The 115,343-nt window shown below is 39.6% G+C and carries 91 protein-coding genes and 1 tRNA gene (2 of these 92 cut by a window edge); 65 read left to right on the top strand and 27 right to left on the bottom strand.

Translation table 11 applies throughout. The features are described from left to right. The 6 genes from BGP15_RS03985 to BGP15_RS03960 form a co-directional block, all read left to right on the top strand. On the top strand, positions 1 to 1,517 hold the end of the coding sequence (locus BGP15_RS03985; protein ID WP_286768781.1) for a SusC/RagA family TonB-linked outer membrane protein. 1,570 nt of this gene lie to the left of the window's left edge; the window shows 1,517 of its 3,087 coding nt (coding positions 1,571-3,087); the start codon falls outside the window, past its left edge; its stop codon occupies positions 1,515 to 1,517. An 11-nt stretch (positions 1,518 to 1,528) separates the two neighbouring features. Beyond that, a complete protein-coding gene (locus BGP15_RS03980) occupies positions 1,529 to 3,586 on the top strand; it encodes a RagB/SusD family nutrient uptake outer membrane protein (RefSeq protein ID WP_286768780.1) in 2,058 nt (685 codons plus the stop codon). Between the two features lie 15 nt (positions 3,587 to 3,601). Then, a complete protein-coding gene (locus BGP15_RS03975; protein ID WP_286768779.1) occupies positions 3,602 to 4,585 on the top strand; it encodes a DUF4973 domain-containing protein in 984 nt (327 codons plus the stop codon). Positions 4,586 to 4,642: 57 nt separating this feature from the next. Beyond that, positions 4,643 to 5,389, top strand: a complete 747-nt coding sequence (locus BGP15_RS03970; RefSeq protein ID WP_286754164.1) for an aspartate/glutamate racemase family protein — start codon at positions 4,643 to 4,645, stop codon at positions 5,387 to 5,389. A 99-nt stretch (positions 5,390 to 5,488) separates the two neighbouring features. Then, on the top strand, positions 5,489 to 6,202 hold the full coding sequence (locus BGP15_RS03965; RefSeq protein WP_286768778.1) for a pirin family protein: 714 nt from the start codon (positions 5,489 to 5,491) through the stop codon (positions 6,200 to 6,202). A gap of 147 nt (positions 6,203 to 6,349) precedes the next feature. Next, positions 6,350 to 6,994 carry an MgtC/SapB family protein gene (locus BGP15_RS03960; RefSeq protein ID WP_286768777.1) on the top strand — a complete coding sequence of 215 codons (645 nt, stop codon included), beginning with the start codon at positions 6,350 to 6,352 and terminating at the stop codon, positions 6,992 to 6,994. Between the two features lie 25 nt (positions 6,995 to 7,019). Here the strand turns inward: BGP15_RS03960 and xseB are convergent, their stop codons facing one another. Together xseB and xseA are read right to left on the bottom strand one after the other, a co-directional pair. Further along, on the bottom strand, positions 7,020 to 7,241 hold the full coding sequence (gene xseB, locus BGP15_RS03955; RefSeq protein ID WP_070562394.1) for an exodeoxyribonuclease VII small subunit: 222 nt from the start codon (positions 7,239 to 7,241) through the stop codon (positions 7,020 to 7,022). A gap of 49 nt (positions 7,242 to 7,290) precedes the next feature. After that, the gene (gene xseA, locus BGP15_RS03950) at positions 7,291 to 8,577 is read right to left on the bottom strand and encodes an exodeoxyribonuclease VII large subunit (protein WP_286768776.1); all 1,287 of its coding nucleotides are present in this window, start codon (positions 8,575 to 8,577) and stop codon (positions 7,291 to 7,293) included. Between the two features lie 230 nt (positions 8,578 to 8,807). On the opposite strand from xseA, the gene BGP15_RS03945 reads away from it, so the two are divergent. The 3 genes from BGP15_RS03945 to radA all read left to right on the top strand — a co-directional run bounded on the left by BGP15_RS03945 (position 8,808) and on the right by radA (position 13,312). Beyond that, positions 8,808 to 10,532 (top strand): serine hydrolase domain-containing protein, encoded by a 1,725-nt coding sequence (locus tag BGP15_RS03945; protein WP_286768775.1) that lies wholly within the window; start codon positions 8,808 to 8,810, stop codon positions 10,530 to 10,532. Next, positions 10,529 to 11,689: a dipeptidase gene (locus BGP15_RS03940; protein ID WP_286768774.1), complete on the top strand. Its 1,161-nt coding sequence runs from the start codon at positions 10,529 to 10,531 to the stop codon at positions 11,687 to 11,689. Before BGP15_RS03945 ends, BGP15_RS03940 begins: the two co-directional genes overlap by 4 nt. Positions 11,690 to 11,926: 237 nt before the next feature. Beyond that, positions 11,927 to 13,312 (top strand): DNA repair protein RadA, encoded by a 1,386-nt coding sequence (gene radA, locus BGP15_RS03935; protein WP_286768773.1) that lies wholly within the window; start codon positions 11,927 to 11,929, stop codon positions 13,310 to 13,312. A 76-nt stretch (positions 13,313 to 13,388) separates the two neighbouring features. On the opposite strand, the gene BGP15_RS03930 is transcribed toward radA, so the two are convergent. Beyond that, positions 13,389 to 14,072 carry a peroxiredoxin family protein gene (locus BGP15_RS03930; protein ID WP_286754157.1) on the bottom strand — a complete coding sequence of 228 codons (684 nt, stop codon included), beginning with the start codon at positions 14,070 to 14,072 and terminating at the stop codon, positions 13,389 to 13,391. Positions 14,073 to 14,144: 72 nt separating this feature from the next. Between BGP15_RS03930 and BGP15_RS03925 the strand changes: the two genes are divergently transcribed. From BGP15_RS03925 to BGP15_RS03915, 3 genes are all read left to right on the top strand, one after another. Next, positions 14,145 to 15,293, top strand: coding sequence for a methionine aminotransferase (locus BGP15_RS03925; protein WP_286768772.1), 1,149 nt, complete (start codon positions 14,145 to 14,147; stop codon positions 15,291 to 15,293). Positions 15,294 to 15,434: 141 nt separating this feature from the next. Beyond that, positions 15,435 to 17,363, top strand: a complete 1,929-nt coding sequence (gene nagB / locus BGP15_RS03920; RefSeq protein WP_046672626.1) for a glucosamine-6-phosphate deaminase — start codon at positions 15,435 to 15,437, stop codon at positions 17,361 to 17,363. Positions 17,364 to 17,506: 143 nt separating this feature from the next. Continuing rightward, positions 17,507 to 19,996: a TonB-dependent receptor gene (locus BGP15_RS03915; RefSeq protein WP_083295814.1), complete on the top strand. Its 2,490-nt coding sequence runs from the start codon at positions 17,507 to 17,509 to the stop codon at positions 19,994 to 19,996. Positions 19,997 to 20,183: 187 nt separating this feature from the next. Here the strand turns inward: BGP15_RS03915 and BGP15_RS03910 are convergent, their stop codons facing one another. Then, positions 20,184 to 22,700 (bottom strand): family 20 glycosylhydrolase, encoded by a 2,517-nt coding sequence (locus BGP15_RS03910; protein ID WP_286768771.1) that lies wholly within the window; start codon positions 22,698 to 22,700, stop codon positions 20,184 to 20,186. 140 nt (positions 22,701 to 22,840) lie between these two features. On the opposite strand from BGP15_RS03910, the gene BGP15_RS03905 reads away from it, so the two are divergent. The 3 genes from BGP15_RS03905 to BGP15_RS03895 all read left to right on the top strand — a co-directional run bounded on the left by BGP15_RS03905 (position 22,841) and on the right by BGP15_RS03895 (position 24,917). Next, positions 22,841 to 22,912, top strand: a tRNA-Glu gene (locus BGP15_RS03905). 300 nt (positions 22,913 to 23,212) lie between these two features. Then, positions 23,213 to 24,199, top strand: a complete 987-nt coding sequence (locus tag BGP15_RS03900; RefSeq protein ID WP_286768770.1) for a phosphotransferase — start codon at positions 23,213 to 23,215, stop codon at positions 24,197 to 24,199. Between the two features lie 82 nt (positions 24,200 to 24,281). Continuing rightward, complete coding sequence (locus BGP15_RS03895) at positions 24,282 to 24,917, top strand: carbonic anhydrase family protein (protein ID WP_046672629.1); 636 nt, start codon at positions 24,282 to 24,284, stop codon at positions 24,915 to 24,917. A 205-nt stretch (positions 24,918 to 25,122) separates the two neighbouring features. On the opposite strand, the gene BGP15_RS03890 is transcribed toward BGP15_RS03895, so the two are convergent. From BGP15_RS03890 to prfB, 7 genes are all read right to left on the bottom strand, one after another. Then, positions 25,123 to 27,504 carry an outer membrane protein assembly factor BamB family protein gene (locus BGP15_RS03890; RefSeq protein ID WP_286768769.1) on the bottom strand — a complete coding sequence of 794 codons (2,382 nt, stop codon included), beginning with the start codon at positions 27,502 to 27,504 and terminating at the stop codon, positions 25,123 to 25,125. Between the two features lie 63 nt (positions 27,505 to 27,567). Next, positions 27,568 to 29,373: a RagB/SusD family nutrient uptake outer membrane protein gene (locus BGP15_RS03885; RefSeq protein WP_286768768.1), complete on the bottom strand. Its 1,806-nt coding sequence runs from the start codon at positions 29,371 to 29,373 to the stop codon at positions 27,568 to 27,570. A gap of 11 nt (positions 29,374 to 29,384) precedes the next feature. Then, positions 29,385 to 32,783, bottom strand: coding sequence for a TonB-dependent receptor (locus tag BGP15_RS03880; RefSeq protein ID WP_286768767.1), 3,399 nt, complete (start codon positions 32,781 to 32,783; stop codon positions 29,385 to 29,387). 237 nt (positions 32,784 to 33,020) lie between these two features. Further along, positions 33,021 to 34,145: a FecR family protein gene (locus BGP15_RS03875; protein WP_286754150.1), complete on the bottom strand. Its 1,125-nt coding sequence runs from the start codon at positions 34,143 to 34,145 to the stop codon at positions 33,021 to 33,023. Positions 34,146 to 34,286: 141 nt separating this feature from the next. Further along, positions 34,287 to 34,829 (bottom strand): RNA polymerase sigma factor, encoded by a 543-nt coding sequence (locus BGP15_RS03870; protein ID WP_286768766.1) that lies wholly within the window; start codon positions 34,827 to 34,829, stop codon positions 34,287 to 34,289. A gap of 245 nt (positions 34,830 to 35,074) precedes the next feature. After that, complete coding sequence (locus BGP15_RS03865) at positions 35,075 to 36,520, bottom strand: glycosyltransferase family 2 protein (RefSeq protein WP_286768765.1); 1,446 nt, start codon at positions 36,518 to 36,520, stop codon at positions 35,075 to 35,077. Between the two features lie 455 nt (positions 36,521 to 36,975). After that, positions 36,976 to 38,059 (bottom strand): peptide chain release factor 2 gene (gene prfB, locus BGP15_RS03860; RefSeq protein ID WP_112375267.1). Its coding sequence is split into 2 segments (ribosomal slippage): positions 36,976 to 37,998 and positions 38,000 to 38,059, totalling 1,083 coding nucleotides; the frame shifts between segments, so codons are not numbered across the junction. A 217-nt stretch (positions 38,060 to 38,276) separates the two neighbouring features. Between prfB and pgi the strand changes: the two genes are divergently transcribed. After that, entirely contained in the window at positions 38,277 to 39,947 is a 1,671-nt protein-coding gene (pgi, locus tag BGP15_RS03855; RefSeq protein WP_286754257.1) for a glucose-6-phosphate isomerase, read from the top strand. Between the two features lie 166 nt (positions 39,948 to 40,113). Here pgi and BGP15_RS03850 read toward each other — a convergent pair whose 3' ends face one another. Continuing rightward, on the bottom strand, positions 40,114 to 42,030 hold the full coding sequence (locus BGP15_RS03850) for a heavy metal translocating P-type ATPase (RefSeq protein WP_286768764.1): 1,917 nt from the start codon (positions 42,028 to 42,030) through the stop codon (positions 40,114 to 40,116). Between the two features lie 213 nt (positions 42,031 to 42,243). Next, positions 42,244 to 42,585, bottom strand: a complete 342-nt coding sequence (locus tag BGP15_RS03845) for a phage holin family protein (protein WP_046672635.1) — start codon at positions 42,583 to 42,585, stop codon at positions 42,244 to 42,246. Positions 42,586 to 42,692: 107 nt separating this feature from the next. Here BGP15_RS03845 and BGP15_RS03840 point away from each other — a divergent pair, with 107 nt between their 5' ends. The 5 genes from BGP15_RS03840 to typA all read left to right on the top strand — a co-directional run bounded on the left by BGP15_RS03840 (position 42,693) and on the right by typA (position 48,271). Beyond that, positions 42,693 to 42,854, top strand: coding sequence for a hypothetical protein (locus BGP15_RS03840; RefSeq protein WP_286768763.1), 162 nt, complete (start codon positions 42,693 to 42,695; stop codon positions 42,852 to 42,854). 250 nt (positions 42,855 to 43,104) lie between these two features. Continuing rightward, positions 43,105 to 43,530 (top strand): DUF2147 domain-containing protein, encoded by a 426-nt coding sequence (locus BGP15_RS03835; RefSeq protein ID WP_070565860.1) that lies wholly within the window; start codon positions 43,105 to 43,107, stop codon positions 43,528 to 43,530. A gap of 154 nt (positions 43,531 to 43,684) precedes the next feature. Continuing rightward, positions 43,685 to 44,932: an ABC transporter permease gene (locus BGP15_RS03830; RefSeq protein ID WP_112375269.1), complete on the top strand. Its 1,248-nt coding sequence runs from the start codon at positions 43,685 to 43,687 to the stop codon at positions 44,930 to 44,932. Between the two features lie 264 nt (positions 44,933 to 45,196). Continuing rightward, positions 45,197 to 46,387: a glycine C-acetyltransferase gene (gene kbl, locus BGP15_RS03825; protein WP_046673761.1), complete on the top strand. Its 1,191-nt coding sequence runs from the start codon at positions 45,197 to 45,199 to the stop codon at positions 46,385 to 46,387. 78 nt (positions 46,388 to 46,465) lie between these two features. Then, positions 46,466 to 48,271, top strand: a complete 1,806-nt coding sequence (gene typA / locus BGP15_RS03820; RefSeq protein WP_112375271.1) for a translational GTPase TypA — start codon at positions 46,466 to 46,468, stop codon at positions 48,269 to 48,271. Between the two features lie 100 nt (positions 48,272 to 48,371). On the opposite strand, the gene BGP15_RS03815 is transcribed toward typA, so the two are convergent. After that, positions 48,372 to 48,878 (bottom strand): ecotin, encoded by a 507-nt coding sequence (locus BGP15_RS03815; protein ID WP_286768762.1) that lies wholly within the window; start codon positions 48,876 to 48,878, stop codon positions 48,372 to 48,374. A 408-nt stretch (positions 48,879 to 49,286) separates the two neighbouring features. Here BGP15_RS03815 and uvrA point away from each other — a divergent pair, with 408 nt between their 5' ends. From uvrA to BGP15_RS03790, 5 genes are all read left to right on the top strand, one after another. Then, positions 49,287 to 52,088 (top strand): excinuclease ABC subunit UvrA, encoded by a 2,802-nt coding sequence (uvrA, locus tag BGP15_RS03810; protein ID WP_286768761.1) that lies wholly within the window; start codon positions 49,287 to 49,289, stop codon positions 52,086 to 52,088. Between the two features lie 140 nt (positions 52,089 to 52,228). After that, positions 52,229 to 53,872 (top strand): alkaline phosphatase PafA, encoded by a 1,644-nt coding sequence (pafA, locus tag BGP15_RS03805; RefSeq protein WP_286768760.1) that lies wholly within the window; start codon positions 52,229 to 52,231, stop codon positions 53,870 to 53,872. An 89-nt stretch (positions 53,873 to 53,961) separates the two neighbouring features. Beyond that, positions 53,962 to 54,402 carry an RrF2 family transcriptional regulator gene (locus BGP15_RS03800; protein ID WP_046673766.1) on the top strand — a complete coding sequence of 147 codons (441 nt, stop codon included), beginning with the start codon at positions 53,962 to 53,964 and terminating at the stop codon, positions 54,400 to 54,402. Between the two features lie 219 nt (positions 54,403 to 54,621). Continuing rightward, positions 54,622 to 57,414, top strand: coding sequence for an outer membrane beta-barrel protein (locus BGP15_RS03795; RefSeq protein ID WP_286768759.1), 2,793 nt, complete (start codon positions 54,622 to 54,624; stop codon positions 57,412 to 57,414). Beyond that, complete coding sequence (locus BGP15_RS03790; protein WP_286768758.1) at positions 57,411 to 58,205, top strand: GLPGLI family protein; 795 nt, start codon at positions 57,411 to 57,413, stop codon at positions 58,203 to 58,205. The genes BGP15_RS03795 and BGP15_RS03790 overlap by 4 nt, the downstream gene beginning before the upstream one ends. Before the next feature lie 94 nt (positions 58,206 to 58,299). Here the strand turns inward: BGP15_RS03790 and metG are convergent, their stop codons facing one another. Then, positions 58,300 to 60,369, bottom strand: coding sequence for a methionine--tRNA ligase (gene metG, locus BGP15_RS03785; RefSeq protein WP_286768757.1), 2,070 nt, complete (start codon positions 60,367 to 60,369; stop codon positions 58,300 to 58,302). 410 nt (positions 60,370 to 60,779) lie between these two features. On the opposite strand from metG, the gene BGP15_RS03780 reads away from it, so the two are divergent. Next, complete coding sequence (locus BGP15_RS03780) at positions 60,780 to 61,682, top strand: S66 peptidase family protein (RefSeq protein ID WP_286768756.1); 903 nt, start codon at positions 60,780 to 60,782, stop codon at positions 61,680 to 61,682. A gap of 41 nt (positions 61,683 to 61,723) precedes the next feature. On the opposite strand, the gene BGP15_RS03775 is transcribed toward BGP15_RS03780, so the two are convergent. Further along, positions 61,724 to 62,554: a universal stress protein gene (locus tag BGP15_RS03775; RefSeq protein WP_286768755.1), complete on the bottom strand. Its 831-nt coding sequence runs from the start codon at positions 62,552 to 62,554 to the stop codon at positions 61,724 to 61,726. Positions 62,555 to 62,779: 225 nt separating this feature from the next. On the opposite strand from BGP15_RS03775, the gene BGP15_RS03770 reads away from it, so the two are divergent. Further along, positions 62,780 to 63,187, top strand: a complete 408-nt coding sequence (locus BGP15_RS03770; RefSeq protein ID WP_046673771.1) for a DoxX family protein — start codon at positions 62,780 to 62,782, stop codon at positions 63,185 to 63,187. 88 nt (positions 63,188 to 63,275) lie between these two features. Here the strand turns inward: BGP15_RS03770 and BGP15_RS03765 are convergent, their stop codons facing one another. From BGP15_RS03765 to BGP15_RS03755, 3 genes are all read right to left on the bottom strand, one after another. Continuing rightward, positions 63,276 to 64,106: a universal stress protein gene (locus BGP15_RS03765; RefSeq protein ID WP_286768754.1), complete on the bottom strand. Its 831-nt coding sequence runs from the start codon at positions 64,104 to 64,106 to the stop codon at positions 63,276 to 63,278. Positions 64,107 to 64,361: 255 nt separating this feature from the next. Further along, positions 64,362 to 66,488, bottom strand: coding sequence for a carboxy terminal-processing peptidase (locus BGP15_RS03760; RefSeq protein ID WP_286754138.1), 2,127 nt, complete (start codon positions 66,486 to 66,488; stop codon positions 64,362 to 64,364). 205 nt (positions 66,489 to 66,693) lie between these two features. Further along, positions 66,694 to 67,797 carry a tetratricopeptide repeat protein gene (locus BGP15_RS03755; RefSeq protein WP_286768753.1) on the bottom strand — a complete coding sequence of 368 codons (1,104 nt, stop codon included), beginning with the start codon at positions 67,795 to 67,797 and terminating at the stop codon, positions 66,694 to 66,696. Positions 67,798 to 68,112: 315 nt separating this feature from the next. On the opposite strand from BGP15_RS03755, the gene BGP15_RS03750 reads away from it, so the two are divergent. Continuing rightward, the gene (locus tag BGP15_RS03750) at positions 68,113 to 69,393 is read left to right on the top strand and encodes a replication-associated recombination protein A (protein WP_046673775.1); all 1,281 of its coding nucleotides are present in this window, start codon (positions 68,113 to 68,115) and stop codon (positions 69,391 to 69,393) included. A 189-nt stretch (positions 69,394 to 69,582) separates the two neighbouring features. Continuing rightward, complete coding sequence (locus BGP15_RS03745; protein WP_286768752.1) at positions 69,583 to 71,082, top strand: S41 family peptidase; 1,500 nt, start codon at positions 69,583 to 69,585, stop codon at positions 71,080 to 71,082. A 181-nt stretch (positions 71,083 to 71,263) separates the two neighbouring features. On the opposite strand, the gene BGP15_RS03740 is transcribed toward BGP15_RS03745, so the two are convergent. The 6 genes from BGP15_RS03740 to BGP15_RS03715 form a co-directional block, all read right to left on the bottom strand. Then, positions 71,264 to 72,178: a hypothetical protein gene (locus tag BGP15_RS03740; protein WP_286768751.1), complete on the bottom strand. Its 915-nt coding sequence runs from the start codon at positions 72,176 to 72,178 to the stop codon at positions 71,264 to 71,266. A 182-nt stretch (positions 72,179 to 72,360) separates the two neighbouring features. Next, positions 72,361 to 73,989: an ABC transporter ATP-binding protein gene (locus BGP15_RS03735; protein ID WP_286768750.1), complete on the bottom strand. Its 1,629-nt coding sequence runs from the start codon at positions 73,987 to 73,989 to the stop codon at positions 72,361 to 72,363. A gap of 1 nt (position 73,990) precedes the next feature. Then, the gene (locus BGP15_RS03730) at positions 73,991 to 74,260 is read right to left on the bottom strand and encodes a PqqD family protein (RefSeq protein WP_286768749.1); all 270 of its coding nucleotides are present in this window, start codon (positions 74,258 to 74,260) and stop codon (positions 73,991 to 73,993) included. Positions 74,261 to 74,423: 163 nt separating this feature from the next. Then, positions 74,424 to 75,335, bottom strand: a complete 912-nt coding sequence (locus tag BGP15_RS03725) for an NAD-dependent epimerase/dehydratase family protein (RefSeq protein WP_286768748.1) — start codon at positions 75,333 to 75,335, stop codon at positions 74,424 to 74,426. A gap of 415 nt (positions 75,336 to 75,750) precedes the next feature. Continuing rightward, complete coding sequence (locus BGP15_RS03720; protein ID WP_286768747.1) at positions 75,751 to 76,239, bottom strand: S24/S26 family peptidase; 489 nt, start codon at positions 76,237 to 76,239, stop codon at positions 75,751 to 75,753. 3 nt (positions 76,240 to 76,242) lie between these two features. After that, positions 76,243 to 77,154, bottom strand: coding sequence for a DUF5106 domain-containing protein (locus BGP15_RS03715; RefSeq protein ID WP_286768746.1), 912 nt, complete (start codon positions 77,152 to 77,154; stop codon positions 76,243 to 76,245). Between the two features lie 285 nt (positions 77,155 to 77,439). On the opposite strand from BGP15_RS03715, the gene BGP15_RS03710 reads away from it, so the two are divergent. From BGP15_RS03710 to BGP15_RS03635, 16 genes are all read left to right on the top strand, one after another. Beyond that, positions 77,440 to 79,971: a polysaccharide biosynthesis/export family protein gene (locus BGP15_RS03710; RefSeq protein WP_286768745.1), complete on the top strand. Its 2,532-nt coding sequence runs from the start codon at positions 77,440 to 77,442 to the stop codon at positions 79,969 to 79,971. A gap of 3 nt (positions 79,972 to 79,974) precedes the next feature. Next, positions 79,975 to 81,048, top strand: a complete 1,074-nt coding sequence (locus BGP15_RS03705; RefSeq protein ID WP_286768744.1) for a lipopolysaccharide biosynthesis protein — start codon at positions 79,975 to 79,977, stop codon at positions 81,046 to 81,048. 11 nt (positions 81,049 to 81,059) lie between these two features. Then, positions 81,060 to 82,586 (top strand): lipopolysaccharide biosynthesis protein, encoded by a 1,527-nt coding sequence (locus tag BGP15_RS03700; protein ID WP_286768743.1) that lies wholly within the window; start codon positions 81,060 to 81,062, stop codon positions 82,584 to 82,586. Continuing rightward, entirely contained in the window at positions 82,583 to 83,311 is a 729-nt protein-coding gene (locus BGP15_RS03695) for a glycosyltransferase family 32 protein (RefSeq protein ID WP_286768742.1), read from the top strand. The genes BGP15_RS03700 and BGP15_RS03695 overlap by 4 nt, the downstream gene beginning before the upstream one ends. A gap of 10 nt (positions 83,312 to 83,321) precedes the next feature. Next, positions 83,322 to 84,278 (top strand): glycosyltransferase family 2 protein, encoded by a 957-nt coding sequence (locus BGP15_RS03690; protein ID WP_286768741.1) that lies wholly within the window; start codon positions 83,322 to 83,324, stop codon positions 84,276 to 84,278. A gap of 6 nt (positions 84,279 to 84,284) precedes the next feature. After that, a complete protein-coding gene (locus tag BGP15_RS03685) occupies positions 84,285 to 85,205 on the top strand; it encodes a glycosyltransferase family 2 protein (RefSeq protein ID WP_286768740.1) in 921 nt (306 codons plus the stop codon). 64 nt (positions 85,206 to 85,269) lie between these two features. Then, a complete protein-coding gene (locus tag BGP15_RS03680) occupies positions 85,270 to 86,526 on the top strand; it encodes a hypothetical protein (protein WP_286768739.1) in 1,257 nt (418 codons plus the stop codon). Next, entirely contained in the window at positions 86,498 to 87,535 is a 1,038-nt protein-coding gene (locus BGP15_RS03675; protein ID WP_286768738.1) for a glycosyltransferase family 4 protein, read from the top strand. Before BGP15_RS03680 ends, BGP15_RS03675 begins: the two co-directional genes overlap by 29 nt. 3 nt (positions 87,536 to 87,538) lie before the next feature. Further along, positions 87,539 to 88,606, top strand: coding sequence for a glycosyltransferase family 4 protein (locus BGP15_RS03670; protein ID WP_286768737.1), 1,068 nt, complete (start codon positions 87,539 to 87,541; stop codon positions 88,604 to 88,606). After that, entirely contained in the window at positions 88,603 to 89,760 is a 1,158-nt protein-coding gene (locus BGP15_RS03665; protein ID WP_286768736.1) for a glycosyltransferase family 4 protein, read from the top strand. Before BGP15_RS03670 ends, BGP15_RS03665 begins: the two co-directional genes overlap by 4 nt. A gap of 76 nt (positions 89,761 to 89,836) precedes the next feature. Further along, on the top strand, positions 89,837 to 90,955 hold the full coding sequence (gene wecB, locus BGP15_RS03660; protein ID WP_286768735.1) for a non-hydrolyzing UDP-N-acetylglucosamine 2-epimerase: 1,119 nt from the start codon (positions 89,837 to 89,839) through the stop codon (positions 90,953 to 90,955). Positions 90,956 to 91,104: 149 nt separating this feature from the next. Further along, positions 91,105 to 91,626: a 3'-5' exonuclease gene (locus tag BGP15_RS03655; protein ID WP_286768734.1), complete on the top strand. Its 522-nt coding sequence runs from the start codon at positions 91,105 to 91,107 to the stop codon at positions 91,624 to 91,626. Between the two features lie 109 nt (positions 91,627 to 91,735). Next, on the top strand, positions 91,736 to 92,200 hold the full coding sequence (locus BGP15_RS03650; protein ID WP_236590157.1) for an adenylyltransferase/cytidyltransferase family protein: 465 nt from the start codon (positions 91,736 to 91,738) through the stop codon (positions 92,198 to 92,200). A gap of 59 nt (positions 92,201 to 92,259) precedes the next feature. Next, on the top strand, positions 92,260 to 92,682 hold the full coding sequence (locus BGP15_RS03645) for an adenylyltransferase/cytidyltransferase family protein (RefSeq protein WP_286768733.1): 423 nt from the start codon (positions 92,260 to 92,262) through the stop codon (positions 92,680 to 92,682). Positions 92,683 to 92,687: 5 nt separating this feature from the next. Then, complete coding sequence (locus BGP15_RS03640) at positions 92,688 to 93,686, top strand: mannose-1-phosphate guanylyltransferase (RefSeq protein ID WP_286768732.1); 999 nt, start codon at positions 92,688 to 92,690, stop codon at positions 93,684 to 93,686. A 368-nt stretch (positions 93,687 to 94,054) separates the two neighbouring features. Beyond that, positions 94,055 to 94,492, top strand: a complete 438-nt coding sequence (locus tag BGP15_RS03635) for a hypothetical protein (RefSeq protein WP_286768731.1) — start codon at positions 94,055 to 94,057, stop codon at positions 94,490 to 94,492. Positions 94,493 to 94,554: 62 nt separating this feature from the next. Here the strand turns inward: BGP15_RS03635 and BGP15_RS03630 are convergent, their stop codons facing one another. Both BGP15_RS03630 and BGP15_RS03625 read right to left on the bottom strand, forming a co-directional pair. After that, positions 94,555 to 95,166: a response regulator transcription factor gene (locus BGP15_RS03630; protein WP_286768730.1), complete on the bottom strand. Its 612-nt coding sequence runs from the start codon at positions 95,164 to 95,166 to the stop codon at positions 94,555 to 94,557. Continuing rightward, positions 95,163 to 97,082, bottom strand: coding sequence for a 7TM diverse intracellular signaling domain-containing protein (locus BGP15_RS03625; protein WP_286768729.1), 1,920 nt, complete (start codon positions 97,080 to 97,082; stop codon positions 95,163 to 95,165). Before BGP15_RS03625 ends, BGP15_RS03630 begins: the two co-directional genes overlap by 4 nt. Positions 97,083 to 97,355: 273 nt before the next feature. Here BGP15_RS03625 and BGP15_RS03620 point away from each other — a divergent pair, with 273 nt between their 5' ends. The 19 genes from BGP15_RS03620 to BGP15_RS03530 all read left to right on the top strand — a co-directional run. After that, on the top strand, positions 97,356 to 97,757 hold the full coding sequence (locus tag BGP15_RS03620; protein WP_286768728.1) for a hypothetical protein: 402 nt from the start codon (positions 97,356 to 97,358) through the stop codon (positions 97,755 to 97,757). A gap of 225 nt (positions 97,758 to 97,982) precedes the next feature. Further along, positions 97,983 to 99,365, top strand: a complete 1,383-nt coding sequence (locus BGP15_RS03615; protein WP_286768727.1) for a nucleotide sugar dehydrogenase — start codon at positions 97,983 to 97,985, stop codon at positions 99,363 to 99,365. 83 nt (positions 99,366 to 99,448) lie between these two features. Further along, the gene (locus tag BGP15_RS03610) at positions 99,449 to 99,967 is read left to right on the top strand and encodes a helix-turn-helix domain-containing protein (protein WP_286768726.1); all 519 of its coding nucleotides are present in this window, start codon (positions 99,449 to 99,451) and stop codon (positions 99,965 to 99,967) included. A 12-nt stretch (positions 99,968 to 99,979) separates the two neighbouring features. Further along, positions 99,980 to 100,948 carry an SDR family oxidoreductase gene (locus BGP15_RS03605; RefSeq protein WP_286768725.1) on the top strand — a complete coding sequence of 323 codons (969 nt, stop codon included), beginning with the start codon at positions 99,980 to 99,982 and terminating at the stop codon, positions 100,946 to 100,948. 29 nt (positions 100,949 to 100,977) lie between these two features. Continuing rightward, positions 100,978 to 102,261, top strand: coding sequence for a nucleotide sugar dehydrogenase (locus BGP15_RS03600; RefSeq protein WP_286768724.1), 1,284 nt, complete (start codon positions 100,978 to 100,980; stop codon positions 102,259 to 102,261). A 10-nt stretch (positions 102,262 to 102,271) separates the two neighbouring features. Further along, positions 102,272 to 103,324 (top strand): dTDP-glucose 4,6-dehydratase, encoded by a 1,053-nt coding sequence (gene rfbB / locus BGP15_RS03595; RefSeq protein ID WP_286768723.1) that lies wholly within the window; start codon positions 102,272 to 102,274, stop codon positions 103,322 to 103,324. A 1-nt stretch (position 103,325) separates the two neighbouring features. After that, positions 103,326 to 103,880, top strand: a complete 555-nt coding sequence (rfbC, locus tag BGP15_RS03590; protein WP_286768722.1) for a dTDP-4-dehydrorhamnose 3,5-epimerase — start codon at positions 103,326 to 103,328, stop codon at positions 103,878 to 103,880. A gap of 3 nt (positions 103,881 to 103,883) precedes the next feature. Further along, positions 103,884 to 104,732: a dTDP-4-dehydrorhamnose reductase gene (gene rfbD / locus BGP15_RS03585; protein ID WP_286768721.1), complete on the top strand. Its 849-nt coding sequence runs from the start codon at positions 103,884 to 103,886 to the stop codon at positions 104,730 to 104,732. Between the two features lie 22 nt (positions 104,733 to 104,754). Continuing rightward, complete coding sequence (gene rfbA / locus BGP15_RS03580; protein ID WP_286768720.1) at positions 104,755 to 105,612, top strand: glucose-1-phosphate thymidylyltransferase RfbA; 858 nt, start codon at positions 104,755 to 104,757, stop codon at positions 105,610 to 105,612. Between the two features lie 23 nt (positions 105,613 to 105,635). Beyond that, a complete protein-coding gene (locus tag BGP15_RS03575; protein WP_286768719.1) occupies positions 105,636 to 106,529 on the top strand; it encodes a WaaS/CpsH family glycosyltransferase in 894 nt (297 codons plus the stop codon). A gap of 9 nt (positions 106,530 to 106,538) precedes the next feature. Continuing rightward, positions 106,539 to 107,936, top strand: a complete 1,398-nt coding sequence (locus tag BGP15_RS03570) for a lipopolysaccharide biosynthesis protein (protein ID WP_286768718.1) — start codon at positions 106,539 to 106,541, stop codon at positions 107,934 to 107,936. Positions 107,937 to 107,949: 13 nt separating this feature from the next. Then, the gene (locus tag BGP15_RS03565) at positions 107,950 to 109,122 is read left to right on the top strand and encodes an EpsG family protein (RefSeq protein WP_286768717.1); all 1,173 of its coding nucleotides are present in this window, start codon (positions 107,950 to 107,952) and stop codon (positions 109,120 to 109,122) included. Positions 109,123 to 109,133: 11 nt separating this feature from the next. Next, positions 109,134 to 110,012, top strand: coding sequence for a hypothetical protein (locus BGP15_RS03560; RefSeq protein ID WP_286768716.1), 879 nt, complete (start codon positions 109,134 to 109,136; stop codon positions 110,010 to 110,012). A gap of 23 nt (positions 110,013 to 110,035) precedes the next feature. Next, positions 110,036 to 111,193 carry a glycosyltransferase family 4 protein gene (locus BGP15_RS03555; RefSeq protein WP_286768715.1) on the top strand — a complete coding sequence of 386 codons (1,158 nt, stop codon included), beginning with the start codon at positions 110,036 to 110,038 and terminating at the stop codon, positions 111,191 to 111,193. 17 nt (positions 111,194 to 111,210) lie between these two features. Continuing rightward, positions 111,211 to 112,245: a polysaccharide biosynthesis protein gene (locus BGP15_RS03550; protein WP_286768714.1), complete on the top strand. Its 1,035-nt coding sequence runs from the start codon at positions 111,211 to 111,213 to the stop codon at positions 112,243 to 112,245. Between the two features lie 4 nt (positions 112,246 to 112,249). Further along, entirely contained in the window at positions 112,250 to 112,681 is a 432-nt protein-coding gene (locus tag BGP15_RS03545) for a WxcM-like domain-containing protein (RefSeq protein ID WP_286768713.1), read from the top strand. A 2-nt stretch (positions 112,682 to 112,683) separates the two neighbouring features. After that, positions 112,684 to 113,799, top strand: a complete 1,116-nt coding sequence (locus tag BGP15_RS03540) for a polysaccharide biosynthesis C-terminal domain-containing protein (RefSeq protein ID WP_286768712.1) — start codon at positions 112,684 to 112,686, stop codon at positions 113,797 to 113,799. Positions 113,800 to 113,847: 48 nt separating this feature from the next. Beyond that, a complete protein-coding gene (gene wecB / locus BGP15_RS03535; protein WP_286768711.1) occupies positions 113,848 to 114,969 on the top strand; it encodes a non-hydrolyzing UDP-N-acetylglucosamine 2-epimerase in 1,122 nt (373 codons plus the stop codon). A 96-nt stretch (positions 114,970 to 115,065) separates the two neighbouring features. Continuing rightward, a protein-coding gene (locus tag BGP15_RS03530; RefSeq protein WP_286768710.1) for a glycosyltransferase family 4 protein crosses the window boundary here: on the top strand, positions 115,066 to 115,343 show its beginning. The gene runs 892 nt beyond the window's last position; 278 of the gene's 1,170 nt are visible here — the first part of the coding sequence; it begins with the start codon at positions 115,066 to 115,068; its stop codon lies beyond the right edge, outside the window.

Genomic DNA, 115,343 nt, shown 5'->3' with positions numbered 1-115,343 from the left:
ATGACATGATGTTCAATTATGACCGTAGTATTGGTGATCATAATATTGGTGCAGTTGCCCGCTTTACGCGTGATGCCCTTATTCGGACGGTCGATCTTGGCGATGACATTAAAAATGGAATTGCAAGAAGAAATCAGGGTCTCGCGGGACGACTGACCTATAATTGGAAATCGCGTTATATAGCTGATTTTAATTTTGGGTATAACGGCTCAGAAAACTTTGCACCAGGAAAACAGTATGGATTTTTTCCGGCTTTTTCAGCAGCCTGGAATATCGGAGAGGAGCCTTTTGTGAAAAATAATATATCCTGGTTGAATATGTTCAAGGTTCGTTATTCTTGGGGAAGGGTTGGTAATGATCAGTTGGCTGGCGGGGTAAGATTCCCGTACCTATATACCATCGGAGAAATCGCAAACAATGGTTATCAATGGGCCGATTATGGATTCGACCGTTATTTCAATGGAATGCAGTATACACAGGTCGCTTCACCAAATGTCACTTGGGAAATGGCCACAAAAAGAAATTTAGGCTTCGACGTTGCCCTACTTAAAGATAAGATTGTTGCGAATTTGGACTTCTTCAATGAGGAACGGACAGGGATTTATATGGCAAGAAAACACCTGCCAATTATGGTTGGACTAGGGAGTGTGCCAAGTGCAAATGTAGGGGCTGTAAAATCTGAAGGTTTTGATGGGCGTCTTGAATATAGGCAAAAGATTGGCGAAGTGAATGTGACTGCACGCAGCAATGTTACGTTCAGTAAGAATACAATCACGGAGATCGATGAAGAAAATAATGTATACGGTTATCAAAATCAGAAAGGCTATCGGGTGGATCAGGCGAAGGGCCTTATAGCATTAGGGTTGTTTAAAGATTATGATGATATACGGAATAGTCCGAAACAAACCTTCGGAACCTACCAGCCTGGGGATATCAAATATAAAGATGTCAACGGTGACGGTATTATAGACGACGGTGACCGTGTAGCGATAGGGGCTACGCGGCGGCCAAATCTTGTTTATGGTATTGGTACATCTGTGAGCTGGAAGAATTTGGATATCAGCGTTCATTTCCAGGGCGCCGGAAAATCGACGTTCTTTACCTATGGAAAGACAGTGTATGCATTTAGTGAGGGTGAATGGGGGCAAGTGTTGAAGGGCGTGATGGGCGATAACCGTTGGATATCGGCAGACCTATCTGGTGACCCCTCAACAGAAAACCCCAATGCCTCTTATCCAAGACTGAGTTATGGTGAGAATCCGAATAATTTTAGAGAGTCAACCTTTTGGCTCCGTAATGGCCAATATATCCGTCTCAAGACATTAGATATAGGTTACACCTTGCCAAAAGAACTTACCAACAGAATAAAAACCAATAGCATTCGTATTTTCTTGGTTGGAAGTAATCTGCTAACCTGGTCGAAATTCAAGCTTTGGGATCCTGAGCTGGCATCTCCACGAGGAGAAGATTATCCCTTGCCTAAATCGTTTACGTTTGGCATCAATGTCAACCTATAAAACTTATTAAGATGCAAAGAAAGAAACTAAATATAGCCATGTTGCTTGTATTGGGAATATGTATATTCTCATCCTGCAAAAAAGATTACTTAAAGTCCGATCAATATTTCAAGGATCGTCTTACCATAGAGAAGACATTTAAAAGTAAGGTGTACTCGGAGCAATGGTTGGCCGAAGTATTTCAGCAGTTTATTGGTGAGAATGCGGATGTAGCGAGTAAAGGCTTAACGCCGCATTGTTTTGCGGATGATATGTACTATGGTGATCGGGATAAAGTATACGATCCATCGAAAAATGAGTTGTCCTACAATATGTTCAAGATGGGAGAATATACGGAAGCAGATAAACAAGGTACATGGACGCAATGCTATTTTGGCATTCGTAATGCTTCGACTTTTATTCAGAACATATATATGAATACCGAAATGTCTGTAGCTGAAATTTCAGACTATCGCGGACAGGCACGTTTTGCAAGAGCTTATCTTTACTGGTTATTGCTACGGAAATACGGTCCGGTTCCATTATTGCCCAATGAAGGGTTGGATTATACGGATAGTTATTACGATCTGGCTATTCCGCGAAGCACTTATGAGGAATGTGCAACTTATATTAGCGATGAGTTGTTACAGGCTGCTAAAGAAATGGAATCCTTAGGTATGAAGCGCGGGCAGGACGGTTCGGCACGGCCAACTGTTGGTGCTGCATTGGCAGCACGTGCGAAAGTACTGCTCTATGCGGCAAGTCCGTTAGCCAATGGTAATAATTCCGGCTATGCGGCACTATTGGTAGACAAACAAGGAAAACGATTGTTGTCTGTTGACTTCAAAGAAGAAAAATGGGCGAAGGCGGCGGCGGCGGCCCGGGATGTGATGGAATTGGGAATATACAAACTTTATACAGCACCTTTTCAGGAAACAGGGGATGATGCGACAGTCAAACCACCTGAGGATCATAATTTTTCAGATAAAAACTGGCCTGAGGGATGGGCAAATATTGATCCAACGAAATCATACGCACAGGTCTTTGACGGTACCTTGTCCGCCTCAGGTAACCCTGAGCTGATATTTACACGTGGCAGCAATCAGCCCAATGAAGGAATTGACCAAATGGTTATTCATCAATTACCGCGCTCTGCAACAGGATGGAATACACATGGATTAACACAGAAACTGGTCGACGCCTATTATATGAATGATGGGACAGATGTACCAGGTAAGGATAAAGAAATAGGACGCGGTAATGGTTCGAATAGAAGTACAGGTTATGTTACTCAGGACGATTATAATGCAAAAAAATACAGGCCATTACGTGCCGGAGTTTCTTTACAATATGCAAATCGTGAGCCGAGATTTTATGCTTCAGTAGCTTACAGTGGTAGTTTCTGGACCCTGCTGAATGAGACAAAAGAGGAAAATCGAAATAAGCAGATCTTTTATTATAGTGCAGACCCGAAAGGCAATGGATTTAACTCTGCCAATGGATATTGGTTACGTACGGGTTTTGGGGTTAAAAAGTTTGTTCATCCAAGTGATACTTATGAAGGTGGTGTTGCATCTCGTGTGGTCCCCAAAGCAGAACCCGCTATTCGTTATGCCGATATACTACTGATGTATGCCGAAGCATTAAATGAATTAAGTGGCTCTTTTACGATTCCTTCTTGGCGTGGGGGAAGTTATACCATAAGTCGTGATATTGCTGAAATTAAGAAAGGTATTCAGCCCGTTCGCATTAGAGGTGGAGTTCCTGATTTTTCGGCGAGTATATATGGAAGTAAGGATGATTTACGTAAGTCAATAAAACGTGAACGTTTTATTGAGTTGATGGGCGAGGGGCAACGTTATTACGATTTACGTCGCTGGATGGACGCTCCAGTGGAAGAGGCTCTCCCAGTTTATGGCTGTAATGTACTAATGAATGAAAAGGAACGCGATCTTTTTTATCAACCCGTTGCAATCTGGACATTGAAAACGACCTTTGCAGATAAAATGTGGTTTTGGCCAATTAGTCATACAGAGCTAAAACGCAATAAAAATTTAACACAAAACCCTGGTTGGACTTATAATGATTAATCAACTATGCAATTTATGAAAAAGTCATCTATACAGCTTTTGTTCCTGATGGTATTATGCATATGCTATGCATGCAACGATGAATGGAAAGAGGAACAATTTGAACAGTACATTTCATTTAAGGCCCCTTTGGAAAATGAGGGGGTCGCAAATATTTATGTCCGGTATAAAGAGGGGCAAAAAACGACATTTCTACAGCCATTGGAGGTGAGTGGTTCAACCGCAAATAATACGGATCTTTCAGTACGTATTGCGGTGGATCCCGATACCTTGGGCATATTGAATTATGAACGTTTCCAGACCAGGCAAGATTTCTATTACAAACAGCTAACTAATACGTATTTTTCTATCCCTGAGACCGTGAATATAAAGTCGGGGGAGAACACCGCATTAATGGCTATCGATTTTTCGCTCAAAGGAATAGATATGGCCGAAAAATGGGTTCTTCCACTGACTATTTTGGAGGATCCGGCGGGTAAATACAAAATAAACCCTAGGAAATATTATAAGAAAGCATTGCTGCGTGTCAATCCTTTCAATAATTATTCAGGAACTTACAGCGGTACAGCCTTAAAAGTCGTGATGGATGGGCATGAAAGTGAAACTCCGATTGTAAAGAGTCAAATAAGAAGCTATGTAGTCGATGAAAATACAATTTTCTTTTATGCAGGGAACATTGATGAAGATCGCAAAGACAGGAAGAATTATAAGGTCTTTGCAACGTTTAATGAAACTGGAGGTGTTACATTTCGGGCTGAAAATCCAAATATGAAATTTTCTGTTAAAAAAGATGCCAGTTATACTGTTTCGGAGCAGATGGATGCTGTACGTCCTTACCTCTTGCATCGTTATATTACGGTAAATAATGTGGATTATGAGTTTACGGATTATACCTTGGTTTCTACGACAGCCATTAAGTTTAAGGTTTCGGGGTCTTTGATCTTGGAGCGGCAATTAAATACACAGATTCCTGACGAAGATCAGTCCATAGAATGGTAATTTCTACAAACCATTTTTAGGACTATTGGTTATATCTATGATATAAAAATAGTTTTTATGATTGGAATAGTAGGCGGACTAGGCCCTTATGGAGGCTTAGATATTACGAAGAAAATTATAGATGAGACGGCGGCAAGGTCCGATCAGGAACACTTGCCGCTCTTGTTATTCTCATGTCCAAACTTGATCCCTGATCGTACGGCGCATTTATTGGATAAATCCAATGTTAATCCCGGTAAGGCTATTGCCGCAATTTTAAGACAACTTGAAACGGCTGGAGCGACCATAGCCGCGATTCCGTCCAATACGGCACATGCAGAACCTATTTTTTCGGTTGTTCAAGATGAAATGGCGCGTATGGGGAGTGGGTTAAAACTATTGCATATCGTTCATGAAACGGTTCGGTTTGTAGAGGAAAATTATCCCGACACGACAGTAGGCATTTTATCTACTGCAGGAGAACAGATCTGTAGTTTATATCGGGAAGCATTTATCCGAAAAGGTTTCGTTGTTATTGAGCCTGAAGGAACACAGCAAGAGAAGGTAAATAATGCAATCTATGATGAAGACTATGGAATAAAGGCCCAACCGGTACCGATTGCGAATAAAGCAAGAGAGGATCTATTGTTGGTCATGGACGACCTGAAAAAGAAAGGCGCACAGGTCATTATTTTGGGTTGTGCAGAATTGCCTTTGGCTATTCCCGAACGGGATCACAATGGGATGATTCTCATAGACCCGAATAGAATTCTTGCTCGTGCACTTGTTCATTCGTTTGCTCCGGATAAATTAAAAGCGCTGTAGCAATGTCTTTTGACAAATTGGCAGATTTTGGTTTCATATTGCCGTTGGTATGGGTTTTGCCTCCTGATAGCGAGAAGCTTATGCAGTAAGGAGGACAACATGCAAAAGATAATACATCGGGAAAATGACCGTGGTCACGTCGATTTTGGCTGGTTGAAAAGTGCACATTCATTCAGTTTTGGACAGTATCTTGATCCCGAAATAATGAATTTTGGTGCATTGCGGGTATTGAATGACGATCAGGTAGAGGGCGGACAAGGTTTTGATCGGCATGGTCACCACAATATGGAAATTGTTAGTATACCACTCGAAGGGACACTTATACACCAGGATAGTCTAGGCAATGGCCGTACGATTCAAACAGGAGAAGTGCAGATCATGTCTGCAGGTACAGGTGTGCAGCATGCCGAGTTTAATAGCAATCAGAAGGATCTTGTTAAATTTTTACAAATTTGGGTAATCCCCAACGAAATAGGGTTGGAGCCCAGATACGATCAGAAATCCTACCTTCAACTGGATCGGCACAATAAATTTGCAACGATTGTTTCACCGGATAAAATGGATCACCATGCTGTACATATACATCAGGATGCCTATTTTAACTTGGGAGACCTAGAGGCAGGTAAAAAGATAGAATATACTGTTCATTCTGAGCAAAATGGACTTTATCTTTTTGTTTTGGAAGGAAAGATCGCTGTAGCAAATGAAATGCTTTCAAGAAGGGATGCCATTGGTTTATACGAAACAGAAAAAATAAGCATTGAGGCTTACTATGATGCATCATTGCTGCTAATTGAAGTGCCGATGTATTAGGTCGATGAAAATGAAGCTTACTATGATATATCGTTATTGCTGATTAAAGTTCCGATGTATTGGATCGATAAAGAGTTATTCTTGAATAGGGAGGTCATTTGATAGATTCCCTATTTTTCTTAAATTGGATGAAGAAGACATAAACTCATGGATAACCTATTTCAACCTTTCGAAACGCGAGACGTTTTGCTTATTATGTTATCAGTCTTAATAGGCCTGCTGATCGGGATTGAACGTGAATATCGCAATAAGTCTGCGGGTTTGAGGACGTTTATATTGGTGAGCTTTGGATCTTGTCTTTTTACGATTCTTTCGTTAAAAATTGGCTTGGCAAATCCAGATCGATTAGCCGCAAATATTATTACGGGTATCGGTTTCCTAGGTGCAGGCGTGATTTTCAAAGAAGACAATAAAGTAAGTGGTATAACGACCGCTACGACAATTTGGGCTACAGCTTCTTTAGGTATGTGTGTTGGTGCCGGATATATATTTTTAGCTTTTATTGGTGTGGGCTTGGTTCTGATGATATTAGCGCTGCTAACTTATCTACAAACCTATATTGACAATTATCACAAGATAAAAGACTATGAACTGCAGACCTTATCTGAGGCAGATTTTGAACATACGGAACAGTTAATCCGAAGTATGGGCTTTAAAGCTGTCGTCATAAGTCAACGGTATAACGAAGAAAGTTTGAATACCGTATGGCGATTGACGGGGAATGTTAACCAGCATAGAGCGCTTGTAGCAACCCTGCGGCGTGATAGGCAGGTGGTGGCCTATCAATATTAAGGAATTACGATATTGTTTGCTTTATTTATTCATCATCATCCGTTTCCTGAGTCGGGGTTATCTGCTGTAATAAACTGTTTACTTCGTCCTCCGTCGCTGTTAACTTGGCTTTGCAGACTTGAATGAGGTCGGAAGCCCTCTTGATTTTTCCCGCGAGCTCATCAATGTTTGTTGTGCCATTTTCTATTTCCCTCACGATAGTTTGTAACTCGTTAAAGGCATCTGTGTAGGTATAATTCTGTCCCATTATGCTATGCTTGATATGCTTTCTTTAAATTTTGTATGGCGATGCCAAATTAAGTATTGTTCTCATCTAGGTCTTCCTTCGGAGATTTATCTGTCACAGTACTGGTAAGCTCTCCATATTCGAGTATCGTCTGTATTACATCGCCGGGAGATACTTGTGTCACCGACTGCAGTAGTTTTCCGTTAACCTTAGTAATTGAAAAACCTTGTTTCAATAGTCTAATTGGATCAGATAGCTGAATAATTCGTTCGGTATGAGCCAGTGCCGTTTTGTGCTCATAAAAGCGCAATTTTAACAAGGCGTTAAGATCATGTTGAAATTGCTGGATGGCCGCCCTCGAGGTCTGAATTTCTCTCTTTCCGATCCATTGTATATGCGTTGCCAGTTGAGATAAGATATTGTGCTCTTCTTTAAATCGGGTAAGAATGAGCTGCTGTATACGCTCTGCAGCCCGATCGACTGGAATAGCAAAATTATGAAACTTCTGAATCAGAAAATCGGCCAGCTCACTGGGCGTAATCGCGTTTTTATAGGCTACCATTTCGCTAACTGTATAATTCGTCGAATGCCCAATACCCGTCAATACGGGGATGGGAAATATAGCGATAGCACGAGCTAGCAAGTAGTTGTTATAACTGGAAAGACCAACCTCACCGCCTCCACCACGGATGATGGCGACCACATCGTACCTGTCTATTTTTTCAGCAATAATGGCAAGTTGATTTATAATAGAAGGTACTGACTTGTCTCCTTGTAACAATGCAGGGAAGAGCGTGGATTCGATGCGGTAACCCCAAGGGTTTTGATTAATAATCTTGTAAAAATCAGAAAGCCCCTTACTTGTTTCTACTGAAATAATTGCCAATCTTTTGGGAACCACAGGAAACTCCAGTAATTTATTAGACTCATATATGCCCTCTGCTTTCAGCTTTCGAATACTGTCTAACTTCTCCTTTTCAAGTTCACCTAAGGTAAAAGTCGGATCAATATCAACAATGCGCAAGCTTAACCCATACATGGGATCATAGGAAATACTTGCCTGAAATAACATCGTGATCCCTTCTCGTAAAGGTTCTTGCGCGACTTTAAGAAAATTGTTGTTGATACGATTGTAATCAGCTTTCCATAGGATCGACCGAATTTCAGCGACAATTTTTCCATCCTGTTTTTCTACCAGTTCAGGATAACAGTGGCCAGAATGCGTATAATGATTGAGCTTGTTCATTTCAGCTTTGATCCAGTACAAACTCTTATACCGCTCTGCAAGTGTCTTTTGGATACTGCGGCTGACTTCCAGCAAGGAAAATATCGTTTTATCTTGAATCAATTCTGGCATTAGTCAAACTTACAGAAAAAACCTTCATGATGCAATTGGGGGCAATGCCAATTCAGGTTTCAGGAACGTCGCTGCGTTTAGCCTGAAGAGGATGGCAAATAATAATACATCAATTTAGAAATGCGCAATAGGTATAAGTAACAAAATTGATTTTTTTTCGTACTAACCTATTCCTTCGTTATATAATTCGTATTTTTATTTGATAGAACCTAAAAAACGATAAAAGCAGAATGAAAAAACGATTTTTTGGGGCATTATTTGCAGGTTTGTTCTGTATTAGCCCCCTGTTTGCTCAATATAAGTCTACGATTAAAAACGAAACGATACTGTTTAATAACCTTGATCAGTTGCTGCCTTTAAAAAATCTGGATCAACTTCGTATCGCAGTTGTTGTTCCTAACGCGGCAAAATATAGGATGTTTACAGACCAACTGGCTCGTTATGCAAACACCAAAGTTTTTGATTTTAATAAATTTGATGAGGACATCAAATATTATAATACCGTTATTGTGGCGGGAAAGGAAGATGATTTAGATGCCGATTGTCTAACACAGTTGAAGCAGGCTGTATTAAACAATAAAAAAGTTATCCTTTGCCATTTTTTTGAAAATGACAAAAACAAAAAGAGCCTATCTGAGCATCCACAATCTGATTTGATCGAATTGCTTGCTCCTTTTTCAGAAATTGGACAGCAGCAGATGGCAATGTCTATCTTTGGTGGGATTTCTATTACCGTCGGTAACGTCAAAACCACACAGACAAGAATACAATATGGCGCTGCCTCAAGTTCTAATCTGAACCTGACTAAATTGACGAAGAAAATTGATGCCATTGCACAAGAAGCCATCGATAAGCAGGCAACTCCAGGAGCTGTAGTCATGATCGTGAAAGACGGACAAGTGCTCTTGGAGAAATCTTACGGATTTCACACGTATGCGAAAGCTATTTCCACGAGAACAACTGATATTTTTGATCTCGCATCTGTCAGTAAGATTGCCGGAACTACTCCTGTCATTATGCGTCTTACCGAGCGGAATATTATTAATTTGGATAGTACCATGGGACACTACCTGTGGCAGGCAAAGTATACCAATAAAAAGGATATCAAGCTTCGTTCCGTCATGTTACATGAAGCGGGGTTTACACCTTTTATTCCCTTTTATAAATATCTGAAGGGGGGCGATGTTGTGTCGGCCGCCGACGATAATCATCAGGTGAAAATGGCCGATAACAGCTATATCCTCAACAATTATTACCGCGATATCATGTGGCCAGAGATGCTAAAATCACCGGTAAAACCAACGGGAAATTATGTGTATAGTGATATCAGCATGTATGTTATGAAAGAAGTTGCAGAACATCAGACTGCTGAGCCCATGCAAGATTATGTGCAGGAAAACTTTTATAGACCATTGGGGATGACCCGTGCGGGCTACCTTCCCCGCGAGCGTTTTGCAAAAGATGAAATCGTTCCTACCGAGCAGGATACCTCCTTTCGAAAAACATTGTTAGAAGGCTATGTACACGATCAGGGTGCGGCAATGGCTGGCGGTATTGCTGGGCATGCCGGATTATTTGCTACCGCAAATGATTTGGCAATCTATGGTCAGTTGCTATTGAATAGAGGCGAGTATGGAGGTGAGCGTTACTTTAAAACAGAAACAATCGATTTATTTACCTCCAAGCAATCGGCAAGCAGTCGGCGGGGATTAGGTTTTGACCGCTGGGATCCGAATCCGAAAAATGAATATCCATCTAAGTTAGCGAATAGCACTGTATTCGGACATACGGGCTATACAGGAACATGTATTTGGATCGATCCGCAAAATCAGTTGATTTATATCTTTTTATCCAATCGTGTACATCCTCAGGTGAGTACCAGACTTTTGGATCTGAATATCAGGAGCAGGATTCAGGACGCGATTTATGAAACGATCAATGAAAGTCAAAAATGATAAAAAGCCTCTTATTACTTGGACTAGCAATGACAACACTCAGCAATGTTGGATATAGTCAAGGCTATAAACAGATACACCAAGATTTGGTGGTCGTCGACGGACACAATGATGTGATTTATGAGTCCATTTTCCAGGGAAAAGATATCGGCCAGCGAATAAGTACGGGAGCGACAGATTTGCCTCGACTGCGGGAAGGCGGTGTAGATGTGCAGGTCTTTGCTGTGTGGTCCGATGACGCTAAGTGGAAATCCGGAGCATTTAAGCATGCCAATGACCAGATCGATGCATTAGAAAAGATGATTGCAGCAAATGCCGATAAAATAAGTTTGGCAAAATCTTCAGGTGACATCGATGCGATCTTAAAAACAGGTAAAATAGTTGCGTTGATCGGTGTGGAAGGTGGAAATATGATTGAAGGAAGTGTTGACCATCTGGTCCGGCTTCATGAGCGCGGCGCCAAATACCTCACTTTGACCTGGAACTACAATTTGCCTTGGGCAAGCTGTGCCGCGATGGAATCGGGAGATATGCGTTCCAAAGATAAGGGGTTGACAGCGCAAGGGCGAGCAATTATCCGCAAAATGAACGAATTGGGGATGATGATTGATCTGTCTCATGGAGGAGAGCAGACTTTCTATGACGTGCTGTCGATAACGACCAAACCGATCTTGGTTTCGCATAGCAACGCCTATGGATTATGTCCACATTTCCGTAATCTGAAAGATGAACAATTAGAGGCGCTGAAAAAAAATGGGGGCGTTGTTGGTGTGAATTTTTATTCAGGTTTTTTGGATCCTGCCTATGAAACAAGGCTTAAGGGGTTGTATACAAGTAAATTTGGTGATACCGGGGATACAAAAATGAGTACCTGGGCCATGTATGAAAAGTTGCCAAAGGAACTTCAACAGCAAGCCGATGCTCCACTGTCGAAATTATTGGATCATATTGACTACTTGGTCAAAAAAGTGGGTATAGACCATGTTGCTGTAGGCTCGGATTTCGATGGCATAGAATCCTCACCCCAAGGTCTAGAAGATGTTTCTAAATTTCCGTTACTGACCAAAGCGCTGTTGGAAAGAGGATATACAAAGACGGATGTTGCGAAGATTATGGGACAAAATTTCTTGCGGATCTTAAAAGAAAATGAAGGATAAACACGTCGGCTTTTTTAAGGCTTTTCAGTGGGGTTCAAGTATACATGCAGTATTGTTGAGGTATTGTTAAAGCAGTGATGTAGTATATACCGTAATAATACAGCGTATGAATTTAACCCTTATCGAAGCATTATTAGCGAAGGGCTAACCAGTCCTTGCGTAATGTCTTGGGGAACATATAATGCGTGCGACGATGATATTGCGCTTTTAACAGCTATAAATTTGTAATTTCGTAGTATGGCAAAATCAAAATCTGCATACTTCTGTCAAAACTGTGGCTACGAGTCTCCCAAATGGATGGGGCAATGCCCTTCTTGTAAACAATGGAATAGTTTTGTTGAGGAAGTCGTCGAAAAGGCGAGTTCAAAAGTGCCTGAATGGCGTAGTTCTACTACAGGAGGAAGCACAAAGAAAGCGAATAAAGCTGCGATCATCCACGAAATTGTCTATCAGGATGAATTACGGATATTGACTCCTGATCAGGAGTTTAACCGGGTTCTTGGCGGCGGTATTGTTCCAGGGTCATTGGTCCTTATTGGAGGCGAACCGGGTATTGGGAAGTCGACGTTGATGTTACAGCTCGCTTTATCGATTCCACAAGTGAAGACCCTTTATATTTCTGGGGAAGAAAGCGAACAGCAAATTAAGATGCGGGCAGAACGATTGTCACAATCATCCAAAGCAAATTGTTATATTCTTACCGAGACATCTACTCAAAATATTTTCAAACAGATCGAGACGGTACAGCCCAATGTCATAGTCATAGATTCTATACAGACTTTACATTCCTCACAAATTGAATCGGCGCCAGGATCGGTTTCTCAGGTACGCGAATGTACCGCAGAGTTGCTTCGGTTTGCAAAGGAAACGAGTACACCAGTTTTTATTGTAGGGCATATTACCAAGGATGGGTCTATTGCAGGTCCCAAGGTTTTAGAACATATGGTGGATACGGTGCTTCAATTCGAAGGTGATCGCCACCATGTCTACCGAATTTTACGGGCCGTCAAAAATCGCTTTGGATCGGCTTCAGAACTCGGGATTTATGAAATGCAGGGGTCGGGACTGCGGGAAGTGTCGAATCCTTCGGAGATTATGATTTCCCAACGCGATGAACCTGTAAGTGGGGTTTCCATTGCGGCGATGCTCGAAGGAATGCGTCCTATGATGATTGAAGTGCAGGCGCTGGTGAGTAATACGGCATTTGGAAATGCACAGCGCTCTTCCACAGGTTACGACACGAAGCGATTAAATATGCTGTTGGCTGTTTTAGAGAAACGCTTTGGTTTTAGGTTAAGCGCACAGGATGTATTTTTGAATATTGCCGGTGGGTTGCGTGTTGAAGATCCTGCGATCGATTTGGCTGTCGTTGTTGCAATTATTTCTTCACAACAGGATATCGCGATTCGCTCCAATCTGACTTTCGCAGGTGAGATTGGTTTATCTGGCGAGATCAGAGCTGTAAACCGTATAGAACAACGGATACAGGAGGCTGAGAAGCTGGGCTTTGATGGTATCTTTATCTCTAAATTCAACACCAAAGGATTGGACGCTAAAAAATATAATATTGCCATCCGTCCGGTTGCCAAATTGGAGGACATCTTCAGTGCCTTGTTTGGCTAGCGGATTAAAAGAGGAGTATACAAATAAAAAGACCATGCTTTCTTAAAGCATGGTCTTTTTATGTATTGCCTATCGTTCACTTTTTCAATACTTCTTTCAATTTTGCACGTAAAGCATCACCATGTAAGTTCTTCGCGACAATTTTCCCGTTGGGATCGATCAGAACATTCTGCGGGATAGATTTTACGCCGTATAAGGTTCCGACATCATTTTGCCAACGTTTAAGATCCGAAACATGACGCCAGTGCAATTTATCTGCATGGATGGCTTTGATCCAAGAATTGCGATCCTTATCAAAGGATATACCCAATATTTCGAAGTTTTCACCTTTAAATTGTTGGTATGTTTTGACAAGATCCGGGCTTTCGACACGGCAATCGGGGCACCAAGATGCCCAAAAATCAAGAAGCACATATTTTCCTTTAAAGTCCGAAAGCTTTACAGGGTTTCCAGTGGTGTCATTTTGCGTAAACGCTGGCGCTGTTTTTCCAATTTGAACCGTTTCCAAGGTATTTAAATAGTCTTGGAACTCTTTCCCTTCACTTGAATTCTTGACATTTTTACTCAACGTATTATAAAGCGCTTGAAGCTCGGCATAAACCGGGTCATATCCGCCAACTCTACGCAAGTCAACTAATGTCGAAATAGAATCCGGAGCAGCCTTAACGCGGGCAATATACTCCTCTTTGGTAAGTTCCTTTTTTTGTGCCGAACCAATGAATGGCAGAATTAAAAAAAGTAGTGTGATGTATTTTATCATGTTATTATTCTTATATATATTTACAAATATAGGAAAATCCACTAATTTAGTAGATTAATAAAATGTCAAAAAATGAACTTTAACCTAACTTCTAAACTTCCACATGTCGGTACGACGATCTTTACCAAAATGACGATGCTTGCGAATGAGCAGCACGCTTTAAATCTGTCGCAAGGTTTTCCTGACTTTGAGACCGATCCGAAGTTGGTGGAATTGGTTTCTAAGGCAATGGAAACGGGACATAACCAATACGCGCCAATGATCGGAGCACAGACATTACGTGATACGATCTCCAAAAAATACCGGGAAGTGTATAACGTGGCGGTCGATGCAACGGCGGAGCTTACTGTGACATCAGGTGGTACCCAAGCAATTTTTACAGCTATTGCCGCAGTCGTTAGACCGCAAGATGAGGTTATTATTTTTGAACCGGCATACGATTGTTATGCGCCGACTATCGAATTGTTTGGCGGTAAAGTTGTTCCCGTGCGATTAATGGCACCTGATTTTCAGATTGACTGGGGTTACGTCGCTACGTTAATTAATTCCAGAACTCGTTTAATCATCATTAATAATCCGAATAATCCAACAGGCAAAGTGCTGGGTAAAGAAGAGTTAATTAAACTTGGGGACTTGTTGGCAGGTACCAACGCACTCTTATTGAGTGATGAAGTGTACGAGCATATCGTTTTCGATGGTGTCTCGCCCCAATCGGTATTGGAAATACCCTCCTTACGCGAGCGAAGTTTTGTTGTTGCTTCCTTTGGAAAGCTATTGCATACTACGGGTTGGAAGATAGGTTATTGCATTGCTCCGCCACAATTAACGCAGGAATTTAGAAAAGTGCATCAATTCAATGTATTTAGCGTAAATACACCCATGCAATTCGCTATCGCGGAATATTTGGAGGATATAAGCTATGTCAAAGGTCTATCGGAATTTTTTGAGCGAAAAAGAAACCTATTGAAAGACGGATTAAAGGGATCCCGGTTTAAGATTCTTCCCTGCGAGGGAACTTATTTCCTTAATATCGAGTACAGTGCTATCAGTCAGGAGAAGGAATTTGAATTTGCTTGCTCGTTAACCAGGGAGCACAAAATTGCAACCATCCCACTTTCAGCGTTCTATAAAGAAGCTACAAATCAACAAGTTTTGCGGGTTTGTTTTGCTAAAAAGGATGAAACGCTATTAAAAGCTGTCGAGATTCTGAATAAGGTATAGCTGTATTATTGAGGTAAAAGAATAGCTAAAAGGTTTTATTTAAAATATCGCTAAGAAAGAACCACTTTATTAAAATTTTACTTCAACTTGAGGTACTAATTTTATAAATTTGTAATTCACGTTTATCAACATACCCATAAAATGGCTAGATTAAATTTATTGGAAGAAACACGCTTCGAAAAAGTCCCTGTGAGCGTCTATCCAGATCAAAATTCAGCTTCGAAAAACGTTGCAAATCGTATTGCTGAAATTATTCGTGCAAAGCAAGAGAAAGGTGAGAAAGCTGTTCTGGGCCTTGCTACCGGTGCCACTCCGGTAAAAGTCTATCAAGAATTGATTCGTTTGCATAAAGAAGAAGGTTTAAGCTTTAAGAACGTGATTACCTTCAATCTTGACGAATACTACCCTATGCAACCTGATGCCGATCAGAGTTATGTGACCTTTATGAACAAAAACCTGTTCGATCACGTAGATATTGATGCGGCTAATGTAAATATTCCAGATGGTACCTTAGCTCCTGACCAAGTAAATGCATTCTGTGAGGCTTACGAACAGAAGATTACAGCAGCAGGAGGTTTAGATATTCAATTATTAGGTATTGGTCGTACCGGCCATATCGGTTTCAATGAGCCAGGTTCTGCACCTAACTCAGGTACACGTGTCGTAACGTTGGACGATTTGACTCGTCGCGATGCTTCCCGTGCTTTTGGTGGAAAAGAGAATGTACCAACAAAAGCGATTACCATGGGCGTAGGTACAATTTTCAAAGCGAGAGAAATTATTTTAATGGCTTGGACCGAGACAAAGGCCGAGATCATTAAAAAAGCAGTTGAAGGTGAAATCTCCGCAGAGATACCTGCAACTTATCTTCAGTTATCGGACAACGTTGAATTTATCCTTGATGAAGCGGCAGCTTCATTATTGACACGTTTTGATCTTCCTTGGTTGGCAGAAGATGTTACCTGGACACCTTCGTTAATTAAAAAAGCAGTCGTTTGGTTGGCTTTAGAGATCAAAAAACCAATCCTGAAACTTACCGACGAGGATTATAATGCGCACGGGATGGCCAAGTTGGTTACAGAGACCGGTCCAGCATATAATATTAACATCCGTATATTTAACGAACTTCAACATACGATCACGGGATGGCCAGGGGGTAAACCCAATGTTGACGATTCACAACGTCCTGAGCGTGCCAATCCAGCGAAGAAAAATGTGATTGTATTTTCTCCACACCCTGATGATGATGTCATCTCAATGGGCGGTACATTTATTCGCCTGGCAGATCAAGGACACAATGTGCATGTTGCTTACCAAACTTGTGGTAATACAGCTGTTTGGGATGATGATGTGGTACGTTATCTGGAGTTTGCTGAAGATCTTGCAAAACAAATTGGGGCAGAGGCAGAAGCTTCTCAGATCGGCCGCATTTATGATGAGGAAAGAGCAATTTTTGCAACAAAAAAACCAAATCAGATCGATACTGAACTTGTCCGTAAAATCAAAGCATTAATCCGTAAGGGTGAGGCGATCGCAGGAGCTCGTTTGGTTGGTTTGCCAGATGAGAATATCCATTTCCAAGATCTACCGTTCTATGATAGACAGAAGTTTTCAAAAAATGTATCTTTTGAAGATGATATTCAACAAACAATGGAATTGTTGCGCCACGTAAAACCACATCAGGTATTTGCTGCGGGTGACTTTGCAGATCCACACGGTACACATAAAGTATGTTTCGACATTCTGTTTGAAGCACTAAACAGATTGAGTAAAACGGATGAGTGGACAAAAGATTGTTGGTTATGGTTATACCGTGGAGCATGGCATGAATATCCTATCCACGAGATCCAAATGGCCGTTCCTTTATCACCACAAGAAGTTTATCGCAAACGTTTAGCCATCTTTAAACACCAGTCTCAAAAAGATTTGCCTGTATTCCCTGGAGATGATCCACGTGAATTCTGGGTGCGTGCTGAAGATCGTACAAGCGAAACCGCAGCTTTATATGACCAATTAGGTTTGGCAAACTATGAAGCGATCGAAGCGTTCGTAAGATGGAAATTTGACTAAACTAATTGTCTAAATAAATAAAAAAGTCCTGAGCCTGAGTTGGTTCAGGACTTTTTTGTTTTTAATCATTCTAAATAGCTTATTTTTTATACCTTTGCTTTGTTATTTAGAATAATTAAAAATAATTACCCAAAATTATTAACATGGACAAACACTTACTAGCTCTTGCTTCTACATTTTTAATCGGAGGTGCAGTATATGGTCAAACCTCGGGAATCGTCAAAGGTAAAGTCGTCGATACACAAAATAATCCCTTAAGTTCAGTAACCGTTTCAATCGGAGATAAAAAAGTACGTACCGATCATAGAGGTCATTTTAGACTGCATGGCATCGACCAAAATACGGTGATTAAATTCACCTACATGGGCTACCAAACAACCGTTATCGATTATGTTTTTAGCACGAAAAGCCCTGAAGTGATTATTGATCCCATTACGCTAGTGAGCAATGAGCAGGCCATTGATGAGGTAGAAGTGTTTGGTGAACGTAACAAAAAGCCAAAAGGCTTGGAGATGATTACACGTATGCCATTAAAACCTTCGGATCAAATTCAGAGTATTTCTGTCATTTCCAATAAGGTAATTCAAGATCAGGGTATTCTTACTTTGACGGATGCTGTAAGAAATATTCCCGGTGTAACCTTGTTTGGTTCTTATGGGGGTGTTAAAGAATCTTTGTCAACCCGTGGGTTCAGAGGGGTACCTGTATTGAAGAATGGCGTGCGGATGGACTCCCAATTTCAGACTGCATCTGGAGTTGTTGATATGCAAGGTGTGGAGTCTATTCAAATGATTAAAGGGTCTGCTGCCGTTACACAGGGTGTTATTACCGATATTGGTAATGCCGGTGGTGTAATTAATGTGGTCACTAAAACCCCTAATTTCACGAATTCCGGTGAGGTGGGTGTTCGTGCAGGAAGTTGGGGACAATTCCGCCCAACCTTTGATTTCCAAACGGTACTGGATAAGAAACAGACTGTTGCTTTTCGAATGGATGGCGCTTATGAACGCAGTGATAGCTACCGTAAAAGTGTATCCTCTAACCGTGTTTATTTAAATCCATCGTTAGCTTGGAAACCAACGGATAAGACAACAATTACTTTGGAGGGTGATTATTTTAATGATAATCGCACGCCGGTTAATTCCGCTGTCAATTTAAATCCTTCACAGGGGGTGAATGCGCTATATGTTATCCCGAACAATAAGTTTTTGGGCTTCAATTCCGATAATAATAATACAGAGATGAAGAGCTTTATGGCGCAGATCAATCATGAACTGACTGATCGTTGGAGCATCCGAGCCTCTATTGCAACGTCATCTTATCAGGTTGATAACCAATCATCATCTTCCTCATTGATTAAAGATGATGCAAAACAATATAATACCTTCTCGCGCTCAATGAGTAAGAGCCTGCGCGATGACAAAAATAAAACTTTCCAGTTTGACTTGATCGGAAAAGACCTTTATACGGGTAAAGTAAAACATTTGGTTCAGGCAGGGGTGGACTATCGTATTGCTGATGCGACAACAACTTCTTTTGCCGGAAAATTAAGTCCACTGGAGAAAAATGTTCTTTTGAAAAAAGCCGATCAAAATAGCAATGTAATTGATATTATTGATATCCATGGTGATTGGGTGAATGATCTTTCGGAAGTGGTATACGTCGATTCGTTGGGTAACCAGCGGAAAGGAAAGCAAATTGTCTATACAGCAGGAACTCCTGTACGAAGTTATTATTCTTCTATAGGGTTTATGGGGCAAGACGTTATTGAATTTAACAAATACATTAAGGCTGTATTAGGTTTACGTTATTCCGAAATTACAACAAAAGATTTTACATCAAACGGTAATAAAAGGGAGTCGGCTTGGAATCCAATGGCGGGAGTGATTGTTACGCCATTTGAGAATTTCAACGTATTTGGATCTTATACAAACTCAACGAATTTAAGAAATGCGGCAAATCCTTTAACAGATGGTACAGCGGCAGGTGCTTCTAAAACCGAACAATTTGAGGGTGGAATTAAATCCGATTGGCTGAATAATCGATTACGTTTCAATTTAACCTATTTCCATATTTATACCTCAAACTTGACGAATGCGGAGTATACACCAGGCACGAATGTCGCCACAGGATTATACTTTAAGGCCGGGGATTTGGTGCGCGACGGTATTGAGGCAGAGTTGAACGGTCGTGTATTGGAAAATTTGACTGTGATGTTGGGCTATGCGTATTTAGACGCACGTTATAAAAATTCACCATCTTATATGGATGGATCGGCACCGATGAATGCGCCAAAACATACGGCAAATGCATGGATACAATATGTATTTAATCAAGGAGCTCTTCGGAACCTGAGCTTAAGTGCCGGAGTTTATTATGTTGGAGACCGACCTGTCAATGAATATAGCTTAACCCCAAATGGGCACGGCGAATATTATGGTACAGAACCTTTCAATATGCCAGCATATACCACATTAAATGCGCAGGTGGGATACAAATGGCGCAAATTTGATGCGAAAGTCTTCGTAAATAATATCACCAATGAGATCGGATTGAATTCATACTTCCGCGGTGGTTTTATTAATCAGATTGATCCAAGAAATGCTGCGGTTGCATTGAGTTATAAGTTTTAAAGATATAAGTCTATATAAACAGAAGGGCTGTCCAAAGAAGTTGGACAGCCCTATTTTTATGCTATTTTCTTTTATCAGCTTAAGTATCCTTTCATCTAGTGGACGCTGGATCGACTGATGTTATTTTAGGCAGCTTTTTTTTGCGTTATCGACACCAATAGCGTTCACCATGATGAATCCCGATGAATTAATAGCTGATTACATCACCTGACCGTCCTTTGGCATCGAATACTTTAAATAAGTATTTTTTTCCGTTCTGGAAAGGTATCGGACCGTTAACCACTTTTGATTTCAATGTTGGCGTACTTCCATTATCGCTATAATAGACTTTGAAACCGGGATAATCGGTGTTGATAAGGAGTTGGCTGCCCTCTTTCTTGATCCCAATTTTTGGAAGTCGATAGGTATAGCCCCCATTTACCCTATCCAGTTTTCTCAATTCATCCTCACCTAATTTTTTGATAAAGGCGGTATACGATTTGCGATAAGTGGTCTCGTCAAAAGAATTTCCTTTTTCCCAGGTTTGTTCGGGCGCCCACGCGCGATCAGCAATCGCTATCAAACGTGGGAATATCATTTCCTCAAGACGTTGGTCAGTGGATACCTTTTCTGCCCATAAAGCACCTTTAATACCAAGGAGATTTTTCTTCCCTTCGGCTGTAAGCTGTTCTTTATTGGTGTAAGCCTCTGGTTTAAGATCTTTTCCAGTATCATCCTTGCGTAGATTGATGAAGAAATTTTCAGGAGAGAACGAATAGGTTCTATTCAGATTAACCGTGCCTACCCAGCTGTGTCCTGGATCTGCAAAGTCACGGTCCCAAGACATATCGAGGTAGTTGTTTGCCGCACTCGTGTAAACAACTTTATAACCAGCATTTGCCAATCGATAAGCGAGGTCTTCCTGTCCTTGGCCAGGGAGATTGTTCCATACATTCAAATGGATGCCGGATTTTCCCAGATCGGCATTTACAACCATGCCTTTTCCTTTATTGCGCATACCCATTTCTTCCCATCCCGACATCGTCAATCCTTTTTCTTGAACAAGGGTATTAATTTTGGCAATATACAGTGGCCATACATCGAGTACATTGGCGATATTATTCTCCTTCATAAAGGCCAATACCTTGGGCGATTTCTCCCAAACGCCACTTGGCGTCTCGTCACCTCCCAAATCGATAATTTTCAACGGAACTCCAGCTTGATCATGTATTGCTTTGATTTCATCGATCATCTTGCTCAGGAAGTGATAGGTTGAAGGTAGGGCAGGGTTCATGACATTGTCATTCCAGTTTTGTGCAGAGTTGTAAACGGACTTGTCCTCAGCATCGTCCAGCAAGAACTCCTCTGCCTTCTGTTTATCGCCAAGTTTTGAATAATGCGCAAAACGCGCCCGCATTGCTTTAATCGCTGCACGCGCATGACCAGGAGTTTCTACTTCGGGTATGACATCGATATGTCTTGCCTGTGCATATTTTAAAATTTCAATATAGTCAGCAACACTGTAGAATTGATGCGATTTGGTGGTCGCTCCAGAACCATAAGCAGACTGTATCGCTTTTCCATCCTCAAAATTAGCCGAACGATTGGCTCCGATAGCCGTTAATTCAGGTAGCGAAGGAATTTCCAATCGCCAACCTTCGTCGTCAATGAAGTGGAAATGGAATTTGTTCAACTTGTAAGAAGCCATGAGATCCAATATTCTTAAAACCTCGGCTTTGCTATGGAAATTACGGGCAGCATCCAGCATAAATCCACGGTAGCCATAACGTGGACTATCTTCAATGTTACCGTATGGCAAAGCGATTGATTTTGTGGCTTTATTCCATTGATTGTGATTGATCAACGATTTTAACGACTGTATGGCATAAAATGCACCCGCTTTATCAGAAGCCTCTATTTGTATACCTTTAGCACCAATCGTCAAGTGATAGGATTCGGGCTTTAAGTTGTTTGTTTTGACAATTTCAATGCCGCCTTGTGGACTGGATGAAGCTGCTAGCTTAATACCTGAATATGCTGAAAAAAAGTTTGTCAGAAAGTCCGATTCGCTCGCAAAATCCTTATCGACAAAAAGTTTTGTACCTGTCGATAGATTGAATTTCTCGTTAGTATTGATGCTGATATTACTTGGTAAAGGGATGACATGTTGTGCTGCTGTCCCCTCCACAAGCTTATTTTGGTCGTATTTATAAGCAAAGTAATCTGTTTTTTCAGCGTCCGACTGGGGAGCGATTTTAACAGCAGAATAATCCGAAATATTTGTTGCAAGCCCTGTCTTATTATTTTTTAGGTATAGACCAATTGGCCCATCCGTATAATTGACCAGTCCGGTTGTGATAAAATCGATGTGGACCGTATCTTGCGCATTTAATGAAAAGTTATTTTTCTTAAAGCTAACCTGAAAGAGATCTCCGTTTCGGTGGTCTATCGCAAAACGTTTGTCGACCTTATCGGGGTCGATAGATCGGATAAAATTAAACCAAAGGCTCCAGTCGTTGAGTTGAACAGCACTTTTTCCCTTGTTTTTTAAAATTAGGGTGGATACCGGATTTTTACGGATATTCTCTCCGTCTTTGACCTTCCAGGTGAGTTGCAGTTGATCTGCGATTGCACTCGATTTCTGAGCATAGGCTTCCTGGCTTAACAAAGCCAAGCCTAGTCCGGCATAGAGGAGCGGTTTTTTGATTTTTTTTAAATTAGTCATGTTGGTTACTTTTTCAATGACTCTAAATATAGCTATTCTAGAGAGGTTTATAATCTATTTCAAAAAAAATGAATAAAAAAAAGATAAAAATTTTGACACATTTATAAATATTTCTATATTTGCACACCGAAAGAGAAAACGGCCCGTTCGTCTAGGGGTTAGGACGCAAGATTTTCATTCTTGAAACAGGGGTTCGATTCCCCTACGGGCTACAGATCGAAAGATTAAAAACTTAAAAAAAGCTTGCAATACATATTGCAAGCTTTTTTTGTCTCTGAGTATCTACAAAACCAATAGGAACTTTCAAGAAACGAAGTGGGGGATCAAGGGTCATAGACAAAAGTTGTAGGGGAATACAGTATTCGCTTAAAGCCTTAAGGCGGTTAGTAACTCCGGGAATACCAATAAAATAAAAAGAGCCTAAAAGAATTGAAAAAGGGAAATGACCGGGGCTCGTATGTACTCGAAAAAACAACCTTCATCAACGAAACCATAAATTTAACGAAAAAAAAATGACAACATTTCCTGTTATAGCATCTACTCTTTCTGCCAAACAATTAGGCGATTTTGTGATAAATAGATATGGCCTAGACGACAAATACCAATGTTCCTTATTCAGAACAGGAATGAATCACACGTATTTTCTTTCCAACACCGAAACGAAATACGTTTTGCGCGTTTATAGTCATAATTGGCGGTCAAAATCCGAAATTATTGAAGAACTTGAACTTTTGAAATCATTGAAGAATAATAATTTAAGTGTTTCTTTTCCAATTGAAGATAAAGACGGAGGGTTCATTCAAGAAATAAATGCGCCTGAAGGAATCAGATACGTTGTACTTTTTTCCTTTGCTCAAGGTGAGAAAATTCGATTTATGGACATCGAAACGTGTTTTAGGATAGGTTCTCTAATGGCAAATATCCACAACCATACCGAAAACAAGAATATTAACCGTTTGACTTACAATAAGAAGTCTCTTATAGAATTACCTTATGCGTATTTAAAACAATTCTTTTCAGACAAGTTGCCAGAAATGGAATTCATCAAGGAGTTTGGCAGAAATTTTCAAAATTCAGATTTTGATAATACAAAAACCGGAATTATACATATGGATATCTGGTATGATAATATGGCCGTTACAGACAAGCATGAGATTACCATTTTTGACTTTGACTTTTGTGGAAATGGATGGCAAATTTTAGACGTTGGATATTTCTGCAAACAGCTGTTTTTCATAGAATCAGATAAAGAGCAGTATGAATTAAAAATCCAAAGTTTCCTGCGTGGATACCAAAGTAATAGACCTTTATCTGAAAAAGAGCTCAGGCTAATACCAAAAGCTGGCGCTTCTATTTTTATTTTTTATCTTGGAGTACAGGCACAGAGATTTGATTGGTCCAACATATTTTTGACAGAAAATTATCTTAAAATGTTTGTCGGAAGAATTAAAGCTTGGATGGATTATTACACAAACAACGAAGTCACTGGGGCTATGTAAGCTATTACACGTATTTTGTCTTGTTGGTAATATAAATGTAACGTATTAATTTTACCTTTAATATTCCAAATAATATAATTTTATGAAGGCACATACGTACGAAACACAATCAACAATTACACCACAGAAGGCACTGGACTTTTTGAAAGAAGGAAACCAGCGTTTTGTTAATAACCTGAAAGCTAACCGCGATCTACTCGAACAGGTGAACGCTACGCGTGAAGGGCAGTGGCCATTTGCGGTAGTGCTCAGCTGCATCGATAGCCGCACCTCAGCGGAGCTTATATTTGATCAGGGATTGGGTGATATCTTCAGCATCCGGATTGCCGGAAATTTTGTCAATCAGGATATTTTGGGTTCGATGGAGTTTGGTTGCAATGTAGCTGGTTCTAAGCTTGTTGTCGTTTTGGGGCATACCAAATGTGGGGCATTAAAAGGAGGATTGGATGCTGCGCAGATCGAAGGCATGGGAATGGACAACCTAAATCATTTGATTAATCATTTCGATCCGATCATCAATGAAGTGATCGAGCAGGGGGAAGAACGTTCTTCTAAAAATAGTGTACTGCTTGAAAAACTAAATCAACAGAATATTAAACATGCAATCCGTGACATTCGCAGACAGAGTTCAACGCTCCGTAAACTTGAGGAAGAGGGTAAAATTAAGATTGTCGGCGCGAACTATGACGTTGAAACTGGTAGCGTAAGTTGGTTGTAAGTTGTAGAAACTGACGCACATGTTTTTTCGGTTATAAAAGACTGAGGACCGTAGCTGACTTTAGGTAAGATGAGGTACAGAAGCGTCCTAAGATTCGTTGATCTCGAGCAGAAATGGAATGTGCATCCGCTTGTAAAAATAGAAAAAGTAAGCGCGGACCTAACCTAAATGGAAGTTAGATCCGCGCTTGTTTTATTTAGAGCTACTAGAGTTTAAAGCACGAAACATTTCCCGCGAAATCAGCCACATACATCAAATTTCCATCCACTGTGATGTCTGAAAATATAGGCGCACCCAAGTTGAATTTGGATAAGAGTTTGCCCGCTTTATTAAGGACATAGACATAGCCGTCTGAAGCACCAAACACTAACTTGTCTTTGACTTCAATAACTGCCGATTCAACTGTACCGACCAGCTTACGGTTATCAGGACTACTGTATGCAGAAGAATAGACCAGCGCTTCTCCAGTGGGAAAATGCCACTTCTCTTCCAAAGTCTGCAGATCATAGGCCTTGATTCCGTTGGTGGACGTTGGCATAACCAAAAGGTTGTCACCGATTTTTGGCGCAGTCATCACCTTAAAATCGTCGGTTTTAATGCTCTTTTGTATGATTTCTCCTGTTTTTAGATCAATCTTAAAGATGCCGTTGAGGCCAGTCGTGTAGATGTAATCATTTTGAGCGGTTACCCCACCAGTTCTAAAACGTAAACCATCTTCTTGACGCTTCCAAAGGAGTTTTCCGGTATGGATATCGTAAGCACAGAGTGCATTCCAGTTGTATCCAGCTAAAAGAACCTGACCGACAACCGATAGCTCTGCCGGAGTAGCTTCTCCCCCTGAAGGTTCTACACCTTCCCATAACGGTTTACCCGTATGGATATCAATCGCAGACATTCGTTTTCCTAGTCCGGTATAATAAATGTCCTTGTCAAGAGCGGCACCAGAAACAAAGGTCGGGAGACTTGGAGCCGAAGGTTTCTTTGTCCAGAGGACTTTGCCTGTATTTGCATCAATGGCATAAACATTAGTTTCAACATCCGTAGCCAATAATATGCCGTCGCTGAAACGCAATCTATGCTTAATAGAATTTATCGTTGGCAGAGACCACAATACTTTCCCGCTACGTTTATCCAGGGCTTTGATCGCGTGATTGGTTCCTAAAGCATCATCCATTGTGGCCATAAAAAGTTTGTCGCCAACAACCAGTGGGCTCGTTTTCCAGATATTTCCATTGACTGATGCGGACCACTGTAGTTTAATCTTATCATTTTCTGCTGGCGCAAGGTTAAACGTTTCTTTCTTTAAGGTCTGTTCACCATTCTCGTAGCGAACGGTGATAAGTGCATCGTATTGTCCCTTTTGATTTTGTTTTTTGAAAGGGACATTTGCTTGCCATGTCCAATCTCCGGCAGTTTTCAACGGAATCGAGCTTATGCGATTTCCGGTCTCATGCGCGTATACCGTGAGGTCTACACCCTGTATTTGTCGCTCACTATCATAGGCGTTGACCAGTATAGGCAGTGTTTGGTCTGCATTTAACGGCTGATTGCTCACGGGCCGTACCAACTGGATGTGGTCACGTAAGTTTGTGTAGATCGGCTTGATATTCTTGATTCCTTGTTTGTCAATATCGACGACAACAAACTGTGCGGCAGAATTATCGATACCACCTTTGTTGGGGGCATTGGAACAAACGACATAGACACCATTTTGTTTGAAGACAAAATTGTTGTGCCAGTGTCCATAGAACCAGGCCTTAAGGTTATATTGTTTTAAATCAATCTGTTCTTTTTCTCCTTTAAGTACAAAGTCAGGCCCTACAAAGAAGTCATGGTTTATAAAGATCAACGGCTTGGATTTATCCATGGCAGCTAGGTCTTTTTTGAGCCAGGCGATGATTTGATCAGCAGTGTAACTGGGTTTATAATCTCCATTTGGCATTGGCGTAACGACGAAGTGGGCTGGCCCGGCATCAAATGAGTAATAAGTCGGTCCAAAAAGATCTTCAAATAGCTTCTCACCATATTCACCTTTGACAAGGTCATGATTACCGACCGTATAATAAGTCGGTCTGCCCATGAGTTCACTGTTCACCTGTTTGGCATGAAAAAGCATGCCTGGTTCATAGCAAATATCCCCGGTATGCATAATCAGACTTGCACGCTGTTGTTTGGCGTAGTTTCTGACATTATCAATCCAAGGGCCGTATAGAGGTGTTTCTGTGTCGGTGATTTGGATAAACCGTAGAAAATCATTTTGTTGGACCGCATCTTTAACTAAAGCAAAGTCCAGATTTTTGACATCCGAGCGCAAAGGGATGTAATGTGTTTTGGTTGCCTTGTAGCCACTCGGTACAGTGACAGACAAAAAGCGGGCATTGGGGTTATTGGGCAGCGTATACGTTCCGTCGCTATTGGTTTTTACCACATCATAGCCATCGGATACAACTACTCCACCGATCAGCTTCTCGTTCTGCTCGAACAGGTTATTCGCATTCTGATCTTCAAAAACCCGACCGACGCGTTGTTGTGCAAAAAGGGCGGGAATCGGAAAAAGACAGCAGGCAAGTAATTGGAATAATTTCATGTTGTTTAAATAAAAAAGCTAGCTCCGGTTTCAGAGCTAGCAAAAAGTGAATAAGGTTATTAGCTATTTATCCCATCCAAAGACTTGTTTTAGATTAGGATTCAATGTTATTTGTCCCAATGGGATTGGTTTGTAATAGTATTTTGGCGAAACAAATGACCGCTTATTTTTTTGGTCAACAGTCATCATAATATATCCCGAAGTACCATTGTTGAGGTAAAATGCGCCTCCATCGAGGTAATATTTTACGAGTTTGGTTTTTACAGCATCTGGTAACTGGTCGATTGGACCTGTTGCTTTCTCATTTTCAAGAATGGCAATATCCGGATTTCCATCACCCGTAACGTCCATGGCACCTAATGCAGGTACGTAGATTCCATGCGGCGCAACCGCCAGCAGGTCGCCAGTTTTCCAACGGAGCACATCGTTGAAACGGAAACCTTCACAGGCAAGCTCTACACGACGCTCACGACGGATTTCTAACAAGGCTCCTTTATTGGCTCCTTGAGTGTTCGGATAGCGTGCCGCAAGAACAGGATCTACCTGTCCATTGGCTGTTGCTAACTGTAACGCTGGTACACCGACGCGCCCACGTAAAACATTCACGGTTGCATCCAAATCAGCTTGTGTAAGCGTGCCCAATTCGGCTTTAGCTTCGGCATTGATAAGCAATACTTCGGCATAACGCATAATAGGAAGATCGGTGTAGTTTGCTACCCAACCACCGCGAAGAGCAGGATCTCTAGGGTAGAACTTAATCTGTAGATATCCGCCAAAACTAGGTTTTATTAAATAAGGCGTAGGATTATTCGGATCGGTTTTAAATCCGGCAGGCATAATGGTTTCAGCCAGGCGAGGATCCCTGTTCTGAAATATTTGCGTAAAGGTTTTCGTTTTATAATCCGGAGTTGATGTAAAGGATTTCCCGTCAGCTGTTAGAAATTCTTCCATTAATTCTCCGCTTAATGCCCATTGCCAGTCCAATACGGTATGTGAATTGTTTGCAATACCCAGTGAACGGTCATTCTTTTGGATAAAAATCGCTTCTGTATTCGACGATAGATTGTTGCTGCTGAACAATGTTCTAAAGTCAACTTCTTTGGCACCGGTGTTATGAATTTTATATTTCCCAGAATTGATAACTTCTTGAGATGCTGAAACGGCTCTCTTTAGGAACTCATCTGCTGTAGCTTGTAAATTCAACTCCTCGTGGTATTTACGGAATGTTCCTTCGTGCAAGGCAATGCGAGCTAACAGTGTTAATGCCGCGCCTTGTGTTACACGTTCTTTGAAATTACCGGCCACTTTATCTTCTCTGATATAGGCTGCGGCAAATTCAAGATCCTCCATCATATGTTTAACAACAACCTCGCGCGAATCCTGGTCCTTGTACATCGCTTCGTCCTCAGCACCCAAAGCCGTGTCATACCAAGGAACATTGTTGTAATCGCGCACTAAATTAAAGTAGATGTAGGCACGAAAGAAACGGGCGATGCCAACATAATGGTCTATTTGTGCCTGATCGCCGGTTACAGTACCAAGGTGATCCATCATATAGTTGATGCGGCGTAAATTTTTCCATTCATCGGACCAACCAGATGCGTTGCCTTGTGTTAGCGTACCACGGAGCATATTGTTGGTTGAGCTGCTTCCTGAGAATCCACCGATATTATCTGAGAAGATGTCGTCATATGATGCGCCCATAAATCGATAAAAGCCATTGGTATAGGTTTTGAGATCTTCCGGCGTTTTAAAGAAATTTTGGTCTGTCACAGCAGTCTTGTTGCTACGATCCAAAAAGTCTTTATTACAGCTTATTGTCAGTAGTGACAAAGACAATGCTAGTGTAGTATAGTGAAATATTTTCATGAATATGCGTATTAAAACTTAACATTTAATCCAAATGCATAAGTGCGTTGGAAAGGATATACTCGTGTGCTTCCTAGAGCTTCTGGGTCTATGCTTACTTTAAGCCCTGAGCGTTCAAATAGATTCTCGCCACTTACATAGAAGCGCACGGCCTGTAATCCAATTCTTTTTGTAAAATTCTGCGAAAGGCTATAGCCGAAAGTGATGTTTTTTACCCTTAAATAAGCTGCATTCTGCAAGTAACGTGTATTCGGCATACCGAGTTCTTCCCCCGTATCTTCTGCACTGTACGATTTTATCCGTGGAAAATACCCATCTCTGTTGTCTGGAGTCCAGTGGTCTAAGTTTTGCTTGGTCACATTCGTCCAGGGTTGTGCATAAATTCCCCAGAAATAGATTTGGCTGCCCGGTGGATACCAGTCTCTTTTTCCGACACCTTGAAGGAATACACGTAGGTCAAAACCTTTCCATGAACCTGATAGGTCAAAGCTATATGGATATTGAACTTCCGAGTTACCTAGAATTTTGAGGTCACCATGGTCAGCAAGCGTTTGTTTTCCTTTCGTGATCTTTCCGTCAGGTCCTCCATCTGGCCCTCCAGCGATATCCTTGAACTTAATGTCTCCAACATAGAATTTATATTGTTGATCGTCCGTTCCTACGTCGGTTTGGTTCAGTTTAGCTAGCTCATCCTCATTTTGGAAGAAACCATCTGCTTGAAGGCCCCATATCTCACCGATGCGCTGTCCGGCATAATGTTGTCTGATATCACCCGTTGGATTATCAAATTTGGTAATGGTAGCTTTGCTGTTTGCCAGTGTAAATGTAGCGTTGTAATGGAATGGCGATCCAGCTAGGTCGAACTTATCTTTCCAGCTAATGCGTAAATCCCAACCATTTGTCTTCATGTCGGCCGCATTGAAGTTCGGCGCGTCAGCTCCAAAAGCCCCGGGAAGCGTTCTTCCTGGGATTAACATCCCCTCGTTGGTACGTTTGTAAATATCAAATGTCGTACTCAGGCGGTTGTTGAGTACATTCAGGTCAATACCGCCGTTGATTGTTGAAATACGTTCCCAGGTTAAGGACTTGGCCACGACTAATGGTGGGTAAAGGGATATCGGACGATTACCTTCAATAACGCGAGGAATACCATTATCGACTGCCATAGATGGCAAATAAGGGTAACTTAATGGATTCATCGCCTGGTCATAGACGGTTTGGTTACCCAATTGTCCATAAGAACCCCGAAGTTTTAAGAAGTTGATCGCAGATTTGAGCGGGTTAAAGAACTGCTCTTCAGAAAGTACCCATCCCGCAGATACCGATGGGAAAAATCCCCAGCGGTCACCCTTTGGAAAGCGCGAAGAACCGTCCAGACGGCCATTTGATTCAATGAGGTAACGCCCTTTATAATCATAGTTCAGACGATAAAATACACCTTGCAGTGCATAATCGTCGATACTATGGGTAACTGTTGTCGCTCCACTACCTAAACCGATGGATGGTATATCAGCCGAATAAAGACCATTTTTAAGGGCGTAATTTATTTCGGTATTCCGATATTCTTGATTATAACCGACCAAGGCGCTGACATGGTGGTCATTAAACTGTTGTGTATATTGTGTATACACGTTGATTACATCATATCGGGTGTTTTCCTGCTGCTTATATGCGGAGGGTACAGTTCCTCCTGCATATTGAGGCGTAGCATTTGGCCCGGTCTTGTACTGCACAGAACGATTATAACCATCAATTACACCAAAGGAACGACGGAAAGTAACATCTGCATTGGCTGTCCATATGTTTTTGATCAGATCTGCTTTGGCATTAAATGTCGTTTGGAACTCGTTGATGTTTTCTTTTCTTCGTCCTCCTTCTTGTAATAGTCCTAATAAACTAGCCCCTGATTGGGTCCAGCTGCCATCCGGATTTCTTGGAACATCTAAAGACGGGGTACGGTTTACATTCCAGAAGAAATCACCGCCCATGAAAACTGGAGCTTCATATTGTCGGCTTGTTAATATCGTATTATTTCCGAAGTTCAACCACGGAGTGACTTGCATATCCATTTTGTTGCGGACATTGTAACGGTTAAGTTTGTCATTCCCATATTTTAGGGCACCATCGAGCTTATAGTATTCACCGGAAAATAAATAGCTTAATTTGTACGTTCTTTTACCCAAGCTCAAGTTGAGCGTATTGGTTGGAGCCAATTTTTTATAGGCTTCCTTCATCCAGTCAGTTTGACCATAGTAAGCCCATTTCTCTGGGTTTGTAGGGTCTAGGATCGTGTTCGGTAAACTAGGGTCCTGCTGAAGCTTTTTCGCATATTCGCGTACGGCATCCGGATACAAATCATACAGCGGGTAAGCTGCATCGTGTTTATATTGCATCACGGTAAGCGGATCTGTGACAATCTCAGGCAATTTACCTGTGGTGCGCCATTGGGTGCTCATCCCCACGTTGACTTGAAGTTTTTCTGACTTGGCAGATTTGGTTGTTACAAGAACTACACCGAATGCGCCACGAGCGCCATAGATAGCAGCCGAGGCCGCATCTTTTAACACCGATACATTTTCAAAATCATTTGGATTGAGTCTTGCGAGCTCATCGCCAGTAACAGGAATGTTGTCTACTAATATAAGCGGCTCACCGCCATTGATTGAAGTAATACCCCGAATATTGAATTTTGCACTTTGCGAAGGATTACCGCTGGCATTGGTGATGTTCAAGTTGGGAATCAATCCCTGCAAGGCAGCACCTAAATTGGTAACAGGTCGATTTTCAATTTCTTTGGCAGAAATCTGGTCAACAGCGCCCGTTAAATTGATTTTTCGTTGTGTACCATAACCCACGACCACCACCTCATCTAATTGTGAGGTGCTCGTTTGTAAAGTCACATTCAATGTGCGTTGATTTCCCACCTGTATACGCTCTGTTGTGTAGCCCATATACTGAAATGTCAGCACCGCTTTCTCGGGTATACGGAGCGAAAAATGTCCGTTGGCATCTGTTTTTATAGATAATGCGGAATTTCCCTCCACAGATACCGTTACACCGGCAAGTGCTGATTGCGCATCGCGAACTGTACCTGTAATTTCGATATCTGTACGTTGTTTTTCGGAAATTACGATGGTGTTGTTGAGAATCTGAAAGCTTAGATTCTGTCCTTTCAGTGCTTTGGAAAGCACTTGCGAAATGGAAGCGTGATTTGCGTCCACACTGATGGGCTGCAGATTATCCAGCAGTTTTTCATCATAAAAAAATCGTAAGTCGGTTTGCTTAGAAATTTCTTGTAAGACTTTCTCAACCTTTACCTTCTTTAAGGAGAGATTGACTGTTTGTGCAGTTCCCGAGGCATGTGCTCCCAAAGCAAGGGAAAGCAAAGAAAGAGTGCTTAACTTTATCATACATAAAGTTTTAAAGGCTGGAGGGATCCGGAATTCCCGTGTTTTCTCCTGCCTTTTCATTGGAGAAAAAAAATTCATAAATTAGAATGATTTTTGAGGTTTTAAATTTCTGTTCGTAATCAGTAAAATAAGCCTTGGATTTAACTGGGGATGCGTCAACATCCCCTTCTTTTGTTATTGCCAGGCGATAAGTCGAGGTTTATGCCATAGATAAATTTTTAAGGTAGATAATCAATTTCATTGTACTATTACTTTCCTTCCGTTAATGTCGAATTTTCGCCCTGTCGCTAAAGCCAGGATTTCTAAAACTTCCGAAAGCTTACTGTTTCTGCTAATGGAGCCTCTGTACGTAGAAGGGGTATTGATGGCTTCGATATTTATAAATTCAACATTATACCATCGTGCAATTTGCTGCGTGATATCGTTGAAATTGTTGCCATCGAAATAAAATTCTTCGCGCTGCCATGCGGTATTTTTTGCTAGATCACTTACTTTGACCTGAATATCATTTGCCAATGTTGTCGCTTGCTCACCGGGTTTAATAATGGTCTGCTTACCCTCTTTAAGGACTTTTACACTTCCCTCTACGAGTGAGGTGGACACTTCATTTTGATAAGCGTTGACATTGAATGTGGTTCCCAGGACCTCGATCGTTGTGCCATTGGCATGGATGCGGAAAGGTCGGCTGGCATCCTTCGCGACTTTAAAATAAGCTTCTCCCGTTAATGTAACTTGACGTTGATCTGCTTCAAAATGTGTCGGGTAAGAAAGCTGTGTGAGCGAATTGAGCCATACTTTTGTACCATCTTCTAAAATGACCATATAGGTACCGGCCTTTGGCACATCAACCCGGAAGTTTTTACCCGCTATTTCTGTCGTCGAATTATGCTGCTGAACAAATGGATCTGCCAGCTGCTGCTCTTTTCCTGTCGGTGTTATTAGTTTTGCATAATGCCCCCCTGGAAGGATATCATTGTGAAAAGTCTTATTGTGGGAACGCACCTCAGCCGCTAATGTAAGCGGTATCTCGGCTTTTGAAGATAATTTTTGATAGAACCAGAAGCTAAATCCCGAAATGGCGATAAGCATAGCAGCAACCATCCATTTGGATCGTATCCAGCTCAGTCGTTTGATAGGGGTTTGCTCATCAAATAGCCGGGCGTCTAATCTAGCATTGATGCGCGACGCTAGGTGGGGCGGAATTTCGTCCGCTGGCCGCTCTTCCTGAGATTGCTCTTTATCGGATTGATCCAATGTATAGAACCAACGGAGTACCTGTTGTTCTTCCGCAGCTGTACATTGGCCTTCCAAGTATTTTTTAAGCAAGGCTTTGGCTTGATCTGATGATTCTTGTTCCTTCATACAAACCTATAATCTCTTTATGCGAAGAGAAGTACCGAAGAAAAATCAAAAAAAAATATAAATTATTGTATTCCAGTTCATTTAAATGATGAGACTATTGGGAAATGAGACTACATGAGAGAAGTTCATATAGCGTTGCCACTATTTAAATCGAAGCTTGAGCCAGCCTAGAGCCAATGAGATATTGTTTTTCACGGTTTGTTCTGATAGGGCAAGCTCTGTAGCGATATCTTTAATAGACATGGATTCTTTTCTGCTAAGCGAGAAAGCAGACCGCATCGTTGAAGGCATCTTGTCAACTTCTTGCTCGATAAGTACAGCAAGTTCCTTTGCTAATAGTTCTTCTTCAGATGTCGTAGTTAAAACTTGTGTTTGGAAGGTCTGAGTGAGGTTTTCAGCACGGGCAACTTTCCTTTGTTCATGAATAGTCCAGTCAATGATTTTGTATTTGGCTGTTTTAAAAAGATACGGATAAAGCGAATATTCAATGCTGATTTTGTGTCTATTGTTCCAAAGGGCAACAAATACCTCCTGCAGGATATCTTCACAGTCTTCAACACAGGAAACACGGCGTTGTATAAATCGAAAAAGTATAGCAGAATAGCGATTGACTAATTCCGAAAAAGCATGACGGTCATTGGCTTGTATCCCAACGAATAGCACGGTGTCATCTAACTGTTCCATAATTACCGCAATTTGTGTACTCCCTTAGTTTAATTAGGCCAAATTTATAATTGTGGTGTTAAGTTAGTATTAAAAACAAAACATTTGATAATGTTTTTTTAAATCAAACGATTGCGCAAGATGCTAGGTAAAAAAAAATCTTGATCTACTTGCTGGGAATTTAAGTAGATCAAGATCTGAGAAAGTATTCAATATAATTAAAACCAATTCTATATAGCTGTAAATATACGTTCTTTGCGTTAATTTTAACCCCTTGTCAACCAACCTCTGCGTCCAGCGGTCGCTATAGCATACGGTGTAATCCAGAATAAGCTGAAAGCATAAAATATACTGTAACTATAAGCCCAGAAAGCTTCTTTGGCATCCGAGTTTTTGGAAGCAAAGAAATAGGCCTGGACGCTGGAAAATATTAAGATACCGACCAATGTTGAGCTTAAGAACATCAGTGGATAATGAAATACGGTCCATAACATCAGTAACATCATCGGATAAGACAATAACACTTTTTTCCATTGCATAAGCAATAAGATACGTGCTCCCCATTTAGGTCCCTGACGGAAATTCTTAAATGCAAATTGACTCATCGCAATGTTTTCACGCACGTTGCTTCGTTCCCAACGGATAAACATCTTGTACAGATTTTTGTAACGTACAGGTGTGTCGGTATAAACGTATGCGTTGGATTGAAATAAAACATGATACCCCTGTTTCAGGATCATATTGGTCATCGCGCGATCTTCACCGATATCAGACGGTTGTCCCATAAAAGTCTGGTTAATCCAATCTTCCAAACAGTTCATCACAGCCTCTTTACGATAGCCAGATAATGCTCCTGGTGTACACATTACCGTACCCAACATACTTTGTGCAGAACGTACAAACTCAAAGCTGAATACGAAGCTCACATTTAACATACGCGGTATAATCGCTTTTTTAGTATTCAATACACGCACATTACCCGCAACTGCCCCACATTCCTTGTTTGTTACAAAGGGACTCGCCATATTACGTATGGTATCCTTTTTAACAATAGAGTCACTATCAACCGTGATGAAAATCTCTCCCGTACCTAACTTAAATCCACGGTACAAGGCATGTCTCTTACCCATATTCTTGGGCTGCTGATAAATTTCAACACGATCGCCCAATTCCATTTTGGCACGTTGTATCCAAGCAAAGGTATTATCTTTACTACCGTCGTCGATTGCAATAATCTGCAATTTCTTCTCCGGATAATCGCTGCTAGCCAAACTATGTAAGGTATCATAAACTAATTGTCCTTCGTTATAAGCGGGAACGATAATCGTACAAGTCGGTAGCTCATCGTCCGATACTGAAGCGATGGGTTTATATTTACGATGCAGTACAATCAAAAAAATAAAAAAGCTGATAGCAACAACAGCTAGAAATATTCCCAACGCAATTAAAAATGTTCCGCCGATGCTGTCTAAACGTTGGAAACGTAATGCATCAAAATCTGGTTGAAGCATGTATACGCCAAAAACTGACGCAAATAGTATAAAAAAAGTTGCTCCAAAAATACCATATTCTTTTGGACCAAAGTTGCTTTCCTCGTTTTTGCTCACTGTATGATCAGATCGCTTTTCTCCTGCATTTACATCATATACCGCAGGCTTCCATTGTTTGGCCATCTGCTTGGATACGATCGAGTTGTCTTTCATGTAATTCATAACCGTTCTATTTTAGATATACATTCTTTCGTTCAGTGTTTAAAGAGATACCGCTGTCGGTATCTTTTGTAATGAAAATATTACGATTCCATAAACGCAAAAGACATGCCTTTATTTCGTGCCAAAAATAAGCAATCCTTTCTAATTGTAACGTTCTTGATACAAATAATAAGTAATTAATCTGTTGATTTGTAGTGTTTTGTGATTTTATTGTAACAGAATTATGCCAAAATATAACGACGATCGATTCAATAGACTTTTAAGGTTTTTTAACATTTGCATGCAGATTGTTAAAAGAAATTGACAGTTTTTGTGACAAACTGTGTAGGAAAGGGGGCAATGTGCAGGTTGAAGAAATTCAGCTTAAGCCAAATAAAAAAAGCAAAGGATAGTACAAAAAAAAAGACGCCTCCAAAGGGGGACGTCTTCAATATCATCAAGTTTCGGAATAGTCTTTATCCACCAAATTCCATTAGATAATTTTTTAGAAAATCATTTAGATCACCGTCCAGGACAGCTTGTGTATTGGAGGTTTCGTAATTGGTCCGTAAATCTTTAATTAACTTGTAAGGATGGAGGACATAATTTCGAATTTGGGATCCCCATTCGATTTTCTTTTTGTTTCCTTCAATAGCAGCGGTAGCTTCCTGGCGTTTACGCATTTCAATCTCATATAACTGTGATTTCAATAAGCGCATCGCATTTTCTTTGTTTTGTAATTGCGATCTGGATTCCTGATTTTTAATAATAATGCCAGTAGGTTTGTGGTGTAATCGAACAGCTGTTTCCACTTTATTGACATTCTGACCTCCTGCACCACCTGAGCGGAAAGTATCCCATTCGATTTCTGAATCCTTAACATCAATCTCAATATTATCATCAATCAAAGGATAGACATAAACAGAAGCAAACGAGGTATGGCGTTTTGCATTGGAATCAAATGGAGAAATCCGAACGAGCCTGTGTACACCATTTTCGCCCTTCAGGTAGCCATAAGCAAAATCTCCGGATATCTGTAACGTTACACTCTTGATACCTGCAACATCACCTTCCTGCGAATCTTGTTCGGTCACTCGATATCCATTTTTCTCGCCCCACATAATATACATCCGCATCAGCATGGCAGCCCAGTCACAGCTTTCAGTTCCTCCGGCGCCGGCTGTAATCTGTAAGATTGCATCCAGCTGATCTTCTTCGGCACTAAGCATGTTTTTGAACTCGAGCTCCTCGACTTTCTCTAAAGCTACTCTATATTGATCGTCCACTTCTTTTTCACTCGCGTCGCCAGATTGGAAGAACTCATACATGACATAGGCGTCTTCAACCGCCGCTGCAACTTCGTCGAAGTGGTCTGTCCATACCTTTTGGTTTTTTATGGCCAAGAGTATTTTTTCTGCAGCTTTGGAATCATCCCAAAAGCTTGCTTCAAGCGTAATAGCTTGATCTCTTTCTATTTCTTCTTTGCGTGCATCGATGTCAAAGATGCCTCCTCAGGGAAGTAACACGATCCCTCAAGTCTTGAATTTGTTCTTTTGTCATATCCGCTAAAGTAGAAATTTTAATTAATAAATTCGCGCTTCTATCTTAATAACTTCGCGTCCTATAGATGGTCAAATAGAGATAATTTGACCTTTTTTTTTTAGTTTTGGTATTGTCAACAGAATAAACCTTCATTTAAGGATCTACACGATGTGTAACAATGAAATACGGAAGGCTCTTATTGATGTTTAAAACAACTAATTTCAGTAAAAACAGTATGTTCCCAAAAATTAATTTTACAAAGACTGAGGCCTATAAGAATCTAGCACAGCATTTTGGTTCTTTATCAGGTCTATCTAACAATAGCGAAAAAAATGATCTACGCACACTTTTCGCCGCAGATCCCGCACGTTTTGAGAAGTTCTCGATCGCTTTCGAAGATATACTTTTGGATTACTCCAAAAATCGGATCACTGCAGAGACAAAAGCGCTCTTGGTACAGCTGGCTAAAGAATGTGGTCTTGAAGAAGCGATAGCGGCTATGTTCTCTGGCGAGCGGATCAACGTGACCGAGAATAGACCGGTGTTACATACTGCTTTGAGAAACCAATCCGATCAACCCGTGTATGTGGATGGAAAGGACGTCATGCCTGATGTTAAACGAGTGTTGGCACACATGAGAACTTTCACCGAAGAGATTCTATCTGGTCAGTGGAAAGGATATACAGGAAAAGAAATTACCGATGTGGTTAATATCGGTATCGGAGGTTCAGATCTCGGCCCTGTAATGGTAACAGAAGCATTAAAGGCTTATAAGACACGTTTAAATGTCCATTTTGTTTCCAATGTAGACGGTACGCACATTGCTGAAACATTGAAAGCTGTGGATCCTGAAACAACGTTGTTTTTGATTGCATCAAAAACTTTCACAACACAGGAAACGATGGCCAATGCCCATACCGCTAAAGATTGGTTTCTGGCCAGTGGTGCCCTTCAGGAAGATGTCGCTAAGCATTTTGCTGCATTGAGCACCAATACAGAAGCAGTACGTGCCTTTGGAATAGATACCCAGAATATGTTTGAGTTTTGGGACTGGGTGGGCGGACGTTATTCCCTGTGGTCTGCAATAGGTCTTTCAATCAGTTTGGCAATAGGCTTCGATAATTTCGAGGAACTGTTGAAAGGTGCCTATGAAGCGGATGTTCATTTTAAGGAAACCTCCTTTGAATCCAATATTCCCGTGATATTGGCTTTGCTTGGTGTATGGTACAATAATTTTTTCCAAGCGGAAAGTCACGCAATTCTTCCTTACGATCAATACCTACACCGTTTTGCCGCTTATTTCCAACAAGGGGATATGGAAAGTAACGGTAAGTATATTGATCGCAATGGTCAACAGGTGGATTATCAGACTGGACCGATTATCTGGGGTGAACCTGGTACGAACGGGCAGCACGCCTTCTATCAGTTGATTCACCAGGGCACCAAGTTGATTCCTTGTGATTTCATTGCACCTGCCAATAGTCTTAATCCGATCGGAAACCACCACCAATTGCTGTTGTCTAACTTTTTTGCGCAGACTGAGGCTTTGATGAATGGCAAAACGGAAGCCGAAGTGGTTGCTGAATTTAAGAAAGCCGGAAAGTCGGACCAGGAAATTGAAGCACTGAAAGCCTATAAAGTTTTTGAAGGTAATCGCCCAACGAATTCCATCCTGTTCAAAAAAATGACGCCACGCACTTTAGGACGACTTATCGCATTGTATGAGCATAAGATTTTTGTCCAGGGTGTGATCTGGAATATTTATAGTTTTGATCAATGGGGTGTCGAGCTCGGTAAACAATTGGCCAATCAAATCCTCCCGGAATTAAGCGACGCCAATCCGGTTACAAGTCATGATTCTTCGACAAATGGATTGATCAATGCGTACAAAGCTTGGCGGGATTAAAATTGCTCTTTGTGATCTAAATTAGATCGGGGATGAAAAATAAGAAACGGGGCTGTTCAACTTTTGGACAGCCCCGCTTTTATTCAATTTTAGGGATATTCTACTACTTTATTTCTGATATCCGATTTTTACAGGTGTTGGCCAGATTTCTTGGGTATCTTCTATTTTAGACTTTTTTCTGCTGGATTCGAATGGCATTTAAAATAGCCAAAAGTGCTACCCCAACATCGGCGATAACTGCTTCCCAGAGCGTTGCAACACCACCGGCACCAAGAACCAAGACAATGATTTTGATCCCCATTGCGAGAATGACGTTCTGCCAAACAATGCTTCGGGTAATTTTACCGATTTTGATGGCAGACAGGATCTTGTGGGGTTCATCGTTCTGGATCACCACATCAGCCGTTTCGATGGTTGCATCGGCTCCGAGTCCACCCATGGCGATGCCGACCTGCGCCAAAGCTACTACCGGTGCGTCATTTACGCCATCACCTGCAAAGGCAACACGGCGACCTTGATCGATCAGTTGTTGTACATGATTTACCTTATCTTCCGGAAGGAGATCCCCATAAGCTTTGTCTAGCCCAAGTTCTTTGGCAACTTCATTTACTACCGCTGTTTTATCCCCAGATAGCATGACGGTATATAGACCTTGAGCACGCATGGTTTGGATCACTTCCTTGGCATCGGGCTTAATCCGATCCGCCACAGTGATATAACCCGCATATTGATCTTCGATGGCAAGCAATACAATGGAGTAGGCCACTTGCCTTAGCTCTGCAGGATAGCTGATATTGAATTTGTCCAGTAACTTGCTGTTGCCTGCGAGTGTACGTTTTCCATTAACAGTGGCGAGGAGTCCGTGGCCTGCTATTTCCTGGGTTTTCTCAGCTTGCAATGCGGGCCTGCCGGGATGATAACTGGCGATCGCCTTTGCGATGGGATGTGTTGAATGTGCCTCGACAGCCTTAGCGTAACTCAGTAATTCCGTTGGATCTCCATGGACAGCAAAAACTTCCGTTACTTCAAATACACCCGCTGTAAGTGTACCCGTTTTATCCATGACAATGGTATCGACTGCGGTGATGGCATCGAGGAAGTTCCCGCCCTTAAATAGTATGCCATTTCGGGAGGCTAAACCTATACCACCAAAATAGCCCAAGGGAATCGAAACAACCAGGGCACAGGGACAGCTGATCACCAAGAAGACCAAACTCCGGTAGAACCATTCTTTAAAACTATAGTCCTGAACAAAAAACAGGGGTAAAATAAGAACCAAAAGCGCGAGGCCGAAAATAATAGGAACATATATTTTGGCAAATCTGGCAATAAACAATTGTGTTTTGGACTTCCGTGCGGTAGCATCCTGTACCATTTCGAGAATTTTGCTCAATTTGCTATCCTCAAATGTACTGGAAACGTCGATCTCAACAACCGTTTCCAGATTAATCATGCCTGCAAAAACAGCTTCGCCCCTATATTTTGTATCGGGTTTACTCTCTCCAGTCAATGCTGCGGTATTAAATGCGGCTTTCTCCGTTTTCAATTTACCATCCAGCGCCACTTTTTCTCCTGCTTTTACAAGGATAATTTCACCGATTGTGACGGTTTTTGGATTTACCTGCTGCTGTTGCCCGTTGCGCAGCACCGTTACTTTATCGGGACGGATATCCAATAGCGATTTGATTGATTTCTTGGCGTTATCGACGGCAGTATCCTGAAACCACTCTCCGATTTGGTAGAATACCATTACCGCGACACCCTCTTCAAATTCTCCAATGGCGAAAGCACCCAAGGTTGCAACGGTCATTAAAAAAAATTCATTAAAAATATCACCGCGGCTTGCCTTGCGAAATGCCATTTGAATAACGGGGATTCCCGCGAGAAGGTAGGCAACGCTATTTAAGGTCAAGCTGATGCCAAAGGGAAGGCTGATCTTAAACGCATATTTCAATAGGAGTAAAGTAAGTAAGATGACGAGAGCCATTACGAGCTTACGCTGGGTAATCCACCAAGGCTGTTCCTTTGTTATAAGACCGTGCTCCGGTGTGGCATGGCTATGCTCGTGGTTTTGTTCGCACATATATCAGCGGTTCTTTATGAGAATTAAATTTAGCGAATTCTGCTGTAAAAAGCCAGGGAAATGGAGATAAACTCATCCATAAAGACGACTATTTTAAAGGAATCGGACCGGTAAAAAATATATTTCAACTGATAGGTGATATCAGTGGAGGAATGTGAAAAAGGGCTATCCAATTTTTTGGATAGCCCCTTATGCTATGTAATGAATGTACTCTTAATCTTTTGACATACTGCCAATAATCATTTCCAATATGGCAACGACAATGGCAAACAGCGCTGCGGTCCAAAATCCATGTACATCAAATTTGGAACCAAGTAGTGAATCGGTCAACAAGACCATTAATACGGTAATAATAAAGGAAACTAGACCTAAGGTAAGCCAATTCAATGGGAAAGTAAATAACCTTAAAATCGATCCCACAGTGGCGTTGACAAATCCAATGACAAGTCCCGTAACGATAGCCCAACCGAAACCAGCAACTTCAGCACCAGGAACAACCCAGCAAGCAATTGCGACTACCAGACCAGTAAGTAAAAGACTAATAATAAATTTCATAATATGTGCTAATTTATAAAGAGTAAATAAAGTAATAATATAATACTTATCGTACAAACCCGATGCCAAACTTTTTTTAGATCATCGCTTTTAAATCTTTGAGGTATATGGATGGATGGATGGATGGATGGATGGATGGATGGATGGATGGATGGATGGATGGATGGATGGATGGATGGATGGATGGATGGATGGATGGATGGATGGATGGATGGATGGATGGATGGATGGATGGATGGATGGATGGATGGATCGTTAACTTGTGTTAATAACTGGGGCTGATTGATAAATAGCAATACTGGAATAAAAAATATATGCAAGCATAGTAAATATTTTGTATATTTATTCAGAAGCTATGCATGCTATAGCCGTATGGTCATCAACGATTATGCGTGTTATGTATGACGATTGCCGATGGTGGAAAAGAATTGAACGACGTACTTACGTCGTTTAAACAAGCGATCGGATCGCCAATAGCGGGGAAAATTGAAAGAATTAAGTTCATAAAATAATAGACCCATGAAGAAAATTATGATGTCATTCATAATGCTGCTTACTACAGTGGCATTATTTGCGCAGACCGATCCCATTATCGGAAAGTGGGAAAACCCAAGCGGCGAAGGTCGTGTTGAAATTTACAAGAAAGGCGATAAGTTTTTTGGAAAACTCTATTGGCTGAAATTTCCAAATAATGAAGCCGGTCAGCCCAAGAAAGATATAAAAAACCCAGATAAAGCATTGCAGGGCAGAAATGTGCAAGGACTCGAAATCTTGACCAATTTTGATAAAGATGGCAATACCTATGTTGACGGCAAGATCTACGATCCGAAATCGGGCAAAACGTATAGCTGCAAGATGACCTTAAAAGGAGATAAGCTTGATATCAGGGGCTATGTTGGTGTGAGCTTGCTTGGACGCACCGAGACATGGAAAAGAATTAATTAAGGCAGAAAATGGCCACAAAATCAACGTAATCCGCTTGCATGGATAGGTCAGATTCCATCCAAAAGGCAATTTATTTCTTGGAAGTAAATTGCCTTTTTGGTTTTGTGCTGGAATTACAGTATTTTCATCCCTACAAATTATAAATACCAGCTCTATGGCCGTAAAAATGTCTTATGTTGAAAATGTCAAGCTTGCACTACAGTCCATTGTAGGGAATAAGCTGCGGACATTTTTAACAGCACTGATCATTGCCATAGGGATGATGGCATTAATAGGAGTATTGACCTCGATCGATGCCATGAAAAACTCGCTAACAGATTCCTTTTCATCCATGGGATCAAATTCCTTCAACATACGCAACCGGGGATTAAATGTCCGGATCGGTAATGAAGGGACTCGCTCAAAAGTCTTTGCTAATATTACCTATGCACAATCTGCAAGATTCAGACAGGATTTTCACTTTAATGCGCTGACATCGATCAGTGCTAATGTAAGCTGGAATACGACCGCAAAATATCAATCCAAAAAAACAAACCCCAATATCGGCCTGATCGGGACAGATGAAAATTATCTGCAGACATCAGGGTATGTTGTTAGCGAAGGCCGTAATTTTTCTACGCGGGAGGTTGAAACAGGTAGTGGCGTGATTATCATCGGTAGTGAAGTGAGTAAAATGCTATTCAACGAAATTATTGATCCAATAGGGCAGTTTATTACGGTTAACAATATCCGCTATCTGGTGATAGGAGTCTTAAAAAGTAAAGGTTCTTCTGCCGGGATGGGCGGGGATAGGGCCTGCTTTATTCCACTGATCAAGGCCCGGGCAGTGATGCAGGGTACCGAGCCCTCCTATGTGATAACTGTTTCTTCCAATGATCCCATGCGATTGGAAGCCGCAATCGGCGAAGCTACCATCGTCTTTAGAAATATCCGCGGATTGACATCACGGCAGTCCAATGATTTTGAAATCACCAAATCAGATGCGGTTGCCCAGATGCTGATGCAAAATATGGCTATGGTTACTTTGGGAGCCGTGGTGATTGCTTTTATAACCCTTGTGGGTGCTTCAATCGGATTGATGAACATTATGCTAGTCTCGGTTACTGAACGTACCCGGGAGATCGGCATACGCAAGGCGATCGGTGCAACACCGAGTGTTATACGGAAACAATTTTTGATGGAAGCCATCGTGATCTGTATGATCGGAGGTGTGGCCGGAATCTTTATTGGTATCCTGATCGGTAATATCCTGGCGCTACAGCTCGGCACATCCTTTATTATACCTTGGGGAGCGATAATTTTAGGTTTTGCGGTATGTGGACTCGTTGGTATGCTATCGGGCTATTACCCCGCCTCAAAAGCGTCTAAACTGGATCCCGTCGACGCGCTTCGTTACGAGTAATTCACATTGGCCCCCCTATCGCTCTATTTTTACATTCACCCTGCTTGCAGCCCGAAGATGTCTCGCGGTTGTCTCCCTGTTGGTCGCTATCAAAGCAAGAGGAAAAGTAGGGCGATTGAAAAAAGGAATTTTATGCAATCGGTTTAATGTTACCAAATCATTGATTTGGGGTGAATTCTCCGTGAATAGCCCTTTTCTCGAAAGGTAAAGCAACTTATTCCAATGAAAAAACTGTAATATTGTATAAAAAAATAAAATCGAATTATGTACAATACATTACAACCAGTTTTAGAAAAGGAATTGGAAGCAATCAAAGAAGCGGGATTGTATAAACAAGAGCGTGTAATCGTTACGCCTCAAGGAGCAGACATCAAAGTGAGTACAGGACAGGAAGTTGTCAATTTTTGTGCGAACAATTATTTGGGTCTGTCTTCGCACCCCAAAGTAATCGAAGCAGCAAAGAAAGCGATTGATACACATGGTTATGGAATGTCATCCGTACGTTTCATCTGTGGAACCCAAGATGTGCATAAAGAATTAGAAGCAAAAATTTCAAAGTTCCTCGGAACAGAAGATACTATTTTATATGCGGCAGCATTCGACGCGAATGGTGGTGTATTCGAACCCTTATTTGGTGCTGAAGATGCCATAATTTCTGACGAATTGAATCACGCCTCTATCATTGACGGTGTTCGTTTGTGTAAAGCACAACGTTTCCGTTATAAAAATGCAGATATGGCTGATTTGGAAGCACAATTGCAGGCTGCATCTGGTGCTAGACATAAAATCATTGTTACAGATGGCGCATTTTCGATGGATGGATCTGTAGCTCCATTGGATCAGATCTGTGATCTAGCAGACAAATACCAGGCGCTAGTGATGATCGATGAGTCGCACTGTACTGGATTTATCGGTGCAACGGGACGTGGTACACACGAGCTTTTCAATGTTATCGATCGTGTAGACATTATTACGGGCACTTTGGGCAAAGCCTTAGGCGGTGCTTCTGGTGGTTTCACTTCCGGTAAAAAAGAAATCATCGATTTGTTACGTCAGCGTTCACGTCCATACCTATTTTCTAATACCCTGGCACCAGCAATTGCAGGAGCTTCTGTAGCGGTTTTAGATATGCTGAGTGAGACAACTGCATTGCGCGATAAATTGGAGTCAAATACAACTTATTTCCGTGAAAAAATGACAGCTGCTGGATTTGATATCAAACCAGGTTTCCACCCAATCGTGCCTGTAATGCTTTATGACGCGAAATTAGCGCAAGAATTCGCATCCAAGATGTTGGACGAGGGAATTTATGTGATTGGTTTCTACTATCCTGTTGTACCTCAGGGAAAAGCCCGTATCCGTGTGCAGATTTCGGCAGGACACGAAGTTGCTCACCTGGATAAAGCAATCGCCGCCTTTACCAAAGTAGGTAAAGAATTAGGTGTAATTAAATAAAATACACATAGTTATAAATTTTATGGTGCAAAATGTTTATCTTTGCACCCTAAAATTTTATAAAAATATTCTTGCTCAATGCAAAACATTAGAAACATTGCGATCATCGCTCACGTCGACCACGGTAAAACTACGCTTGTAGACAAAATTTTATATTTTACCAATCAATTCAGAGAAAATGAAAATGCTGGTGAATTAATCCTAGACAATAATGATTTAGAGCGTGAGCGCGGGATCACTATTGTATCTAAGAACGTATCAGTAACATATAAAGGTGTTAAAATCAACATCATCGATACCCCAGGTCACGCCGATTTCGGTGGTGAAGTAGAGCGTGTATTGAAGATGGCTGATGGAGTAGTGCTATTGGTCGATGCTTTCGAAGGACCAATGCCTCAAACACGTTTCGTTACAGGTAAAGCTTTGGGATTAGGTATCAAACCTATCGTCGTTGTCAATAAAGTCGATAAAGAAAACTGTCGTCCTGAAGAAGTATACGAACATGTTTTTGACCTATTCTTCAACTTAGGTGCTACTGAAGAGCAATTGGACTTCCCAGTATTGTACGGTTCTTCAAAACAAGGATGGATGTCTACAGATTGGAAAAATCGTACTGAAGACTTCACGGACTTGTTGGAAGCCATCATCAAATATATCCCTGCACCAGAAGTATCTGAAGGTACTTTGCAAATGCAGGTAACATCATTGGATTATTCGACGTTCGTAGGACGTATCGCTATCGGTCGTGTTGCGCGTGGTACGATCAAGGAAAACCAACCGGTTTCTTTGGTGAAACGCGATGGAAAAGTTGTGAAATCACGTGTAAAAGAACTACAGGTATTTGAAGGCCTTGGCCGCATCAAAGTGCCTGAAGTAAGTGCCGGTGATATCTGTGCCGTAGTTGGTATCGAAGGTTTCGATATCGGTGATACCATTGCAGATTTTGAAAATCCAGAGCAATTGGAAGTTATCAGCATTGATGAACCAACAATGAACATGTTGTTTACCATCAATAACTCTCCTTTCTTCGGTAAAGAAGGTAAATTGGTAACATCACGTAACATCTACGATCGTTTACAAAAAGAGTTGGAGAAAAACTTAGCACTACGTGTCGTTCCTACAGAGTCTCCAGATGCTTGGTTGGTATACGGACGTGGTATCCTTCACTTGTCGGTATTGATCGAAACAATGCGTCGTGAAGGTTATGAATTGCAAGTAGGCCAGCCACAAGTTATCATCAAAGAAATTGATGGTCAAAAATGTGAGCCAATCGAAGAACTTGTTGTTGACGTTCCTTCTGATGTGTCAGGAAAAGTAATTGAGTTGGTGACCCAACGTAAAGGTGAGTTGTTAATTATGGAAGCTAGAGGAGATATGCAACATCTTGAGTTCTCTATCCCTTCTCGCGGTATCATCGGTTTACGTAACAACGTGTTGACAGCAACAGCTGGTGAAGCTGTTATGGCACACCGTTTGAAAGGTTACGAGCCTTGGAAAGGTACAATTCCTGGTCGTTTGGCTGGTGTATTGATCTCTTTGGATACAGGTTCAACAACAGCATACTCCATCGATAAGTTACAAGACCGTGGTCGTTTCTTCGTAGATCCAGGTGTGGATGTATATGAAGGACAAATCCTAGGTGAACACATCCGTGACAATGATTTAACGATCAACGTTACCAAAGGAAAACAGTTGACAAATATGCGTGCTTCTGGTTCTGACGACAACGTACGTATTGCACCAGCAATCAAATTCTCCTTGGAAGAATGTATGGAGTATATTCAAGCTGACGAGTATATTGAGGTGACACCGCAATCAATGCGTCTGCGTAAAATCTATTTGACTGAAAACGAGCGTAAAGTAAACGCGAAGAAATTTCAATAGTCCATAGCGAAAAGCGATAATAAAAAAGCCTTCGAACAACGTTCGAAGGCTTTTTTATTTGCCTGTTATTTGTTTTCTGCGCCAAATAGCGCTTACAATTTTACTTTTTTGTTCTTACCTCTGCTGCACGGTACGTGTCACCGTCCGTTGTGTAGATTTTGAACTGCACATCATAAGCTTCCGGTACATAAATCACAATCGGCATTCTGCCATTGTAACGTACAGTCTCCGGTTGTGCCGAAACAAAAAGGTTTCTTTTTTCTTTGTCTGGACAAGCCATCATGGTGCTGGCAACATTGCCATTTGTTTTGAATACATAATAGTCATAACCCCAGCCTTGAAGATCCTTTTTCTCCAACGTGCCCGATAGGTTAAAGGAGTTACATCCATCTACTTCCATCCATTTACCTACCGAAAATTCTATTTTTTTGTTTTTATCGCTTTTTGAATAGGGAACTTCAATCACCATTTTCTTATATCCTTTTTCGGGGCTCGGAAAAATGCTTAAGTCTATTTTGTCGATAACCATTTGCGCTTTACTAATAGTTGTTGAGGATACTAATGCAATTACTAATAGCATCATTACTTGAAATACATTTTTTTTCATATCACTGTTATTTGATTTTTAAAGACATATTTGCTATTCATCTGTTTTGTGTTTTTCAATCAATAATATCAAATATGCCTTAATTAATTTGTTGTTTAAACGCTGTGTCTATAAAAAATGCTACATTTTATAGAAGATTAACACCTATAGGACTATATTGTTTTCGAAAGGATTAATTGTAAATCGAAAAATAATTGTCTGGGAAACTAAATGAAATATCATATTTTCCTTTATAACAGATTTTAATATTAGTGATTCGCTAGGATGAATCCTTTTGTTGAATTTTAGCCAAGTTTAGAACAGCAGCTCTTTTTTTGAAATTCAGGTGATAGAAAACCGAATAGCTTTTTAATTCGCAGGAATATAATCAGCCAAGAATACGTAACTTTGTGTGAGATAAGGATTATTATGAGTAAACAGGTGGAGCACACTCCAAAAGAATATATTCAGATAAAGGGTGCAAGAGTTAATAACTTAAAGAATATTGACGTTGATATCCCAAAAAATAAATTAGTTGTTATCACTGGAATGTCGGGCTCAGGAAAATCATCCTTAGCTTTTGATACGCTCTACGCCGAAGGACAACGACGTTATGTCGAGAGTCTTTCTTCGTACGCAAGACAGTTTATGGGACGGATGAATAAACCGGAGGTGGATTACATCAAAGGTATTGCTCCTGCGATTGCCATAGAACAACGCGTCATTACGTCCAACCCTCGTTCGACGGTGGGGACATCCACTGAGATCTATGATTATCTGAAATTGTTGTATGCCCGGATCGGCAAGACAATTTCTCCTGTATCAGGCCGCGAGGTGACCAAAGACAGTGTGAGTTCAGTGGTGGATTTTGCGTTGAATTTAGAAGAGGGGACAACGGTGACACTTCTTGCTCCGCTTATACCTTCCCATGGGCGTAAACTTAAGGAAGAACTGTCGCTCCTGTTACAGAAAGGTTTTGTGCGTGTCTTCTATGGTGATAGTATGCAGAAAATCGAAACTATTATCGATGATAAGTCCATCGCTAACAAAGACCTCCAGGATGGTGAAGTACTTATTGTCGTCGACCGGGTTCGCATTGAACAGGACGATGATACTGTCAATCGACTTTCTGACTCGGTCCAAACAGGTTTTTTCGAGGGTAAAGGCGAGCTCTATATGGAGGAAAATGGTCAGCGACATTATTTCTCCCATAAATTTGAACTTGATGGCATAACCTTTGAAGAACCTACACCAAATTTCTTCAGCTTCAATAACCCGTATGGTGCCTGTCGTCGATGTGAAGGTTACGGGAAGATCATTGGTATTGATCCCGATCTTGTTATTCCAGACAAGAGCCGATCGGTTTACGATGGCGCGATTGCACCCTGGCGAGGAGAGAAGATGGGCGAGTGGCTACAGAAACTTGTTAAAAGTTCACTGAAATTTGATTTCCCGATACATCGTGCATACATGGACCTGACGACCGCGCAGAAAGAGCTGCTGTGGACGGGAAATCAATATTTTGAAGGCCTTACCCAGTTCTTCGAAGAACTTGAAGCCCAAACCTATAAAATTCAATACCGTGTGATGTTATCGCGCTACCGAGGGAAAACAGATTGCCCGGATTGCCGCGGTACCCGATTGCGAAAAGATGCTACCTATGTGAAAGTTGGGGGCAAGTCTATCACCGATATCGTATTGATGCCACTTGAAGAAGCCTTGGAGTTTTTTAAAACTTTACCGCTGGTCGGTAATGAGTTGGTCATTGCCAAAAGACTTCTTGCTGAAATTAATAACAGGTTGCAATTTTTGTGCGATGTTGGATTAAGTTATCTGACGCTGAACCGGCTGTCGAATACCCTTTCAGGCGGTGAGTCGCAGCGGATCAACCTGGCTACTTCATTAGGGAGTTCGCTCGTAGGTTCTATCTATGTGTTGGACGAACCAAGTATCGGGCTCCATCCACGTGATACACAGCGCCTGATTTCTGTGCTGAAATCCCTCCGCGATGTTGGCAATACGGTTGTAGTGGTCGAGCATGAGCAGGAAATGATGGAAGCTGCCGATTACCTGATCGATATCGGACCGGAAGCGGGAATCAATGGCGGCGAGATGGTCTTTGCGGGTACATATCAGCAGATTCTGAAAGACACAAAAAGTCTTACGGGTCAATACCTCAGCGGCAAAAGCCAGATTGAGGTACCCCAAAAACGCCGTCCATGGTCCAATAGTGTGACCATTAAAGGGGCACATGAGAATAACCTCAAAGGGATTGATGTACAATTCCCATTGAATACCTTTACGGTGGTAACGGGTGTTTCGGGATCAGGTAAGACTTCGTTGGTCAAACGTATCCTTTACCCAGCACTGCAGAAGTCGATCGGCAATTACTCCGGCGAGCAGACCGGCGTCTATGATGCGATTGAGGGGGATATTACCCAGGTTGAACAGGTTGAAATGGTCGATCAAAATCCGATCGGTCGTTCTTCGCGATCCAACCCTGTGACTTACGTGAAAGCCTGGGATGAAATCAGGGCCTTGTATGCCAATCAGGGGCCAGCCAAAGCTGCTGGATTGAAACCTGCTGCATTTTCATTTAATGTTGAAGGTGGACGTTGTGATGTTTGTCAGGGCGAAGGAGAAGTTAAAATTGAAATGCAATTTATGGCCGATATCGTTTTACCATGTGAGGCCTGCGGAGGGAAACGATTTAAACAATTTGTGCTTGATGTACATTACAAGAACAAGTCTGTCGCAGATGTTCTCGAGCTGAGTGTTGATGAAGCGATTGTATTCTTTGAAGACCAGCCTAAAATATTGGCTAAATTGCAGCCTTTACAGGACGTTGGATTAGGCTACGTTAAGCTCGGGCAATCGTCAAGTACATTGTCTGGCGGTGAAGCACAGCGGATTAAACTGGCCTCTTTCCTCATTAAGGGTAATAACAGCAAGAAAACACTTTTTATCTTTGATGAGCCAACAACAGGCTTACACTTTCAGGATATTAAAAAGTTATTGAAATCATTTGATGCACTGATTGCCCTAGGCAACAGTATATTGGTGATCGAGCACAATATGGATATGATCAAATCGGCAGATTGGGTGATCGATATTGGTCCTGAGGGTGGAAATAAAGGCGGACAGCTAGTCTTTGCGGGTCTTCCGGAAGAACTTATCCATTGTAAAGATTCTTATACAGGTCAATTTTTAAAAGCACATTTAAAAGATTAAACCCTACTTTAGCGAAGTGAAGTAATCGATATCAGGAGACCTGGGCTGCCAATATGTTACGATTTATTGTTCCTTTTTTAAGGCCTGATGGAATACTTTACACTAAATAAAAAACTAATATTTTAATACTTAATACAATTATGATTAAAAGATTTTTTTTAAGTGTCGTCCTTGGAATAGCAGCGCTTTCATCCATGGCGCAGCAACCGGAAAGACCAAAATTGGTTGTCGGCCTGATGGTGGACCAAATGCGTTGGGATTATTTATATCGTTTTGCGGATCGATATGGAAATGATGGTTTCAAACGACTTTTGAAAGAAGGATTTTCCTGTGAAAATACATTGATTAACTATATTCCGACATACACAGCCATTGGGCACAGTTCGGTATATACAGGCTCAGTTCCCTCCATACATGGTATTGCAGGTAATGACTGGATCGAAGAACAGACGGGTAAGAATATGTACTGTACGCAGGACGATAATGTTGTTGGTGTAGGGACTACCGCCAAGGAAGGGCAGCAGTCTCCACGTAATTTGCTTGCGTCGACTGTAACGGATCAATTGAAACTCGCTTCTAACTTTAAATCCAAAGTGATCGGTATCGCGATTAAAGACCGTGGTGGTATTCTGCCTGCGGGACATTTCGCTGATGCGGCGTATTGGTTCGAAGCAAAATCAGGTGATTGGATCACCTCTAATTTCTACATGGATAAACTGCCAAAATGGGTCGTAGACTTCAACAAGAAAAAATTGGCTGAAAAATACCTGAAAGGCGACTGGAAACCCATGTATGATATTAGTACCTATGCTGCCAACAGTATTGCAGATGATAATATCTACGAAGGTAAATACCCTGGCGAAGAAAAACCGACTTTGCCGCGCGCAACTTCTAAGCTGATGAAAGACGAAGGCTATGAGCTGATCAAAACCACACCAATGGGAAATCAGTTTACCTTGGATCTGGCAATGGAAGCAATCAAAAATGAACAGATGGGAAATAACCCGACTAAAAATACCGACTTCCTTTGTGTGAGCCTTTCAGCAACAGACTACGTCGGACACCGTTATTCATTGACAGCAGTGGAGATTGAAGATATTTATCTTCAGCTTGATAAACAACTTGCCGATTTCTTCAACTACCTGGATAAGACCGTGGGTAAGGGAAACTATACCTTCTTCCTGACTGCAGATCATGGTGCTTCTTATAACTCTCGGTTCTTTATGGATATGAAAGGAAATGGTGGTTATTTCTATTCACGTCAGATTATCACAGGACTTAACAAAACCCTTAAAGAGAAATTTGGGCAAGAGAAGCTAGTGAAAAGCATGATGAACTATCAGGTACATTTAAACAATCAATTGATTGATTCGTTGAATTTGGATCGCGATAAAATAAAAGAGACTATCATTCGTGAGCTTCGCCATACAGAAGGTGTCGCATATGTGGCTGATATGGAAAAAGGCGAAAGTCTGATGATTCCGGCGCCTATTCGCGAAAAAATGATCAATGGTTACAACTTTAAACGTAGTGGTGCAATTCAGATTGTTTGTGAACCACAATGGTATGACGGTACGCCGCGCTCGACCGGTACAACACATGGTACCTGGTCTGGCTATGATTCCCATATTCCGCTGGTATTTATGGGCTGGGGAATTAAACCAGGTGTATCTAATACAGAGGTGCATATTGTGGATATTGCACCGACAATCTCTTCGTTATTGCATATTACTGAGCCCAATGGTAGCATCGGCAAACCGATCAGAGCGGTATTGGGTCAATAAGGAGACTGTTGGTACCTGCTAAATCTGGCAGGTTTTATTCTATTGAATAAAAAACGTAAATTTGCAATTCAACAGGGGGTAAATAAACTATGCTTTCCAAAAAAACAAAATATGCAATAAAAGCACTGATGGTGCTTGGTCGTAATTACGGTAATGAGCCTATGCAAATCGTGAAGATTGCGCAGGAGGAGAATATTCCAAAAAAATTCTTGGAACAAATTCTGCTTGAAATGCGAAATGCCGGAATTCTCTATAGCAAAAAAGGAGCTGGTGGCGGTTACAGCCTCAATAAGGCTCCTGAAGATGTTTTCTTATCCCAGGTGATGCGCCTGATCGATGGACCCATAGCCTTGCTACCCTGCGTGAGCTTAAACTTCTACCGCTCGTGCGAAGAGTGTACCCAAGAGCATGCCTGTGGCATACGCGATACGTTTGTAGAAGTGAGAAATGCCATGTTGCAGATTTTAAACGATACAAGTATTGCCCATTTAATCAATAAGGAAAAAGAATTAAACCTGAATGTAGATTAAAGGAAGTAAAATATATTTTTCTATTTATACTGGAGGCGTAACAAATAAGTTACGCCTCTTTTTTTTGTATGGTAGATTAATTGGTATAGAGTGAATTAGCCTATTTTTTTTGAAGGATCAAGGTTTAGTTTATTAATTATACAATTATTTAACATTATTTTACGAATTTTCCGTAGCAACATTTATATATTTACCCCGACAATATATAAACGAAAATTTATGAAACTAACCTATTCCCTAGTTTTGTTTCTTTTATTTTCTGTCCTGGGTTCCAAGTCCTATGCACAACATAAACTTGTGGGATCAGTGGCAGATATCAAAGATCTCGCAAAACTACATCAAGCTTCAATCGCGCTGCTCAGTCCCAAAGATTCAATTTTGGTTAAATTTGGCCGGACGAAGGAAAATGGAACATTCCAAATTGCTAATCTCGACACAGGTACTTATAAAATGGTGGTTTCCTATCCACAGTATGCTGACTTGGTAAAGGATATCCATGTGGCTGCGGAAGACTTAGATATCGGTATTGTAAAGCTATCCAAAGCAGCTCTACTGCTGGAAGAGGTTCAGGTAAATGGTAAAATTCCGGTGGTAATCAAAGGCGATACAATTGAATATGATGCAGGTAGTTTTAAAGTAGAGAAGGATGCTAAAGTGGAAGACCTGCTGAAGGTATTACCGGGTATTACAATGGATGGATCAGGCAAGATCATCGCGCAGGGAAAGGAAGTAAAAAAGGTATTGCTTGACGGTGAAGAGTTTTTTGGCGATGACCCAACGCTGATTACCAAAAATATCCGGTCAGATATGGTCAGCAAAGTACAGGTCTATGAAAAGAAATCAGATCTCGCCGTACGTACCGGCGTGGATGACGGAGAACGTACACAGACAATTGATATCAAGCTCAAAGAAGATAAGAAAAAGGGAATGTTCGGTCAGGCTGTTGCGGGAGCTGGTACAGACAACTATTATGGCGGAAAAGTCATGCTCAATAAGTTTAAGGGCTCGCAGAAAATTGCTGCTTATGGAATTCTCGCCAATGATGGAATGGTCGGGTTAGGATTTGAAGATAGCCAAAAATATGGCGTGGGTGGAAGCAGCAATGTACAGATGATGGAGGGCGGAGGCATTATGATTTCCTCTGGTGGTGATGGTTCTGATGGGGGATGGGACGGTAAATACTATGGTGGTGGCGTACCTAAGGCTGTCAACATGGGAGCAAGCTATTCGGATAAGTCCAAAGATGATAAGCATAAGATCAATGTCAACTTCAAGCGGAATCAGATCAATGTCAACAATACAAGTACATACAACGCACAGAATAACCTTCCTGAACGCGCACAGGTAGATAATAATGTGACCACATCTGAAACAGAAACACAGGCAAATATTGCAAATCTACGGTATGACTATAAGCTTGATTCGCTTGCTGACCTTACTGTCACCATGGGCTTTACCAAATCTAGCCGTGACAATTTATCCAATTCCGAAGCAGATCAACGTAAATTGGATGGCACATTGATTACACGGACTTCATCCAGGACAGATTTAAATAACGATCAGGATCGATTTAATATAAATGCGATGCTTACACGTCGTTTCAAAAAGGACCGCCGTTCCATTACTTTCAATGTCAATGCGAATGCAGACCAAAATCGCAACAAAACACAGTATTTTTCGGAAAACTTCTTCCAAAGTTCCGGAGATACAACCTTGATCGATCAATATAAAAATGATAAACTGGCGAATAATAACTACGGTGCTTCAGTAACCTATTCGGAGCCGCTTTCTAAAAGGCTGACCGCTGCAATAGGTTATGCATTCAATCAAAATAAATCGGAAACACTCAATCAGTCATTTGATAAAGATCCGGCTACAGGAAAATATACGGTATTGGACCAAAACCTGCTCAACGATTTTGATTTTAACAGTTTAAAAAATGGTGTCAACGCCTCCTTGAATTACAAGTCGAATACATTAACAGTAAATTTGAGCAATAGAGTTGATTTTGAACAGGTCAAGAGAACCTATAACAACCTGAATACAATACTGCAGCGGAACCAGACATCTGTTGCTCCAAATCTTTCCATCAACTACAAAATCTCGAAAAGCAAAAATGTAAGCTTCCGCTACAGCGGCCGCACGAGCCAGCCTTCCTTGACGCAAATAGAGCCGTTGAAACAAAATTCCCAGCCACTCGTCGAGTATTTGGATAATCCAGACCTGAAAGCGGGCTTTGATAACTCCTATTCAGTTAATTTCAATAACTACAAGCAGTTAAAGGATCAGAGTATCTATTTTTATGTGAGTGCAGATCAAGGAAAGAAAAGTATCAACAATAGCGTGCGCTATGATCTAGATAAAGGTACGCAGCAAATTTCCTACGTCAATATTGATAAAGACAATTGGCGTATGTATGGTGGTGGAGGATACAGTTTTGTATTGAAGAAAAAATGGGGATTAAAAATGAATCTTGGCATGAATGCGCAGTATAACAGCCAGTTTAGCTATTTATCCTCCTTCAATGAAGAGCCAAAGCTCAATAGAAATCAAACATGGAGTGTAGCACCAAGTATTGGTTTTAGCCGATATAAAGCAAACAAAATGGATTTTTACATTTCCATGAGCCCTGGTGCGGAGCAGATGAATTCCTATTTGCAGCCTGAGTTGAACCGGACGACTTTTAAATTCAGGACGTTCTCGGAGATTACCTATTATTTACCAAAAGACTTTAAAATTTCCCTGTCGACAAACCAGAATTATCAGGCCGCTACAAAAACGCTTGAATCCATTAATATCATTAATATGAATGGTTATGTTTCCAAGAAATTATTGAAAGATAAGTCCTTGGAGGTACAGGTATTTGTCAATGATATTTTGAACAAAAATAATGGAGTGTATCGTTATCAGAATGGAACTTCATTTATTCAGACCAGCAACGACGTATTACGTCGGTATGGAATGCTAAAAGTAATCTACAATTTTACAACAATGAAAGGAGATGCCAAATGAGTAAGTATATCAAGTTGATGGTTTGGGTATTATTGCTGTGCGCGGGTACAGCCCATGCACAACATGCTTATTTTCCGAGCAGCGGAACGGTCACCTATGAACGGAAGTTCCATGTGCAGAATTTCTTAAAGCGTAATTATCTCAGCAAGCCCGATTTAGATACCTGGGATAAGCTGATGGTCGACAATGCCGTGAAAAATGGGCCTGCCGAGGTAGTGACCCACCATATTTTGAAATTTTACGATAATGAAACCCTGTTTGAAACCGTGCAGGAGGATTATCCTGCGAATTATCGTAATGTGACTTACTATAATTCTATTCTTCCCGATTCAAAAACCTATATTAATTTCCAGAATCAGGAGTTTTTAAAGTTGCTCCCTTTTGGAGATGAGCAGTTGTTGCTCAAAGATTCTTTGCCTGCAGTTAAATGGAAGTATACGGATGAATACCGAAATATTGCGGGATATGATTGTCGGAGAGCGAATGGTGTTATTCAAGATTCGGTCTATGTAGTAGCCTTTTTTGCTGGACAAATACCAATCTCTGGTGGGCCTGAGCTTATCCATGGGCTCCCAGGTCTGGTAATGGGCATATCTATACCGAGCATGAATGTCAATATGTTTGCCACAAAGGTGGAGATTACCAATACAGCATTTTCCAATGTGCTGACCAAAAAGAAAAAGGTGGTTGCGGAATCCAGAACGGAGATCATAAAGAAGCTGAAAGATACCGTCTATGACTATATGGATGAGAAGGCCTTTAAAAAACGACTGCAGAGTATACTCTTTTAGGGGATAATCTTATACCGTTCTTGTCCCGTCGAGATGAAAAAAAAGCCTGTTCATACGAACAGGCTTTTTGTATAAAAGAAATACCGGTTTTATATTAACGTACCGTACTTCCTACTTTAATTGTTGTATCCGGTTTGACAAAATCCAATCGACCGTCAGCATCTTCTGCCATCAGGATCATTCCTTGTGACATAATTCCTTTGATTTCACGAGGTTCAAGGTTAACCAAAATAGATACCTGACGGCCTACGATTTCCTCAGGACTGAAGAACTCTGCGATACCCGAAACGACTGTGCGTGTATCTAAGCCGGTGTCTATCGTCAGTTTTAACAATTTCTTGGTTTTGGCAACTTTTTCAGCGGCTGCAATAGTTCCAACGCGGATATCCATTTTAACAAAATCATCGAAGCTGATGTTTTCTTTCGCAGGAGCAACTTTTGCATTATCAGCTAGATTTTTTGCTTTTGCTTCAGCAAGTTTGTTTAGTTGGAAGTCGACTTGTTCATCGGTTATTTTGTCAAATAACAATTGCACTTCACCCAGTTGGTGTCCAGTTTTGATCAAAGCATCCGAACCTGCGTCGTTCCAGTTTCCTTGAGGGAAATTAAGCATTTCAAATAATTTGATAGCTGTTTTCGGTAAAAACGGTTGTGCAAGAACGGCAAGATTGGCAACGATTTGAGCCGCAACATTTAGGATTGTTTTGACACGCTCCTCATCTGTTTTAATGATTTTCCATGGTTCCTCATCGGCAAGATATTTGTTGCCCAGACGCGCTACATTCATAAATTCTGCCAATGCCTCACGGAAGCGGAATTGCTCCAAAGACGATTTGATAGAAGTAGGGTATGCTTTTAGTTCATCCAGTACCGCTTGATCTACAGCTGTTAGTGGCGAGCCGTTCAATACTTTGCCATCGAAATATTTGTGGGAAAGTACCAAGACGCGGTTGACAAAGTTTCCAAAAATGGCAACCAGCTCATTGTTGATCCGAGCTTGGAAATCTTTCCAGGTAAACTCCGCATCTGAAGTTTCCGGTAAGATGGATGTCAATACATAACGCAATTCATCCTGTTTATCCGGGAATTCCTGTAGGTATTCATGTAACCAAACCGCATGGTTTCGAGAAGTGGACAGCTTATCGCCCTCCAGGTTCAGGAATTCGTTGGCTGGAATATTTTCTGGTAAAATATAGTCGCCGTGTGCATGAAGAATCGCCGGGAAAATAATGCAGTGGAAAACAATATTATCTTTTCCAATAAAATGGATCAGCGTAGAATCGTCTGCTGGGTTTTCATGGGTTTTCCAATAGTCTTCCCAGTTTTTACCATGATCCAAAGCCCATTGTTTTGTTGCTGAGATATAACCGATAGGCGCATCTAACCAAACATAGAGTTTTTTACCCTCTGCTTCAGCCAAAGGCACATCAACGCCCCAATCCAGATCTCTTGTCATTGAACGCGGCTGTAAACCGGATTTAAGCCACGATTGACATTGGCCAAAAACGTTGGACTTCAGGATATTTTTCTTTCCTTCGATCAGCCACTTTTCAAGCCAAGGCTGGTATTTGTCCAATGGAAGGTACCAATGTTTTGTTTCTTTCAAAACCGGTGTCTTTCCGCTCAATGTTGAAATCGGGTTGATCAGATCTGTAGGGCTAAGTGATGTCCCACATTTCTCACATTGATCACCATAGGCGCCTTCAGATTTACAATTTGGACAAGTTCCCGTAATGTAGCGGTCAGCCAAAAACTGATGGTATTCCTCATCGTAATACTGCTCCGAAAATTTCTCGACAAATTCACCTTTATTGTAAAGGTTCAAGAAGAAATCCTGCGATAACTGGTGATGTATAGGCTCCGATGTACGGTGATAGATATCGAAAGAGATACCAAACTCTTCAAAGCTTTCTTTGATTTGTTTATTGTATTTGTCAATGATCTGCTGTGGGGTGATGCCCTCTTTTTTTGCACGGATGGTAATCGCCGCACCATGCTCATCTGAACCACATACATAGACTACATCTTTTTGATTTAGACGCAGATAACGGACAAAGATATCCCCTGGGATATAAGCTCCGGCAAGGTGTCCAATATGTAAAGGACCATTGGCATAAGGTAATGCCGATGTGATGGTATAACGTTTTTTATCTAGAATACTCAATGCTTGAAAGTATATTTAAGTGTGTACTTGTTTCCTTTGGCAAACTTAGATAAATTGCTGTTTATATGCAATATAAATGCATGTCATATCGAACAATTTATTCTTGAATTCTTGTTTTGGCTGATTTCTACGATTACGGCAACTTGATTAAAATACGCTGCTATTTAACCTCTTGTTATCGTAGAAATATTATTCAACATAGCGGTAGAAAACTTAGATAAATTTACGTTTATTTGTACATATAAGCACCATATATCAAGTATATTTCTAATCGGACTTTGCAATGTAGAGGTCCTTTTTTTCGAAAGTGTTTGATGTTATTGGCCAGAAAGATTCTTCAGTTCGCTTGCATAGCTGTTGGTGTCTTCGAAGCCATGAAGGTTTTGTTTGATCATTAGCGATAAAAAAATATGTCCAAAATTCCTGATTTTCTGAAAGAAGGCGATAAAGTTGCTATTGTTTGTCCTGCGAGTTTTATACGTGGATCTATTGATGTTGGCATAAAAACATTAGAGAGTTGGGGGCTGGAGGTTGTCATTGGGAAGACTGTTGGGGCATCGTTTCATCAGTTTGCCGGAGATGACAATTTACGCACCGCTGATCTGCAGTGGGCGCTGGATGACCCGTCGATTAAAGCTGTTTTTGCGGCGCGCGGCGGTTACGGCTGTGTTCGTATTGTCGACGAAATCGATTTTTCAAACTTTGAAAAAAATCCCAAGTGGTTGGTGGGTTTTAGCGATATAACCGTATTGCATAGCCATATCCAACGCAATTATAAAATTGCTACAATACATGGACAGATGCCCAAGTCTTTTGAAACGGGGACAACAGCTTCTTTGGAAACCTTGAGAAATGCATTGTTTGGTCATAATATGGACTTTGCCTACGAACAGACGTTTTTCCCCAATCGTGCGGGTACAGGCGAAGGCAAATTGATCGGTGGAAATTTAGCCATCTTACTTTCGGTACTTGCTTCCGATTCGGACGTCAATTACAAGAATAAAATTTTATTTATAGAGGACGTAGGGGAAGCCTATTACTCCATCGACAGAATGCTATGGGCATTGAAGCGTGCTGGGAAACTCAAAAAATTGAATGGTCTCCTAATAGGTGGCTTTTCTGCCATGAAAGACAACGATCCTGCTTTTGGGCAAAGTGTAGAGGAAATTGTCTGGGATAAAGTGAAAGAATATGATTTTCCGGTAGCATTCGGCTACCCTGCAGGGCATATTGATGACAATCACGCCCTCATGTTTGGGCGAAAAGTAACATTGGAGACGACAGAAAATTCTGTTCAGTTAACCTATTTGTAGGGATAACCGAACAGAATCTGGCTGCATCATTTATCTGCAGATTATCCCGAATGTACAGGGATGACCATCATGGCAGCCTGACTCTTCCAGGCCATTTTTTGCGCAATACTCGTATTGAAAATTCGGCTTAATAGACCCTTGTCCCGATGGAAAGTGACCATCATGTCGATATGGTTTTCGTTGATGTATTGGTTGATCCCTGAAGCAATGTCCGCATGGAGGATATAGCTATAGATGGGATGATAAGGAGCCAATAAGTCCTGCATGGTCGTTATTTCGGCATTTACCGCTTTATTTGCAGGATCTTCTTTGGTCACATGGACGACATAGACCTCACTTTTACGTAATACTTCCGACGCATTCACCAGGAGACGGTTTAATTTTAGTTTGACTTCTTTGAGATTGGTGGCGATCAACATCTTTTTGGGTACCCTAAACTCTGCCCGTGCGGGGACAACCAGTAATGGCGTGTGACAATTTTCGATCAGCTTGAGGGTATTACTTCCAAGAAGCAGTTTCTTTAAGCCACTTTTACCTGCAGTTCCGACGATGACAAGGTCAATGTCCTCCTCAGCACAGGTCCGGTTTACACCATAGCTAAGTTCATATTCTTCAAGAACTGATTTCCAGGCAATCCCCTCAGGGAAAAGCAACATCAGTTCCTGCTGCCAGGTATTGAGGTCCTTTTGTTTTTCTTCCAGAATTTCTGAATTGCTTATGACAACAGGTTCTGTACCTACGGTGGGGATTACTTCGTATGTATGGTATAGGACAACCTTTTCAATACCCCAGAGTGGAGCTAATTGTGCGGCATAGCGGGCAGCAGCATAGGCATTGTCCGAAAAGTCTGTTAACAAGAGTAGGTTTTTCATCCTTATTAGTTATTTGTTTATCCGTAATCCGTGGCTAAGGATTTTTACGCTGTCTTAGACATTCCAAAGCATCATAATCGGGTCTATAGCTATTAAATTACGCATTAAGTATTATAAATGCAATAGCTTTATTTATAGGATGGGTGCTGGGAGGCGTTCAATCTAAATAATTTCACTAATTTAGAGTGATTGGTAATTTAAGTTTTAATAATTTAACCGTTTTTTATGGCAATTTGGAATTCATTGGGTAAATATCGCGATACAGGACTGTTGATATTACGAGTCGGACTGGGAGTGATGATGATCATGCACGGTCTTCCTAAGTTACAGGGCGGCCCTGAGCTCTGGGCAGGGGTTGGTAAATCAATGGGTAATATCGGTATTCATTTTATGCCTACTTTTTGGGGCTTTATGGCTGCTGCGACCGAAACTGTTGGTGGCCTATTTTTACTGCTGGGACTCTTTTTCAGACCAGCGGCATTATTGCTCGCATTTACGATGGTCATTGCTGGATTAATGCATCTTTCTAAAGGAGATGGTATCTCTGGTGCTTCACATGCGATTGAGCTTTGCTTTGTGTTTTTAGGACTTATCCTTATTGGACCGGGTAAACATTCGGTTGATAAGAAATAAGAGAATCCCGGAGGAAAGACTTCCCGGAGGAAGAACTATACAAAAAAAGCCGCAATTTATTTAGATTGCGGCTTTGTTATTTTTTCTCCTACGACCTATCCATGGGGATAACCAGCAAGTTGGCGGCGCCATTCCAGGCAATCTTTTTAGATATGCTTGTTTTGAATAGGCTCGCTAATAGGCCTTGCTTTTTATGAAATGACAGTATGAGGTCTATGTGTTTCTCTTTGGCATATTCTTCAATACCTAGTGTAATATCATCATGGCTGATATAGTCGTAAATCGGATGATATTTGTCTAAGCGCTCATGGAGATGCTTTAACTCCTGTGCCAAGTCGGCGGCCGAACCTTCTTTTTTAGCAACATTCAACACATACAATTGTGCATTGAAGGTATCTAAAACCTGATCTAAGTTGAATAAATCCAATTTTCGGTCTACCTCTTTCAGGTCGGTGGTCGCCAACACATTTTTTGGGACGGCCGGATTTACTTTATGGGAAACAATAAGCATGGGCTTATTGCAGATGTCCATCAGCGTAATGGCATTACTTCCGACCAGGATCTTAGCAAAACCCGTTTGTCCGGTGATACCCAATGCTACAAGGTCAATGTCGTGCGATTTGCACATGTCGTTGACTCCCATCGGCAAATCAACATCTTCCATCTGATGGGATAATTCCACTTGTGGGGGGAACAACAGTCTGATTTGGTCAAACCATGCTGTCAGTTCTTTCTCTTTGGTTTCTTTAACCTCATCATTGACAATGACAATAGGTTCGTTATTGACAATGGTAACACTATTGTAAGTATGGTAGACAATAACCTTTTGCGTTTTCCAGGCTTCTGTACACAGCGCAACTTGTTGTGCTGCCAGAAGAGCATTTTCTGAAAAGTCAGTTAACAGGAGGATACGTTTCATGATGTTCTTTTTTATACGTTTAACTTCTATAACCTGGTTGGTGCATTCTGTCCTGCCAAATCTTTAGCGTATGAGCTAAGCGAATCATTCGGACTTCAAGCAGTACCGGTATATTACTAAAACAATGAATGTAGCGATAAGTTACAAAGAAAACGTGAATTTAATGTTAAACTCTCCCTATTGTGATGAGGGTCATAAAAAAAGGCAACCGCAGTTACGGTTGCCTTTCATTTTCTAGCTTTTGAAACGTTGAAATTACAACGGTTTTTTTGTTCCAAAGTTGATGATATAATCGGTCATCACTTTGGCACTTTCATCTTTCACAAAGTCAAGATCAATTTTCGGTTGGGATTTTCCTTCTTCCCACGCCGGTTTGCCCTGCAATTTCAATAAAGCGTTGATGCGGTCTCTATTTTTCTTGAGGTTGTCATCTTTCTCTTTCTTGAATTTGTTCAGCTCCAATGGAATTTTCACATCCTCATCTTTTTGAGCCTCTTCAATATCCTCTTTCAGATACTTATATTCCAGTGAGTTTTTAATGCGTGCCTCGTGCATTGTTTCTAATTTCTTGTCAACGCCACTTAGGTCAGCTACTTTTTTGAAGTTGCTCGATTGGATTTGATCCCAAGGAAGTGCTGATTTTTCGGAGCTCTCGCCAAATTTCTCTGCAGAAAATTGAGAAGGGAATACGATATCCGGTGTAACCCCTTTATGTTGCGTACTGCTACCGTTTACACGATAGAATTTACCCAATGTGATATTGATTTGTCCATATTGAGGAGCACCTTCTGGGGTATCCGGATCTTTTTCACCGGAGGCCTTTAGGAGTAAGCGGCTAGTCGGGCTGATGACACGTGACATATCGATTGCCGATTGTACCGTTCCTTTACCATAACTTTGAGATCCTAAGATAATACCTCTTCCATAATCCTGGATAGCTCCGGCAAAGATTTCAGAAGCCGAAGCCGAGAAACGGTTGATCATGATGCCCAATGGACCATCCCAGGATACGCCTGCGTTTTTATCTTCTTCGACGTCGATGTTATTCTTTGTGTCTCTTACTTGTACAACAGGACCTTTATCGATAAATAAACCGGTTAAATCAATGGCTTCCGGTAAGGATCCACCACCATTGAATCGCAAGTCGATAACCACAGCATCTACTTTTTCTTGTTTCAACGTGTCTAAGATTAACCTAACGTCTCTGGTTGTGCTCTTATAGTTTGGATCGCGTCTTCTGTAAGCTTCAAAATCCATGTAGAACTTCGGAATATTGATGATACCCACTTTGTACATTTTTCCATCGGCACCTTTGACGTTCATGATCTCTTTCTTCGCAGATTCTTCTTCAACGACGATTTTCTCACGTACTAGAGATACAATGCGCGGATGAGAGTTCATGGGCTGACCAGCAGGTATAATTTTCAGGCGGACAATCGTTCCTTTTGGACCTTTGATTTTTGCTACAGCAGCATCAAGTCTCCAACCAATAATGTCTTCAAATTCACCATCTTTACCTTGGGCTACAGCAATAATCTTATCATTGACGTGAATGCTCTTGTCTTTGAATATCGGTCCACCCGGGATAATTTCGAAGATGCTTACAGCCTCATTGTCGACGACAAGTCTTGCTCCGATACCTTCAAACGTATTAGCCATTCCTTCATTGAAGGCCTGTGCAAAGGATGGGTTAAAATAAGATGTATGTGGATCAACAGCATCTGTCAATGCTTGCATGACCACCTGAAAAGCATCATTGGCATTGGTTTTCTTTGCCTGCGAGATCAAATTAACATAGCGTTTTTTTAGCGTTTCCACCTGTTTGGTCCTCGCGCTATCAGTAGATTTACCACTCGCGGTTTCCAAGTTAAGCAGATCGTATTTTACACGCTTACGCCATTGGTCGTTGGCTTCATCTGCTGTTTTGAACCAGCCTAATTTTTCGCGGTTAGGTTGGTAATACTCATCCTTTGTATAATCCTGTTTCTTGTCTATTTCTGAAAGCGCATATTGCATTCTGTCCAGGTATCTCTTGGAATAGACATTAAAAATATGGAATGCGGCAGAAAGATCTCCATTTTTGATATCCTGCGCAAGATTGTTTCTGTACGCTTGAAATTCATCGATATCCGATTGAAGTAAGTAATTTTTTCCTTGATCCAAAGTTTTGATCAGATTATCGTATATGATACCCGATATCGAATCATTCATTTTGACCTTTTTGTAGCTCGCATTTTCCAATAATCCAGAGACTTCTTTAGCGATAATTTGATGTTGTGTGCTTGGTTTAAGCCCTCCATCATCAGGAAGCGCTACCCGTGGTTTTGAACCACAAGAAACAATGGATACAACAAAAAGTGCAAATATGAGTTTCCTAAACATATTTTCGACGGTTTTAATAATCATTCTTTTTAAAAAATATTCAGCTCCTATTGATGAGCGTGCTAAATTTAGTGAAATTCATAGCACATTACCGCAGAATCTAAAAATTTATTTGATTTATCCTTTAATATTTACAAAAAGCTTAAAATCTCTTTGTAGACTGTCCTTACAACAGACCACGCGAAGAGGTAGATTGTTTTAAATATCAATTGTACAGCTCATTTTTTAACTGCGTATAGGCCTTGTAGGTCTGATCAGCAGATGGATAATCTTTTAGCACAAGATACACCTCACCGAGTTTGTCCAATATCGCGAGTGAGAGCTGTTTGTTATTTTCATCAGAAGCCAGTTCAGCAGCCTGCACAAATTCTTTGATCGCTACCTTATAATTACCATCTTTTTGCTTGGATGAGGCCAACAGGTATTCAATCTCAGCGAGCTCGCTACTTAGTTTTTTGGCATTGGCCAAATCGCGGGCCTGTAGCAGAAACCACTGTGCCTCGGTAAATTTATTTTGCTTAAAATAAATCTCGGCAAGCATTTCCCAGGCAAAAATTTTCCCTTCATAGGCTTTGGCCTTATTGAATAGGGGGATTGCACTGCGGATAATATTATTTTCGGCCGCTTTATAATTTCCCTGACCGGCTCGAGCCATGGCAATTAACAGCCAGGCATTGGCTTGTTCCGCATAGCTTTTGCTCGTCATGGCATAGGTATGATAATTTTGTGCACTTTCTTCTGCACGGACAAAGTCGCCACGATACAACTGGAAATTACTGATGTTCATATTGATGGTGGCTATGTCATCCTTGTTATCGGTACGATTTGCCAAAGAAAGTGCTTGATATAAAAACTTTGACGCATTGCTGCTATCGTTATTTTTAATTGAAAATAAGGCGGCTTCATTCGATAAGGCATAGCTTGAGATCCAATTTTGAGCGTTCTTTTGTGCCTCAATCGCGTCATTCCAGACATTCGCTGTAGCTGGCATCGGATTCATTAAATATTGAAAATGCCCCAGGTTATTGGTGCTCCGCAGTTGCAATAACAGTCGCTGTAGCAGGAGCTGTCTTGCAATTTCTTTGCTGAAAGGCTTCTTGTCCGCATAGTTCTCTGCTAGTATTTCATTGGCCGTTTTTGGAGGTGGTAAAAAATAGACCTCAGGACCGATACCCTTAAAGGAAGCATCGTATTGTTTGATCGCGCCCGTATAATCTTTGGCGGCATCCTGTGCGATTACCTGACATGGTATATTCATGAATGCAGTCAAAGCGGTAAATATAGAAATCCAGTATTTTGTCATTCTCATAAAATATTACGTTATCATTAACGTCTACATAAATTTAGCTAAAGGGCATATTTGAGCAATCTACTCCTTGATTCGATAAACCTGTACGTTCGGTTATGCTCTGCCAAAAGCAATTTACATATATAATAGAGCAAATATGACGAAAAATTGTGTGAAAAAATGTTAAAGTACTATCGGGCGGTGAATGCTGACCATTAGAATTATGCTGATGAAAGCTTGAAGCTTATCGCTTTACTGTACTCTTCGTCGAAAGAGCCTGGATGATTAAAGCTAAAATATTTAGTCGCTGTGCCGTTTAATTTTTAACTTTGTGTTATGGCGACACGAATTCCATTAGCAGAACGACTTAGACCGCGGCAATTGAGCGATTATGTGGGACAACAACATATTGTGGGCCCAGATGCAGTACTCTACCATGCGATCCAGCAAAAAAATATACCATCCATGATTCTGTGGGGCCCTCCGGGGGTCGGAAAAACAAGTTTGGCCTTGCTGATCGCAAGAGAACTCGACAGGCCGTTCTTTTCATTAAGTGCAATTCAGGCCGGGGTGAAAGATATTCGTGAAGTGATTGAAAAAGCTGAACGGCTGATGAATTTCAATCAAGATCAACCCATTTTGTTTATTGATGAGATTCACCGTTTTTCCAAGTCGCAGCAAGATTCACTTTTAGGGGCTGTTGAACGTGGGCTGGTGACACTTATTGGAGCAACAACAGAAAACCCCTCGTTTGAAGTTATCTCTGCATTGCTCTCGCGTTGCCAGGTGTATGTATTGGAACATCTTTCGGAAGAAGATCTTATTGGATTGATCCAAAAAGCATTACATGAAGATGAATATTTACAGAAACAGGCAATTGTTGTCGAAGAATATGAGGCCTTGTTGCGGCTGTCTGGTGGCGACGCACGTAAATTGTTAAATGTACTCGAGCTGGTTGTCAATGCTGCAGTATTGCATAAAGAGCCAATTACAAATGCCTTTGTCCTGAAACAGGTACAGCAAAATATGGCCATTTATGACAAAGCGGGTGAACAGCATTACGATATTATTTCGGCTTTTATTAAATCCATCCGTGGGTCTGATCCGAATGCCGCAGTCTATTGGCTTGCACGGATGATCGAAGGGGGGGAGGATCCGTCCTTTATTGCCCGAAGGTTGTTGATTTTGGCTTCTGAGGATATTGGCAATGCCAACCCCAATGCCCTGTTATTGGCGAACAATTGTTTTCAGGCAGTCAATGTTATTGGATGGCCCGAATCACGTATCATTCTGTCGCAAACGGTGATCTATCTGGCGACTTCGGTTAAAAGCAATGCTTCCTATGAAGCGATCAATAAGGCGCAGGCCTTGGTGAAACAAACCGGAGATCTGTCTGTACCGTTGCATATCCGTAATGCGCCGACCAAATTGATGAAGGACTTAAATTATGGCGCCGAATACAAATATGCACACGCCTATCCTGGGAATTTTGTTGTTCAGGAATTTCTTCCCAAAGAAATCAGTGGCGTCAAATTGTATGAGCCCGGACAAAATTCGCAGGAGGAAAAACTAAGACAAAGTTTACGGGACAAATGGAAGGAAAAATATAAGTATTAAATCAATATGTCATAAAAAATAGGCTTGGCGGGTATTTTTTGATTTTGTTAAAACTATCTTATGCCTTTGCTTGTTCTCCTAACGTTTTTCAATAGGTAGTAAACACGCTGGCACTCCCCATGGTCAGCGTGTTTTTTTTATTGCGGATCAACTTAAATTATTTATGTTTGTTTTACAAATGTTTCAACTATGAACTTAGAGCCTTTAAAACAAACAGGACGTTTGGCCACCATAGCACTGACTGGACTTTTTGTCTTTTCTTGCAAAAAGGATACCCCTAAACCTGAACCCGAGCCCGAACCAGTCGAGCGCACCGAAGCGCAGTTGATTAAGGATGACATCTATAAGTATTATAAGCTATATTCACTTTGGGACAAATCCATCCCTGATTATACCAGTGATCCTTCTCAATTCACGGATAAATATGGTTCAGCAGATATGGTGCTCGATGCGCTGAAGAAGCTGACACCGGTACATGCGGCTTATCCAAACGGGGTCTTTGACCGATTTTCCTATATGCTGGGACTAGATGGTTATAATACCGGAACAACGGCTTCAGGCAGGCTTAAAATGGATACGAACGATGGGTACGGCATCTATGTTCAATTGGGGACAGAAGACGAAAAAACGGCACAGCCCATTATCTATTTTGTAGAAGGTGGATCACCGGCGCAAAAGGCGGGTTTTAAGCGTTCCGATTTTATTACGGCAGTCAACGGTGATTCCGATTATTCGATCGCCGTCACCTGTACGACGACAGGTTGTACGATTAATGATGCAAGTGCGCGGGATAAAATGATGAATAAACTGAATGCTGCCCTGGACGCTGGTACACTTAAGTTGCAGGTGAAACATCAGGACGGGACAACAACGACTAAAGATCTTACTTATGCGAATGGTTATACCATTGATCCCATTTATAAAGATTCCGTCTATACCTATAATGGAAACAACGTAGGTTATCTTGCCTTATCATCTTTTGAAGAAATCGAAAATAATAATGTCAATCAACAAAAGATCGATGCCGCTTTTGAAAAATTCCAGACTCAGCAGATTAAAAGTTTAATTGTTGATTTACGCTACAATGGAGGGGGATATGTAGATGCGTCTGCTTATGTCGCCGATAAAATTGGTGGAGCCATTACCAAAGGAAAGCTGATGCTCACCTATGAGGTGAACGATTATATCAAAGCGACGCCGAGCATCAATAAGATGTTTCAGGATACAAAATTTGAAGGCAAGAGCAATTTGAACTTGAGTAAAGTCTATTTTCTGGTGAGTGACCGTACAGCATCGGCAGCAGAAATGATAATTAATGTACTCAAGCCCTATCTGCAGGTGCAGATCATCGCCTCTGGTACACGTACATACGGTAAACCTGTAGGTTTCTTTGAGCAGGTTGTCCAAAAGAAGGTATCTTTCTGGCCAGTTTCCTTTCTTTTGAAGAATTCTGCGAATTTTTCAGACTATTGGGATGGCTTGGTTCCCGATAAAAGCAATATAACAGATTATGTATTTGTTGATGTGGGTGACAAGAAAGAAACGATGTTGGCGACAGCCTTGAACGATGCTGCACCGGGTATTACCACCAAAGCTTCTATCAATGCCATAAGCCGGAAGGGGTATCGTACGCTTAATCAAGGCGAGGTCAATATACGGCCTGATCGGGGTATGATCAAGAAACGTTAGTTTCGCCTTGTGTTCGTACCTTATTCGCACAGCGTTCGGGCGCGAACAAAGGCTGTACAGTCTTTGTACAGATCCTGACCAGATAATATCTGTTAGGGATCTGGTCAAGGCCTGTTGCATATTGGGTCAACATCTGTCCGCGGTCGAAGCAATTCCGAAGCAGGTACGAATCAGGTCCCTTTTATTCGTTCGAAAAAAGATAAGAATGGCATAGTTCTGCCGCGGCAGCATCCGGTAGGCATTTTAAGTAGCCGACAGGAACCTGAGCGATGATCTTTTCCAAAATGGTATTCATGTTGGAAAATAATTCCTTGTTCCACCGGATAGAAGTACAGCTGGGCAATACCGCAATAAAGCCTTTTAAGCCTTTCTGCCATTCAAATTCATTCATTGGTGCCTGTTGTAAGCGAACAAACCCCTGCAAGGGCAGTTGTTCATTTTTATAACAAGGCGTCTTTCCGCTCCATGGTGTTCCATAAATTAATACGCCTTCATCGGTTATTCGAATGGCTGGATTATCGTCGTTGAGTAAAACGGTGTTTGGAATATGTTGTAGCCAAAGTCGACTATGTGTGCTCTTACCGGTGCCGCTCTTGCCTAAGAAAGCGACACCTCTGCCGTTATGGTTCGCTACAGAAGCATGGATCATGATTGTATTGTGTAAAAGACTCGCCTGCCCAAAGATCATCATGGCCATCCAGGTAATAACACCGCCCTGTTCATCCGCTGAGCTTGTTGGGACATAAAGTGTTGAATGTTCAAAATTGCGGTCGCTTTGGAGGTACCAAAGCCCGTTGCCCTGTTCGTTGCTGATTGTTGTAATGAACGTATCTTCTTTTTCATAAAAGCGAAATCGATCTCCCCATGCAATAGATTCGTCTGTCCGAAGTGTGCCCATATCCTCAGGTATTGGTGCTGTTGCTAAACTGACCGTGATGCTGATATCTGTTTTGTCGCTGGAGTCTAGCCACTGAAAGTCCCGAAACGAAGGAAGGAGCTGTGCTAGCGGATAATTTACGGGATGATTAAACTCCAGTATTAATTCCGCGATGCGGTAGCGTGTCTGGGATAGTTCGGATGATGTCGTCAAATTCATGTTAAATATTATTTCGTGGGTGCGCAATGCCCGTTTTGTCTCTTAAAAATATGTTCGAAAATCAGGCTTAAGTATTTGCCGATCATTTCTTTTTATCTCATAGCTGTTGTCAGTTACTTCTGTTCATTTGTCTATTTTGCCGATATGCGTCTTATTGATCCGCTACGTTGCTCGAATAATGTTTAGTCGAGATAAATACGTTGCTGGCATTTTTCGGCCAGGTGCAGGTCATGGGTTACAAACAAGCATATTTTGTGCTTTCCATGTTCCAATAGTCGTTGAATTAACGTATCCGATGTCGTCTTATCCAATGCGGAAGTAACCTCATCGAAGAGCCATATGTCACCGTCGTGCATGAGTGCGCGGGCAATCGCAACGCGCTGTGCCTGCCCTTCCGATAGGCCGATGCCAGATTCACCGACGACAGTATCGATGCCGTCGGGTAGGTCAAATACAAATTCCGCACAAGCAAGCCAAAGCGCTTTTTGCATATCCATTGTTCCTTCTTCTTTGACATGAAGCAGTAAATTCTCACGAATGGTACCGCTGAACAGCGAATTTCCCTGCGGAATATAAGCGAGGTTGATCCGATGGCTGGCGGTTAGCGGCCTTTCACCATCCCTGTCTATGAGTGAAATTTCTCCTTTTTCAGCTTTTAGCAGTGCTAGCAGCAAACGGATCAAAGTTGTCTTTCCTTTTCCGCTGGGTCCGATGATTGCGGTTGGCTCACCCACCTTTAAAGAAAGGTTTAGATTTTGTAACACCCATTTATCTTCATAGCGGAAGGAGAGATCATTGATACGAAGTTCCTGTGTCTCATGGAGACGTTGCTGTGTTACTTGTGGCTCGATTTCTCCAGCTTGTAGTTCAAGTAGACGGTCTGCGGATACCCGGAAACGCACAAAGCCGGGGATATAAGCAATCAATGCGAGGATGGGCGATTGTATTCTTGCTACCAATTGTAAGAAAGCGGTCATGGTACCAAATGAAATCTGACCGGATTGCAACCGGTAAATGCCCCAGATAAAAGCAATTAAATATCCGGCGTTCATGGCCACTTTCATGGCGCCTTGCGTATAGGTGGAAAAGTTGAGCTGGCGTATTTTCAACAAAAGCAGTTGATGCTGGCTCGCTAATAGTTTCTCTCTTCTCTTGGGGAAGATGCCCATTGCCCGAATGAGCAGACGAAAACGTAGATTTTCCTGTAGCACCTTTGAAAAATTGCTTTCCTCCTCCTTGACTTCCTTGCTGAGCTTACGCATCTTGCGGAAATACAATTTTGAAAATACAAAAAGGGGCGAGATGGCCAGTATCATCAGCGCCAGCATGGGATCCATGTACCATAGGAAGCCTACCGATGCCAATAGCTGGATCGTGGTCAATATAAAAGACAGGAATGTATTGGCGATGGTATTGGCGACTTCCTCACAGTCCGTCTGGATGCGGATCTGAATATCACCCGTATGCCAGTTCTTGACTAATTGCCATATGGAGAGCATCTGTGCGTCGAGCATCGTCCGTTGGAGCTGGAGCGTAAGTTTCAATTTGATCTGCTCCATCATACGACCCGAATAGCCCTTGATTCCTACATTTAGAGCAATACTTCCAACGATACCAATCAGTAGCCATTTCAATGGTAGATCTCCATGGGATGTGGCGGTGTCAACAGCTTTTTTGGATAAAAACACAAAAGCGAGGGAAAGGCCAATGCATATCAGTTCCAGTATGAAATAGAGGAACAGTTTGCTTCGGTATCCCTGGGTGATTGACCAAGCCCAACGCAGGTGTTGCTTCAAGCTATTGTTGTTCATTTCATTTTTCCAACAAACCCTGTTTTTGGAAGTCCTGAAGGAGGATTTCAGCATCAGATTTTGCCTGATCAATGTCTACGTCATAGTTTTCACAGAGTAAGTCGACAATCGTGTCACTTGTGAATTCTTTTCCCTTGAGTTCTTCCCAAAGCCAGGCCGCCGAGCTGTTGAGCGTATATACTGTTGACAGGTCGACCATATCTTGGCTGGGGTCTACAATCAAATGATCTGAACCGATGGTTCTCAAAATTAAATCCGATCTTAACTTCATAAGGTTTAAAATATAATAATAAGTGATAGCTTGATACAGGCTATGTTATCAAACATAAATAAATTGTGCCTTAAATACAATATAAAAGACTCGTATTTAAGGCACAATTTTAATTTTTATTTCAGCGGTTGTCTATTGCTCTGCTTTGCGGTTCAAATATGTTTTACTGTTGCCTTAATGATCTAATGGTGTCACGCAGACCCTCCTTAGCTGTTTTAGGCAAACGCTCGATTGCCAGAGCAACTTTTATTTTTTTATTTGAAACAACGAGGTTGCTGGTCAGCTTTTTTAAACGCCAAGTATTTAGTGGGAAAACCGTACTGTGATCACCGATTTTCGACAGAAAGGAAACTATACGCTTCGGCAATGGAAAGCAAGGAATTTTTAAGCCTGTTTCCTGTTTCATGATATTTACGATTTCATTGGACGATAAAGTTTCATCGTCGGATAAGTGATAAATTCCTGAATTTATCTTTTCATTTTGTAAAAGAATCTGTTCAACGAAGAAGCAAAAGTTATCAACGGACAGAAAAGAGCGTTTATTCTTAAAACGAACCAATGGATAAGGAATTCCTTTGCTTACGATAGAAAACAACTGTTTTAGATTTCCTTTGTCGCCGGAACCATGTACCATGGGGGGACGTAAGATAATTAATTTCTTATCTGTAGGCAGTTGTTGACTCATCAGCCACTCTTCTGCTGCTTGTTTAGATTTACCATAAGGTGAAACGGAGTTATAAGAAGCATTTTCCGAAAGAGATTTTACAGACTCTACTTCTTCAATGGCCGCGAGGGAGCTGATATGGACAAATAAATTCGCTTGGGAGGAAATAAAAAGGTTAAACGCTTTTTTTGCTAACTCAAAGTTTGCAAAAAAGAAATCCTCTTCCGTTGCCTTACCCGTAAAATCGTGGGCTTTTCCTACCAAATTGATCATGCAATCTGTTGGAAAATTGTCTTTCGACCAGCTTAAATCTCTCATCGAAACAAATTCACATTGAATTGGTTCCTTTAGCTTCTTCTTCAAATGACTCCCTAAGAATCCGCTACTTCCCCCTAAAACTAATACTTTCATCTTATTACCCTTAACGCTTTCTCTTCAATATTTATATAGCTAAATAAATATGTTTAATTATTTTAGAATTCTGAATCTTTTAATCCATTATTAAATAGTTTTAAAATGGATAATTAAAAGCGATAGTTTGAAGGATATTTAACATTGTAAAAAACTTTCTTCATAATTCGAGCTAAAATAATTAATGCAAATATACATATATTTACTTATTTTTATTTACCCAACGTTAATTCTATCTAAATTGCTACAGTTCAATGTTAATTTTTTTTAAAGTCTAGCGTTTTTTTTCACTACTCCAGCACAAAAGAAGACTTTATCCGAAAGCGAGGGCTTTGGAATGAAAATTTTTATCCGATTGTTTTTAAATAGCTATTTATTTCCCGTGAAATTTTAGATACTTCTCATCGAAGGCAAGTTATTTGATGAATGTATTTGTGTAGGAATCAATCAATTTTAATTTGGTAAGTATACGACGTACTAACCGGATGTGATACCAGCCTAGTCCTCGTAATCTTGCCCAGTTGCGGTCAATGTTGATTGCCCTTCCCGCGGCTTGCGGATAATGCATATAGGCAATGGCGATGATGTCTGTTGCTCCCACATATTCACGAAGTACAAGATTCCCATCTCCCGCTAATATATATTGATCATTATTCTTGCCCACAAAACGATGGAAAACAAATTTATTCTTGTCTTTGGCCAATATATTGGAGCCTAAGGCTAAGCGTTCACCCTCATAAGCCCGTAGAAGCACGGTGTCTCCATCCTTGATAAATGGAAGCATACTGTTCCCTTTGATTCTGATGCGGACTTCCTTGCCCTCACGAAGGATACGTTGTACCTCGGCAAAATAGTCTTCATTTGAAATAACCCTTGCTTTGCTGTCGTTTGTGTTTTCAGGCATCGGTTAGGGATTAGTTTTAACAAAATAGGCAATGACTTGCTGCAAATAGCTGTCTTTTAATAATACCTTTTTATTTTCATCCAGGAGATAAATTGTTGGTGAAGCTTTGAGATCGTATAAATTGAAAGACAATATTTTGCTCTCAGCATCAAAACCGTTGATCCATTGTTCGGACAGTTGTGACTGGTAGTTTTTCCATTTCGTGCGGTCACCCCATGGATCGATAGCCAGTACCTGTACCTGTAATTGCGTAAAGAGCTGCACCAATTGCGGTGTATCACGAAGCTGTTGGATGGTTTCTTTGCAATGCGAGCAGTCCGGATCGTAGAAAATCAAGAAGGTATATTTAGCTTTAGTATTCGATAGTTTTTGTTTTTTGCCATTTGCCAATTCATATGTAAAGTCTTCGGCAGTTTTTCCCTCTTTATTTCGAAGGACCAATTTGTACGTAGGTCTGTAGGCTTCTTTTTCAAGGTCTGAAAGCAAATCTGTTTTAATCAAATAACGTAATACCGATTCGTATACGATGTCATTCCGCATGGGCGAATTACCATCGTATAGGTAATGCTCGTATTGCTTAATAAAATAATCGAAGCTTGTGCGGTTGACTTTTGCTTTCTTCAGCATGAGATCTACAGCTTTATCTCTTGTTGCGGAATCTGGCGTCTGTGCCAATAGCTGAATAAAGTCGGCAAGCTGCTGTTCACCTTTCTCCGGGTTTTTCACTTGGGCAGCATCCTGCATGTTAAATTTGTCCCAAAAATGGAATAAGGTACTGTCTGCAGTACTCACCGGTTTTTCATTTTGTTGTGCAATGTCTTTTTGTTGCTTACTTTTTGTACTATCCTTACAAGAACAACAAAACAAGATTACTACACATATGGGTAGCCGAAAGCTAAAGATTAGACTTTTCATTTAATTTATGCTTAACTTTACGAAGTTAATAAAACTTTCAGGATTCTACTTGAACGAAGGTAATCCCATTCTGTAAGATTTTATTGACCATATCTAGTCTCTCTATCTAATTTAAATTAGTAAGTAGCGAATGTTGTTATAAATACGTTATGAAAATTTGATGAATCCTCCAGCTAATAGGTTAAATGAAATAAAAGATGGGAAATAGGTCCTTCATTGAGTAAATTTTCAAACCATTTAATTAAATAGTTTTACTAATTTTGCGGCAAAATGCTGAAGTATCGAATGAAAAGAATAATATTATGGTTATGTATAGCAGGATTTGTGGGAACAGTACATGCCCAAACTAACCCTGCTAATATAAAAGTAGACAATCTAAGTGACGCCCAAGTCGAGCAGTATGTGAAGCAGGCCGCTTTAATGGGGTATAACGAAAACCAGTTAGATTCTTTTGGGCGTGCTCAAGGTGTTTCAGCTGTGGAAGTCCAAAAATTAAAAGAACGTCTGGCGAAAATAAAACGCAAAAAACAACAACCCGATCAATTACAAGGCTCTTCAAACCAATCGCGTAACAGCCGTTTAAATGGTCGTCAGGTAGATGGTTATTCCAACGCAGATTCATTGCAAAATAAGCAGAAGAATATAAGGGATTCGATTGATAATGAAGAAGGCAAGCTCAAGATTTTTGGCTCAGACCTTTTTAAGAATAATGCCATCACTTTTGAACCCAATCTGCGTATGGCTACACCTAGCTCCTACATTATTGGTCCAGACGATGAAATCTTGTTAGATATTACAGGAGACAATGAAGCATCTTATCAACTTCCCGTAAGCCCCGACGGAACGATTAAAGTGGAATATGTGGGGCAGATCAATGTGGCTGGTTTGTCCATTGCTGCAGCAAAAAGTAAAATAGAGCAACGTTTGAGTGGTACTTATCCAGCGTTACGCTCGGGAAAAACCCAAGTGAGTGTTAATATTGGCAATATCCGTACGATTCGGGTGACATTGACAGGTGCTGTTACTAAGCCTGGAACTTACAGCTTGCCTTCCTTGGCGACTGTCTTCAATGCATTGTATGCCGCAGGAGGGCCGAATAAAAACGGAACTTATCGTAAAATTCAGGTGATTCGTGGTAATCGTGTGGTGAGCACGATTGATGTATATGACTTCTTGGCGAATGGCATACAACAAGGAAATATCCGTCTGCAGGATCAGGATATTATTCATATACCCGTTTATGGAGCCAGAGTGCAGTTTGAAGGCGAAGTTAAGCGTCCCGCAATTTTTGAAACGGTGCCTGGAGAGTCGCTATCGGATATCTTACGTTATGCCGGAGACTTTACGGAGAACGCCTATAGTGCCAAAATTAAAGTTCTTCAAACAACAGGTCGCGAACGTAGTGTTCAGGATATCTATGCTGATCAGTTTGCAAACTATACACCCAAAGGTGGCGATCAGTATATTGTAGAACCGATATTGGAACGTTTCGCCAATCGTATTAGTGTATTAGGAGCGGTATTCCGTCCCGGTATTTTCGGTTTGGAGCCAGGCATGACGTTAAAACAGGTTCTGGAGATGGCCGATGGCGTGCGTGAAGATGCCTTCTTGGAGCGCGGTATCATTAATCGTCTTAAAGCAGATAATACTTCGGAATTAATTAGTTTTAATGTACGCGATATCCTAGCCGGTACAGCTGCGGATATCCCCCTAAAAAGAGAAGATAAGATTGAGATTTCTTCCATTTTTGATTTAAGGGACGAATATAAATTCACTGTTCAAGGGGAGGTCCGTTTTCCGGGTGATTTTCCATTTGCCAGCAATGCAACGTTGGGCGATATCATTCAGAAAGCCGGGGGGCTGACTGAGGGCGCGAAGAATGCCCGCGTAGAAATCGCTCGCCGTATCAAAAACTTAGATGTGATAGACCATCGCTCCTCGCAAACTGTTTTGGTGGATATTAAAGACGGTGTGATTACCGATCCAAACATGACATTGGAACCTTACGATGTTATCTCTGTTTTGGGCGATGCCGGTTTCCGTACACAACGTCAGGTCAAAATTGAAGGCGAAGTGCTATATCCGGGTTATTATACGATTTCACGTGAGGATGAGCGTATTTCAGATATTATCAAGCGTGCAGGCGGTTTGACCACTTATGCTTATACAGAAGGAGCGTCATTAAAACGCACCGGTATGTCTAAATTAAAAGTAGCGGAGAAAAAGGAGCAGGAGCGATTGAAGAAAGAACTGGAAAAGGATGGATTGGATGAAGATGGCAATCAAAAAGATACAAGCTCCGACCAGGATAACGAAACAAACAATAACGGTACGAAAGCAAAAAGTGCAGCTTTGGCAAAAGTATCACAACAAGGAACTTCAGCATCTGATATTGAGCCGAGTGACCTGGTGGGTATTGAATTAAATAAAATATTAGAAAAACCATATGAAAAGGGAGACCTCCTGGTTTTGGATGGCGATATTATCAATGTTCCAAAAGAACTGGAGACCGTTAAAGTTATGGGTGAGGTTTTGAATCCAAACAATGTGGTATATGTGAAAGGTAAGAATTTAAAATACTATGTGAACCAAGCAGGGGGATTTACGGACAACGCTTTAAAGAAACGTGTTTTCGTTCAGTATGCCAATGGTGCAGTGAAAGGAAAAGATGGCGGCTATCCCGAGGTTAAACCCGGGGCTGAAATTATTGTTCCTAAACGTGCTCCTAGAGAAAAATTGAGTTCACAAGCATGGGTAGGAATTGGTACTGGGATTGCTTCAACTTTAGCTATTATTGTTAGTTTATTTAGGAAATAAAAAATGATGGACACTAGTAGTGCGAAAAGAGATATAACTTTGAAAGAGTTTATATTAAAGGCTCGGGGTTTACTGAAATATTTGTGGATAAAATGGTATTACATTCTATTAGCAGGGATTCTCGGTGCAATTTTTGGCTTCTTTTATGCTCAAAGCCAGAAGCAAATTTTTACAGCCACAACAACATTTGTTTTGGAATCAGGAGATAATAGCACCGGGGGTATGAGCCAAATGGTGGGTTTAGCAGCTCTTGCAGGCGTAAATTTAAACCAGTCTGGTGGAGGTATTTTTCAGGGCGAAAATCTATTTGAACTGTACAGATCTAGAAAAATGATTGAAAGGACATTATTATTATCTTCACCGTCTGATAGTTCTTTATTGTTATTAGATCGTTATTTTATGCTCCATAACGATAAAAAGAGATGGAAAGAGCAGAATCCAAAATTATTGCAAATCGATTTTAGACAGCGTGGAAAAGGTGATCTTTTACGTGCTAGAGATAGTATTCTACAAACAGTTATTAAAGATATTAATCTGAATAACTTGAATGTTGGCAAATTGGATAAGAAGTCAGGTCTTATAAAAATAGATGTCCATTCTATCAATGAAACATTTTCTAAAGAATTCAATGAATCACTAGTCTCTGAGGTAAATCGTTTTTATATAAATACAAAAACTAAAAAATCTCTTGAAAATATTCGTATTCTTCAATACAAAACTGATTCTGTTAGAGCAATAATGAATGGGGATATTAGTATTGCTGCCTCTGTAGGTGATGCAACTCCTAATTTAAATCCCACTAGGCTTGCGCAGAGACTTATTCCGACTCAACGATCTCAGTTCTCTGCAGAAACAAATAAGGCAATTTTAGCACAACTCGTTCAGAACTTGGAGATGTCCAAAATGAGTTTGTTAAGAGAGTCACCCCTAATTGAAGTTGTAGATGAGCCGATTTATCCCCTTCCATTTATTAAATTGAGTAGACTAAAAATTGCTCTATTAGTTGGTATTGGAGCAGCTTTTCTTTGTGTAGGTGTATTATTGGGAAAAAAATTGTTTAGGCATATATTGTCCTAATAGCACTACGAATGGATTTAAGAAGATTTATCATCAATTTGATTTCAAATGGTTTAAGCGCTCTTTCTGGAATTGGCCTCTCATTCTTTTTAACACCATATATTGTTGAAACTTTAGGTAAGGAGGGATATGGCTTTTATCCCCTTTCGAGCAATTTTGTGATGTACGCAGGCATTTTAACGACGGCATTAAATTCTATGTCTTCTCGCTTTATTACAATTAGTTTAGAAAAAAGAGATATTAAACAAGTCAATACATATTTCAATTCAGTATTGTTTGGAAATCTTTTGGTTTCGCTATTTTTTTTAGTTGTAGGCGGATTATTTATTTTTTTTGCAGATACTATATTGGATATTCCAATAGATTTAAAACTGGATGTTAAGTTTTTATTTGCTTTTGTTTTTTTGGGGTTAATAATTAACGTTTCTTCTTCTATTTTTTCTGTAAGTGCCTTTGCGCTAAATAGATTTGATCGGCTTGCGATGATTAATATTGGTGTAAACATTATTCGTTTACTTACCATCATTATTTTATTTTATATTTTCACACCTCGGTTGTATTTTCTTGGGTTGGCGTCAGTTTTTTCTGCACTGTACTTCCTATTTGCCAGTTATAGAGTGACAAAAAAACTACTTCCAGAAGTCCACTTTTCTTTAAATGATTTTTCTTGGAACGCACTATCTATATTGGTCGGGGCTGGAGTTTGGAATTCTATATTAGCTCTTTCTAATGTAATAAATACACAAGTTGACTTGATATTGGCCAATAGATTTTTCGGAGCAAGCGAAATGGGGTTGTTGTCGCTGACAAAAATTGTCCCCACTGCTTTACAAATGCTACTGGGCATAGTCGTACCTCTTTTTCTTCCAGACTTGTTAAAAGCTTACGCGAATGGTGAGATTAGTAAAATGAAAACGAACTTAGATTTCTCTTTTAAAGCTATATTTATTATTGTACTCTTTCCAGTAGCTATATTTTTTGTCTATGGTGAGGACTTTTTTAAACTTTGGTTACCTAACGAGGATTATACACAACTCTATCGTCTTTCTATTATTACGCTAACGCCCTTGTTAATTCACGGGACAATAGAGACAATACACCATGTATTTGTGATTACAAATAAGTTGAAGGCAGCATCCTTCTGGGGGATTTTTATTTCTTTGACGAGCTTTATTTTAGTTATATTACTTTGTCGTTATTCCAATTTAGGAATTTATGCAATCCCAATGGCGGGCTTAATTACAGGTACAATAAGTCATCTTACATTTACACCTCTATATGCAGCTAAATGTTTGGATGAGAATGCAGTATATTTTTACAAAAGAATCTTGAAAGGAACTTTTAGTTTTCTGTTATTATTTGCCTTAGCATGTATTTGGAAGGAGGCAAACCTAGTAATAACTACCACATGGCTTGGTTTATTTTCTAATCTTTTTATTTTGGGGGGTGTGTTATTTATAATTTGTTTGTTTCTGATGTTTGACATCGCAATTTTGCATAGATTTTATTTGAAAATTATAAAAAAAATTAAAATATGATACCAAAGATTATTCACTATTGTTGGTTCGGAAGGGGCGAGTTGCCAGATTTGGCAAAAAAATGTATTAATTCTTGGCAATTATATTTACCAGAATATAAATTACAATTATGGAACGAAGATAATTTTGATTTAACAATCTATCCCTATGCAATTGAAGCCTACAATGCGCGCAAATTTGCATTTGTGACGGATGTATGTAGACTTCACGCTTTAAAAGAATATGGGGGAATCTATTTGGATACTGATGTAGAAATATTGAAGCCGATTGATAATTTTTTGGATAGACATGAGGCATTCTCTGGGTTTGAAGATAACAATTACGTACCCACCGGGATGATGGCGAGTGTTAAGAATGGTGATTGGGTGACTGATCTTCTGTCTATGTATAATGGCAGAAGTTTTTATCTTTCTGACGGCAGTTTGGATTTGACTCCCAATACCGAAACAATCACTGCTTTTATGGAAAATAAAGGTATTGTAATGAACAATTCATTTCAAGAAGTTGATGGATATTGCGCATTTTATCCAAGTGAGTATTTCTGTCCTAAAAGTTGGAAAACTATGGAAACAATAATTACAAACAATACATATTGCATTCATCATTTTGCCGGATCTTGGTTGCCAAGTAAAAGAAAACAACGACTATATGATTTATTATGTAAATTCATTGGACTAGCGAATGTAAAGAAGTTAGCTGGACTTTATCGTAAATTAAAGAAATAGCGTATTAAAAATGATAGTTGAAAATAGCATTTCATCCGTATTGGTTTCTGTTATAGTTCCAGTTTATAATGTAGAACTATATTTAGTGGATTGTCTTGAATCTATTTGTAAACAAAGTTATAGAAATTTGGAAATAATTGTTGTTAACGATGGTTCTATTGATAATTCCCTACATATCTGTTATGAGTTCGCTCGGAAAGATTCGAGAATCCAAGTAATTGATAAACCAAATGGTGGGCTATCGGATGCTCGAAATTCCGGATTAACAGTCTGTAAAGGTGAATACATCTGTTTTATCGATAGCGATGATGTTATTCACAAGGATTTTGTAAGCATTCTGTTCAATTCCATAGCTGACGGAGATATATGTATGTGTTATTTCACAAGATTTTATAATGATGTAATACCAGACGACCAAAGTATAGCAGAGGTTTCAGCAGAAGAGTTTAGTGGTGATTTTGTCAACCAAAATTTATATGATGAAAAGTTTGATGTCAATGCAATTACTGTTTGGAATAAATTGTACAGAAAGAGTATTTGGAAGGATTTAAGATTTCCGGTAAATAGATTGCATGAAGATGAGTTTGTAGTGCATCAGGTTTTGGACCTTTCAAAATCTTTTCGTTTGGTTGACGAATCTTTATATTATTACCGGGTTCGGGAAGGTAGTATTACGAAGGTTAAGAATCAAAAAAACATATTAGATTCTATAGAAGCTTTAAGAAATCGTCGTGATTATTACAGAAATCGCGGTTGGAATCAGCAGGTAATTAAAACGAGGAGTTTGGAGCGCTCACTGATGTTGAGTCCATCTGTAGATTCAAAAACTTTTCCTCAATGGAAGTCGTATGGTGTAATTGATATTTTGCGAGATGAAATATCATTAAAAATGAAACTTCTAATGTTGTTGAAAAAGATGTCGGCTCGTTTGTATATGAGATTTGCAAAAAGAAAAGGATGGGAGTAATTTGATATGAAGTTTTCAATAGTCATTCCTTTATTTAATAAATCTGCTTATATCCTTCGTTCTGTAAAAAGCGTATTGGCTCAGAGCTTTCAGGATTTTGAGCTGCTTTTGGTCGATGATGGATCAACAGATGATGGTGTGGAGGTGTTGGAGAGAGAAATCAAGGATTTGCGGCTAAGAATTATTCGAAAAGAAAATGGTGGAGTGTCATCTGCGCGAAATATAGGAATTGTAGAAGCAAAGTGTGATTATATTTGTTTTTTGGATGCTGATGATGTTTGGCACCCTGAATTTTTAAACTGCGTAGCACATACAATTAAAATTCACCCTGATTTGGAAATAGTTGGGGTTAGATTCGAAGAAGTGTTAGAAGGTACTTCGGTTAATTTTAATAGAGATCCTTTCGAGATTAAGCAAGATGCTGTCAAATTGAAAGATTATTTCAAGCAAGCTTCGAAGTCTGCGCTATTTAATTCTTCCTCTACTGTGGTTCGGAGAGACGTTTTCAATAAAGTTGGAAAATTTGACGAGCTTCTTAGTCATGGAGAAGATATTGACATGTGGTTCCGAATCATGCTTAGCGTCTCTGAAGCTTATTACATTCCAACTTATCTATCATACTATTTTGTGGGTAATTCAGATCAGGCTACTGGTAAGCTTCCTGAATTGGATAGACATTTGGTAGGAAGTTTTTTCTCAAAATATAAGGATCAATATTTAGATTCTAATGTTCCTTACTTTAAGGAATTCTTCAATAATTATTTATTAGTCAATCTGAGACCATTTTATATACGAGATCACGAACAAAAACACGTTGAAGATATACTGTCGGATTTAATGACTCAGGGGGGGAAGATCAACTGGTTTTATCGTATTCCACGTTGTCTAGTAAAAAAAATTTATTATTTCAAAAAGCGATTTATTTAGGCTTATGAGTCTATTGTTAGGAAGGATGTCACGTATAGGTTGGGTACTTATAAATATTATTTTTATGGTATTAGGTACTTATTATCCTGATTTTATGACAACCGTCCTCGTGTTGGCAACGCTCACAAACTTTTTTTTAATAATATGTCTGAAGAATATACAGCCTGCTATGATTATGGCGTTATTCTTTCTTTCATATTTATTGTTTTTGTTTCCCTACTATTTTTTAGGGTATAGAATGGTCGTCTATACTGAGTACTATGAGCCAGCTCTTTTTGATAAAGCGCTCATTATTCATTCAATATTTTTAAATTCATTCTTTTTATTCTTAAAGCCAAATATTAACATTCAACGGTTTAAATTAATAGATTTAGTGCCTACAAGATCAAATAAATATTTTTTTTGGGGACTGGCAATTCTTTTGATATTCATTGTCATTACGATGAAAGGTCAGAGCGTTGTTGGTGACGGCGAGAATTCTTATGAAGCCTATATGGAAAATCTTGAAGGTCAGGGGGGGATTTTGGAGTATTTTTATTTACTATTTATCGTTGGATTCTTTTTTGCCGTAAATAACCGACACAGAAAAATTTTGATGGGTATTGCAATTGCATATTGCTTACAATGTATTGTTAGAGGCTACCGTATTCAAATGGTTCAAATGGGGTTATTAACTTTCCTGTTATTTTTTGACAATTATTTTAAGCTATGGAAAATAATTGGTTTGTGTATTCTTGGAGTTCTTATTTCAGAGGTCATTAGCGCCTTGAAGATGACGGGAGGAATAGATTATGACACATTAGTAAAAGGTGTGGATTTCGCAAAAGAAGGAGAAGTTTTAATTGTCAATCAAACAGATGTCTTCTATTCTTCTGTGACTTTTTTAGGGCTGATACAGGATGGAATTTTAGATTTTTGGACTAGATTCTATTCTATGCTTGGTTTCCTACTGAATTGGTTTGTTCCATCTTCATTTGTGTGGCAGGAAGCTAGGTTACCAAGTTTTAGCAAAAACTATACTAATCTGGGAGGGGGGGGATTGGTTTCGCTATATATTTATGTATGGTTTGGTTACCTAGGTGTTGTGGCTTTGGGCTATATTTTAGCAAAAGGAATAAACTATACATTTAAAGATAGAGGAAAAAGTATTCTGAAAATTGTACCCATTATTATTTTCTCCGTTTATCCACGTTGGTTTGCATATGATCCTGGGAATTTCCTGTTCCGTTTCAGCATTTATTTACTAGGATTGTATTTCGTATTATATGAGATCGTTAATTATTTAAAAAAAGATGTTGAAGGAGAAAGTATTAATAGTTGATTTAACGTCTTTTTTTGGTGGAGGGCAGCGCTTTGTACTTTCTTTGGCAACTGCGTTTCATCAAACTGACGTAGAGTTGTATTCTATCGTTAAATGCAAGCAGCTTTACGATATACTCCCTGAAAATACGAGTTATTTTTTGGAGGCCGAGGGTAAACTTGGTACGATTAGAATAATTAATGAACAAATAAAGTTAAAACGTATCGATAAGATTATTCTTAATGGTAATGCCGTGATTTATCTCGCTCCATTTATTAGATGTAAAAACAAAATAGCTTATAAGCATACTTCAAATAATGCGTTTTCAGGAATGAGACGGATCTTAGGCCCTCTTCTTCTTAATTTTTCTTATTTATTCTGTCGTCATATTGTTCTTCTTTATAACAAATCTCGACATGAGGTCTTTTCTTTTAATCGTAGTAAAGTAAACATTATCTATAACGGAATTTCTATCAAAAAGAAACCAGCCCGCGTCATTAGAAATATGTCTACGGAAAAGATAATTTTTGGAGTTGTATCGCGGGTTGAAGCGAATAAAGGATTGGAATGGCTTATAAAAGTTTTTATTGAAAAATTTAATAACAATAAACTTGAGTTGCATATTGCTGGAGATGGTCCACATATGGGGATATTAAAAGAAATGTTAGCTCGCTCAAATGTAAAGAATATTGTATTGAAAGGATTTATCCATGAAGTGGATCGGTTTTTAGAACAACTTGATGTTTTTATTCTTCCCTCGCGATTTGAATCTTTTCCTCTTTCGATTTTAGAAGCCATGTCTGTTGGCTTACCAATTATAGCAACAGATAGTGGAGGTGTAAGTGAAATGGTGAAGACTAATTACAACGGATTTTTGATAAATTATAATGATGATTGTTCTCTTTTTCAAGCTATAGAATCGCTATTCGAGGATACAGAGGCACGATTGGTGTTCGGCCAAAATTCTATGAAATTGGTTCAGGATAAATTTGATATAGCGATACAGATATCTAAAATAAAGCAGTTGTAGAATATGGTTACAAAAGTTTATTATGACGCAAATTTCTCCAAGGGTGAATTTAGGGGGATGGGAAAATATATCAATTATATCGATCATGTTTTGTCCAATGAAGGATTTCATGTGAATCCAATAGTGCGAGGTGGTGAGACAGATCTTGGCTACAATTCGATCGGACTAAGAAATTATATACTTTGGGAACAAATTAGTGTTCCAATTTTTCAAAAACGAAATAAGGGGATGTATATATTTCCTTATAACACGGCACCACTGTTTATGGTGGATGAGGGAAATCTTAATGTTTTGGTTGTACATGACCTCATCTTTATGGAAAACCTAGGTGATTCGAAATCTGTACGTCAAAAAATAGGTAAAGCCTATCGGAGGTTCATCGTCCCTAGAATCATTCATCGATTTGATCATATAATTACTGTGTCGGAATATTCAAAGAGTAAGATAATTAATAGATTTAATATTTCGGAAGATAAAATTACGGTAATTCCTAATTCAATTGAATTAAAGTCTTTACATAGTGATATTCCTCGAGAGAATTATATTTTTCATTTGGGAGGAGAACCTGATTATAAAAATACAAAAGTATTATTGAGAGGTTTTGCTTTGCTTCCTGACGAAATACGCGAAAAATACTCACTTAAGATATTAGGTATAAGAGATAGTTCAGTCGTACGCTCTTACTTAAAAATATGTGCTGACATGGGGATTTCGAATCGTGTTGAGTTTTTAGGCTATCAAACGGATGCAGAAGTTGAGGATTTATACAAGAAAGCTTCACTTTTTGTTTTTACTTCAATAGAAGAAGGATTTGGTATTCCACTGATTGAAGCGATGACTTATAAGACACCGTTATTAAGTAGCGCTTCATCATGTCTCCCTGAAATTGCTGGTGACGCTGCGATTTACTTCAATCCTTATGATGAACAAGATTTAGCCACTAAGATGCAAAGTGTTTTGCTTAATCCATCTCAAATGGATAGTCGAATTTATCAAGGGGAGATGCAACTAAAGCGTTTCTCAAAAGAAGTTGTTAAACAGAAAATAATAAAATATTTCAGTAATCTATGAGAATATTATTAATACTGCCTAGTTTTCCGTATCCTGCGGATAGTGGATACAGAATCAAGACATTCAATTTAATTCGTATTCTTCAGAAACACTTTGAGGTTGAAATGATGATTTTACAGTTAACACCTGAAGATCACGATATGTCATATTTCGAAGAGAATAAAATTGTCAGTAGTTTTTTTTCGATAGGTTTAATTGAAAAAGCTGTAAACTTAATCGCCGCAATCTTTACTCGCCGTCCTTTTCAATCTGCTGTGTATAGCTGTAAAAAGGCCCGCAAAAAGTTGATAAGTAGCATTGATAAATATGATTATGTCGTTTGCAGTATGATCAGAACGAGTAGTTATATAGACTTGATTCCGAAAAATAAACTAATTGTTGATATGGTAGATCTATTATCAAAAAGCTATTCGAAATCAAAAGAAAATACAAATTCCCAATTTTTTAAATTGATTTATAAACTCGAAGCTGGGCGTTTGGCATCGATGGAGAGATATGTTTCCGAGCATGCTAGGTGTGTTCTGCTGGTCAATAAAGAAGAAGCAGAGGAATTGAACCGATTTCAAAATAATGCCAAGTGGATCCCGAACGGTGTAAATAGCTCGTTATTCAACTACGATAAAATTAATTTAAGTTTTTCATACGATATTGTTTTTTTAGGAACAATGAATTATCAACCTAATATTGATGCTATTTTATGGTTAGATAAGTATGTCCTCGATTATTTGGACCCTAAAATTCGGCTTACTATTATTGGAAGAAACCCTGCTACACCAATATTAGATTTACAAAAAAGACGTAAGAATGTTTTGATCACAGGTTATGTACAAGATCCATATGTTATTTTGAATTCTAGTTTGGCAGTGGTTGCGCCCATGCAAAATGGTGGCGGAATCCAAAATAAACTGCTAGAGAGTATGGCTTTAGGGACAATTAATGTTGTTACGAGTTACGCGGCAAATCCTATCGTTGGAGCGAAAGACGGTGAGCATTTTCTTGTTAAAGATGATCCTCAGGAGTTTGCTCGTGCAGTAAATGCCATTCTCTTGGATCACGACCAATACATTTATTTAAAAAAGAGCGCGAAAGATTTTATTTGTAGTAAATATACCTGGCAACAATATGAAGATTCTTTGATGCAATGTTTTCGGTAAAATAATAGAGTTGTATAGATGTAATTTTCAAATAAGCCTGTATTTTTTTAAGGTAGGCTTTGTTTAGCAGATTTTTATGAAAAAAAATTTAATTATATTCGGAACAAGGCCCGAGGCCATAAAGATGGCACCATTGGTAAAGGCGTTTGCGGCGGAAAACCTGTTTCAGACTAAGGTTTGTGTTACTGCCCAACATCGTGAGATGCTTGATCAAGTATTAGCCTTTTTTGATATTCACCCAGATTTTGATTTAAACCTAATGAGAAAAGATCAAAATCTCTATACACTTACTGCCGAAATCATAATGGGCTTAAAGAGTGTCATGGAAGAATTTAAACCTGATTACGTGTATGTGCATGGCGACACAACTACTACTATGGCCGCTAGTATTGCCGCTTTCTATTCTGGAGCTAAAATATGTCATGTCGAGGCGGGATTAAGAACCCACGACAAGCGTTCTCCGTTCCCAGAGGAACTTAATCGCCAATTAACTGGCCGTATGGCTGATTTTCACTTTGCTCCAACTGAAGCATCACGTACAAATTTATTATCAGAGAATATAAAAGAAGATACTATCGTCGTTACTGGTAATACAGTGATTGATGCCTTACTTTATAGTACTAAAGAAGTCGAATATGTTAATGATAAAGAAATTACGTTTCTGAAGACTATTGTGGATCATTCAAAGAAATTAATCCTCGTAACGGGGCATCGTAGAGAGAATCATGGACAAGGATTTATCAATATATGTGAGGCTTTAAAAGATATTGCTAAGATAAATCCAGAAGTTCAGATTATTTACCCAGTACATTTAAATCCAAATGTATCCAAGCCCGTATACCAAATTTTATCTAATATATCTAACATACATTTAATCGATCCACTATCTTATCCTGCATTCGTTTGGTTGATGAATTGCTCTTATTTAATTATTACTGATTCCGGAGGAGTTCAGGAGGAAGCCCCAAGTCTAGGCAAGCCAGTCTTAGTTTTGCGTGATACTACGGAGCGTCCTGAAGCGGTTGAGGCCGGCACAGTTATATTAGTCGGAACCGATAAAGCAAAAATAGTAGAGGAAACACAAAATCTATTAGAAAACAGTGTATTATATAATAGGATGAGGGAATTACACAATCCATATGGGAGCGGCGACGCATGCCATAAAATTATTTCTTTCATTAAAAATATCAGTTAAGCTAATGGAATTTGAATTGCTAAAAATTCTTTAAAAGTTTATATTTATTAAATTAGCAGCTTCAAGGTATTAAGAGATTACGGAGCAAGCCTAAGGTTTAAGTGCAAAAAAAAATACTAATTTTGCCTAAAATATTAAGATAAGTTTAGATGCAATCAGAATTAAGTTTTACAGCAATAGATTTTGAAACAGCTACGGCTAATCAAAATTCGGCCTGCGCGGTAGGTTTGGTCGTCGTAGAGCAGGGAATTATTGTTGAGGAATTCTATTCATTAATACAACCTCCCAACAACCAGTATATGTGGCAGACGACACGTGTGCATGGTATTCGGCCTAAGGATACTGCGCAGGCTCCCACATTCAAGGAGTTGTTTCCGCGAATTTATCCTCTTATTAATAATCGAATTATGGTGGCCCATAATGAATTATTTGATCGTGGTGTACTTCGCAAAACGATGAGTTACTATAATTTATCCTATGATCACCTTGGATTAATGGACAGATGGGAATGCACATTTAAGATTTATCAAGGGAAAGGATTTAAACCTGCTCGTTTAAATGCCTGCTGTGAAGTTTTGGGTATTGAATTGAATCATCATGAAGCTCTTTCGGATGCGCGTGCTTGTGCGCAATTATTTATTCGACATCACGATGTAGGTTTGACTATATAGTAATCCTATTTTTATCGAACCAAATATTACCTCCAATTGTTATTAGATATATCTTATCTTTGGTATATGAATACAATAAAATTTCTATTCTATTAAAATCAATGCGACTATGATAAAAATTCCAGAAAAAGGAATGCGAATTGGTATTACTTTCAGTGCATTCGACCTGCTGCATGCTGGGCATATTAAAATGTTGGAAGATGCAAAAAGACAATGTGATTATTTGATCTGTGGCCTACAGACAGATCCAACTATTGACCGTCCTGAAAAAAACAAACCTGTTCAGACCGTTGTAGAACGTTATATACAGCTCAAGGGTTGTAAATATGTCGATCAGATTGTTCCTTATGCGACTGAGCAAGACCTAGAAGATATCTTACGCTCATTCAATATTGATGTGCGAATTGTTGGCGATGAATACCGCGAGAAAAGCTTTACTGGAAGAACCTATTGTGAGGAAAAAGGTATTGAACTCTATTTCAATAGCAGAGATCACCGCTTCTCAAGCTCGGGCTTGCGAAGAATTGTTGCAGATGCCAATTCGCAAGATGGAACAGCTCTAGAAATAGTCTAATCATTATAGATAGTACGAAGCTAAACGATCTAATCAACCACTAGAGAAAAGATTATAAGATGAAAATTGGAATTACCTTCGGCGTGTTCGATTTATTACACGCTGGCCATATTATGATGCTTGAAGAAGCGAAGAGAAATTGTGATTACCTGATTGTTGGATTAAATACTGATCCCTCAGAAGTATTTCCTGAGAAAGCTAAACCGACGCAAACAATTGTCGAACGATATGTACAATTGGAAGGTTGTCGTTATGTCGATGAAATTATCCCTTATGAGACGGAGCAAGATTTGATTGATATGATCAAAGCACTTCCTATTCATATCCGTATTATTGGCGAGGAGTATCGGGATAAAGATTTTTCGGGCCGTATGTACTGCGTAGAAGAGAATATTGAAATCTATTATAATAAGCGAACACATCGTTTTTCGAGCGCGGGTCTGCGTCGTGTTGTCGCTGCAAAAGAGGAAGAGCAAAAATAAAGATTATGAGCAAAATAATTCATGTTGTTTTAACAGGTGGAGTAGGTAGCCGTTTGTGGCCTCTTTCACGCAAAAGTTATCCCAAACAATACCTTGATTTATTTAAGGATGGCTCATTGTTTGAAATGACCGTTAAGCGTAATCAATCCCTTTGTGGGCAAGTGATTGTTGTGGGCAACTGTGATAACCATAGTTTGAGCCGTGAAGTCATGGAAAACAATAAGATAGACTATATTGACATTGTAGAGGCTACACCCCGTAATACTGCCGCAGCGATTGCTTTCGCTGCCTTTGCGGCCCAGCCCGATGATATTTTAATTGTCACACCTTCCGATCATGTGATTGTGGGTGAGGAGGCGTATGCTGAAGCAATCAAAGCTGGAATAGAAAAGGCTAATAAAGGTTATATTGTTACGTTTGGTATTCAGCCGACACGTCCTGAAACGGGGTACGGCTATATCGAATATAAGGATGATAAAGTTTTGTCCTTCCGCGAGAAGCCTAATCAAGATACCGCAGAAGATTTTATTGAACGCGGCAATTTCTTATGGAATTCTGGGATGTTCTGTTTTAGAGCGGATACGTTTTTGGCCGAGTTACAGACTTTTGAGCCTAAAGTGTATGCAACAGCATTCAACGCATGGCAGCATCGCAAGGATGGTGAGCTGGATTTGGCCCTATCTAAGGAGATTCCATCAATCTCCATTGATTATGCTGTGATGGAACGCTCCAAGAAAATTCGCGTTGTTGCGACGAGTTTCCAATGGTCTGATCTTGGCTCCTTTGAATCCATGTACGATTATTTAAAACAGACGGGTCATCCGGTTGATGAGAATGGCAATATGGTTATCGGTACGGATATCTATACAGCATTTGTGGGGATGCGCGATAGTATTCTTGTGCATACAAAAGATGCGATATTGGTGTTACAAAAAGATAAATCCCAGGATGTCAAGAAAATATATAATACATTGGAACGTCATCAGTCCAAACTGATCGACTAATTTCAATCTAGCTACAAGTTAAACTATTTCCTTGTATGCTTAGATCGCGCTAATCAGCTACACGGTTTTATGGAGCGTGTAGCTGATTTTCTCTTTCAGAAGGGAAAGTAAACCTCGAATTCGTATAGTCCTTGAGTAACTGTTCATTAAAATCTATATAAAAATACATTATACGGTTGATTTTAGCTAAATATGTGATTGTCCCCAATTTGTCCCCTGTCAATTTTAGTCATCAATTGCCTATTACCCTAATTTTGAGATATAGTTAAATGCAATCATAAGATTGTATAACACCTAGTCCTATTATCTATTTTATTATGGTACTTATTTTAGCAGTTTCAGTTATCGTTTTATTTATTATGTATTTTATGCTGCAATCAAAGCAACGGGAAAAGCAATTTAACCAAGCTGTTTCGATGCAGGTCAACTACCTGTTTCAGGATAGGCCGGGGCAATACAGTGGCGACTATCGAACAAAAAGTGGTGTTTTTGTATTTCGGACAAAATCTAAAGATGAAGAGCTTAAAAATATGGTGATCAAACAGGTCAAGCCCGACCACCCTGCTTTGGTTGTCAATTTAGAACAGATTGTGGTTGTGCCATTCGAAAGCAAAAAAGGCGATTCAGATGTATCGGTGCGATTTAAATTACAGCGAAAGAAAGGTGAAATAGCAACATTGGAAGGCAAAGGGATACGCATTGCCGGTGTGTTGAATTATGCCAACCGAAAGCCGAAAGCGTTTAGTACAGTATTGAAGATAGGGGAGCTTTATCAATCGAACGAACACTCGAATCAGCCGACATAATTTGCATTAATTCTTATTTTATGGGAAAGGGTTTGTAATGGACAAACCCTTATTTTTTTGACTTAGAATTTCAGCAAATGCTGATGTTCAATAGCCCAGGACAAGAGCGCATTGTTTTCTTCCTGGAGATCAAGCTTCCTACAGATGCGGTGCCTCGTATTTTTGATGGTATGGGGACTCAGGAACAGGCTATCCGCAATATATTTTGTCGTATGCCGGAGTGCAATCAACTTAAGGATATTCAATTCCGCAGGCGTCAATGTTTTTAGTTTTTCCACCGTTTGGTTTTTATCTCTTTGTTGTTGCAGGCGCTGGATAACCATGTGCGTACCTGCATAGAGGCGGTTTTCTCCAAGGGGTTTGATAATGTAATTTTCAGGATTTAATGCTGCAGCCCGGTCAATGCTGCTTTTTGACTGATACGAAGTAATAAAAATAAGGCTAAAAAGCTTGGTTGCGGCATATTTTTCCATTAACTCAATGCCATCTAATCGATCATTGAGCTGAATATCACAGAGTACCAGATCGGGCGAATTTTGCGCCATGTATTGATCTGCCTCGTCAACGGTGAGCGCAATATGTAACGCCAAGTCTGTATAGAGGGAATTAAGCTGATATTCAATAAATCGGGCAATAATCATTTCGTCTTCTACAATTAATACTTTTAGGCTCATATCATGTTGTTAAATTCAAATATATACTGAAATCCTCGCTCTTGCTGGATGGTCACGGTCCCTTTGATCTGCCTGGTGAGATCTTTCACGAGGCCGATTCCGAAAGAAGTTGATAAAACTGCTTCGGATGCCCCCACGCCGTTATCTTCAAAGTGCATAGTTGTCACAAACATTTTCTTAATGATACGCAGGTTAATGACTGGAGTGTTTATAATTCCTTTTGGAAAAGCATATTTATAACTATTTGTCAATAGCTCTGTGATGATCAATGCTAAAGGGATCGACGTGTTTGTGGATATCAACCAGTCTTGTTCAATGTCGACGTTAATCCAGACCTTTTTTTCCGGATCATGCATCTGTCTGAGATAATTGACCGTTTCAATAACCAACGTTTTTAATTTCAGCTGGCTGTTTTGATTATATACCAGGAGCTGATTGACCAGCATCATGGCGTGAATGCGGTCTTGCATCGATTGGATGGCCTGATTATATTGAGCACCATGGTTTTCTCCTGTTTTGTATAGGCTGCCGAGGCTATATAAAAGTTGAAGATTGTTTTTTACCCGATGATTAACTTCATCGATCAATGTCTCAATATAGCGATTCTTTTGAAGCAGCTGGATCTGCTGTTCATAAAGGGCGTTATTTGCTTTCTTTAGTTCGTTTGTCCTTTCCAGCACAATTGACTCGGTCGACTGATGATAGTCCAGTTCATTTTTACGCAATTTTAAGCGTATACCGATCAATAGCAACATGGTAATGCACAAAGCAAAAAACTGGGTCAGCATAGATACATATTGTATGGCCTGTTCTTGTAAAGTCAGTGCGCAGTATACCATAGCCGTAATACCGGTTACAAAAAACACACTTCCATACGCTAAGAAGCGCTGCATGAGGTCTATCTTTTTCCAGAGCGAAATAAAAAGGTTGGAAAAATAGAGCATATGAATAATGCCGAGCGTAATATTTACCCAGTTGCTTTGTTTATAATTGACAAAATAAAAATTATTGACAAATGTAACTACTGCCGTGAGACCGATGGTGGCAATAATATAACAGGCTACTTTATAATAACGGGTGTGCAGCCTCCTTAGTTGAAGAAAATCTATGGTCAGCAGATAGAAACTAATGGCGGCAAATCTACTGAAGAGCGATACCATGCTCCAACCCAGTTGGGGACTGTCATAAAAGATAAAATCGACAAAGAAGTTTTGGAGCGCAACGCTATACATTCCAATAGATAGCAAGAACAGAAAAATCCAGATATAAGGTCGGTAGCGTGATACCATCCATGCCAATGCCATATACAGCAGGAGTACAATAATAGCACCTTCCATAAATGCATGGACAGTTCGGCTACGCTGTTTCTTTTTAATATAATCCAGTTCTGTCTGTAAATGAAAATTATACAGCGGCGTGTAGCCTTTGCTGTGTTTTACCCGGGGCAAAATTGTGTAAGGATTTCCCGCCTCCAGATTTAAAACAAAATGATCACGGCCATCTCGCGGATCCAGTTCCTTGCGTTTACGGAACAAGCCTGCTTTCTTTTTATATACGATTTCACCTTTTGCGTCGATTAGAGTGAGATTGACATACGTTAAATTGTCGAAGGATAAGACATAATTGCCTGTTGTTAAGCTGTCTGTTAGATTTATTTCCTTTTTGAGCCAGAAAATGCCTTTTTCTTGATCAACATCCCTTTTAATTTGGCTGAGGGGAAGAAATAGGCCGGAATGATGATAGTAATACATCGGATTAGTATACTCAGTATATTCCTTTGCAATGAGTAGAGGGGAATTATTGGCGACACACGTCTTTGCTGCAACCTGATTATTGGCCATCGTCGCGTCTCTTCCGAAACGGATGATTGCTATGCAGAGCAACATTAAGATGGTTACAATAATATTTGGCTTCATAAGGCAAACAAAAATGCATTATTTTCAGTAAACCTAATAAGCTTTTATTTTCCTAATTGTAAATAAGACCCTAGGGTCTCTGTTATCGTCTATAATTACTTTTTACTTTTGTTACACGCATTTAGAGGAATATCTACGAACGCAAGGATATTGACATTCAGATGGAATGATGAGTTGATTATGATGTATTTATATATATTTCTGTTTAGTGCACTAGTGTATGCTTTATTTCGGTTTTTTTCTTCTAGGAAGATAAAACCTACTGATGTATCGATGAATGTTTACTACCGTTATCAGGAGCACCCTGGACAATATAGCGGCAGTTTGCGAGCAACCCATGGGGCGCTGGTATTTCGGGGCGAGCGATTTCGGGACGATGTCAGTAATGTTGTTGTGAAAGACGTCCGATCGTCAGATTCCAAAGTGGAAATAAAGCTGCAGCAGATACTGGTTCTGCCATTTAAAAACAATGAAAATACTTCTGTGGAAGTATCCGTGCGATTTCGGATTGGATCAGACAAGGCGAAAGAAGTTGATCTGACTAATTATAAAGTCAGAATAAAGGCTGTAGTTAACTATCAAAATGGGGATAAGAAAGCATTCAGTACCGTCCTTCCCATGATGGGGGTATATCATAATCATTCCGAGAAGCCGGGTGATTTTATCAATAAGTAATTTACGTGTTTTTATTCCATATTACATACCTATTTAACTTGAAGGAACCCTGCTTGCCGGGGTTTCTTTATTCTTATTCATGGAGATGTTCCACGTGGATTTACGTCAAGCTAATTGTAGTCACTTTCTTTTGATCGCAAATTCGGGGCATATTCCTATCTTTAGCAGAATAATGGCTTATTGATTAAAAGAGAATTGACTTATAGAAATTAGGCATATATAAAAATGAAAGAAATAAAGAAGATTGCTTGTATTGGAGCTGGATATGTTGGGGGGCCGACGATGTCTGTTATTGCACAGAAAAATCCCGGTATCCAAGTTACTGTAGTTGATCTCAATCAACAACGTATTGACTCCTGGAATAACAAAGATCTTAGTCAGCTTCCAATTTATGAACCTGGGCTTGATACGGTGGTAGGGGAAGCTCGTGGGCGCAATCTGTTTTTTTCGACAGATGTTGAAGGGGCTATCGATGAAGCGGATATGATTTTTATATCCGTCAATACCCCGACAAAAACCTATGGTAAAGGGAAGGGGCAGGCTGCAGATTTAAAATATATCGAATTGTGCGCGCGTCAGATTGCCCGGGTTGCGCAGGGTGATAAAATAGTTGTCGAGAAATCGACCTTGCCGGTCCGCACGGCTGCAGCATTAAAAAGTATCTTGGATGATACAGGGAATGGTGTCAATTTCTCAATACTTTCCAATCCGGAGTTTTTGGCTGAAGGAACAGCCGTTGCGGATTTACACCATCCAGACAGAGTGCTTATCGGTGGTGAAGATGAAGACGCTATTCAGTCGCTGGTGCAGATTTATGCTGCCTGGGTTCCACAAGAACGTATACTTACAACCAATTTATGGTCATCTGAACTATCTAAATTGGTTGCAAATGCTTTTTTGGCCCAACGTGTTTCGTCTATCAATGCGATTTCGGAGTTGTGTGAAGTGACGGGTGCGAATGTGGATGAAGTATCTCGAGCCATTGGCCATGATAGCCGCATTGGACCCAAATTTCTGAAGGCATCGGTAGGTTTTGGAGGTTCTTGTTTCCAGAAAGATATTCTCAATCTTGTTTATATCGCACGTAGTTACAACCTGACTGCTGTAGCTGATTACTGGGAGCAGGTAATAATTTTAAACGACCATCAAAAATCGCGATTTGCAGAACGGATTATCCAGACCATGTATAATACGGTAAACGGGAAGAAAATTGCCTTTTTAGGCTGGGCTTTTAAAAAAGACACGAACGATACACGGGAATCTGCTGCCATTTACGTGGCCGATCATCTATTGGATGAGGAGGCACATCTGGTGGTTTACGATCCAAAAGTGACGGCAGAACAAATTTATAAAGATCTGGATTATTTAAAAACACGTTCAGCGGAGGAGAATCGCCGTTTGGTAACGGTCGTTCATGATCCTTATGAAGCTTTAAAGGAGGCGCATGCTGCTACGATATTAACAGAATGGGATGAGTTTAAGGGATATGATTGGGCGCTGATTAAGAAAGAAATGAAGAAGCCTTCCTTTGTATTTGATGGGCGGAAGTTATTGGATAGCGCTAGTCTGAAAAAAATGGGCTTTGACTATTATGCGATTGGGGAGTAAACAATTGACTATTGTTTAACAATAATTTAATTTGATAAATAAAATCAGATTGAGTACTTTTGTTACTCAATCTGAACTATACCATGCTAGACTCTTTAATTACATCCAAGACGCGGCTAAAGCTACTGATCAAATTTTTTGTATCGGCTAGTAATCAATCACATTTAAGAGGCCTTGCAGATGAGTTTCAAGAATCTACCAATGCCATACGAAAAGAACTGAACCAACTGTCAGAAGCAGGGTATTTAGAAAAAAGTACAGAAAAAAATAAAATCCTATACCGAGCCAACACAAAGCATTCTTTATTTGCACCTCTTCAAAAATTAATTCATACCTATTTGGGAATTGATGAAATTGTAGATAATATACTACAGCAAGCAGGAGATATTCAAGAAGTTAGTTTGGTTGGAGATTATGCCGAAGGCGTAGATTCAGGAAAAATCGACGTACTAGTTTTGGGTGAAAATATAAATCAGGCATACTTATTGCGGTTAGCGGGCAAGGTTGAAAAAAAATTGGGAAAGCAAGTCAATCTTTCTTTTAAGAAGACTATTGAAGAACAACGTTATATTATTTTATATACAAATCATTCTACCATATAATTACTTCAAAAGATGAGTAAAATATTAATCACCGGCGGGGCCGGCTTTATAGGTTCAAATCTCGTAGAGCATTTTTTAGGTAAAAACCATCAAGTTGTGGTATTAGACAATTTTGCTACAGGTCACCGTCACAATATAGCACAACACGAAGGCAATCCGAATTTTGCTTTAATTGAAGGCGATATCCGTAATAATGCCGATTGTCAGAAAGCAGTAGAAGGTGTAGACTATGTGCTCCACCAGGCTGCGTTAGGTTCAGTGCCACGTTCGATCAAAGATCCACAAACTTCCAATGAAGTAAATGTAACCGGATTTTTAAATATGTTAGTTGCTGCTCGTGACGCTGGAGTGAAACGTTTTATCTATGCAGCCTCATCATCTACTTATGGCGATTCTGCAAGTCTTCCGAAAGTGGAAGATGTGATTGGGAAGCCACTATCTCCCTATGCAATTACAAAATACGTCAATGAATTATATGCAGATATTTTTTCAAAGACTTATGGTTTAGAGACTATTGGCCTTCGTTATTTTAATGTGTTTGGCCGTCGTCAGGATCCTAATGGTGCTTATGCAGCAGTTATCCCATTGTTTGTTAAGAAATTTATGAACCACGAGAGTCCTGTGATAAACGGTGCAGGTGATTATTCTCGTGATTTTACTTATGTAGATAATGTAATTCAGATGAACGAGCGTGCGATGACTACAGATAATCCAGATGCCGTTAACACGGTGTATAATACAGCTGTTGGTGACCGTACGACATTGAATCAATTGGTTGGTTACCTCAAAGAGTTTCTGACAGAATATGATGCTGAAATTGCGAAGGTGGAGATCATTCATGGCCCCAATAGACAAGGTGACATTCCGCATTCCCTGGCTTCCATTGACAAAGCACGCCAGTTGTTGGGCTATGAGCCGACACATGTTATCCGTGAAGGACTGAAGGAAGCTGTAAAATGGTATTGGGATAATTTAAAATAATAATTTAATCATCATAAACTCGTAAATAAATGAAAAAAATAGCTGTAATTGGATTAGGATATGTTGGTCTTCCCTTGGCCAGGTTATTTGCTACGAAGTTTCCTGTAGTCGGCTTTGATATTAATCAAAAACGCATAGACGAACTACGTGCTGGAAAAGATTTAACGTTGGAGGTGGAAGATGAAGTTCTTCAGGCTGTTTTATCAAATGATAACCCATTTTTAACTGATAGCAAAGGATTGTATTGTTCCAATCAGCTAAATGATATTGAGTCAGCAAATTTTTATGTAGTTACAGTACCTACACCGGTTGATAAAAATAACCGTCCAGATTTGACACCGTTATATAAAGCGTCGGAAACGGTAGGTAAAGTATTGAAGAAAGGTGATATTGTCGTATACGAATCTACTGTTTACCCTGGTGTTACAGAAGAAGAGTGTATTCCAGTTTTAGAAAAGATTTCAGGCTTAAAATTCAATCAAGATTTCTTTGCAGGTTATTCCCCAGAGCGTATCAATCCGGGGGATAAACAACATACCGTTGAGAAAATATTAAAAGTTACATCTGGTTCAACACCTGAGATCGGGGCTGAAGTGGACGCTGTTTATAAGGAAGTGATTACCGCAGGTACACACTTAGCACCATGTATCAAAGTTGCCGAAGCAGCTAAGGTGATTGAGAATTCACAGCGTGACATTAATATCGCTTTTGTGAATGAATTGGCAAAAATCTTTAATATTTTGAATATTGATACTCACGCAGTATTGGAAGCAGCAGGTACCAAATGGAACTTTTTACCATTTAAACCAGGATTGGTTGGTGGCCACTGTATTGGTGTAGATCCTTATTATTTGGCACAAAAGGCACAGGAGCATGGCTACCACCCGGAAATTATTTTGGCTGGACGTCGTTTAAATGATTCTATGGGCGAATATGTAGCTTCTCAGGTTGTTAAAACAATGATCAAAAAGGGAATTAATGTAAATGGTGCCGAAGTATTAATGTTAGGCGTAACATTTAAAGAGAATTGTCCAGATGTTCGCAATACCAAGATTGTAGATGTGATCCGTGCTCTAGAAGATTATGGAATTAAAATAACTACATATGATCATTGGGCAAATCCTGCTGAAGTACATCATGAATATGGTATCGAAAGTACAACTGAATTACCAATGGCTAAATTCGATGCCATTGTTTTAGGGGTAGCTCACAATGAATTTTTAAATATTGATTTTGAAAATTTAAAAAAGGAAAACTCAATTATTTACGACGTAAAAGGGGTAGTTTCAGAATTGGCTGATTCTCGTCTGTAAGCTTGTGCATATGAAAAAAACAATAATTATTACAGGCGGAGCTGGTTTTATAGGCTCACATGTTGTCAGGGAATTTGTACTTAAATATCCTGACTATCATATTGTTAATCTCGACGCATTAACATATGCAGGCAATTTGGCTAATTTAAGGGATATCGAGCATTTACCGAATTATACTTTTGTAAAAGTGGATATTACGGACGCAGAGAAAGTTTTAGCTACGTTTGAGGAATATAAACCTGATGGAGTTATTCATTTGGCAGCTGAATCACATGTAGATCGATCAATTACGGATCCATTGGCATTTGTAATGACTAATGTTATTGGCACCGTCAATTTATTAAACGCGGTCAATGTAATTTGGGGGGGTAATTTCGAGGGGAAACGTTTTCATCATGTCTCTACAGACGAGGTTTATGGTACATTGGGCGAAACCGGGTTATTCACTGAAGAAACGTCTTATGATCCACATTCACCATATTCTGCTTCAAAGGCTTCTTCAGATCATTTTGTCCGTGCCTACCATGATACCTATGGGTTACCCGTCGTTTTAACGAACTGTTCAAATAATTATGGACCAAACCATTTTCCGGAAAAGTTGATCCCACTATGTATTCACAATATCCTAAATAATAAACCGTTGCCGATCTATGGTGATGGAAAATTTACCCGAGATTGGTTATTTGTGATTGACCATGCGCGAGCGATCGATTTGGTATTTCATAATGGCAATAATGGAGAGTCTTATAATGTTGGTGGCTTTAATGAATGGAAGAATATTGATCTTGTGGAAGAACTTTGTAAGCAAGTGGATGAAAAGCTTGGAAGAGCACAGGGTACTGCTGCGCAACTGATTACTTTTGTTAAAGATCGTCCGGGTCATGATTTGCGCTACGCTATTGATGCATCGAAGATCAATCGAGAGTTGGGTTACCAACCATCTGTAACGTTTGAGGAGGGACTTTCCAAGACCATTGACTGGTACCTAAATAATCAGGAATGGTTGGATCAGGTTACTTCTGGTGAATATCAAAATTATTACCAACAACAATACCAAGGCTAATATGAAAGCTACAGAAACAAAATTGAAAGGCTGTTTTATTTTGGAGCCGGTAAAATATGGAGATAGCCGAGGGTACTTTTTCGAGAGCTTTAATGATAAAACCTTTCGTTCGCTTACTGGTGCAAATACCACATTTGTGCAAGACAATCAGTCTTTTTCTTCAAAAGGTGTTTTGAGAGGACTTCACGCGCAAAGTGGAGAACATGCACAAGCAAAATTGGTTCGCGTACTTAACGGTAAAGTATTGGACGTCGCGGTTGACGTCCGTCCCAATTCACCTACATTCGGTGAATATATTACCGTAGAGCTTTCGGAAGAAAATAATCTTCAGCTTTTTATTCCTCGCGGTTTTTTACATGGATTTGTTGTCTTGAGTGATACTGCTACGTTTTTTTATAAATGCGATAACTTTTACAACAAGGATTCTGAGTGTGGTATTCACCCTTTAGATTCTACTGTTGGCGTTGATTGGCAGCTTCCTGAGAAAGAATTGATCCTTTCAGATAAAGATAAAGAAGCGCCAAGTTTCAATGAAATATTTGGTGCTAAAATATAAAATATGAAAATACTTGTTACAGGTGCATCTGGTCAATTAGGATCGGAAATTAAAGAGCTCAGCATCAACTATACAGATGGTACTTTTATCTTCGTAGATCGCGAAGAGATGGCTTTAGATAATTTGACGCAAGTTTTGAGTGTTATTGAAACTATTGATCCAGATTTAATTATTAGCGGCGGAGCGTATACTGCTGTCGATAAAGCCGAGTCGGAAGCTGAATTGGTGGATGTTATTAACCATCGAGCTGTGGCAACAATGGCTCAATGGGCCAAGCAAAATAATAGAAAGCTTATTCATATCTCTACAGATTATGTATTTCAAGGGACGAGTAGCACCGCTTTAAAAGAAGATGAGCCAACAAATCCAATTAATGTATATGGTCTAAGTAAACAAAAAGGCGAGGAAGCTATAATTACTTCTGACGCTGATGCTATTATCATTCGTACCGCTTGGGTTTACTCTAGCTATGGCGCTAATTTTGTAAAGACAATGATCCGCTTAATGACCGATCGAGAGGAAATTTCGGTCATTGGAGATCAGATAGGATCGCCCACTTATGCGCATGATTTAGCACAGGTTATTTTGAAGATTGCACACAGTGAAAAATGGGCTAAAGGGATATACCATTTTTCTAACGAAGGAGAAATTTCTTGGTATGATTTTGCAGTTGCTATCAAGGAGTTAAAAAATTTGGCCTGTCATATTAGACCAATAACTACGGCGGAGTATCCTACTGCTGCAAAGCGCCCTAGTTATTCATTATTGGATAAAACAAAAATTAAACAAACTTTTGGAGTCACTGTTCCAGAATGGAAGCAGAGTCTATCCAATATGTTAGCGAAAATATAAATTACAACAAGCATAAAGAAACATGAAAGGAATAATTCTAGCAGGGGGATCAGGTACAAGACTACACCCATTGACATTGGCTGTTTCGAAGCAATTGATGCCGGTGTATGATAAACCAATGATTTATTATCCATTATCTACCCTTATGCTTGCAGGAATAAATGAAATCCTTATTATTTCTACCCCGCAAGATTTACCAAATTTTCAAAAATTACTTGGTAATGGGTCTCAAATTGGTTGTAAGTTTTCATACAAGGAGCAACCAAGTCCAGATGGTTTAGCACAGGCTTTTATTTTGGGAGAAGAATTTATTGGACAAGATAAAGTTGCGTTAATCTTAGGAGATAATATATTTTATGGTTCTGGTATGTCCAAGTTGCTTCAATCGTGCGCTGACCCTGAAGGGGGTGTCGTATTTGCTTATCCGGTGCATGACCCGGAGCGATATGGTGTAGTAGAATTTGATCAGGATAAGAATGTAGTTTCTATTGAGGAGAAACCGAAAGAACCTAAATCGAGTTATGCTGTACCCGGTATATATTTTTATGACAACGATGTAGTCGAGATTGCGAAAAATATTGAACCATCCCCAAGAGGAGAGCTTGAAATTACGGACGTGAACAAAGAATATTTGAAACGTGGTAAGTTGAAAGTTGGGGTTTTTGATCGAGGAACAGCTTGGTTAGATACCGGTACAATACAATCTTTGATGCAGGCGGGGCAATTTGTTCAAGTTATTGAAGAGCGACAAGGGATGAAGATTGGAGCTATTGAGGAGGTTGCTTACCGCATGGGGTATATCGATGCTCAGCAATTAAGGAAGATCGCTGAACCATTGCAGAAGAGTGGCTATGGTAATTACTTGTCTAAAATATTGTAACTATAATATAAGCATTTATAGAAATGGATAAGGATAAAACCATAGTAATATATAATTCCGTAAAGTACTTTTTACCTTTTTTTAATGCGAAAGGTATTAAAACCTATATGGTTTATAAGGATGTTGGATTAATTTCTAGGATTTTCAGAAAATTATTTGGCTATTTGCAATTAAACCGTTCTTATTGGTATGGAGATTGGTATAAAGAGCTGAAAAATAATGATATAAAGCATGTCGTTCTCTTTGCCAATGACGAAATTGATATATGGTCAAGTATAAGAAAATTTGGCGTGTCCGTATTTTTTTGGTATTGGAATCCGACAAAAATTTATTCTAAAGGTTTGCCAACCAATTTGCCTAGTGATTTTAAGCCTTATTCTTTTGATCCTGTGGATTGTAAGGCATTTAATATGGATTTCAATACAACATTGTATTTTGATAACATTGTTTTGCCCGATAAAGTTCTAAAATATGATGTTCTGTTTGTGGGAATGGATAAAGGACGAAAAAGCCAATTGGAAGATTTAGAGGCTTTATTCAAAAAAATGGGTATTAGTAGTTTGATATATATTGTTGGTAACAGAACTTTATTTGGTGATCATTCGGGAAATAAACCTATAGGTTACAACGATTATTTAGGTCATATTGCTGAATCAAATGTTATTTTAGATTTATTACAGGAAAGGCAAAGTGGTTTAACGCTTAGAGCGATGGAGTCGCTTTTTTTTAGTAAAAAATTGATAACCAATGATCATACAATCGTTGAGCAACCGTTTTATAAAGAGCAAAATATATTTATAATAGGGAGAGATAGTCTCGATAATTTGAAGTCTTTTATTCAAACACCTTTTGTGCCTGTAGATACTGAGATTATGAGATATTATGATGTAACAGAATGGTTGAAAAGATTCAAATGATGTACTAGTATGAAGGATCTTCTAAAAAATTTCGTTTCATTTGGACTTGCTACGACAATCGAGAAATTGTTGTTGTTTCTCTTTATACCCATATATTCAAAGTATCTTTTGCAGGATGAACTAGGCGCAGTTGATTTATTGCAGGTTTTAGCGGAAGGCGGTACGATCCTTGCGCTGCTTCAGATTGAATCTTCTTTTCAGAGATACTATTTGGATTTTAAAGGGCGTTTGAGAAAAGTATTTATTTCTTCGACGTTTGTCTTTGTAGGTATAACGTCAGTTTTGGTGACAATCATTTTGATGCTATTCTCTAAGCAACTTTGTTTGTTATTATTTAATGATTATAAATATATTGAAGCATTTAATTGGTCTGTAGCTAAGATTCCATTTTCTAACTTTAGTGTGTTACTTTTTGTAATGCTACGATTTGAGAATAAAACAAAGCTTTTCTTTTTTTATGTACTTTTTCGTGTAGTATCATTGCTGTTATTCACATTTACGTTTTTGAAATTTATTGATAATAGTGTAATCGCAATATCATCAAGTCAATTTGCAAGTGTTGTCCTAACTTTTATTGCAGCAATATTTTTTTTAAGAAATTATTTGACAAAAGCTTTATCACTTCGTCTCGTAAAACGTTCCTTGAAATTTTCGTTGCCAATGGTTCCTGCAAGAATAGGGAGTTTCACCGTAACCTATGCTAATCGATTTTTCTTAATTTCACTTCTTTCTTTGTCAGCTATCGGAATTTATTCACTTTCTTTGAAATTTGCTTCTTCAGTTCAGATAGTTTATACAGCATTTATAATGGCGTGGCCACCATTTTTATTTAGCAATGTAAAAAAGGAAAATTCCAAAGATATATTTAAAAATATATTGCCTTTAATAGCTTGTCCAGTATTTCTTATTGTGTGTGGATTAACTATTTTTTCAACTGAACTTGTTAAGTATTTCTCAACGCCGATTTATGCTGAATCTTCGAAATATATTGGGGGCTTATCTTTGTTTTTTTGTCTGCTGATTTTTAAGGAAGTAGTTGATATAGGTCCTAAAGTTAAAGAGAAAACCAAATTTATCACTTATAGTTTTTTTGTATCTGTAATTGTTAATATTGTCTCTCTGCTTATGCTTACACGTTATTTAGGTATTCAAGGTGTTGTTTTATCTATGATTTTAACCAACACATGTTTATTAATTATGAGTTGGATTATATCCAATAAACTATTTTATATTCCTTTTAACGTTGTACAATTTGTTTTTTATGCTCTACCCGCTTACTTTATTTGTTGTTTTTTTCTTTTTTACTCTGTTGGGCTGCATTATAGATTGTTAATTTTATTTTGTTTGTTTGTCTTTTACGGTTGGAATTTTTGGAAATGTTTCAGAAATAGTGCACAATTAATTTAGCTAAAATATTATAATGATATATCTTTTTTTATCAATAGTCATTCTTACTTTAGTTGTAACTTATGATCTTAAAAAGCTCAAAGCAGGTCGTGATCTATGGTATTGGACTATTTTCATTTTTTTCGTTTGTGTTGCGGGTCTAAGATATAAAGTTGGAGGCGATTCATTAGAATATTATAATTCCTTTACTGGTCAGATTCCAACCTTAAATGATTTGAGTAGAGATCATTTTTTTTCTATTAGATATGAGCCCTTTTGGATAATACTTAATTCTGTTTGTAAAACTATTATTAACGATTTTGCACTTTTTCAATTTGTACACGCATTTTGGATAAATTTCGTTATTTTTAAATTTTTTAAAAATAATACCCAATTTAGATTTACTGCAATTTTGGTTTATTGGATGTTCTTCTATTTCTATTTTAATATGGAAATACTTAGAGAATCAATTGCTATTAGTCTTTTTTTAGTTGCATACCCTTATTTATCGAAAAAGAAATGGTTGAAATATTACATAATTGTAATATGTTCGGCAATGTTTCATACTTCTGCTATATTTTTACTTTTTCTACCTTTTTTTAGCAGTCAAGTTTTAAATCGAGTAACTTTAATACGCATCGCATTTGTTGTTGTGGGTACTGTGTTTTTATTGGGAGTAGTTCCAAGTATTGTGCCTGGGTCAGAACTTCAACAAAGGTTTGCAAGCTATCAGTTATTTACTCCAACATTTACCGGATTTACATATTATTCTCTCATATACTTCTTTGGCCCTCTTTATTTATATTTTAATTACATTAAATATAGGTCACCTGTGTTTGAAGAATTAGTCGTTGCATATTTTACAATTGCAGGAGTTGTATGCTATTTAACAGGCTTTGCTCGCCTTATAAATTATTTCACGCCATTTTTAGCAGTTTTTTTTACAAATTATGTTTTTCTAATTTATGAACTAAAAAAATATAAGCAAATAAGATCGTTAGTTATTGTTGGAGTTTTCTTAATCTCTTTTATACCTAAATATCTTTATTATTTTCAGGATACTTCTGACTTGGTTGCGAATACACATAAATATGATTTATGGTATCCCTATAATAGTATATTTGATAAGCAGGAAAATCAAATAAGAGAGCAATTGTTTTATAGATCGTTTAATAATAGCCGAGAGTATTTAAAAAATAAAAACTAAATATTATAATTATGAAGAGGAGAGTATTTAAGAATATAATTTTTTTTGTATGTCTTTTGTTAACAACTTTATGTTTTGGATTTTGGACAAATCCACATACCAAAGAATCTTCTGAGCTGAACGACTACAGTAATGATATAATTGGCAAGAATTTCGTTATTTATGACGGAATGATGTATAAAAAACCTGATTTAAGTAATTATGGGCTTAGGAAAATCAACGTTATTTACGAAGACAGTTTATTAGACAGAGGAGTTATTAATTATAAGAAATTAGATAGAGAAATTAACCGAGTTAAAAGCAACAATGCACCTATATGTTTGGATATTGAGAGCTGGGATCTAAGAGGTAAAAACTATAAACAAACAGGGCAAAAATATATTGAAGTATTAAACTATTTTAAAAAATGGCTTCCTGGCAGGAAAATTGGGTATTTTGGCATGCTACCTTATAGAGATCTTTACCTTTATAATTATAAGTCTGTTGGAAATAACATAAAAAAAAATAATTATTTGGACCAATGGCAAACTATGAATAGCAATTTGAGATTTATTACGAAGTATCAAAATTTAGCGTTTCCTTCATTTTATACTCGCAACAAAAATATGGATTTGTGGACATGGGCTGCTAGTCAACAAATTAAAAAATTGAAAGAAATTGATCCTAATGTTCCTGTTTATGGCTTCGTTTGGCCTCAATACTGGAATAAGGAGTTTATGTCTGCTGAGGATTGGGCGTATCAGCTGGAAACTCTTTACAAAATATGTGATGGCATAGTAATTTGGAGCCCGCCATTTAATATAGATAATAGAAAAGCTATTCAATGGGATAGTCAAAGGGAATGGTGGAAAGAAACATTAAAGTTTATTAAGCGTCATAACATAAGTTAATTGACATTCGCAAATACATTTTTATGAATATACTAATAGACGCTTCGAATATTATATCAGGAGGTGGAGTATCACATTTAATGGAGCTTTTACAAGCTACTGATTTGAATACACTACAATCCAACGGTATAAGAAAAGTGTATGTAGTGGGAATTTCTAATACACTCAATAAACTACCTAATACCAATTGGTTGCAAAAGATTCCAATGAGCGGGAGTGAGAAAAACTTTATAACCCGCTTCATTTGGAAAAAGCGAAATTTTAGTAAACTCTTTACGGAATTAGGAATAGACATCATATTTAATCCTGGAGGAAGCTATTTTGGTGGCAATTTACCTTATGTGACAATGTGTAGAAATATGCTCGTTTTTGAAACAGAAGAAGCAAATAGATTTGGTTATACGCTTTATCGGCTGAAGTTCTTTCTTTTAAGAATGTTTCAATCTATTTCGATGAAGCGCGCTTTGGGCATTATTTTTATATCGAAATATGCGCATGATTATATTTCAAAATACTATCCAAAAATTCAGCTTAGAAGTTGGACTGTAATTAATCACGGAGTTTCAAATAGGTTTAGAGATAATGTTCGCGAGCAGTTTGCTATTGAAGAATATTCGAATGAAAGGCCATTTAGAGTATTATATGTTTCCATTTTAGATGTTTATAAACATCATGATAAAATTGCAAAGGCAATAGTTAAGCTACAAATAAAAGATTCTTTCCGAATTGAATTTGTTGTAGTAGGGGGTAAAGCCGGTGGTTATGGAAAATTTGAAGAAATACGATCCAAGCATCCCGATATTATAAAATATCTTGGAAAAATACCTTTTGAAGAAATTCAAACGAAATATAAAGAAGCTGATTTATTCGTGTTTGGTTCAACTTGTGAAAACATGCCAAATATTTTAATTGAAGCTATGTCCAGTGGAATTCCAATATGCTGTAGTCAAAAGCAACCTATGCCAGAATTTTTGCAAGAAGGTGGGCTTTACTTTGATGTGGAAAATCCTGATTCGATCTATCAATGTTTGAAAAAGGCAATTACAAATAGAGATTTGAGAAAAAATTTGGCTGATGTATCAAGTTCTTTGTCAAAAGGATATTCTTGGCAGAGATGTTCGAAAGAGACATTTGAGTATATATCAAATTGTTACAACAAGCACATCAATGAGCTTAATTAATAGAAATTATTGTTATAATGAAGATAAAAGATAAAGTATTATTAATTACTGGAGGAACAGGCTCCTTCGGGACCGCGGTTTTGAATAGGTTTTTAAAAACAGATCATTTTAAAGAAATTCGTATTTTCTCTCGAGATGAAAAGAAGCAAGATGACATGCGGAACCTTTATAAAAATGATAAAATTAAGTATTATATAGGGGATGTAAGGGATTATACATCCGTTGAGCCGGCTACACGAGGTGTTGATTATATTTTCCATGCAGCGGCACTAAAGCAAGTCCCATCATGTGAGTTTTTCCCAATGCAAGCAGTTAAAACGAACGTTGAAGGTACCCAAAATGTGATTCGTGCAGCATCCTCCAATGGAGTGAAAAAAGTAATCTGCCTAAGTACAGATAAAGCAGCCTATCCAATTAATGCCATGGGTATCTCCAAGGCAATGATGGAGAAAGTAGCCGTAGCTGAGGCTCGTAATTTGACGGATACCGTTGTATGTTTAACACGCTACGGGAATGTAATGGCCTCTAGAGGCTCTGTAATTCCTTTATTCCTAAATCAGATCCAAAAGGGAGAGCCTATTACCATTACAGATCCAAATATGTCTCGTTTCTTTATGTCTCTTGAAGATGCCGTAGATTTAGTCTTATTTGCATTTGAACATGCTAATCCTGGTGACTTATTTGTAAACAAAGCTCCTGCTGGCTCCATTGGTGATTTGGCTAAGGCTTTAATCGAATTGACGGGTAAGGAGGTTCCAATTAAAATTATAGGTACTCGCCACGGAGAAAAGCTTTACGAAACGCTTTGTACACGTGAAGAGATGCTTAAAGCTGAAGATATGGGAGATTTTTATCGTGTACCAGCCGACAATCGTGATTTAAATTATGCAAAGTACTTCTCTGAAGGGGAGGAAGATGTCTCTAAAATCGAGGATTATCACTCTCATAATACCGAGCAGCAAGGAGTTGAAGGGCTGAAAGCTCTGGTTTCGAAGCTTCCTTTGATCCGGAAAGAAGTATTTGGTGAAAACGTCATGCAATATCCGTATTAAGATTATGATAGATTTTATTCAGGGAGGAATAGCTAAGGATCACCGCGGTCAGATCCGATTTGTCAATGACTTTGACATGTCTCAGGTAAAGCGTTTCTATATTATTAAAAATACCGACCTTGAGCTCATCCGTGGATGGCGAGCCCACCGTATGGAGCAACGCTGGTTTTATGTGTTGTCAGGTAAGTTTTCAGTGGATGTTGTTCAAATAGATGACTGGAGCCAAGCTTCGCCTGATCTTTCAGTAGAAAAGATCATACTTGATAATACAGAGAATAGAGTGCTGCATTTGTCGGCAGGTTACGGAACTGCGTTTCAAGCTTTGGAACCAGAATCGGAGTTATTAGTTTTTGCAGATTATGGCATTGAAAATGCTAAAAATGACGACTATACATATCCGCTAGATTATTTTATAAATAGAAAGAACTTTTTTTAAATATGAAAATCGGGATAACTGGCCAAAATGGATTTGTAGGCCGCCATTTGTATAATACAGTTGGATTGCTTGACACAGAATTTGAGCGGATAGAGTTTGATAAAAAATTCTTTGAAAGCGATGCTGAGCTGGACAGATTTGTAGCGCAATGTGATGTGATTGTTCATTTAGCAGCGATGAATAGACATGAAAGCGAACAGGTAATCTATGAAACCAATGTGGGTTTGGTAAACAAATTGGTGGGGGCATTGGAAAGAACAGGATCTAAGGCGCATGTATTGATTTCATCTTCTACACAAGAAGAACGCGATAATCTCTATGGACGTTCTAAACGAGAGGGACGTGAGGCTCTAATGTCTTGGGCAGAAAAAAATGGTGGTAAATTGACAGGATTATTGATTCCAAATGTATTTGGCTCTTTCGGGAAACCTTTTTATAACTCGTTTATAGCAACATTCTGTTATCAATTGACACATGGAGAAACGCCTACTATCGCTACTGATGGTCAGGTAGGTTTGATCTATGTCCAAGAGCTGGTGGATTTTATTCTTGAGCAAATTCGTAAAGGGGAGCACAAGCCTATATGTATTGTTAAGCCAACATCCACAAAGAAGGTTTCTGAAGTATTAGAACTTCTTGAAAGTTATAGAAATTTATATCTGGAAAGAGGTGAAATTCCCACATTGAATGATCGCTTTGAACTCAACTTATTCAATACATATAGATCTTTCATGGATCATCGCGCGATGTATCCGCGTAAATTTCAGTTACATACAGATCCCAGAGGAACATTTGTCGAAATTATTCGAATGGGTATAGGCGGCCAATCTTCTTACTCCACAACAGTACCCGGAATTACACGAGGGAACCATTTCCATACACGTAAAATAGAGCGTTTTGCTGTAATACAGGGAAAGGCACGCATTCAGCTACGTAAAATGGACAGTGATGAGGTAATGGATTTTTACCTTGACGGAACTGAACCTTCCTATGTGGATATGCCAATTTGGTATACGCATAATATAACAAATATCGGTGATGAAGAACTGATTACCATGTTCTGGATTAATGAACCTTATGATCCGGCAGATCCAGATACTTATTTTTTAGAGGTATAATTAAATTAAAGCTATCGAGCTAAATCAAATATGAAAAAATTAAAAGTAATGACGGTCGTTGGTACACGACCAGAGATTATTAGACTTTCAAGAGTATTGGCGGCATTGGACGCTTCAGATGCGGTAGATCACATTATCGTACATACAGGGCAAAACTATGATTACGAATTAAACCAGATCTTCTTTGAGGACTTGGGACTACGTAAACCGGACTATTTCTTGGAGGCTGCTGGGAAAACAGCAACTGAAACCGTTGGTAATATCTTGATCAAAATAGATCCTTTGTTGGAAGAAATACAACCAGATGCTTTTTTGGTATTGGGAGATACAAATTCTTGTTTATGTGCAATTCCTGCTAAGAAACGTCATATTCCTATTTTCCATATGGAAGCAGGTAATCGTTGCTTCGATCAAAGGGTCCCTGAAGAGACTAATCGGAAAATTGTTGATCACACGGCAGATGTGAATTTAACCTATTCAGACATAGCGAGGGAATATTTATTGCGTGAAGGTTTACCTGCAGATCGTATCATAAAAACGGGGTCTCCAATGTATGAAGTGTTAAACCACTATTTGCCAGAGATTGAAGCATCAGATGTATTGAACACATTAGGTTTGGAAGAGCGCAAGTTTTTTGTTGTATCCTCACATCGAGAAGAAAATATTAACAGCGAACGCAATTTTAGAGGTTTAATGGAATCATTGAATACAATTGCAGAACAATATAGCTATCCAGTAATTGTTTCAACTCATCCGCGTACCCGCAATATGCTTGATAAAATGCAAATTGAAATGCGCCCTGAGATACAATTCTTAAAGCCTTTGGGATTTCATGATTATAATGCTTTGCAGATGCGCTCTTATGCTGTATTATCGGATTCAGGTACAATTTCAGAAGAATCTTCAATTTTGAATTTCCGCGCATTGAATATTCGTCAAGCCCATGAGAGACCAGAAGCAATGGAGGAAGCATCGGTTATGATGGTCGGATTGTCTCCAGAGCGTGTACTACAAGGACTAACTCAAGTTTTGAGACAAGAAGTTGGAGAGCGACGTAATTTCCGTCAAGTAGCGGACTATTCAATGCCAAATGTATCCGAAAAGATGGTTCGTATTATACTTTCGTATACTGATTACGTTAGAAGGGTAGTTTGGTCTGAGCAGATTTAATTTAAGATGATGAGGAGATCTCCTAAAATATTGATCCATAGCATAGTCTTTAGTCCAGATGGTGTCTCTACTGCCTATCTATACAATGATATTGCTTTGGCTTTCAAACAAAAAGGTTATGAAGTGGTCGTTTTGACGACCACTCCGCACTATAATGTTCTTGAGGAAGAACTGGCAAAGCAGCCAATGACGAAAAAGCTCGGTGGACTATATTACACCAGTTCATTTAAAGGCATTAAAGTTATCCATATTCCTCAGAAAAAGTTTGGATCTACCGCATTACGTATTTTGGGGTTTGTTTACTGGCATATCCTATCGCTCATATTGGGCTTGGCTCAAAAAAATATTTCAGTTATTTTATCTCCTTCGCCACC

Origin of the sequence: Sphingobacterium sp. 40-24 (genome assembly GCF_001899705.1) — a bacterium.
Lineage (GTDB): Bacteria > Bacteroidota > Bacteroidia > Sphingobacteriales > Sphingobacteriaceae > Sphingobacterium > Sphingobacterium multivorum.
This window is presented reverse-complemented; position numbering and strand designations above follow the sequence as displayed.

Bases quoted from the DNA above. Each gene is read 5' to 3' on its own strand.
- BGP15_RS03980 (WP_286768780.1), top strand. From the start codon at position 1,529: ATGCAAAGAAAGAAACTAAATATAGCCATGTTGCTTGTATTGGGAATA.
- BGP15_RS03975 (WP_286768779.1), top strand. From the start codon at position 3,602: ATGAAAAAGTCATCTATACAGCTTTTGTTCCTGATGGTATTATGCATA.
- BGP15_RS03970 (WP_286754164.1), top strand. From the start codon at position 4,643: ATGATTGGAATAGTAGGCGGACTAGGCCCTTATGGAGGCTTAGATATT.
- BGP15_RS03965 (WP_286768778.1), top strand. From the start codon at position 5,489: ATGCAAAAGATAATACATCGGGAAAATGACCGTGGTCACGTCGATTTT.
- BGP15_RS03960 (WP_286768777.1), top strand. From the start codon at position 6,350: ATGGATAACCTATTTCAACCTTTCGAAACGCGAGACGTTTTGCTTATT.
- xseB (WP_070562394.1), bottom strand. From the start codon at position 7,241: ATGGGACAGAATTATACCTACACAGATGCCTTTAACGAGTTACAAACT.
- xseA (WP_286768776.1), bottom strand. From the start codon at position 8,577: ATGCCAGAATTGATTCAAGATAAAACGATATTTTCCTTGCTGGAAGTC.
- BGP15_RS03945 (WP_286768775.1), top strand. From the start codon at position 8,808: ATGAAAAAACGATTTTTTGGGGCATTATTTGCAGGTTTGTTCTGTATT.
- BGP15_RS03940 (WP_286768774.1), top strand. From the start codon at position 10,529: ATGATAAAAAGCCTCTTATTACTTGGACTAGCAATGACAACACTCAGC.
- radA (WP_286768773.1), top strand. From the start codon at position 11,927: ATGGCAAAATCAAAATCTGCATACTTCTGTCAAAACTGTGGCTACGAG.
- BGP15_RS03930 (WP_286754157.1), bottom strand. From the start codon at position 14,072: ATGATAAAATACATCACACTACTTTTTTTAATTCTGCCATTCATTGGT.
- BGP15_RS03925 (WP_286768772.1), top strand. From the start codon at position 14,145: ATGAACTTTAACCTAACTTCTAAACTTCCACATGTCGGTACGACGATC.
- nagB (WP_046672626.1), top strand. From the start codon at position 15,435: ATGGCTAGATTAAATTTATTGGAAGAAACACGCTTCGAAAAAGTCCCT.
- BGP15_RS03915 (WP_083295814.1), top strand. From the start codon at position 17,507: ATGGACAAACACTTACTAGCTCTTGCTTCTACATTTTTAATCGGAGGT.
- BGP15_RS03910 (WP_286768771.1), bottom strand. From the start codon at position 22,700: ATGACTAATTTAAAAAAAATCAAAAAACCGCTCCTCTATGCCGGACTA.
- BGP15_RS03900 (WP_286768770.1), top strand. From the start codon at position 23,213: ATGACAACATTTCCTGTTATAGCATCTACTCTTTCTGCCAAACAATTA.
- BGP15_RS03895 (WP_046672629.1), top strand. From the start codon at position 24,282: ATGAAGGCACATACGTACGAAACACAATCAACAATTACACCACAGAAG.
- BGP15_RS03890 (WP_286768769.1), bottom strand. From the start codon at position 27,504: ATGAAATTATTCCAATTACTTGCCTGCTGTCTTTTTCCGATTCCCGCC.
- BGP15_RS03885 (WP_286768768.1), bottom strand. From the start codon at position 29,373: ATGAAAATATTTCACTATACTACACTAGCATTGTCTTTGTCACTACTG.
- BGP15_RS03880 (WP_286768767.1), bottom strand. From the start codon at position 32,783: ATGATAAAGTTAAGCACTCTTTCTTTGCTTTCCCTTGCTTTGGGAGCA.
- BGP15_RS03875 (WP_286754150.1), bottom strand. From the start codon at position 34,145: ATGAAGGAACAAGAATCATCAGATCAAGCCAAAGCCTTGCTTAAAAAA.
- BGP15_RS03870 (WP_286768766.1), bottom strand. From the start codon at position 34,829: ATGGAACAGTTAGATGACACCGTGCTATTCGTTGGGATACAAGCCAAT.
- BGP15_RS03865 (WP_286768765.1), bottom strand. From the start codon at position 36,520: ATGAATTACATGAAAGACAACTCGATCGTATCCAAGCAGATGGCCAAA.
- pgi (WP_286754257.1), top strand. From the start codon at position 38,277: ATGTTCCCAAAAATTAATTTTACAAAGACTGAGGCCTATAAGAATCTA.
- BGP15_RS03850 (WP_286768764.1), bottom strand. From the start codon at position 42,030: ATGTGCGAACAAAACCACGAGCATAGCCATGCCACACCGGAGCACGGT.
- BGP15_RS03845 (WP_046672635.1), bottom strand. From the start codon at position 42,585: ATGAAATTTATTATTAGTCTTTTACTTACTGGTCTGGTAGTCGCAATT.
- BGP15_RS03840 (WP_286768763.1), top strand. From the start codon at position 42,693: ATGGATGGATGGATGGATGGATGGATGGATGGATGGATGGATGGATGG.
- BGP15_RS03835 (WP_070565860.1), top strand. From the start codon at position 43,105: ATGAAGAAAATTATGATGTCATTCATAATGCTGCTTACTACAGTGGCA.
- BGP15_RS03830 (WP_112375269.1), top strand. From the start codon at position 43,685: ATGGCCGTAAAAATGTCTTATGTTGAAAATGTCAAGCTTGCACTACAG.
- kbl (WP_046673761.1), top strand. From the start codon at position 45,197: ATGTACAATACATTACAACCAGTTTTAGAAAAGGAATTGGAAGCAATC.
- typA (WP_112375271.1), top strand. From the start codon at position 46,466: ATGCAAAACATTAGAAACATTGCGATCATCGCTCACGTCGACCACGGT.
- BGP15_RS03815 (WP_286768762.1), bottom strand. From the start codon at position 48,878: ATGAAAAAAAATGTATTTCAAGTAATGATGCTATTAGTAATTGCATTA.
- uvrA (WP_286768761.1), top strand. From the start codon at position 49,287: ATGAGTAAACAGGTGGAGCACACTCCAAAAGAATATATTCAGATAAAG.
- pafA (WP_286768760.1), top strand. From the start codon at position 52,229: ATGATTAAAAGATTTTTTTTAAGTGTCGTCCTTGGAATAGCAGCGCTT.
- BGP15_RS03800 (WP_046673766.1), top strand. From the start codon at position 53,962: ATGCTTTCCAAAAAAACAAAATATGCAATAAAAGCACTGATGGTGCTT.
- BGP15_RS03795 (WP_286768759.1), top strand. From the start codon at position 54,622: ATGAAACTAACCTATTCCCTAGTTTTGTTTCTTTTATTTTCTGTCCTG.
- BGP15_RS03790 (WP_286768758.1), top strand. From the start codon at position 57,411: ATGAGTAAGTATATCAAGTTGATGGTTTGGGTATTATTGCTGTGCGCG.
- BGP15_RS03780 (WP_286768756.1), top strand. From the start codon at position 60,780: ATGTCCAAAATTCCTGATTTTCTGAAAGAAGGCGATAAAGTTGCTATT.
- BGP15_RS03775 (WP_286768755.1), bottom strand. From the start codon at position 62,554: ATGAAAAACCTACTCTTGTTAACAGACTTTTCGGACAATGCCTATGCT.
- BGP15_RS03770 (WP_046673771.1), top strand. From the start codon at position 62,780: ATGGCAATTTGGAATTCATTGGGTAAATATCGCGATACAGGACTGTTG.
- BGP15_RS03765 (WP_286768754.1), bottom strand. From the start codon at position 64,106: ATGAAACGTATCCTCCTGTTAACTGACTTTTCAGAAAATGCTCTTCTG.
- BGP15_RS03760 (WP_286754138.1), bottom strand. From the start codon at position 66,488: ATGTTTAGGAAACTCATATTTGCACTTTTTGTTGTATCCATTGTTTCT.
- BGP15_RS03755 (WP_286768753.1), bottom strand. From the start codon at position 67,797: ATGAGAATGACAAAATACTGGATTTCTATATTTACCGCTTTGACTGCA.
- BGP15_RS03750 (WP_046673775.1), top strand. From the start codon at position 68,113: ATGGCGACACGAATTCCATTAGCAGAACGACTTAGACCGCGGCAATTG.
- BGP15_RS03745 (WP_286768752.1), top strand. From the start codon at position 69,583: ATGAACTTAGAGCCTTTAAAACAAACAGGACGTTTGGCCACCATAGCA.
- BGP15_RS03740 (WP_286768751.1), bottom strand. From the start codon at position 72,178: ATGAATTTGACGACATCATCCGAACTATCCCAGACACGCTACCGCATC.
- BGP15_RS03735 (WP_286768750.1), bottom strand. From the start codon at position 73,989: ATGAACAACAATAGCTTGAAGCAACACCTGCGTTGGGCTTGGTCAATC.
- BGP15_RS03730 (WP_286768749.1), bottom strand. From the start codon at position 74,260: ATGAAGTTAAGATCGGATTTAATTTTGAGAACCATCGGTTCAGATCAT.
- BGP15_RS03725 (WP_286768748.1), bottom strand. From the start codon at position 75,335: ATGAAAGTATTAGTTTTAGGGGGAAGTAGCGGATTCTTAGGGAGTCAT.
- BGP15_RS03720 (WP_286768747.1), bottom strand. From the start codon at position 76,239: ATGCCTGAAAACACAAACGACAGCAAAGCAAGGGTTATTTCAAATGAA.
- BGP15_RS03715 (WP_286768746.1), bottom strand. From the start codon at position 77,154: ATGAAAAGTCTAATCTTTAGCTTTCGGCTACCCATATGTGTAGTAATC.
- BGP15_RS03710 (WP_286768745.1), top strand. From the start codon at position 77,440: ATGAAAAGAATAATATTATGGTTATGTATAGCAGGATTTGTGGGAACA.
- BGP15_RS03705 (WP_286768744.1), top strand. From the start codon at position 79,975: ATGATGGACACTAGTAGTGCGAAAAGAGATATAACTTTGAAAGAGTTT.
- BGP15_RS03700 (WP_286768743.1), top strand. From the start codon at position 81,060: ATGGATTTAAGAAGATTTATCATCAATTTGATTTCAAATGGTTTAAGC.
- BGP15_RS03695 (WP_286768742.1), top strand. From the start codon at position 82,583: ATGATACCAAAGATTATTCACTATTGTTGGTTCGGAAGGGGCGAGTTG.
- BGP15_RS03690 (WP_286768741.1), top strand. From the start codon at position 83,322: ATGATAGTTGAAAATAGCATTTCATCCGTATTGGTTTCTGTTATAGTT.
- BGP15_RS03685 (WP_286768740.1), top strand. From the start codon at position 84,285: ATGAAGTTTTCAATAGTCATTCCTTTATTTAATAAATCTGCTTATATC.
- BGP15_RS03680 (WP_286768739.1), top strand. From the start codon at position 85,270: ATGGTATTAGGTACTTATTATCCTGATTTTATGACAACCGTCCTCGTG.
- BGP15_RS03675 (WP_286768738.1), top strand. From the start codon at position 86,498: ATGTTGAAGGAGAAAGTATTAATAGTTGATTTAACGTCTTTTTTTGGT.
- BGP15_RS03670 (WP_286768737.1), top strand. From the start codon at position 87,539: ATGGTTACAAAAGTTTATTATGACGCAAATTTCTCCAAGGGTGAATTT.
- BGP15_RS03665 (WP_286768736.1), top strand. From the start codon at position 88,603: ATGAGAATATTATTAATACTGCCTAGTTTTCCGTATCCTGCGGATAGT.
- wecB (WP_286768735.1), top strand. From the start codon at position 89,837: ATGAAAAAAAATTTAATTATATTCGGAACAAGGCCCGAGGCCATAAAG.
- BGP15_RS03655 (WP_286768734.1), top strand. From the start codon at position 91,105: ATGCAATCAGAATTAAGTTTTACAGCAATAGATTTTGAAACAGCTACG.
- BGP15_RS03650 (WP_236590157.1), top strand. From the start codon at position 91,736: ATGATAAAAATTCCAGAAAAAGGAATGCGAATTGGTATTACTTTCAGT.
- BGP15_RS03645 (WP_286768733.1), top strand. From the start codon at position 92,260: ATGAAAATTGGAATTACCTTCGGCGTGTTCGATTTATTACACGCTGGC.
- BGP15_RS03640 (WP_286768732.1), top strand. From the start codon at position 92,688: ATGAGCAAAATAATTCATGTTGTTTTAACAGGTGGAGTAGGTAGCCGT.
- BGP15_RS03635 (WP_286768731.1), top strand. From the start codon at position 94,055: ATGCTGCAATCAAAGCAACGGGAAAAGCAATTTAACCAAGCTGTTTCG.
- BGP15_RS03630 (WP_286768730.1), bottom strand. From the start codon at position 95,166: ATGAGCCTAAAAGTATTAATTGTAGAAGACGAAATGATTATTGCCCGA.
- BGP15_RS03625 (WP_286768729.1), bottom strand. From the start codon at position 97,082: ATGAAGCCAAATATTATTGTAACCATCTTAATGTTGCTCTGCATAGCA.
- BGP15_RS03620 (WP_286768728.1), top strand. From the start codon at position 97,356: ATGAATGTTTACTACCGTTATCAGGAGCACCCTGGACAATATAGCGGC.
- BGP15_RS03615 (WP_286768727.1), top strand. From the start codon at position 97,983: ATGAAAGAAATAAAGAAGATTGCTTGTATTGGAGCTGGATATGTTGGG.
- BGP15_RS03610 (WP_286768726.1), top strand. From the start codon at position 99,449: ATGCTAGACTCTTTAATTACATCCAAGACGCGGCTAAAGCTACTGATC.
- BGP15_RS03605 (WP_286768725.1), top strand. From the start codon at position 99,980: ATGAGTAAAATATTAATCACCGGCGGGGCCGGCTTTATAGGTTCAAAT.
- BGP15_RS03600 (WP_286768724.1), top strand. From the start codon at position 100,978: ATGAAAAAAATAGCTGTAATTGGATTAGGATATGTTGGTCTTCCCTTG.
- rfbB (WP_286768723.1), top strand. From the start codon at position 102,272: ATGAAAAAAACAATAATTATTACAGGCGGAGCTGGTTTTATAGGCTCA.
- rfbC (WP_286768722.1), top strand. From the start codon at position 103,326: ATGAAAGCTACAGAAACAAAATTGAAAGGCTGTTTTATTTTGGAGCCG.
- rfbD (WP_286768721.1), top strand. From the start codon at position 103,884: ATGAAAATACTTGTTACAGGTGCATCTGGTCAATTAGGATCGGAAATT.
- rfbA (WP_286768720.1), top strand. From the start codon at position 104,755: ATGAAAGGAATAATTCTAGCAGGGGGATCAGGTACAAGACTACACCCA.
- BGP15_RS03575 (WP_286768719.1), top strand. From the start codon at position 105,636: ATGGATAAGGATAAAACCATAGTAATATATAATTCCGTAAAGTACTTT.
- BGP15_RS03570 (WP_286768718.1), top strand. From the start codon at position 106,539: ATGAAGGATCTTCTAAAAAATTTCGTTTCATTTGGACTTGCTACGACA.
- BGP15_RS03565 (WP_286768717.1), top strand. From the start codon at position 107,950: ATGATATATCTTTTTTTATCAATAGTCATTCTTACTTTAGTTGTAACT.
- BGP15_RS03560 (WP_286768716.1), top strand. From the start codon at position 109,134: ATGAAGAGGAGAGTATTTAAGAATATAATTTTTTTTGTATGTCTTTTG.
- BGP15_RS03555 (WP_286768715.1), top strand. From the start codon at position 110,036: ATGAATATACTAATAGACGCTTCGAATATTATATCAGGAGGTGGAGTA.
- BGP15_RS03550 (WP_286768714.1), top strand. From the start codon at position 111,211: ATGAAGATAAAAGATAAAGTATTATTAATTACTGGAGGAACAGGCTCC.
- BGP15_RS03545 (WP_286768713.1), top strand. From the start codon at position 112,250: ATGATAGATTTTATTCAGGGAGGAATAGCTAAGGATCACCGCGGTCAG.
- BGP15_RS03540 (WP_286768712.1), top strand. From the start codon at position 112,684: ATGAAAATCGGGATAACTGGCCAAAATGGATTTGTAGGCCGCCATTTG.
- wecB (WP_286768711.1), top strand. From the start codon at position 113,848: ATGACGGTCGTTGGTACACGACCAGAGATTATTAGACTTTCAAGAGTA.